General features: G+C 73.1%; 108 protein-coding genes, 1 tRNA gene, 2 pseudogenes and 1 riboswitch (1 of these 112 cut by a window edge). Of the genes and pseudogenes, 59 read left to right on the top strand and 52 right to left on the bottom strand.

The window, feature by feature from the left end; all coding sequences use genetic code 11:
• From CUT44_RS12350 to CUT44_RS12335, 4 genes are all read right to left on the bottom strand, one after another.
• Positions 1 to 2,717, bottom strand: partial view of a DUF6493 family protein gene (locus tag CUT44_RS12350; protein WP_100202005.1) — the 5' portion only. The gene continues 202 nt to the left of window position 1, outside the view; the window shows 2,717 of its 2,919 coding nt (coding positions 1-2,717); the start codon lies at positions 2,715 to 2,717; its stop codon lies beyond the left edge, outside the window.
• Entirely contained in the window at positions 2,714 to 4,162 is a 1,449-nt protein-coding gene (locus tag CUT44_RS12345; RefSeq protein ID WP_100202004.1) for a DprA-like winged helix domain-containing protein, read from the bottom strand. The genes CUT44_RS12350 and CUT44_RS12345 overlap by 4 nt, the downstream gene beginning before the upstream one ends.
• Positions 4,163 to 4,685: 523 nt before the next feature.
• A complete protein-coding gene (locus tag CUT44_RS12340; protein WP_100202003.1) occupies positions 4,686 to 6,299 on the bottom strand; it encodes an MFS transporter in 1,614 nt (537 codons plus the stop codon).
• Positions 6,300 to 6,462: 163 nt separating this feature from the next.
• A complete protein-coding gene (locus CUT44_RS12335; protein WP_100202002.1) occupies positions 6,463 to 7,473 on the bottom strand; it encodes an NAD(P)/FAD-dependent oxidoreductase in 1,011 nt (336 codons plus the stop codon).
• Positions 7,474 to 7,564: 91 nt separating this feature from the next.
• Here CUT44_RS12335 and CUT44_RS12330 point away from each other — a divergent pair, with 91 nt between their 5' ends.
• The 6 genes from CUT44_RS12330 to CUT44_RS12305 all read left to right on the top strand — a co-directional run bounded on the left by CUT44_RS12330 (position 7,565) and on the right by CUT44_RS12305 (position 14,094).
• Positions 7,565 to 8,179, top strand: a complete 615-nt coding sequence (locus CUT44_RS12330) for a helix-turn-helix transcriptional regulator (RefSeq protein WP_199185688.1) — start codon at positions 7,565 to 7,567, stop codon at positions 8,177 to 8,179.
• A 131-nt stretch (positions 8,180 to 8,310) separates the two neighbouring features.
• Positions 8,311 to 9,195, top strand: a complete 885-nt coding sequence (locus tag CUT44_RS12325; RefSeq protein ID WP_100202000.1) for a class I SAM-dependent methyltransferase — start codon at positions 8,311 to 8,313, stop codon at positions 9,193 to 9,195.
• 424 nt (positions 9,196 to 9,619) lie between these two features.
• Positions 9,620 to 11,836 carry an RNA degradosome polyphosphate kinase gene (locus tag CUT44_RS12320; RefSeq protein WP_233221369.1) on the top strand — a complete coding sequence of 739 codons (2,217 nt, stop codon included), beginning with the start codon at positions 9,620 to 9,622 and terminating at the stop codon, positions 11,834 to 11,836.
• A gap of 37 nt (positions 11,837 to 11,873) precedes the next feature.
• Positions 11,874 to 13,082 carry a CHAD domain-containing protein gene (locus CUT44_RS12315; protein ID WP_408646737.1) on the top strand — a complete coding sequence of 403 codons (1,209 nt, stop codon included), beginning with the start codon at positions 11,874 to 11,876 and terminating at the stop codon, positions 13,080 to 13,082.
• Entirely contained in the window at positions 13,072 to 13,515 is a 444-nt protein-coding gene (locus CUT44_RS12310; protein ID WP_100201997.1) for an NUDIX hydrolase, read from the top strand. Before CUT44_RS12315 ends, CUT44_RS12310 begins: the two co-directional genes overlap by 11 nt.
• Positions 13,516 to 13,671: 156 nt before the next feature.
• On the top strand, positions 13,672 to 14,094 hold the full coding sequence (locus CUT44_RS12305; protein WP_100202103.1) for an Hsp20/alpha crystallin family protein: 423 nt from the start codon (positions 13,672 to 13,674) through the stop codon (positions 14,092 to 14,094).
• 80 nt (positions 14,095 to 14,174) lie between these two features.
• Here the strand turns inward: CUT44_RS12305 and CUT44_RS12300 are convergent, their stop codons facing one another.
• Together CUT44_RS12300 and CUT44_RS12295 are read right to left on the bottom strand one after the other, a co-directional pair.
• Positions 14,175 to 14,993 (bottom strand): class I SAM-dependent methyltransferase, encoded by an 819-nt coding sequence (locus tag CUT44_RS12300; RefSeq protein ID WP_100201996.1) that lies wholly within the window; start codon positions 14,991 to 14,993, stop codon positions 14,175 to 14,177.
• Positions 14,994 to 15,159: 166 nt separating this feature from the next.
• The gene (locus tag CUT44_RS12295) at positions 15,160 to 16,110 is read right to left on the bottom strand and encodes an LAETG motif-containing sortase-dependent surface protein (RefSeq protein WP_100201995.1); all 951 of its coding nucleotides are present in this window, start codon (positions 16,108 to 16,110) and stop codon (positions 15,160 to 15,162) included.
• A 416-nt stretch (positions 16,111 to 16,526) separates the two neighbouring features.
• Between CUT44_RS12295 and mshA the strand changes: the two genes are divergently transcribed.
• From mshA to CUT44_RS12275, 4 genes are all read left to right on the top strand, one after another.
• Positions 16,527 to 17,855 carry a D-inositol-3-phosphate glycosyltransferase gene (gene mshA, locus CUT44_RS12290; RefSeq protein WP_233221368.1) on the top strand — a complete coding sequence of 443 codons (1,329 nt, stop codon included), beginning with the start codon at positions 16,527 to 16,529 and terminating at the stop codon, positions 17,853 to 17,855.
• Complete coding sequence (locus tag CUT44_RS12285) at positions 17,842 to 18,375, top strand: type III secretion system chaperone family protein (protein ID WP_100201993.1); 534 nt, start codon at positions 17,842 to 17,844, stop codon at positions 18,373 to 18,375. The genes mshA and CUT44_RS12285 overlap by 14 nt, the downstream gene beginning before the upstream one ends.
• Positions 18,376 to 18,528: 153 nt before the next feature.
• On the top strand, positions 18,529 to 19,287 hold the full coding sequence (locus CUT44_RS12280; protein WP_100201992.1) for a phosphoglyceromutase: 759 nt from the start codon (positions 18,529 to 18,531) through the stop codon (positions 19,285 to 19,287).
• 174 nt (positions 19,288 to 19,461) lie between these two features.
• Complete coding sequence (locus CUT44_RS12275; protein ID WP_199185687.1) at positions 19,462 to 20,295, top strand: SDR family NAD(P)-dependent oxidoreductase; 834 nt, start codon at positions 19,462 to 19,464, stop codon at positions 20,293 to 20,295.
• A gap of 193 nt (positions 20,296 to 20,488) precedes the next feature.
• On the opposite strand, the gene CUT44_RS12270 is transcribed toward CUT44_RS12275, so the two are convergent.
• Both CUT44_RS12270 and phoU read right to left on the bottom strand, forming a co-directional pair.
• Positions 20,489 to 21,121: a class I SAM-dependent methyltransferase gene (locus CUT44_RS12270; protein WP_100201990.1), complete on the bottom strand. Its 633-nt coding sequence runs from the start codon at positions 21,119 to 21,121 to the stop codon at positions 20,489 to 20,491.
• A gap of 565 nt (positions 21,122 to 21,686) precedes the next feature.
• Positions 21,687 to 22,403 (bottom strand): phosphate signaling complex protein PhoU, encoded by a 717-nt coding sequence (gene phoU, locus CUT44_RS12265; protein ID WP_100201989.1) that lies wholly within the window; start codon positions 22,401 to 22,403, stop codon positions 21,687 to 21,689.
• 203 nt (positions 22,404 to 22,606) lie between these two features.
• On the opposite strand from phoU, the gene CUT44_RS12260 reads away from it, so the two are divergent.
• A complete protein-coding gene (locus CUT44_RS12260) occupies positions 22,607 to 24,139 on the top strand; it encodes a sensor histidine kinase (protein WP_233221367.1) in 1,533 nt (510 codons plus the stop codon).
• Entirely contained in the window at positions 24,136 to 24,816 is a 681-nt protein-coding gene (locus CUT44_RS12255) for a response regulator transcription factor (RefSeq protein WP_100201988.1), read from the top strand. The genes CUT44_RS12260 and CUT44_RS12255 overlap by 4 nt, the downstream gene beginning before the upstream one ends.
• 150 nt (positions 24,817 to 24,966) lie before the next feature.
• On the opposite strand, the gene CUT44_RS12250 is transcribed toward CUT44_RS12255, so the two are convergent.
• Entirely contained in the window at positions 24,967 to 25,629 is a 663-nt protein-coding gene (locus CUT44_RS12250) for a copper chaperone PCu(A)C (protein WP_100201987.1), read from the bottom strand.
• A 532-nt stretch (positions 25,630 to 26,161) separates the two neighbouring features.
• Between CUT44_RS12250 and CUT44_RS12240 the strand changes: the two genes are divergently transcribed.
• The 7 genes from CUT44_RS12240 (at position 26,162) to CUT44_RS12210 (ending at position 33,860) form a co-directional block, all read left to right on the top strand.
• On the top strand, positions 26,162 to 26,644 hold the full coding sequence (locus CUT44_RS12240) for a CarD family transcriptional regulator (RefSeq protein ID WP_093658831.1): 483 nt from the start codon (positions 26,162 to 26,164) through the stop codon (positions 26,642 to 26,644).
• A gap of 562 nt (positions 26,645 to 27,206) precedes the next feature.
• Entirely contained in the window at positions 27,207 to 27,980 is a 774-nt protein-coding gene (gene ispD / locus CUT44_RS12235) for a 2-C-methyl-D-erythritol 4-phosphate cytidylyltransferase (RefSeq protein WP_100201986.1), read from the top strand.
• Positions 27,970 to 28,485 carry a 2-C-methyl-D-erythritol 2,4-cyclodiphosphate synthase gene (gene ispF, locus CUT44_RS12230; RefSeq protein WP_100201985.1) on the top strand — a complete coding sequence of 172 codons (516 nt, stop codon included), beginning with the start codon at positions 27,970 to 27,972 and terminating at the stop codon, positions 28,483 to 28,485. Before ispD ends, ispF begins: the two co-directional genes overlap by 11 nt.
• Positions 28,486 to 28,853: 368 nt before the next feature.
• Positions 28,854 to 29,267, top strand: a complete 414-nt coding sequence (locus tag CUT44_RS12225) for a PPOX class F420-dependent oxidoreductase (protein ID WP_100201984.1) — start codon at positions 28,854 to 28,856, stop codon at positions 29,265 to 29,267.
• 93 nt (positions 29,268 to 29,360) lie between these two features.
• A complete protein-coding gene (gene cysS, locus CUT44_RS12220; RefSeq protein WP_100201983.1) occupies positions 29,361 to 30,776 on the top strand; it encodes a cysteine--tRNA ligase in 1,416 nt (471 codons plus the stop codon).
• An 89-nt stretch (positions 30,777 to 30,865) separates the two neighbouring features.
• Positions 30,866 to 31,819 carry a 23S rRNA (guanosine(2251)-2'-O)-methyltransferase RlmB gene (gene rlmB / locus CUT44_RS12215; RefSeq protein ID WP_100201982.1) on the top strand — a complete coding sequence of 318 codons (954 nt, stop codon included), beginning with the start codon at positions 30,866 to 30,868 and terminating at the stop codon, positions 31,817 to 31,819.
• A 142-nt stretch (positions 31,820 to 31,961) separates the two neighbouring features.
• Positions 31,962 to 33,860, top strand: a complete 1,899-nt coding sequence (locus CUT44_RS12210; protein ID WP_100201981.1) for a DoxX family protein — start codon at positions 31,962 to 31,964, stop codon at positions 33,858 to 33,860.
• A 201-nt stretch (positions 33,861 to 34,061) separates the two neighbouring features.
• Here the strand turns inward: CUT44_RS12210 and CUT44_RS12205 are convergent, their stop codons facing one another.
• The 3 genes from CUT44_RS12205 to CUT44_RS12195 all read right to left on the bottom strand — a co-directional run bounded on the left by CUT44_RS12205 (position 34,062) and on the right by CUT44_RS12195 (position 36,751).
• Positions 34,062 to 34,817, bottom strand: coding sequence for a nucleotidyltransferase family protein (locus tag CUT44_RS12205; RefSeq protein WP_100201980.1), 756 nt, complete (start codon positions 34,815 to 34,817; stop codon positions 34,062 to 34,064).
• A 169-nt stretch (positions 34,818 to 34,986) separates the two neighbouring features.
• Positions 34,987 to 35,400, bottom strand: coding sequence for a hypothetical protein (locus tag CUT44_RS12200; protein WP_100201979.1), 414 nt, complete (start codon positions 35,398 to 35,400; stop codon positions 34,987 to 34,989).
• A 256-nt stretch (positions 35,401 to 35,656) separates the two neighbouring features.
• Positions 35,657 to 36,751 (bottom strand): ABC transporter ATP-binding protein, encoded by a 1,095-nt coding sequence (locus CUT44_RS12195; protein WP_100201978.1) that lies wholly within the window; start codon positions 36,749 to 36,751, stop codon positions 35,657 to 35,659.
• A gap of 241 nt (positions 36,752 to 36,992) precedes the next feature.
• Between CUT44_RS12195 and CUT44_RS12190 the strand changes: the two genes are divergently transcribed.
• Positions 36,993 to 37,065, top strand: a tRNA-Thr gene (locus CUT44_RS12190).
• Positions 37,066 to 37,185: 120 nt separating this feature from the next.
• Positions 37,186 to 37,656 carry a hypothetical protein gene (locus tag CUT44_RS12185; protein ID WP_233221366.1) on the top strand — a complete coding sequence of 157 codons (471 nt, stop codon included), beginning with the start codon at positions 37,186 to 37,188 and terminating at the stop codon, positions 37,654 to 37,656.
• Positions 37,657 to 37,741: 85 nt separating this feature from the next.
• Here CUT44_RS12185 and CUT44_RS12180 read toward each other — a convergent pair whose 3' ends face one another.
• Entirely contained in the window at positions 37,742 to 38,167 is a 426-nt protein-coding gene (locus CUT44_RS12180; protein WP_100201976.1) for a DUF4180 domain-containing protein, read from the bottom strand.
• 207 nt (positions 38,168 to 38,374) lie between these two features.
• Positions 38,375 to 38,563 carry a magnesium transporter gene (locus tag CUT44_RS32730; protein ID WP_146252209.1) on the bottom strand — a complete coding sequence of 63 codons (189 nt, stop codon included), beginning with the start codon at positions 38,561 to 38,563 and terminating at the stop codon, positions 38,375 to 38,377.
• A gap of 62 nt (positions 38,564 to 38,625) precedes the next feature.
• On the opposite strand from CUT44_RS32730, the gene CUT44_RS12175 reads away from it, so the two are divergent.
• Complete coding sequence (locus tag CUT44_RS12175) at positions 38,626 to 39,483, top strand: EamA family transporter (RefSeq protein WP_100201975.1); 858 nt, start codon at positions 38,626 to 38,628, stop codon at positions 39,481 to 39,483.
• An 84-nt stretch (positions 39,484 to 39,567) separates the two neighbouring features.
• Here the strand turns inward: CUT44_RS12175 and CUT44_RS12170 are convergent, their stop codons facing one another.
• Together CUT44_RS12170 and CUT44_RS12160 are read right to left on the bottom strand one after the other, a co-directional pair.
• Complete coding sequence (locus CUT44_RS12170; RefSeq protein ID WP_100201974.1) at positions 39,568 to 40,365, bottom strand: PIG-L deacetylase family protein; 798 nt, start codon at positions 40,363 to 40,365, stop codon at positions 39,568 to 39,570.
• Positions 40,366 to 40,498: 133 nt separating this feature from the next.
• On the bottom strand, positions 40,499 to 40,912 hold the full coding sequence (locus CUT44_RS12160; protein ID WP_100202102.1) for a GNAT family N-acetyltransferase: 414 nt from the start codon (positions 40,910 to 40,912) through the stop codon (positions 40,499 to 40,501).
• 181 nt (positions 40,913 to 41,093) lie between these two features.
• On the opposite strand from CUT44_RS12160, the gene CUT44_RS12155 reads away from it, so the two are divergent.
• From CUT44_RS12155 to CUT44_RS12140, 4 genes are all read left to right on the top strand, one after another.
• A complete protein-coding gene (locus tag CUT44_RS12155; RefSeq protein WP_100201973.1) occupies positions 41,094 to 41,357 on the top strand; it encodes a DUF6332 family protein in 264 nt (87 codons plus the stop codon).
• 43 nt (positions 41,358 to 41,400) lie between these two features.
• Positions 41,401 to 41,742, top strand: a complete 342-nt coding sequence (locus tag CUT44_RS12150) for a hypothetical protein (RefSeq protein WP_100201972.1) — start codon at positions 41,401 to 41,403, stop codon at positions 41,740 to 41,742.
• A gap of 142 nt (positions 41,743 to 41,884) precedes the next feature.
• On the top strand, positions 41,885 to 42,403 hold the full coding sequence (locus tag CUT44_RS12145) for a cupin domain-containing protein (RefSeq protein ID WP_100202101.1): 519 nt from the start codon (positions 41,885 to 41,887) through the stop codon (positions 42,401 to 42,403).
• Positions 42,400 to 42,714 carry a hypothetical protein gene (locus CUT44_RS12140; protein WP_100201971.1) on the top strand — a complete coding sequence of 105 codons (315 nt, stop codon included), beginning with the start codon at positions 42,400 to 42,402 and terminating at the stop codon, positions 42,712 to 42,714. The genes CUT44_RS12145 and CUT44_RS12140 overlap by 4 nt, the downstream gene beginning before the upstream one ends.
• A gap of 9 nt (positions 42,715 to 42,723) precedes the next feature.
• On the opposite strand, the gene CUT44_RS12135 is transcribed toward CUT44_RS12140, so the two are convergent.
• From CUT44_RS12135 to CUT44_RS12105, 7 genes are all read right to left on the bottom strand, one after another.
• Positions 42,724 to 43,965, bottom strand: a complete 1,242-nt coding sequence (locus CUT44_RS12135) for a serine/threonine-protein kinase (protein WP_100201970.1) — start codon at positions 43,963 to 43,965, stop codon at positions 42,724 to 42,726.
• 128 nt (positions 43,966 to 44,093) lie between these two features.
• A complete protein-coding gene (locus tag CUT44_RS12130) occupies positions 44,094 to 46,961 on the bottom strand; it encodes an MXAN_6230/SCO0854 family RING domain-containing protein (RefSeq protein ID WP_233221365.1) in 2,868 nt (955 codons plus the stop codon).
• Positions 46,962 to 47,213: 252 nt separating this feature from the next.
• Positions 47,214 to 47,564 carry an ArsR/SmtB family transcription factor gene (locus CUT44_RS12125; RefSeq protein WP_100201969.1) on the bottom strand — a complete coding sequence of 117 codons (351 nt, stop codon included), beginning with the start codon at positions 47,562 to 47,564 and terminating at the stop codon, positions 47,214 to 47,216.
• Positions 47,561 to 48,007, bottom strand: coding sequence for an SRPBCC domain-containing protein (locus CUT44_RS12120; RefSeq protein ID WP_100201968.1), 447 nt, complete (start codon positions 48,005 to 48,007; stop codon positions 47,561 to 47,563). The genes CUT44_RS12125 and CUT44_RS12120 overlap by 4 nt, the downstream gene beginning before the upstream one ends.
• A 113-nt stretch (positions 48,008 to 48,120) precedes the next feature.
• A complete protein-coding gene (locus tag CUT44_RS12115; RefSeq protein ID WP_100201967.1) occupies positions 48,121 to 48,906 on the bottom strand; it encodes a class I SAM-dependent methyltransferase in 786 nt (261 codons plus the stop codon).
• Positions 48,907 to 48,998: 92 nt separating this feature from the next.
• Complete coding sequence (locus CUT44_RS12110) at positions 48,999 to 49,547, bottom strand: hypothetical protein (RefSeq protein ID WP_100201966.1); 549 nt, start codon at positions 49,545 to 49,547, stop codon at positions 48,999 to 49,001.
• 121 nt (positions 49,548 to 49,668) lie between these two features.
• Entirely contained in the window at positions 49,669 to 50,439 is a 771-nt protein-coding gene (locus CUT44_RS12105) for a Crp/Fnr family transcriptional regulator (protein WP_100201965.1), read from the bottom strand.
• 1,449 nt (positions 50,440 to 51,888) lie between these two features.
• Between CUT44_RS12105 and CUT44_RS12100 the strand changes: the two genes are divergently transcribed.
• The 4 genes from CUT44_RS12100 to CUT44_RS12085 all read left to right on the top strand — a co-directional run bounded on the left by CUT44_RS12100 (position 51,889) and on the right by CUT44_RS12085 (position 54,451).
• The gene (locus CUT44_RS12100; RefSeq protein WP_100201964.1) at positions 51,889 to 53,262 is read left to right on the top strand and encodes a YncE family protein; all 1,374 of its coding nucleotides are present in this window, start codon (positions 51,889 to 51,891) and stop codon (positions 53,260 to 53,262) included.
• 156 nt (positions 53,263 to 53,418) lie between these two features.
• Positions 53,419 to 53,673 carry a DUF5302 domain-containing protein gene (locus CUT44_RS12095; RefSeq protein WP_100201963.1) on the top strand — a complete coding sequence of 85 codons (255 nt, stop codon included), beginning with the start codon at positions 53,419 to 53,421 and terminating at the stop codon, positions 53,671 to 53,673.
• A 149-nt stretch (positions 53,674 to 53,822) separates the two neighbouring features.
• Positions 53,823 to 54,044, top strand: coding sequence for a type II toxin-antitoxin system VapB family antitoxin (locus CUT44_RS12090; RefSeq protein WP_199185686.1), 222 nt, complete (start codon positions 53,823 to 53,825; stop codon positions 54,042 to 54,044).
• Positions 54,041 to 54,451 (top strand): PIN domain-containing protein, encoded by a 411-nt coding sequence (locus CUT44_RS12085; protein ID WP_100201962.1) that lies wholly within the window; start codon positions 54,041 to 54,043, stop codon positions 54,449 to 54,451. The genes CUT44_RS12090 and CUT44_RS12085 overlap by 4 nt, the downstream gene beginning before the upstream one ends.
• Positions 54,452 to 54,493: 42 nt before the next feature.
• On the opposite strand, the gene CUT44_RS12080 is transcribed toward CUT44_RS12085, so the two are convergent.
• From CUT44_RS12080 to CUT44_RS12070, 3 genes are all read right to left on the bottom strand, one after another.
• Positions 54,494 to 54,787: a hypothetical protein gene (locus CUT44_RS12080; protein WP_146252208.1), complete on the bottom strand. Its 294-nt coding sequence runs from the start codon at positions 54,785 to 54,787 to the stop codon at positions 54,494 to 54,496.
• Between the two features lie 118 nt (positions 54,788 to 54,905).
• The gene (locus tag CUT44_RS12075) at positions 54,906 to 55,403 is read right to left on the bottom strand and encodes a hypothetical protein (protein ID WP_100201960.1); all 498 of its coding nucleotides are present in this window, start codon (positions 55,401 to 55,403) and stop codon (positions 54,906 to 54,908) included.
• Positions 55,404 to 55,452: 49 nt separating this feature from the next.
• Complete coding sequence (locus CUT44_RS12070; RefSeq protein WP_100201959.1) at positions 55,453 to 55,743, bottom strand: GntR family transcriptional regulator; 291 nt, start codon at positions 55,741 to 55,743, stop codon at positions 55,453 to 55,455.
• A 374-nt stretch (positions 55,744 to 56,117) separates the two neighbouring features.
• Here CUT44_RS12070 and CUT44_RS12065 point away from each other — a divergent pair, with 374 nt between their 5' ends.
• The gene (locus CUT44_RS12065) at positions 56,118 to 56,342 is read left to right on the top strand and encodes a hypothetical protein (RefSeq protein ID WP_100201958.1); all 225 of its coding nucleotides are present in this window, start codon (positions 56,118 to 56,120) and stop codon (positions 56,340 to 56,342) included.
• The gene (locus tag CUT44_RS12060) at positions 56,339 to 56,671 is read left to right on the top strand and encodes a hypothetical protein (protein WP_100201957.1); all 333 of its coding nucleotides are present in this window, start codon (positions 56,339 to 56,341) and stop codon (positions 56,669 to 56,671) included. The genes CUT44_RS12065 and CUT44_RS12060 overlap by 4 nt, the downstream gene beginning before the upstream one ends.
• Before the next feature lie 74 nt (positions 56,672 to 56,745).
• Here CUT44_RS12060 and CUT44_RS12055 read toward each other — a convergent pair whose 3' ends face one another.
• Positions 56,746 to 57,957, bottom strand: a complete 1,212-nt coding sequence (locus CUT44_RS12055) for a pyridoxal phosphate-dependent aminotransferase (protein ID WP_100201956.1) — start codon at positions 57,955 to 57,957, stop codon at positions 56,746 to 56,748.
• 110 nt (positions 57,958 to 58,067) lie between these two features.
• Here CUT44_RS12055 and CUT44_RS12050 point away from each other — a divergent pair, with 110 nt between their 5' ends.
• Positions 58,068 to 58,724, top strand: coding sequence for a winged helix-turn-helix transcriptional regulator (locus CUT44_RS12050; protein ID WP_100201955.1), 657 nt, complete (start codon positions 58,068 to 58,070; stop codon positions 58,722 to 58,724).
• Between the two features lie 604 nt (positions 58,725 to 59,328).
• Positions 59,329 to 60,669 carry an extracellular solute-binding protein gene (locus CUT44_RS12045; RefSeq protein ID WP_100201954.1) on the top strand — a complete coding sequence of 447 codons (1,341 nt, stop codon included), beginning with the start codon at positions 59,329 to 59,331 and terminating at the stop codon, positions 60,667 to 60,669.
• A gap of 199 nt (positions 60,670 to 60,868) precedes the next feature.
• On the opposite strand, the gene CUT44_RS12040 is transcribed toward CUT44_RS12045, so the two are convergent.
• Positions 60,869 to 61,444: a TerD family protein gene (locus tag CUT44_RS12040; protein WP_100201953.1), complete on the bottom strand. Its 576-nt coding sequence runs from the start codon at positions 61,442 to 61,444 to the stop codon at positions 60,869 to 60,871.
• 203 nt (positions 61,445 to 61,647) lie between these two features.
• Between CUT44_RS12040 and arfB the strand changes: the two genes are divergently transcribed.
• Both arfB and CUT44_RS12030 read left to right on the top strand, forming a co-directional pair.
• Positions 61,648 to 62,085, top strand: a complete 438-nt coding sequence (arfB, locus tag CUT44_RS12035; protein ID WP_100202098.1) for an alternative ribosome rescue aminoacyl-tRNA hydrolase ArfB — start codon at positions 61,648 to 61,650, stop codon at positions 62,083 to 62,085.
• Positions 62,086 to 62,184: 99 nt separating this feature from the next.
• The gene (locus tag CUT44_RS12030) at positions 62,185 to 63,888 is read left to right on the top strand and encodes a serine/threonine-protein kinase (protein WP_100201952.1); all 1,704 of its coding nucleotides are present in this window, start codon (positions 62,185 to 62,187) and stop codon (positions 63,886 to 63,888) included.
• Between the two features lie 62 nt (positions 63,889 to 63,950).
• Here CUT44_RS12030 and CUT44_RS12025 read toward each other — a convergent pair whose 3' ends face one another.
• The 5 genes from CUT44_RS12025 to CUT44_RS12010 form a co-directional block, all read right to left on the bottom strand.
• Complete coding sequence (locus tag CUT44_RS12025) at positions 63,951 to 65,159, bottom strand: S8 family serine peptidase (RefSeq protein WP_100201951.1); 1,209 nt, start codon at positions 65,157 to 65,159, stop codon at positions 63,951 to 63,953.
• Between the two features lie 332 nt (positions 65,160 to 65,491).
• The gene (locus tag CUT44_RS12020) at positions 65,492 to 66,637 is read right to left on the bottom strand and encodes a S8 family serine peptidase (RefSeq protein WP_158239604.1); all 1,146 of its coding nucleotides are present in this window, start codon (positions 66,635 to 66,637) and stop codon (positions 65,492 to 65,494) included.
• A gap of 86 nt (positions 66,638 to 66,723) precedes the next feature.
• The gene (locus CUT44_RS32725; RefSeq protein WP_146252207.1) at positions 66,724 to 68,046 is read right to left on the bottom strand and encodes a WXG100 family type VII secretion target; all 1,323 of its coding nucleotides are present in this window, start codon (positions 68,044 to 68,046) and stop codon (positions 66,724 to 66,726) included.
• 13 nt (positions 68,047 to 68,059) lie between these two features.
• Positions 68,060 to 68,518 (bottom strand): hypothetical protein, encoded by a 459-nt coding sequence (locus CUT44_RS12015; RefSeq protein ID WP_100201949.1) that lies wholly within the window; start codon positions 68,516 to 68,518, stop codon positions 68,060 to 68,062.
• A 197-nt stretch (positions 68,519 to 68,715) separates the two neighbouring features.
• On the bottom strand, positions 68,716 to 69,273 hold the full coding sequence (locus tag CUT44_RS12010) for a flavin reductase family protein (RefSeq protein ID WP_100201948.1): 558 nt from the start codon (positions 69,271 to 69,273) through the stop codon (positions 68,716 to 68,718).
• Between the two features lie 348 nt (positions 69,274 to 69,621).
• Between CUT44_RS12010 and cdgB the strand changes: the two genes are divergently transcribed.
• Positions 69,622 to 71,274: a diguanylate cyclase CdgB gene (gene cdgB, locus CUT44_RS12005; RefSeq protein ID WP_100201947.1), complete on the top strand. Its 1,653-nt coding sequence runs from the start codon at positions 69,622 to 69,624 to the stop codon at positions 71,272 to 71,274.
• 137 nt (positions 71,275 to 71,411) lie between these two features.
• Positions 71,412 to 72,398 (top strand): carbohydrate-binding protein, encoded by a 987-nt coding sequence (locus CUT44_RS12000; protein WP_100201946.1) that lies wholly within the window; start codon positions 71,412 to 71,414, stop codon positions 72,396 to 72,398.
• Positions 72,399 to 72,601: 203 nt separating this feature from the next.
• On the opposite strand, the pseudogene CUT44_RS11995 reads toward CUT44_RS12000, so the two are convergent.
• The 3 genes and pseudogenes from CUT44_RS11995 to CUT44_RS11985 form a co-directional block, all read right to left on the bottom strand.
• Positions 72,602 to 73,593: pseudogene (locus CUT44_RS11995) on the bottom strand (1-phosphofructokinase family hexose kinase).
• 181 nt (positions 73,594 to 73,774) lie between these two features.
• A complete protein-coding gene (gene nagA / locus CUT44_RS11990) occupies positions 73,775 to 74,992 on the bottom strand; it encodes an N-acetylglucosamine-6-phosphate deacetylase (RefSeq protein WP_100201945.1) in 1,218 nt (405 codons plus the stop codon).
• Entirely contained in the window at positions 74,989 to 75,954 is a 966-nt protein-coding gene (locus CUT44_RS11985; RefSeq protein WP_100201944.1) for an ROK family protein, read from the bottom strand. The genes nagA and CUT44_RS11985 overlap by 4 nt, the downstream gene beginning before the upstream one ends.
• 161 nt (positions 75,955 to 76,115) lie before the next feature.
• On the opposite strand from CUT44_RS11985, the gene CUT44_RS11980 reads away from it, so the two are divergent.
• From CUT44_RS11980 to CUT44_RS11970, 3 genes are all read left to right on the top strand, one after another.
• Positions 76,116 to 77,459: a hypothetical protein gene (locus CUT44_RS11980; protein ID WP_100201943.1), complete on the top strand. Its 1,344-nt coding sequence runs from the start codon at positions 76,116 to 76,118 to the stop codon at positions 77,457 to 77,459.
• The gene (locus CUT44_RS11975) at positions 77,435 to 78,577 is read left to right on the top strand and encodes a hypothetical protein (protein ID WP_100201942.1); all 1,143 of its coding nucleotides are present in this window, start codon (positions 77,435 to 77,437) and stop codon (positions 78,575 to 78,577) included. Before CUT44_RS11980 ends, CUT44_RS11975 begins: the two co-directional genes overlap by 25 nt.
• A gap of 198 nt (positions 78,578 to 78,775) precedes the next feature.
• The gene (locus CUT44_RS11970) at positions 78,776 to 79,903 is read left to right on the top strand and encodes a hypothetical protein (RefSeq protein ID WP_100201941.1); all 1,128 of its coding nucleotides are present in this window, start codon (positions 78,776 to 78,778) and stop codon (positions 79,901 to 79,903) included.
• 132 nt (positions 79,904 to 80,035) lie between these two features.
• Here the strand turns inward: CUT44_RS11970 and CUT44_RS11965 are convergent, their stop codons facing one another.
• On the bottom strand, positions 80,036 to 80,785 hold the full coding sequence (locus tag CUT44_RS11965; RefSeq protein ID WP_100201940.1) for an HAD family hydrolase: 750 nt from the start codon (positions 80,783 to 80,785) through the stop codon (positions 80,036 to 80,038).
• The gene (locus CUT44_RS11960; RefSeq protein WP_158239603.1) at positions 80,782 to 82,071 is read right to left on the bottom strand and encodes an MFS transporter; all 1,290 of its coding nucleotides are present in this window, start codon (positions 82,069 to 82,071) and stop codon (positions 80,782 to 80,784) included. Before CUT44_RS11960 ends, CUT44_RS11965 begins: the two co-directional genes overlap by 4 nt.
• Positions 82,072 to 82,107: 36 nt before the next feature.
• Here CUT44_RS11960 and CUT44_RS11955 point away from each other — a divergent pair, with 36 nt between their 5' ends.
• Positions 82,108 to 83,091, top strand: coding sequence for a carbohydrate kinase family protein (locus tag CUT44_RS11955; protein ID WP_100201938.1), 984 nt, complete (start codon positions 82,108 to 82,110; stop codon positions 83,089 to 83,091).
• On the opposite strand, the gene CUT44_RS11950 is transcribed toward CUT44_RS11955, so the two are convergent.
• The 8 genes and pseudogenes from CUT44_RS11950 to CUT44_RS33970 form a co-directional block, all read right to left on the bottom strand.
• Complete coding sequence (locus CUT44_RS11950) at positions 83,081 to 83,587, bottom strand: NUDIX hydrolase (protein ID WP_100201937.1); 507 nt, start codon at positions 83,585 to 83,587, stop codon at positions 83,081 to 83,083. The two genes, CUT44_RS11955 and CUT44_RS11950, sit on opposite strands and share 11 nt — an antisense overlap.
• A 47-nt stretch (positions 83,588 to 83,634) precedes the next feature.
• Entirely contained in the window at positions 83,635 to 84,921 is a 1,287-nt protein-coding gene (locus CUT44_RS11945; RefSeq protein ID WP_100201936.1) for a UbiD family decarboxylase, read from the bottom strand.
• Entirely contained in the window at positions 84,918 to 85,505 is a 588-nt protein-coding gene (locus CUT44_RS11940) for a phosphoribosyltransferase (protein ID WP_100201935.1), read from the bottom strand. The genes CUT44_RS11945 and CUT44_RS11940 overlap by 4 nt, the downstream gene beginning before the upstream one ends.
• Positions 85,502 to 86,659, bottom strand: a complete 1,158-nt coding sequence (gene guaB, locus CUT44_RS11935; protein ID WP_100201934.1) for an IMP dehydrogenase — start codon at positions 86,657 to 86,659, stop codon at positions 85,502 to 85,504. The genes CUT44_RS11940 and guaB overlap by 4 nt, the downstream gene beginning before the upstream one ends.
• Positions 86,660 to 86,672: 13 nt before the next feature.
• A complete protein-coding gene (gene folE / locus CUT44_RS11930; protein WP_100201933.1) occupies positions 86,673 to 87,272 on the bottom strand; it encodes a GTP cyclohydrolase I in 600 nt (199 codons plus the stop codon).
• Complete coding sequence (locus tag CUT44_RS11925) at positions 87,272 to 87,895, bottom strand: 7-carboxy-7-deazaguanine synthase QueE (protein WP_233221374.1); 624 nt, start codon at positions 87,893 to 87,895, stop codon at positions 87,272 to 87,274. The genes folE and CUT44_RS11925 overlap by 1 nt, the downstream gene beginning before the upstream one ends.
• Positions 87,896 to 88,064: 169 nt before the next feature.
• A complete protein-coding gene (locus CUT44_RS33525; protein ID WP_199185685.1) occupies positions 88,065 to 88,427 on the bottom strand; it encodes a 6-pyruvoyl trahydropterin synthase family protein in 363 nt (120 codons plus the stop codon).
• Between the two features lie 746 nt (positions 88,428 to 89,173).
• Positions 89,174 to 89,473, bottom strand: a pseudogene (locus CUT44_RS33970) (sugar isomerase); the annotation flags it as partial.
• Between the two features lie 261 nt (positions 89,474 to 89,734).
• Here CUT44_RS33970 and CUT44_RS11915 point away from each other — a divergent pair.
• From CUT44_RS11915 to otsB, 5 genes are all read left to right on the top strand, one after another.
• Entirely contained in the window at positions 89,735 to 89,995 is a 261-nt protein-coding gene (locus CUT44_RS11915; protein ID WP_100201931.1) for a DUF3263 domain-containing protein, read from the top strand.
• A gap of 249 nt (positions 89,996 to 90,244) precedes the next feature.
• Entirely contained in the window at positions 90,245 to 90,685 is a 441-nt protein-coding gene (locus tag CUT44_RS11910; protein WP_100201930.1) for a hypothetical protein, read from the top strand.
• A gap of 28 nt (positions 90,686 to 90,713) precedes the next feature.
• A complete protein-coding gene (locus tag CUT44_RS33085; protein ID WP_158239602.1) occupies positions 90,714 to 92,981 on the top strand; it encodes a DUF6571 family protein in 2,268 nt (755 codons plus the stop codon).
• The gene (locus CUT44_RS32720; RefSeq protein ID WP_146252206.1) at positions 92,978 to 93,919 is read left to right on the top strand and encodes a hypothetical protein; all 942 of its coding nucleotides are present in this window, start codon (positions 92,978 to 92,980) and stop codon (positions 93,917 to 93,919) included. Before CUT44_RS33085 ends, CUT44_RS32720 begins: the two co-directional genes overlap by 4 nt.
• 116 nt (positions 93,920 to 94,035) lie before the next feature.
• The gene (otsB, locus tag CUT44_RS11895) at positions 94,036 to 94,908 is read left to right on the top strand and encodes a trehalose-phosphatase (protein WP_100201928.1); all 873 of its coding nucleotides are present in this window, start codon (positions 94,036 to 94,038) and stop codon (positions 94,906 to 94,908) included.
• 120 nt (positions 94,909 to 95,028) lie between these two features.
• Here the strand turns inward: otsB and CUT44_RS11890 are convergent, their stop codons facing one another.
• Positions 95,029 to 96,498, bottom strand: coding sequence for an alpha,alpha-trehalose-phosphate synthase (UDP-forming) (locus CUT44_RS11890; protein ID WP_100201927.1), 1,470 nt, complete (start codon positions 96,496 to 96,498; stop codon positions 95,029 to 95,031).
• Between the two features lie 227 nt (positions 96,499 to 96,725).
• The gene (locus tag CUT44_RS11885; RefSeq protein WP_100201926.1) at positions 96,726 to 97,685 is read right to left on the bottom strand and encodes a glucosyl-3-phosphoglycerate synthase; all 960 of its coding nucleotides are present in this window, start codon (positions 97,683 to 97,685) and stop codon (positions 96,726 to 96,728) included.
• A gap of 385 nt (positions 97,686 to 98,070) precedes the next feature.
• Positions 98,071 to 98,211, top strand: a riboswitch (SAM riboswitch).
• A gap of 18 nt (positions 98,212 to 98,229) precedes the next feature.
• Between CUT44_RS11885 and thrC the strand changes: the two genes are divergently transcribed.
• The 4 genes from thrC to groL all read left to right on the top strand — a co-directional run bounded on the left by thrC (position 98,230) and on the right by groL (position 102,481).
• Positions 98,230 to 99,510: a threonine synthase gene (gene thrC / locus CUT44_RS11880; protein ID WP_100201925.1), complete on the top strand. Its 1,281-nt coding sequence runs from the start codon at positions 98,230 to 98,232 to the stop codon at positions 99,508 to 99,510.
• Positions 99,507 to 99,785, top strand: coding sequence for a MoaD/ThiS family protein (locus tag CUT44_RS11875; RefSeq protein ID WP_100201924.1), 279 nt, complete (start codon positions 99,507 to 99,509; stop codon positions 99,783 to 99,785). The genes thrC and CUT44_RS11875 overlap by 4 nt, the downstream gene beginning before the upstream one ends.
• A 466-nt stretch (positions 99,786 to 100,251) precedes the next feature.
• The gene (locus CUT44_RS11870) at positions 100,252 to 100,455 is read left to right on the top strand and encodes a cold-shock protein (protein ID WP_004986573.1); all 204 of its coding nucleotides are present in this window, start codon (positions 100,252 to 100,254) and stop codon (positions 100,453 to 100,455) included.
• 394 nt (positions 100,456 to 100,849) lie between these two features.
• A complete protein-coding gene (gene groL, locus CUT44_RS11865) occupies positions 100,850 to 102,481 on the top strand; it encodes a chaperonin GroEL (protein ID WP_100201923.1) in 1,632 nt (543 codons plus the stop codon).
• A gap of 134 nt (positions 102,482 to 102,615) precedes the next feature.
• Here the strand turns inward: groL and murQ are convergent, their stop codons facing one another.
• A complete protein-coding gene (gene murQ / locus CUT44_RS11860) occupies positions 102,616 to 103,620 on the bottom strand; it encodes an N-acetylmuramic acid 6-phosphate etherase (RefSeq protein WP_100201922.1) in 1,005 nt (334 codons plus the stop codon).
• A gap of 107 nt (positions 103,621 to 103,727) precedes the next feature.
• On the opposite strand from murQ, the gene CUT44_RS11855 reads away from it, so the two are divergent.
• From CUT44_RS11855 to CUT44_RS33080, 5 genes are all read left to right on the top strand, one after another.
• Positions 103,728 to 104,108, top strand: a complete 381-nt coding sequence (locus CUT44_RS11855) for a hypothetical protein (RefSeq protein ID WP_100201921.1) — start codon at positions 103,728 to 103,730, stop codon at positions 104,106 to 104,108.
• Positions 104,105 to 104,404, top strand: coding sequence for a DUF4031 domain-containing protein (locus CUT44_RS11850; protein ID WP_100201920.1), 300 nt, complete (start codon positions 104,105 to 104,107; stop codon positions 104,402 to 104,404). The genes CUT44_RS11855 and CUT44_RS11850 overlap by 4 nt, the downstream gene beginning before the upstream one ends.
• Positions 104,405 to 104,719: 315 nt before the next feature.
• Complete coding sequence (locus CUT44_RS11845; RefSeq protein ID WP_100201919.1) at positions 104,720 to 105,691, top strand: ABC transporter ATP-binding protein; 972 nt, start codon at positions 104,720 to 104,722, stop codon at positions 105,689 to 105,691.
• Positions 105,688 to 106,539 carry an ABC transporter permease gene (locus CUT44_RS11840; RefSeq protein WP_100201918.1) on the top strand — a complete coding sequence of 284 codons (852 nt, stop codon included), beginning with the start codon at positions 105,688 to 105,690 and terminating at the stop codon, positions 106,537 to 106,539. Before CUT44_RS11845 ends, CUT44_RS11840 begins: the two co-directional genes overlap by 4 nt.
• A gap of 134 nt (positions 106,540 to 106,673) precedes the next feature.
• The gene (locus tag CUT44_RS33080) at positions 106,674 to 107,141 is read left to right on the top strand and encodes a DUF3592 domain-containing protein (protein ID WP_158239601.1); all 468 of its coding nucleotides are present in this window, start codon (positions 106,674 to 106,676) and stop codon (positions 107,139 to 107,141) included.
• A gap of 312 nt (positions 107,142 to 107,453) precedes the next feature.
• On the opposite strand, the gene CUT44_RS11830 is transcribed toward CUT44_RS33080, so the two are convergent.
• On the bottom strand, positions 107,454 to 107,849 hold the full coding sequence (locus tag CUT44_RS11830; protein ID WP_100201917.1) for a RidA family protein: 396 nt from the start codon (positions 107,847 to 107,849) through the stop codon (positions 107,454 to 107,456).
• Between the two features lie 118 nt (positions 107,850 to 107,967).
• Here CUT44_RS11830 and CUT44_RS11825 point away from each other — a divergent pair, with 118 nt between their 5' ends.
• Positions 107,968 to 108,942 carry a helix-turn-helix transcriptional regulator gene (locus CUT44_RS11825; RefSeq protein WP_100201916.1) on the top strand — a complete coding sequence of 325 codons (975 nt, stop codon included), beginning with the start codon at positions 107,968 to 107,970 and terminating at the stop codon, positions 108,940 to 108,942.
• A 252-nt stretch (positions 108,943 to 109,194) separates the two neighbouring features.
• Here CUT44_RS11825 and CUT44_RS11820 read toward each other — a convergent pair whose 3' ends face one another.
• Together CUT44_RS11820 and CUT44_RS11815 are read right to left on the bottom strand one after the other, a co-directional pair.
• Positions 109,195 to 109,419, bottom strand: coding sequence for a DUF397 domain-containing protein (locus CUT44_RS11820; protein WP_100201915.1), 225 nt, complete (start codon positions 109,417 to 109,419; stop codon positions 109,195 to 109,197).
• A gap of 3 nt (positions 109,420 to 109,422) precedes the next feature.
• Positions 109,423 to 110,262 (bottom strand): helix-turn-helix domain-containing protein, encoded by an 840-nt coding sequence (locus CUT44_RS11815; RefSeq protein ID WP_100201914.1) that lies wholly within the window; start codon positions 110,260 to 110,262, stop codon positions 109,423 to 109,425.
• Between the two features lie 274 nt (positions 110,263 to 110,536).
• On the opposite strand from CUT44_RS11815, the gene CUT44_RS11810 reads away from it, so the two are divergent.
• The gene (locus CUT44_RS11810; RefSeq protein ID WP_233221363.1) at positions 110,537 to 110,962 is read left to right on the top strand and encodes an ATP-binding protein; all 426 of its coding nucleotides are present in this window, start codon (positions 110,537 to 110,539) and stop codon (positions 110,960 to 110,962) included.
• An 8-nt stretch (positions 110,963 to 110,970) separates the two neighbouring features.
• The gene (locus CUT44_RS11805) at positions 110,971 to 111,258 is read left to right on the top strand and encodes a hypothetical protein (protein ID WP_100201663.1); all 288 of its coding nucleotides are present in this window, start codon (positions 110,971 to 110,973) and stop codon (positions 111,256 to 111,258) included.
• Positions 111,259 to 111,460 lie beyond the last annotated feature (202 nt).

Genomic DNA, 111,460 nt, shown 5'->3' with positions numbered 1-111,460 from the left:
TCGCCCGGCTGCCCCGCCAGCAGGGTGGGCAGCGCGGTGGCCAGCACCGACCACACCACCCCCGGCGCCCCTGCCCGGAACACCTCGCGCAGCGACTCCAGCAGCCGGTTCGGTTTCACCGTGCCCAGCTCCACCGTCTCGGCCAGATCCCGTCCCAGCCGCCCCGCGTCCAGTTCGCCGCGGGCGGCCAGGGTCAGCAGCGCATCCACGGCCGCCGTGCGGTCCTCGGCGTGCCGGGCTCCCAGGCAGTGCGCCAGCCCCAGGTGGACGGCCTGTCCGGCCGGGCCGCCGCCCTCGGCGAGTACGGGCAGCAGCGCCGCGCCGCCGCGCAGCTCCTCGTCGGCCGTCGCCGCGAAGGTGGGCTGGAGGTGCAGGGCGAGCAGCTCGCGATGGACGGGCAGGACGGACGGCCACAGCCGGGCGGCGGGGTTCCAGGAGGTCTGGTCCCGCTTGCCGCTGCCGATGTACGCGCCCAGCAGCGGCCGGGCCCAGGGCCCGATCTCGCACGGCAGGGCCGACGCCTCGCCGGAGAGCAGTACCCGCCGCAGCGGATCGGCCCGGCCGCCGTACTGGTGCGGTCTGCCCATCGCCCGGACGAACTCCGGTACGGCCGGGCCGCCGGCCGTCAGCCAGGCGTGGACCTTCCGCCCGGCCGCTCCGGCCGCCCCGGTCTCCTTGCCCAGCCGTTCGACGGCGGCCAGGGCCTCGGGTACAGAGCCGGCGGTGGTGTCCAGGCGCAGCAGTGCCTGGTCCAGGTCGCAGGGGCCGGGTTCGGCGCCCAACCGCCCGTACTCGGCCAGCCGGTCGGCCAGTTCGGCCGGATCGAGCCGCCCGTCCACATACGTGGGGGTGGCCAGCAGGAACGGCACCGGATCGTGCACCACCCGCCAGGCGACTTCCAGTATTCGCGAGCCGAGCACCTCCCCGAAGGGGGTGAGGTTGCGGCCGTGCGGATGCCCCGCGGCGCGGGCGCCGTCCCCCGAGGGCACGGCGGGCTCCTCCTCGCCGCCCAGTACGGCCGCCACGTACCGCAGCTCCCAGGGGCCCGGGTCGTTCCACCAGGCGTGGTGCCCGGACCAGGGGTAGGCGCGGACGACCGGGGCCAGTGCCCGCACCAGCTCCTCCCGGTCCCGGTACCCGTGCCGGACCAGCCCGTCCAGGGCCCGCTCGAAGGCGGCGGCCTCGACGGCGGAGGCGGTGGCGGGCCGGTACTCGGCGGCCCGCACGGCGGCCAGGGCGGCGCCCACCTCCTCGGCCACCTCGGCGGCCGTGGCGGGCGGCGGCGCCATTGGCCGGGGCCCGGTCACGGGCGGCAGGACGTCCTCCGCCCCGGCGGGGACGGCGGCGCCCTCGCCCCCGGTGGCCTCAAGCCCCAGCAGTTCGGCGGCCCGGGGCCGCAGTACGGGGCTGACCGCCTCCGCGGCGGCGGCCAGTTCGCCGCGGACCGCGTCCCCGGCGTGCCGCAGATGACGGGCGATCAGGTTCAGCGCGCGCTCCTGGAGGCCGGTGTCCTGGTGGCCGAGGGCGTCGGCGGCGGCGAGCACCACGGCCCCGGCCCGCTCCCGGTCCCGGCGGGCGGCGGCGTCCAGCCACTTGAGCTGGGCCCGCACCAGCTTCTTCTCCGGTCGGAACAGCACCGTCCGGGAGGCTTCGAGGAGGTGCTCGGGGTCGACGAGCCCGGCGGCGTCCAGCGCGGCCAGCCGCTCCTGCGCCGGCCCCGCCACCGGGGACGTGCCGTCGCGCAGCAGCCGCAGCAGGACCGTGACGCGCGCGGCGTACTCCTCGTCGGTGGGATCGAGTTCCTTGAGAACGGCCTGGAAGGCGCGCAGCTCACCGGGCCGTCCGCCGCGCAGCAGCCGCGCCAGGCAGTCGTCGATCAGCGCGGCCCGCTCCAGCCGGCCCTCGGCGGCGAGTTCCGCCAGGGCCGGCGGCCAGGAGTTCTGCCCGATCCAGCCGACGAGCGCGGCGCCGACGTCGTCCGTCTCGAACAGGCGCGGCAGGAGCGCGTCCAGGAACGGATCGGCGCGCAGCCGCTCCACGAGCGGACCGGGCCGCGTACCGCCCGGTGAACTGTCGGGCGCGACGTCCGGCGCGGGGGCCGGTGCCGGGGCGCCGCCCACGACGGCGGGCCAGCGCAGGGCCTCGTACGGCCACGACCTGGTGCGGGCCCAGCCCCGGACGAACGGCTCTCCGGTCGGCACCGGCCCTCCGGAGAGCAGCACCAGCCGCTCGGCCAGGAGGTAGTGGTTCCCCCACTCGTCGGCCGACCGGAGGCGGCCGGCGAGGCGGTGGGCGACATCGTTCAGCCACTCGGCCGGACGGTCGGCCAGGAGCGCCAGCAGCGGGACGGCGTCGGCGGGATCGAGCAGGCTCAGATCGTCGTGCCCGAGCCACTGGGCGGCGGCGGACGCCCCCGTGTGGCAGCCCGCGCCCGCGATCACCAGTGCCCGGCTGCGCAGCCCGGTCTCCTGGCCCCACTCGTCGCGCAGTCCGGTGCGCCAGGCCTTCAGATGGGGCACGCAGGAGCGCCGCTGAGCATCGCTCAGGCCGGTGAGCAGCTCGGGCAGCCGCCGGATCTCGCCGTCCGCCACGGCCAGCAGCACCGCGTGCGCGTCCGGGTCGAGCTCTGGTGCGGCGGTGTCGAGGACCTCCCGCTCCACGGGCAGCAGCCGACCGGTGCGCTCCCGCATGCGGAGCAGCTTCGCGAGGGCGCTCACCGGACACCCGCCCGCACACCCGCGGCACCGGCACCGGCACCGGTACCGGAAACCGCGTCGGCACCGCGCAGGACGATCCGCACCGCCAGCGCGTGACTGCACGGCCCCCGCCCGCCCCGGTACTCGGCCCACCAGCGGCAGGTGCAGCTCAGCACCCCGTCGGCGGCGGAGCGCACCCGGTGGGTGTGGCCGTCGACGGCGACGGCGAAGGTGCCGCCCGCACCGCCTTCCTCCGCGCCCTCCCCGCCCTCCGGCCGTACCGCCCCGGCCGCCACCAGCGCGCGGGCGGCGCGCAGCCGGGGGTTGTGCCGCTCCACGCGGTCGCCGTCGAACGGCAGCTCGCGGTGGAAGTGGGCGGCCTCGGCGGTGTCGTAGCCGATCCGCCCGGCGGTGCCCAGCACCGTCAGGGCGGCACGCACCCGCCGCGGTGTCAGGCCCGACTGACGGGCCAGCTCGTCCACGTCCACCCGCGGCTCCCAGGCCAGCAGCACCGAGACCAGCTCGGCGTCCCCGGCCGCCTCCTCCGTCGCCAGGGCGTCCAGGACGGCGCCCTCACCGGAGAAGCCGCGGGCCGGGTCGGGGGAGAGGGTCAGCGTCAGCCGCATCCCCGGCAGCAGCACCTCCCACGCCGAGGCGACCGGGGCGCCGGCGGCGGTGACCGGCGGCCCGTACAGCCGCAGCCCGCTCGCGTGCCGCAGCACCCGCAGCAGGGCGGCCAGCCGGTCCGGGCCCGGCAGGCAGACGGCGCCGGGAACGGAACGGCTGGTCAGCCGCAGCCCGCGCCCGGCGGGGACGACCCACAGGGCGGAACCGGTGCGGGCGCGCGGCAGGGCGCGCAGGAAGCGGACCGCCTCGGCGGCGCTCACCTCCGCGCGCAGGTCGAAGGCGGCGGCGATCACCTGCGTCTCGGCGAACCCGCGCAGCCAGCGGTCCGGCAGCGGCACCTTCTTCTCCACCATCGGCCCGTCGAACGTGGTCACCTCCAGCGCCTCCGGGCCGACCCGCAGGTGCAGCGGATCGGCGGAGCCGACCCGGGCCAGCGCGTCCCGCAGCGGCGTGTTGACGTCCACGTTGGTGGTGCCGTGACCTATCTCGTCCCCGTCCAGGCCCGCGCCGAGGACGTCGAGCCGGGCGTAGACGCCGCAGCAGCCGGAGAACGACTCGAAGCGCAGCCGGTCGCCGTTGCCCGTCACCACCGGATCGAGCGAGGCGGGGAGAAGACGCTGGTTGTAGCGGGTGGCGGCGACGTCGGCGACGGACAGCAGCGCCCCGGCGGCGGCCTCGGGCGCGGTCAGGAACCCGGCGAAGAAGCGGGGATGCGCGCTCGCCCCGGCCGGTGTCGCCCCGCCGGAGGTCTCCAGCGCCAGCTCGGAGCCGCCCGCACCGTGCCGTACGGCGGAGGGTCGGAGATAGGTGTACGTCTGCACCGCTGTGGTGGTCGTCATGGCACGTGAAGCTAGCCGCGGCCACTGACAGCGGACCCCGGCCCGACCCGGCCCGGGCGTCCCCGGCCGGGCTTGTCACGGTGGCCCGGCGGGCCGCCCGGGGCGGGAGCCGGGCGGGATCAGCCGCCCAGCCGGGCGTCGGACCAGGAGGAGGCGCGCCGGGTGACGGCACGGCCGGCGCGGTGACCCGACCGCAGTGTCGACCTCGGCGAACACGACGTCCCCGTGCTTGTCCGGGACCTGTTCGACGACGGCCCGAACCTGCGGCGAGGCCGCACCGTTCGGCCCGGAAACCGATGATCACGAAGCCGTTTCCGGAGACGACCTCGCTGAAGTCGCCCGCGGTCGGCTCGACGGTGCTCGCGAACGCCACTCCCGCATGTGATCGGGGGCGTCGGGTCGCGCTCGGGGCGCTGTGGGCCGTCGGGCCCACCGTCCCGCCTGCGAAGCCGAGGTGGGCCCGACGGCCTCCGCCGTGTGGGCGGCGCCGTGTCCCGTCCGTCCGCACGGGGTTCCCGCGAGGTCAGCGGGCGGCGGCGTTCTCCGCGATCCCGGTCTCCGGGGCCGCCTCGGCGTCGGGCTGGAGGGGTGCGGTGTCCGTCGGGCCGCGCAGGGCGACGTAGAGGAGCAGCGCGGCCATGACGGCGGCGCCGATCCACATGGACTGCTGCCAGCCGTCGACGAAGGACTGCTGTGCGGCGTGGACCAGGCCCTGGGCGTGGCTGCCGGTGGTGGGTGCGACCTCGGCGGCGTTGGCGATGCCCTGGCGGGCGGTGTCCGCGGCACCATCGGGGATGCCGTCGAGCCTGCCGTCGATGGCACTGCGGTAGCCGTTGGCCAGGAGCGCGCCGAGCACGGCGACACCGAGAGCGGTACCGAGCTCGCGGGTGACGTCGTTGAGCGCGGAGGCGACGCCCTGCCTGGCGCGGGGCAGTGAACTGGTGATGGCCGTGGTGGAGGGCGTCATCGACAGCCCCATGCCGATGCCCATGGCGAGCATGCCGGCCAGGATGGACGGGTAGCCGCCGTCGACGGACACGAACAGGGCCATCAGGACCAGGCCGAGGGTGGCCAGGGCGACGCCGGCGGTCATGGTGGAGCGGGCGCCGATCCTGGCGGCCATCTTGGGGGCCAGGCCGGAGGCCGCCATCATCACGACGGCCATCGGCATCATCGCCGCGGTGGACAGCAGTCCGGTCCAGCCGAGTACGGCCTGGAAGAACGGGAAGAGGACGACGGCGATACCGGCCTGGACGCCGAAGACGACGAGCAGGGTGACGGAGCCGCCGGCCAGGCCGCGCTCCCGGAAGAGGCGTACGTCCAGCAGGGACGTGTCGCGGCGGTGCAGTTCCCAGACCACGAAGGTGATGGCGGCGGTGGCACCGACGGTCAGGCCGATCAGGGTGACGGGGTCGGTCCAGCCGCGTTCGGGGCCTTCCTGCAGGACGAAGACGAGACCGGCCACGGCGACGGTGGAGACCAGCGCGCCGATGGTGTCGAAGGAGTGGACGGAGCGTTCGCGGGAGTTGGGCACCGACTTCAGTGTCATCGCCAGCGCGACGGCGCCCAGGACCACGGGCAGCACGAACAGCCAGCGCCAGTCGGCGACGTCGACCAGCAGGGCGGAGAGGAACATGCCCAGGATGCCGCCGCCTCCGGCGACACCGGTCCACACACCGATCGCCTTGCCGCGCTCCTCCTCGGGGAAGGTGGAGGTGATGACGGCGAGGGTGATCGGCATGATCATCGCGGCGCTGATTCCGGCGGCCACGCGGGCGCCGATCATCACCGCGGCCGACGGGGCGAGTCCCGCGACGACGCCGGCGGCCCCGAAGACGACCAGCCCGGTGATCAGCATGGGCTTGCGGCCCAGCCGGTCACCGATCGCGCCGAGCGGCAGCAGCAGTGCGGCCAGGGCGAGGGTGTAGACGTTGATGATCCACAGAACGGTGGTGTGCGGGGCGCCGAACTCGACGGCCATGTGCGTCTGGGCGACGTTCAGCCCGGACACCGATGCGATGACGGCCATCAACGCGATCGAGACGGTGACCAGGATCGCGCGCAGCTGACGCGCGTCCGGTGTCTCCGCGCCGCCGGCCGGTGCGGCCGCCGCCTGGGGAGGCTGATGGGTACTCATGGTTTCCTTCCCGAAAGGGCATGCGGAATCAGCGCCGGGACAGGGCCGGTCGCCAGGTCGGTGAGGGAGGGACTTGCTCACCGCGGACCGCTGGACGGCGGTCGCACGGTTCTTCGGCAGCGGGACTTACGGGACTTACCTGTCCAGCCGGTGTCAGCCGGTGTCAGCCGGTGGTCCTCCGCGCGGCGGCGGCGAGCGCGGCGTCGGTGTCCGCGGCGGCGAGCGCGGCGTTGATGTGGGAGCCGGCCAGGGCGCCGGCCGCGGCGGCGGCGCCGACCTGGGCGGTGAGGTCGGTGGCGTTGCCGGCCACCCACACGCCGGGGATCCCGGTGGTGCCGGCCGTGGCGGAGGCGAAGCGGCGGCCCGTGTTGCCGGGCAGGTCCTCCACCGGCAGCTGCAGGCCCGCCAAGCCCTCGGTACGGGCCTGCGTCCGGGTGGCCACGGCCAGGATCCGCCGCCCCACGAAAGTGCCGTCGGCCAGGCGGACGCCCGCGAGGGCGCCGTCGCCGTCGTCGACGACTTCCCTGACGTCGGTCTCGATGACGCGGATGTCGCGGGCGGCGAAGCGGGCCCGGGTGTCCGCGTCCACCTCGGTGCCGCGGGTGAAGTAGACGAGGTCGTCCGTCAACTGGCGGAACAGCCAGGCGTGGTGGACGGAGGCGGGGCCGGTGGCGAGGATGCCGATCGGCTCGTCGCGGACCTCCCAGCCGTGGCAGTAGGGGCAGTGCACCACGCTGTGGCCCCAGTGGCCGGCCAGGCCGGGTACCTCGGGCAGCACGTCGCGCAGGCCGGTGGCCACCAGCACCCGGCGCGCCGTCAGCGTGCGGCCGCCGGCCAGGGTGACGGCGAACCGCGGGTCGCCGTCCGCCGAGGGGGCGGTGGGTTCGGCCGCGGTCACTTCCCCGAAGACGATTCGGCCGCCGTACTCGCGTACCTGCCGGCGCCCGTGCTCGATGATCTCGGCGGGCGGGGTGCCGTCCAGGACGATGAAGCCGTGCATGGCGGCGGCGGGGGCGTTGCGCGGGGTGCCGCTGTCGATCACGACGACCGAGCGGCGCGAGCGGGCCAGCATCAGCGCGCCGTTCAGGCCGGCGGCTCCGCCGCCGACGACCACGGCGTCCACGGTCTCGGTGGGCAGCGCGTCGCCTTCGTGGTGGGAAGTCCGGGCAGACATGTCACGCCCCTTCGTCGTACGAGGCCCTCGTGCTGGGCCGTCTCTCTGCGACGCTAAACCCCCGTTGCATTGAAGGCATACCATGTTGCTCATGACGCAAGAAGATGGGCAGTTGGACAGCCTCGTACGCAAGCGGATCCGCGCACTGCGCGTCGCACAGGGCTGGTCGCTGGAGGAGCTGGCCACGCGCGCGAACCTCAGCCAGTCCTCACTGAGCCGTATCGAGAACGGCCGGCGCCGCCTCGCCCTGGACCAGTTGGTCACCCTCGCCCGCGCACTGGACACCACCTTGGACCAGCTCGTGGAGAACGCCGCCGACGACGTCGTCGTCAGCCCGATGATCGACGGCGCCCACGGCCTGATGCGCTGGCCCGTGAAGGGCGACCCCGGTATGAGCGTGGTGCGTCAGCGGATGACCGACCCGCCGCCCGAGAACCCGGCGCGCATGCGTGCCCACCCGGGACGCGAATGGCTCGTCGTCCTGTCCGGCACCGCGGTCCTCATGCTCGGCCACCGGCGCTTTCGCGTCGAGACCAACCAGGCGGCGGAGTTCCCCACGATGATGCCGCACGCCATCGGCGCCGAAGGCGGGCCCTGCGAGATCCTGGGCATCTTCGACCGCGACGCCCGCCGCGGCCACCAGAAGGCCGCCGGTGCCGACGGCTCCGAAGCCGACCGCGCAGGCGCCCAGGATCCCTGCGAGTAGCGGGTCACGGTCGCGCCGGAGACGCACGGCGCGGTGGGCGATGTTGCGTGGCGGGCAGCACACCGAGCCACCTTCTTGCGTAAAGCGCAAGCACTCGTGCGGCTGGAGCATGGCGGGCTTACGGTGGTGCCATGACGCATCAGCACACCCCCCACCACGGTGGAAGCGGTCGCCGTCCCGGCCGCGACCACGGCGGCCACCAGGAGCACAGCGACGGCGGTCAGGCGGAAATCCTCGAACTGGACGCCGAGGTGCTCGCCGAGCACCTGGCGTCCATCGTCGCCTGGCTGCCGCTGAAGAGCGAGCCGCGCCGGATCGTGGACCTGGGCTGCGGCACCGGCGCGGGCACCTTCGCACTCCTCGAACGCTTCCCCGACGCGCACGTCACCGCCGTCGACACCTCGGCCGGACACCTCCGGCTCCTGCGCGAGAAGGCATGCGCCCGCGGCGTCGAGGGGCGCGTACGGACCGTGCGGGCCGACCTCGACGCCGACCACTGGCCCGACCTCGGCACACCGGATCTGGTGTGGGCCTCGGCCTCGATGCACCACCTGGCCGACCCCGGCCGCGCCCTGCGGAGCGTCCGCGAACTGCTCGCCCCCGGCGGCCTGTTCGCCGTCGTCGAGCTCGCGGGCTTCCCCCGCTTCCTGCCCGCCCACGCCCCGGAGAACCGGCCCGGCCTCGAAGAGCGCGCCCATGCCGCGACCGACGGCTTCCACGCCGAGCACGTTCCGCACCGCGGCGCCGACTGGGGCCCGCCACTGACAGCCGCCGGCTTCACCGTCGAGGACGAGCGCACCGTCACCGTCAACATCGAAGGTGAGCGCAGCGAAGCGATCGGCCGCTACGCCTACGGCAGCCTGCAGCGCATCCGCGGCGTCGCCGCACCCGCCCTCAGCCCCGAGGACCTCGCCGCACTCGACGAGCTCCTGGACACCGGCGGCCCGAACAGCCTTCTGCGCCGCGAGGACCTCGCCGTACGCACCGAGCGCACCGTCTGGGCCGCCCGCGCCTGACACCCGGCGCCCGGTGCCTGCCTGTCCGGACGGCCCCGGCGACCGATCGCTCGCCTCACACACAACCACCGTCCGCGCGGCGCCGTGCGCTCCGCCGGGCCGAGCAGCCATGCCCGCGCCCGCCCGCCCGCGCCCGCGCAACGCCGCCCACCCCGGGCAGCCCCACGCACCCCCGTCACCCTCCGTCCACCGCCCCCCACCAGCGCGAAGCGCCGCCGCGGCGGCGCGCCCCGTGCCGACCCGCCGCGCACCCGCGCGCAGTGCGCGCATCCCCTGGCCGCCATGTCGGCGTAACCGCTCATTCAGACTCGCTTGCGAGCATCACGGAATGTTGCCCGCCCTGCCGAACGCGTCGAGCCGGGGACCGTGCCCGGCGCCGTCTCCTCGGGCGCCGCTGACCGCCGCGGCGCGGAAGAATGGAAGAATGAGCCAGCCTGCCCAGCCTTCCGTCGGTTCCATCGCCGCCACCCGCCCCAACGCCCTCGTGACGCCCGAGCCCACCGAGCTGGAGCCGGGGCTCGACGCGGACGCGGACGCCTACCGGGAGGGCGAGGGCCCGGACGCCGTGGACGGGGAGCTCCCGCAGGGACGTTTCCTCGACCGGGAGCGGAGCTGGCTCGCGTTCAACGAGCGGGTGCTGGAGCTGGCCGAGGACCCGGCGACGCCGCTGCTGGAGCGGGCCAACTTCCTGGCGATCTTCGCCAACAACCTCGACGAGTTCTTCATGGTGCGCGTCGCCGGCCTCAAGCGCCGCATCGCCACCGGGGTCGCCACCCGCTCCGCCTCCGGCCTCCAGCCGCGCGAGGTGCTGGACCTGATCTGGACGCGCTCGCGCGAGCTCATGGCCCGGCACGCGGCCTGCTTCCAGCAGGAGGTGGCGCCCTCGCTCGCCGAGCGGGGCATCCACCTCATCCGCTGGCCGGAGCTGACCGAGGAGGAGCAGGCCCGGCTGTTCACCCTCTTCCGGCAGAAGATCTACCCCGTCCTCACCCCGCTGGCGGTGGACCCGGCGCACCCGTTCCCGTACATCTCCGGCCTGTCGCTGAACCTGGCCGTCGTCGTGCGCAACCCGGTCAGCGGACACCACCACTTCGCCCGGGTGAAGGTGCCGCCGCTGCTCTCCCGCTTCATGGAGGCCTCCCCGCAGCGGTACGTGCCCATCGAGGACGTCATCGCCGCCCATCTGGAGGAGCTGTTCCCCGGAATGGAGGTGCTCGACCACCACATGTTCCGGGTCACCCGCAACGAGGACCTGGAGGTGGAGGAGGACGACGCCGAGAACCTGCTGATGGCGCTGGAGAAGGAGCTGATGCGCCGCCGCTTCGGGCCCCCGGTGCGGCTGGAGGTCGAGGAGAGCATCGACCCGTACGTGCTGGACCTGCTGGTGCGGGAGCTGAAGGTCTCCGAGGCCGAGGTGTACCCGCTGCCCGGCCCGCTGGACCTCACCGGGCTGTTCGCGATAGCCGGGCTGGACCGGCCCGAGCTGAAGTACCCCAAGTTCGTGGCCGGCACCCACCGCGACCTGGCCGAGGTGGAGTCGGCCTCCGCGCCCGACGTCTTCGCCGCGCTCAACCGGCGCGACGTGCTGCTGCACCACCCGTACGACTCCTTCTCCACCTCCGTGCAGCGCTTCCTGGAGCAGGCCGCCGCCGACCCGGACGTGCTGGCGATCAAGCAGACGCTGTACCGCACCTCCGGCGACTCCCCGATCGTGGACGCGCTGATAGACGCGGCCGAGGCCGGCAAGCAGGTGCTGGTGCTGGTCGAGATCAAGGCGCGCTTCGACGAGCAGGCCAACATCAAGTGGGCGCGGAAGCTGGAGGAGTCCGGCTGCCACGTCGTCTACGGCCTGGTCGGGCTCAAGACGCACTGCAAGCTGTCGCTGGTGGTGCGGCAGGAGGGCGACACGCTGCGCCGCTACAGCCACGTCGGCACCGGCAACTACCACCCCAAGACCGCCCGGCTCTACGAGGACCTGGGCCTGCTCACCGCCGACCCGCAGGTGGGCGCCGATCTGTCGGACCTGTTCAACCGGCTGTCGGGCTACTCGCGGCGCACCACCTACCGCCGGCTGCTGGTCGCGCCCAGTTCGCTGCGCGACGGACTGGTGCAGCGGATCAACCGGGAGATCGCCCACCACCGGGCCGGACAGCCCGCCGGTGTGCGGATCAAGGTCAACTCGATGGTGGACGAGGTGGTCATCGACGCCCTCTACCGGGCCTCCCGCGCCGGGGTGCCGGTGGACGTGTGGGTGCGCGGCATCTGCGCGCTGCGGCCGGGGGTGCCGGGGCTGTCGGAGAACATCCGGGTGCGCAGCGTGCTGGGGCGCTTCCTGGAGCACTCCCGGGTCTTCGTCTTCGGCAACGGCGGCGATCCGGAGGTGTGGATCGGCAGCGCCGACATGATGCACCGCAACCTCGACCGGCGGGTCGAGGCGATGGTCCGGGTCACCGACCCCGGGCACCGGGCCACCCTCGACCAGTTCCTGGAGACCGGGACGGCGGACACCACCGCCTCCTGGCACCTGGGCCCGGACGGCGAGTGGACGCGGCACGCCGCCGACGCCGACGGACGGCCGCTGCGGCACGTACAGGAAATGCTCATCGACGCCCGGAGGCGCCGACGTGGTCCAGCGACCTGACCTGCCGGCCGGTACGGGCGGAAGATCCCGCGGGCCGGTGCCCGGCCAGGGACCCGAACCGGGCGCCGAGCCGTACCCGGAGCCGTACCCGGGGCCGTACGCGGACCTGTCCGGGGCCACGGCGGGCGAGGTGCTGGGGGAGTACCTCAGCCGGCAGGCGACCGAGTTCCTGCGCAGTCTGCGGCTGCACGAGGAGAGCGCGAGCCGGCCGGAGTCGGTGTCCGCCGCGGCCGAGGCCGTACGGCTGCTGCGCCGCTCGGCCCGCCGGATCGGCGCGGTCCTGCAGGTCTACCGGCCGCTGACCGACACCGCGCGGGCCGACCAGCTCGGCGCCGAACTGGCCTGGCTGGCCGGGGTGCTGGGGCGGGAGCGGATGTACGAGGCGCGGCTCGACCGGCTGCTCGGGGCGCTGCACCGGCTGTCGTCGGCCCCGTCCTCCGGGCCGGGCGGGACGGCCTCCACCGGCACCGCCGCCTCCGCCGCCACAGCCACCGCCTCGGGCGCCTCCGGCGGCGGGCTGGGGGCCGGGGTCGCGCGGGCCGGGGCGCTGCTGGAGCGGCAGCTCACCCTGGCCCGGACCCGTGCCCACTCCGCCGCGCTCCAGGCGCTGGGCTCCGCCCGCTTCCACGCCGTCGCCGACGCGGTCGCCGTACTGGCCTCCGAGGCGCCGCTGGCGGACCCGGCCGCCTCGGCCACCGGGGAACGGGCGCTGCGGGCGCTGCCGCCGCTGGCCGAGCAGGCCCACCGGCGGGCGGCACAGGCCGTGGAGGCGCTGCCGCTGACCCGGGCCCGGCAGTCGTACAACGGCGAGGCGTTCGCCCACACCCTCGCCGTCGACGGGGAGCTGGACGCCGCCTGGAACAGGGTGCGGCTGCTGGTGCGGCTGCGGCGCTACGCGCACGAGGTCATCGGGCAGGACGATCCCGCGCTGGCCGCCGCCGGCCGGGCCCTGGACCGGCACCGGGACGCGGCCGAGGCCGCCGCCGCGGCGGCCGCCGCCGCCCGCACCCCCCGGATCGCCCCCACCACCGCCTACGCCCTCGGGGTGCTCCACGCCGACCAGCGGCACGAGGTGGAGGCCGCCCGGTTCACCTTCGGACGGCTGTGGCGGCCGGTGCTGTCGGTGCCGCCGGTGGCGGTGGGCGGGACGGCGCCGGAGGGGGCCGTGCCCGATCCCGAGCCCGTGCCCCAGCCCGTGCCCGGGCCGGTGACCGGCGCGGAGAGGAGCGGTCGCGGTGGCGGATGAGCCGGCCCCGGTGGTCCGGGCGGCGGGGTGCGTGCTGTGGCGCCGGCCGCGTACGGCCCGGACGGTGGCGGGGGACGCGGACGGCATCGAGATCGCCCTCGTCCACCGGCCCAAGTGGGACGACTGGTCGCACCCCAAGGGCAAGCTCAAGCGCGGCGAGACGGCCCTGGCGGCGGCGGTGCGGGAGGTGCGCGAGGAGACCGGCATGTCCTGTGTGCCGGGTGCGGTGCTGCCCACCGTGCGCTACACGGCCCAGGGCCGTCCCAAGACGGTCGACTACTGGGCGGCCGAGGCGGCCGGCGGTGCGTTCGTCCCGGGCGACGAGGTGGACCGGCTGCTGTGGCTGCCCCCCGGGCGGGCCCGGGAGCGGCTCACCCGGGAGCAGGACCGGGAACTCGTCGACGCGCTGCTGGCGGCACTCAACCTGCACTGACGTACGCCGACCTGCCCTGAACTGCTGTTTCACCACCCCACGGCAGCACTGTCTCAACTAACTTGAGCGGCTACTTGTCAACTTTCCTCCGCGGAGTTATACAAGAGATGTGAGGGCATCACAGGATGGTGTGACCCAAGGAGGGAGTTGGTCGTGATGCTGATGCGCACCGATCCGTTCCGCGAGCTCGACCGCCTCACCGAGCAGCTGCTCGGCACGGTCGCCCGCCCCGTCGGAATGCCGATGGACGCCTACCGCACCGGTGACGAGGTCGTGGTCCACTTCGACCTGCCGGGCGTCGACCCGGAGAGCGTGGACCTCGACATCGAGCGGAACGTCCTGACCGTCAGCGCCGAGCGCCGGTGGCCCGGTCCCGAGGACGCCGAGCGGATCGCCGCCGAGCGGCCGTCCGGCCGGTTCAGCCGGCAGGTCTTCCTCGGCGACACCCTGGACGTCGAGCGGATCGACGCCTCCTACGACGCCGGTGTGCTGACGCTGCGCGTCCCGGTGGCGGAGCAGGCCAAGCCGCGCAGGATCCAGATCAGCGGCGGTTCCCGGAAGAAGCAGATCACCACCTGAGGCCGGGCCCGCGGGGGCCCGCCACGGCCGGCGGGCCCCCGCGCTCCCCTTCCGGGTTCCGGGTCCCGGGTCCCCCGGAATCAGCTCCCGTTCCCGCGCGGCGCCAGGGCCTCCCACCGGACGGTGACCTCGCCCTGGCGCCAGCGGCGCGGACCGTCCACGACCGGCCAGCCGCCGGCGACCTCCCGTACCGTCCGCATCCAGCGCTGCCGCGCGCCCAGTGCGGCGTACGGGGCGGCCGCCGCCCAGGCCCGGTCCATCTCCCGCAGGAAGGCGTGCACCGGCTCGCCCGGCACATTGCGGTGGATGAGCGCCTTGGGCAGCCGTTCGGCCAGGTCGGACGGGGTGCCCAGGGAGGCGAGCCGGGCCGCGAAGGTCACCGTGCGCGGCCCCTGGGGGCCGAGCGCGACCCACACGTGCCGCCGCCCCAGCTCGTCACAGGTCCCCTCGACCAGCAGCCCGCCGGGCGCCAGACGGGCGCGCAGCCGGTCCCACACGGGGGGCACCTCGCTCTCCCCGTACTGTCGCAGGACGTTCGCGGCCCGGATCAGCATCGGCCGCCGGCCGCCGGGCAGCGGCACCTCGAAGCCGCCGTGCGCGAAGGCCAGCCCCGGGCGCTCGTACGGCCGGGCCGCCTCGACCCGGGCCGGGTCGATCTCGACGCCGACGACGCGCACGTCCGGGCACACCGCCCGCAGCCGTTCCAGCAGCTCCACGGCGGTCCAGGGCGCCGCGCCGTAGCCGAGGTCGACGGCGACGGGTCCGTCCGGACCGGCGGCGCGGCGCAGTGCGGGGCCGTGCGCGGCGGCGATCCAGCGGTCCATCCGCCGCAGCCGGTTCGGACTCGTCGTCCCCCGCGTGACGGCCCCCACCGGCCGCTGTGCCGCACGCCTGCTCATGCCCGCACCCTAACGGCGTCGGCGGGGGCGGCGGCCGGCCGGGAGGCGGGCCGCGGAGAACCACCGGACAGGCACCCGGGCGGGAGCGGGAAACGGCGCGGCCCCGGCGCCCCGGACGGTGAACGTCCGGGGCGCCGGGGCCGCGAGTGCGCGGACCGGCCGGGTGTCAGCTCCCGGTGGCCCTGCGGCGCCGGACGGCGAACAGCACGCCGCCGCCGGCCAGCAGCAGTGCGGCGGCGCCGCCCGCGAGGGGGCCGACGTTGCTGCTGCCGGTCTCGGCCAGGTCGCCGCCGCCGGACGGGAGGGCGGACTCGCTGGGCTTGACGGCGGGCTCGGAGGCCTCCGGGGCCTGCGGGGACTCACCGCCCGGGGTCTCCGGGGCGGACGGGACCGGGGACGCCGACTCGGACGGCGGCTCGGTCTCCGCGGGCGGGGTGGACTCCTCGTTCCCCGGCGGGGTCTCCGGCGGGGTCTCGGAGGGGGGCTCCTCCGGGACGGACGGGGACGGCGACGGGGTCTCCTCCAGGCACGGCCGCGTGCCGCCGTTCCAGGCGGCGATCAGCTTCTCCTTGATCACCGGCCGGTCCGGGCCGATCGGCAGCGGCCCGTGGCCGGGGCCGGTACCGCCGTCGAACCGGATGCTGCCCCGGTAGAGGTCGATCTGCGCGTAGCAGCCCTCGTCCGGCACCGAGATGTCGAGGGTGTCGGCCTTCTCTCCCTTCAGGGACACGGTGTCGAAGTCGTGGAAGACCTGCTCCCCGGAGGTCTCCCAGGTCGGGCCGTGGGTGCGGTACGCGGCCAGGGAGGCGGTGCAGGCACCGTCCTCCTCGGCCGCCTTGACGTGGATGCGGACGGTGCCGTCCTCGGCGGGCTTCAGGTTGACGTTGTCCACCCGCACGGAGGACTGCCACTTCTCCCCGTCGAGGGAGAACACGCACTCGTCGGCCGCGGACTTCTTGCCCGGGCCCTTCCCCGACTTGAAGCCGGCGGACTTCCCCCTGTCCCAGCCGTCGCCGCCGTTGGTGGCGCCGGCGGTGGCGACGCCGCCGACGGAGAGGGCGAGGGCGATGGCGCCCGTGCCCAGCAGCCGAGCGGCGGTTCGATTCACTATGGGCATGTTTTTCCCAACACGATGTCGGTGCGGAAACCGGTCGGCGCACGGCGCGCACCGTCTCCGCCCGGGGCGCGGTGGGCAGAACCGCGCGGGGCGGCGGGAGGGTGTGCCGGGGCCGGGACCGGACGTGAAAGATGTGGAAGAACGCACACGGTGCACAGCGGCAACCGTGGCATCACGCATCGTTGTAGCCCCACTGACCTCTGTCAACCACAAGAGGCATATGTAGTCACAGAGTTAACCGGGGCGTCGCGCCGGCCGCCGTCACCCCGGACGCTCCCGTTCCGCCCGCGGTTTCCCGGAGGCGGGTCAAGATTCGGCAAAGCAGAAATGGAAGCCGGTGCCCAGCGGTTGCACACCCCGAGGAGCCGACCGTCGACGGCGCTGCTCGGCCACCCACTCCGGAGGAGGCATCGCAGGTGAGCCCGTACCCCACCAGGCTCGGTCGGCGGCGGAGCCGCTTCAGCGTGCGGCGACCGCGGCGCGTGGCCATGCTCAGCGTGCACACCTCGCCGCTGCACCAGCCCGGCACCGGCGACGCCGGCGGGATGAACGTCTACATCGTCGAGCTGGCCAAGCAGCTCGCCGCCCTCGGCATCGAGGTCGAGGTGTTCACCAGGGCGACGACCGCCGCCCTGGAACCCACCGTCGAACTGGCCCCCGGCGTCCTGGTGCGCCATGTGGAGGCCGGGCCGTACGAGGGGCTCGCCAAGGAGGACCTGCCCGCCCAGCTCTGCGCCTTCACCCACGGCGTGATGCGCGCCTGGGCCCGGCACCGGCCCGGCCACTACGACCTGGTCCACTCCCACTACTGGCTCTCCGGCCAGGTCGGCTGGCTCGCCGCCGAGCGCTGGGGCGTCCCCCTGGTGCACGCCATGCACACCATGGCCAAGGTCAAGAACGCCGCGCTCGCCGAGGGCGACACCCCCGAGCCCGCCGCCCGGGTGATCGGCGAGACCCAGATCGTGCGGGCCGCCGACCGGCTCGTCGCCAACACCGCCGAGGAGGCGGGGGAGCTGGTCCACCACTACGGCGCCGACCCGGCCCGGACGGCCGTCGTCCATCCGGGCGTCGATCTGGGCCGCTTCCGCCCCGCCGACGGACGCGCCGCGGCCCGGGCCCGGCTCGGGCTTCCGCAGAAAGCTTTCATCCCCCTGTTCGCCGGGCGGATACAGCCGCTCAAGGCCCCCGACATCCTGCTGCACGCCACCCGCGCCCTCCTCGACGCGGACCCCGCGCTGCGCGAACGCCTCGTCGTCCCCGTCGTCGGCGGCCCCAGCGGCACCGGCCTGGCCAAACCCGAACGGCTGCAGAAGCTCGCCGCCCGGCTCGGCGTCACCGACGTCGTGCGCTTCCACCCGCCGGTGACGCAGGACGTCCTCGCCGACTGGTACCGCGCGGCGAGCGTGCTGGTCATGCCCTCCTACAGCGAGTCCTTCGGACTGGTCGCCGTGGAGGCCCAGGCCTGCGGCACCCCGGTCGTCGCGGCGGCCGTCGGCGGACTGCCGGTCGCGGTGCGCGACGGTGTCAGCGGCTTCCTGGTCGACGGCCACCGCCCGCCGGACTACGCCCGCGCCCTGCGCCGCCTGATCGACGACGGCGCGCTGGCCGCCCGGATGGGCGCGGCCGCCGCCCGCCACGCGAGCGGCTTCGGCTGGGACACGGCCGCCGCCGCCACCGCCGAGGTGTACGCCGAAGCGGCCGCCGAACGCCGCCGTCACCTACGATCGACACATGTCCACAGGTGAGCACACCCACGCCCACGCCGACAGCACCGACGCGACCGCACGGGCCAGGGCCGCGATCGAGCACGCGCTGCGCGACGCCGGCCTGGAGTGGGAGACCCCGGCCGAGGGCACTTACGTCGTCACGCTCCCGGGCACCCGCAAGCTCTCCACGACCTGCTCGCTGATCGTCGGCAGGCACTCCCTGTCGGTCAACGCCTTCGTCGTCCGGCACCCCGACGAGAACCACGCCGAGGTCCACCGCTGGCTGCTGGAGCACAACACCCGGCTGTACGGCGTGGCCTACGCGATCGACCGGCTCGGCGACGTCTACCTGGTCGGACGGCTGCCGCTGCCCGCCGTCACGCCCGAGGAGGTGGACCGGCTCCTCGGGGCGGTCCTGGAGAACGCCGACGGGGCGTTCAACACCCTGCTGGAGATGGGCTTCGCCTCGGCGATCCGCAAGGAGCACGCCTGGCGCACCTCGCGCGGCGAGTCCACCCGCAACCTGGAGGCCTTCGGCCACCTGCTGCGCGAGGAGTGACGCGGCCGCGCCCGCACCCTCCGTCCCGCACCCTCCGTCCCGCCCCCGGGGACGGAGCGCCCGTACGTCCCGTACGCCGCGCCGTCCACCGTGCCCGTCTCGCCAGTCGGCCGGGTCCCGTCCGCCCTCACCCGTTCTATTAGGCTCGGACCCATGGCCGACGCACCGTACAAGCTGATCCTCCTCCGCCACGGCGAGAGCGAGTGGAACGCCAAGAACCTGTTCACCGGCTGGGTGGACGTCAACCTGACCGAGAAGGGCGAGAAGGAGGCGGCCCGCGGCGGTGAGCTGCTGAAGGACGCCGGCCTGCTCCCCGACGTGGTGCACACCTCCCTCCAGAGGCGCGCCATCCGCACCGCGCAGCTCGCCCTGGACACCGCCGACCGCCTCTGGATCCCGGTCCGCCGCTCCTGGCGCCTCAACGAGCGCCACTACGGCGCCCTCCAGGGCAAGAACAAGGCGCAGGTGCGCGACGAGTTCGGCGAGGAGCAGTTCATGCTCTGGCGCCGTTCGTACGACGTCCCGCCGCCGGCGCTGGAGGACGGCGCCGAGTGGTCGCAGAGCGACGACCCGCGCTACTCGATGATCCCCAGCGAGCTGCGCCCGCGCACCGAGTGCCTCAAGGACGTCGTCGCGCGCATGCTGCCGTACTGGTACGACTCGATCGTCCCGGACCTGCTGACCGGCCGCACCGTCCTGGTCGCCGCGCACGGCAACAGCCTCCGCGCGCTGGTCAAGCACCTCGACGGCGTCTCCGACGAGACGATCGCCGGGCTGAACATCCCCACCGGCATCCCGCTGACCTACGACCTGGACACCGACTTCAACCCGGTCAACCCGGGCGGCACCTACCTCGACCCGGACGCCGCCAAGGCGGCCATCGAGGCCGTGAAGAACCAGGGCAAGAAGTAGCCCAGCACTCCCACGGGGCCCTCCGCCCGGCGGTACCACAACCGCCGGACGGAGGGCCCCGCGGCATGGTCCGCCGGATCAGCCGGTGCCGTCGGCGGGTGTTACGTTGCGGGGGCGGCGTGCCGGATGATCCCGCGGCGCCGCGACGCGGAGCAGTCGGAGAGAGGTGGCCCTGTGCCGAAGACCATCGTCATCACCGGCGCGAGCGACGGGATCGGTGCCGCGGCGGCCCGTCAACTCGCGCGCCGGGGGCATCGGTTGGTCGTCGTCGGCCGGTCTCCGGAGAAGATCCGTGCCGTCGCGGACGAAACGGGCGCGGACTGCTTCACCGCCGACTACTCCCGCCTGGACGAGGTGCGCGCGCTCGCCGCGGAGCTGGCCGCCAAGTACCCCCGCATCGACGTACTGGCGAACAACGCGGGAGCGATCCTCGGCGACCGCGGTGTCACGGCCGACGGGTTCGAGGAGACGTTCCAGGTCAACTACCTCGCTCCGTTCCTGCTGACCAACCTGCTCATCGACCCCCTGCTCGCCGGCGGGGCGTCGGTGATCCAGACCGCCAGCAACGCCGCCCGGCTCTCCGCGCGCCTGGACCTGGACGACCTCGACAACTCCCGCCGGTACTCACCGGTGCGCGCCTACGGCAACGCCAAGCTCGCACTCGTCCTGTTCACCCGGGAGCTCCACCGCCGGTACCACGACCGGGGACTGTCCGCGGTGGCCTTCCACCCCGGCGGGGTCTCCTCGAACTTCGCCAGGAGCAGCCGGAGCCCGGTCGGCACCCTGTTCCGGACGCCCGTGCCGCGCCTGTTCTTCCAGTCGCCGGACAAGGGCGCGCGGCACCTGCTGCGACTGGTCACCTCGGAGCCGGGCCGGGACTGGGAATCCGGCGCCTACTACGAGAAGGGGAAGGCGCGCGCCGTCAAGGCCCCGCCCGTGGATGCCCAACTGTGGGACCGCAGCGCACGGTTGGCCGGCCTGGAACCGGAGCAGACCGCCCGGGGGTGACGGTGGCGGCGCGTCGCCCGACCGGTGCGGCGCCGCGCGCCTGCTCTCCGAGCGCGAGGACGGTTTCACCGTGCTCAGGGTCGGCACCGTCCGCCGGCCCTGTCGTGGCGGAGGGCGACACCGTCATCGTCGCCGGGCACACCCGCCGGACCGGGCGTTTCGGCGAGCTCACCTGACGCCCGCGCACGGGGGCTCAGCCGCCGGTGGGGTGCGTCCGGTGGGCGGGGAGGCGGGCGTGCACCAGGAGGGTGCCCGTGCCGCCGGGGGCGGGGGCCGGGAGGAGGCGGGCGTCGGTGTCGAGGAAGCCGTTGCGTCCGAGCAGATCCGCCCACCACCGGAGGCTGTGAGCGCACCCGCGGGCCGGTCCGGGCCGGGAGAGGGCGAGGGTCCCGCCCGGGTTGAGGCGCCGGGCGGCCAGCGGGACCAGTTCCTCCGGGTCGGCGCGCCGGACCGCGCCCAGGGCGGAGTAGACGGCGTCGTACGTCGTCACCGCCCTGGTGAGGTGGTCGCACGCCTCGGCCCGTACGAAGAGCACTCCCGGGGTGCCGCCCCACCGGTGGCGGGCGTGGGCGATCCGGTCGGCACAGGAGTCCAGGGCCGTCACCTCCACACCGGCGCGGGCGAGGTACGCGGCCCGCTCGCCCCCGCCGCAGCCGAGTTCCAGGGCGGTGCGCGGGCCGCCCAGGAGTTCGGCGCCCGGCCCGTGGCCGGTGTACCGGGTCCAGGTGAAACCGGGGGCTCCGGGCGCGGACCGGCCGCCCCCGCCCCGGTACGGCGCACGGGCGGCGCTCCGGTGCCCGGGCAGGCTGGTCGACGTGCGCGGCATGGGTCTCCTCCGGAGGTGTACGGCAGGGCTGGACACCGTAGTGGGAGACAGCGCCCGCCATGGGGGAAATTGCTCTTTTTCACCCATGTGGGGCTGGAGGAGGCAGTACCGGGGCCGGAGCCGGAGCCGGGCCCGCGGCGCGCGGCGGCCCGGCCGGGTCGGACCGGCCGGGCCGCCGCGCCGCCGTCGGGACGGCGGGTCAGCCGCAGCTTCCGCCGCACTGGCAGCTGCCGCCGGACTGGCAGCCGCACGAGCAGCCCGAGCCGCAGCCGCACGCCCCCGGCAGGGGCGCCGCGGTCCGCCCGGCCGCGTAATCGGTCGCCGTGGACGGGATCGGGAAGTCCGCCATGAGTGCCTCCTCCGTCATCGCGCCGACGGGATGCCGGCGCGCCTCCGCCACCCATTGGCGGCCCGCCCCGGCGGGCGCGTCAACGGCGTGCGGAGGCACGTCCCGCGTGCCCGCCGGGACGGGCGCACGGCGGCCGGGGACAGGGGCACCGCGCGCCCGCCGACGCACCCGACGCACCGGCCGCCCGCGCCGTACGCGCACGGCGCCCCGGAGCGCTCAGGCGTTCTCCGGCTGGGTGCCCTCCGTGATGCCCTCCGCGACGCCCCCCGCGGCGGCGGCCGGGTCGACCTCGTCCGCGTAGTCGCCGGTGACCAGGTAGACGATCCGGCGGGCGACCGAGACCGCGTGGTCGGCGAAGCGCTCGTAGTAGCGGCCGAGCAGGGTGACGTCCACGGCCGTCTCGATGCCGTGCTTCCAGCGGTCGTCCATCAGGTGCTGGAAGAGGGTGCGGTGCAGCAGGTCGATCGCGTCGTCGTCCTGCTCCAGCTGCAGCGCCAGGTCGACGTCCTTGGTGATCAGGATCTCGGCGGTCTTGGCCATCAGGCGCTGCGCGAGCTGGCCCATCTCCAGGATCGTCGCGTGCAGGTCGCGCGGCACCGCCGAGTCCGGGTAGCGCAGCCGGGCCACCTTGGCGACGTGCTGGGCCAGGTCGCCGGAGCGCTCCAGGTCGGCGCTCATCCGCAGCGAGGTGACCACTATCCGCAGGTCGGTGGCGACCGGCTGCTGCCGGGCCAGCAGGTTGATCGCCTTGGTCTCCAGCTCGCGCTGGAGCGTGTCCACCTTCTCGTCGGCGGCGATCACGTTCTCGGCGAGCTGGAGGTCCGCGTCCAGCATCGCCGTGGTGGCGCGGCCGATGGCGGAGCCGACGAGCCGGGCCATCTCGACCAGGCTGTCGCCGATCGAGTCCAGCTCCTCGTGGTACGCGTCCCGCATGACTGTCCTTCCCCTCGCATGATGTTCCGGGGGGAGAGCCCCCCGCTCTCTCCCCTACGCTCCCACGGTCTGGCCGAAACGCGTCTGCTTCCGTCCACCCAGGTGAATCGGCACCGACACCGACGTGAACTCTCGGAGACGAGTGTTCGAGTAAGGGCCCGAACAGCTGTGGAGGGCTTCTGCGGCCCGCTTAATCTGGACACATGGACGTGGACGCGGCGGTCGCCGCAGTGGCAGCGGTCGTCGGGGTGTGCACCGGCGTGGTCGCCGTACTCGCGTTCCGCTGGAGCGAGCGGGAGCAGACCCGCCCCACGCGCACCTCCCTGCACACCGAGGCCGTCCTGCCGCCCGGCGTGGACACCGTGCTGTCGGTGCTGCGCTCCTCCGCCGTGGTGCTCGACGAGTCCGACGCGGTGGTCAAGGCGAGCTCGGCGGCGTACGCCCTCGGGCTGGTGCGCGGCGGGAAGCTGGCGGTGGACCCGATGCTCCAGATGGCCCGTGCCACCCGCCGCGACGGCGAGATCCGCCAGACCGACCTGGACGTGCCGCGGCGCGGCACCGGCCGCGGCGAGGCGCTGGCCGTCTCCGCCCGGGTCGCGCCACTGGGCTCCCGGCTGGTGCTGCTGCTGGTGGAGGACATGACCGAGGCCCGGCGCATCGAGGCGGTGCGCCGCGACTTCGTGGCGAATGTCAGCCACGAGCTGAAGACCCCGGTCGGCGCGCTGTCGCTGCTGTCGGAGGCGGTCATGGACGCCGCCGACGACCCCGAGGCGGTGCAGCGCTTCGCCGGGCGCATGCAGAACGAGGCGACCCGGCTCACCAACCTCGTCCAGGAGCTGATCGACCTCTCCCGGGTGCAGAACGACAACCCGATGGAGGACTCCGAGCCGGTACGGGTGGACGAGCTGGTGGCCGAGGCCATCGACCGCTGCCGCCAGCCGGCGGGCGCCAAGCAGATCACCATGGCCACCGGCGGCACCGCCGGCCTGCATGTGTGGGGCAACCGCGGCCAGCTCGCGGCGGCGCTCGGCAACCTCGTCGAGAACGCCGTCAACTACTCGCCCTCCCGCACCCGGGTGGGCATCTCCGGCCGCCGGGTGGCCGCGTCCGGCGGGGACATGATCGAGATCGCGGTGACCGACCAGGGCATCGGTATCTCCGACAGGGACAAGGACCGGATCTTCGAGCGGTTCTACCGTGTGGACCCGGCCCGCTCCCGGGCCACCGGCGGCACCGGCCTGGGGCTGGCCATCGTCAAGCACGTGGCCGCCTCGCACGGCGGGGAGGTCACCGTGTGGAGCGCGGAGGGACAGGGCTCCACCTTCACCCTGCGGCTGCCGGAGGCCGGCAGCGCGCGGGAGCGCGCCGAGGCCCGGCGGCGCGAGCGGGAGCGGGTGGGCGGCGCGCTGCGCGAGCCGTCCGACGTGGACGACCTCGACGACCTCGACGGCCTCGACGGCCTCGGCGAACCCCTGGACGCCGCGGACGCCGCGGACGCCGTGGACGCCGAGCACCCCGGCGGCCCCGGCCGTACGGGCCTCCCGTACCCGGGCGGTCCGGACAACCCCTCCGGCGAACCCGGCGGAGCGGACGAACCCGGCGGTCCGGGCACCGCGCGGCCGTACGGCACCGCCCGTGCGTCCGCCACGGTCCGCGGCCGCCCCCGAGACGACACTCGAACCCCCCATGAGTCCGACAATCACCATTCCGCACCCGCCCCGGAGGTCCTCCCGTGACCCGAGTGCTCGTCGTCGAGGACGAGGAATCGTTCAGTGACGCCCTGTCGTACATGCTGCGCAAGGAAGGTTTCGAGGTGGCCGTCGCGGCCACGGGCCCGGACGGCCTGGAGGAGTTCGAGCGCAACGGCGCCGATCTGGTGCTGCTGGACCTGATGCTGCCGGGGCTGCCCGGTACCGAGGTCTGCCGGCAGCTCCGCGGCCGTTCGAACGTCCCGGTCATCATGGTGACCGCCAAGGACAGCGAGATCGACAAGGTCGTCGGTCTGGAGATAGGAGCCGACGACTACGTCACCAAGCCGTTCTCCTCGCGGGAACTGGTGGCCCGCATCCGGGCCGTGCTGCGGCGGCGCGGTGAGCCGGAGGAGGCCGCCCCGGCGGCACTGGAGGCCGGCCCGGTCCGGATGGACGTGGACCGGCATGTGGTGACGGTCGGCGGCACCAAGATCGACCTGCCGCTGAAGGAGTTCGACCTGCTGGAGATGCTGCTGCGCAACGCCGGGCGGGTGCTCACCCGGATGCAGCTCATAGACCGGGTCTGGGGCGCGGACTACGTCGGCGACACCAAGACGCTGGACGTGCACGTCAAGCGGCTGCGCGCCAAGATCGAGCCGGACCCGGGCGCGCCGCGCTACCTGGTGACCGTGCGGGGGCTGGGCTACAAGTTCGAGCCGTGACGGTACCGGCCGTGACAGGGCCGCGGGCCGCTGTCCGGTGAGTGAGTGGAATGCCGGTGGGGCCGCCCCGAACGGGGCGGCCCCACCGGCATTCCACTGGCCCGGGTGACCGGCGGCCGCGGTCGTACGGCGGCCGCCGGTCACCGGCCGTCAGTCGTTCTGCTCCTCCTGGGAGTTGCCGATCTCGCCCTGGGTGCCGTCGTCCCCGCTGTCGTTCGCGCCCTCGTCCTGGCCGTCGGGGTCGTCCTCCTCCTGGCCGGGCTCGGTGGTGGACCCGCCCGGCTCCTGGGACTCCTCCGGAGCGGCGCCGGGCCCGTAGCCCTCCCAGGGGCCGGTCGCCGGGACCACGGTGGCGCGCAGCTCCACCCGGCCGGTCGACTCGAACTCGAAGACGAGCGACTGGGCGTCGCCCTGCCGGATGCCGGCCTGCTCGACGTCCTCGACGATCGCGGTGGCGTTGTCCTCGCCGCCGAGCGCCAGGGAGCCGCCGGCCGGGACGGTCAGCTCCCCGCCCTCGGCCGGGGTCAGCTCCACGGCCGTGTCGGAGCCGCCGATGGTGACGGACTCCAGCGTCTCGTCCTCGGTGCCGCCGTTGAAGATGCGGGCGGTGACGGCCGCGCGGCCGGACTCGCCGTCCTGTGAGGTGACGATGTTCACGTTCTGGAGCTCGAGGTCCTCGACGGCGGCCGAGGCGTTGTCGGGCCTGATGGTCAGGCTCTGGGCGTCCGGCCCGGCTCCGCAGGCGGTCAGGGTCGCGATCGAGAGCGCGAGGGCGGTGGCGGCGAGGGCGCCGCGACGAAGGCTGCTGCTCACGGCGGCGGCTACTCCTAGCGGTGAATGGTTCTGTGGGCGAGCCTCAGCGTACCGATCCCCTCAAGCGTTCCCGCAGCCGGGCCGCCCCCGGCCGGGGCGGGCACGGGTGGCGGGGCCCCGCGGAATATCGCGGCGGACCGGTGCGGGCGATTACGCGCATTCCCCGGAAGCCGGCCGGGAAGGGCCGTGGAAGACCCGGCGGAAGGCTCCGCGGAGGTTCGGCGGAAATTGGGCCCCGGGCGCGCGCCCCGGACGGGCTGATCAATTGGGCGGGGTCCGTTCGGCCGCCGAGGCAATCCGACAAAACGGGCGTACGGGCGTTTCGACCGGCCTTCCGGCGGGTGGCGACGTACCCGATTCCTCCCTCGCGCAGATCCCCTCCCACCTGCGAATTCGCGCTTCCGGAACCCCCTCGCAGCACGACCCGGTTGCTGTTGTCAAGCCCCGAGATGCGCCCTGACCTGCGAAAACGCCATTCAGAAGAGAGCGTTCTCGTGTTACTCTGGATAGCCACGGAAGGGGTACCTGTCACATGACGTTCAAGGTTGGCGACACCGTGGTCTATCCCCATCACGGGGCCGCGCTGATCGAGGCCATCGAAACTCGTCAGATCAAAGGCGTGGACAAGACCTACTTGGTTCTGAAGGTCGCGCAGGGCGACCTGGAGGTGCGCGTACCGGCGGAAAACGCGGAGCTCGTCGGTGTGCGTGACGTGGTTGGCCAGGACGGCCTCGACCGGGTCTTCGAGGTGCTCCGGGCGCCTTACGCCGAGGAGCCGACCAACTGGTCCCGGCGCTACAAGGCGAACCTGGAGAAGCTCGCGTCCGGCGATGTGATCAAGGTGGCCGAAGTCGTGCGCGACCTGTGGCGACGTGAGCGCGAGCGCGGGCTCTCCGCTGGTGAGAAGCGGATGCTCGCCAAGGCCCGCCAGATCCTGGTGAGCGAACTGGCTCTCGCGGAGAACACCAACGAGGACAAGGCGGAGACGCTGCTCGACGAGGTCCTGGCCTCCTGACCCGGCGGTCTCCCGACCCGGCCGGCCCGGCCTTCCGAAGCCCGAAGTCCCCAGGAGGAGCCGGTCCCCCGGAGGTCTTCCGGTAACCCGGGCCGTGATCCGGCGCGCGGGACCGGACGGATACCGCGGACGTACGGCTGCCCCCGCGGCGGTACGCCGGTGGACCACCCGGCCCGGTGGAACGCCGAACGAATGTGAACCGTGAACACCGTGAAAATGCCGCGGTGCCCGGGTGAGGACGTGCGGTCCGGTAAGGACCGGCGGTCCGTCACCGGGCGCTGCGGCATCTCCGGATGAGGGGATCCGTAGCCGAAGGGCTCCGTCGGCCCGGACCGGTCGGCCCGAAGCCGGTGTCGGCCCGGACCGCGAAGTCACCTCGAAGCCCCCGCGCCGAGGGCTCGTGGCCACTTCCAGGCCGCCACGGCCTGCTTCGGTGCCCAGGTGCCGGGCCCGGGCGGCCGCACGAACGGTCGTCACGGAAGGGGCCGATCGGGACGTCGCGCCCGGCACGCTGAATGCCATACCCAACCGCGCCGAGGACACAAACCTGAACGTGCAAGCGATGCCAGACAATCCGATGTCCGCCACCGGCCGCACCGCCGTGGTCATCCCCGCCGCCGGCCGCGGCGTACGGCTCGGCCACGGCGCCCCCAAGGCGCTGCGGCTCCTCGGCGGCACCCCGATGCTCGTCCACGCCGTCCGGGCGGTGGCCCGTGCCCGGACCGTCTCCCAGGTGGTCGTCGTCGCCCCGTCGGACGCCGCCGCCGCCGTCCGCACCCTGCTGGACGAGCACCCGCTGCCCGGCTCCGCGGGCTCCACCGACGTGACGGTCGTCCCCGGCGGTGCCACCCGGCAGGAGTCCGTCGCCCTGGGACTGGCCGCACTGACCGGCGACATCGACGTGGTCCTCGTCCACGACGCGGCCCGGCCGCTGGTCCCCGTGGAGACCGTGGAGGCGGTGGCCGCCGCCGTACGCGCCGGGGCGCCCGCCGTCGTACCGGCGCTGCCCGTCGCGGACACCGTCAAGCGGATCGCGCCCGGGGTGCCGCCCGGGGAGCCCGAGCCGGTGACGGACACGCCCGAACGCGCCCTGCTGCGGGCCGTGCAGACCCCGCAGGGCTTCGACCGCGCGGTGCTCCTCAAGGCGCACGAGCGCGCCGCGGGGGCTCCGGGGGAGGGCGAGGGCGCCACCGACGACGCCGGGCTGGTCGAGCGGCTGGGTGTGCCCGTGGTGCTGGTGCCCGGCCACGAGGAGGCGTTCAAGGTGACCCGTCCGCTGGACCTCGTGCTCGCCGAGGCCGTACTCGCCCGCCGGAGGGCCACCGATGGCTACTGAGCCCCCGCCGCCCCCGCCGTCCGCGCCGTCCCTGCCCCTGGTCGGGATCGGCACGGACGTGCACGCCTTCGCCGAGGGCCGCGAGCTGTGGTGCGCGGGCCTGCGCTGGGAGGGCGAGGAGTACGGCCTGGCCGGGCACTCCGACGGTGACGTCGCCGCGCACGCCGCCTGCGACGCGCTGTTCTCCGCCGCCGGCCTGGGCGATCTCGGCGCCCACTTCGGCACCGACCGCCCCGAGTGGTCCGGCGCCTCGGGCGTGACCCTGCTCGCCGAGGCGGCCCGGATCGTACGGGACGCGGGATACGGGATCGGCAATGTGGCGATCCAGGTCATCGGCGTACGGCCCAAGATCGGCAAGCGGCGCGAGGAGGCGCGGGCGGCGCTCTCGGCGGCGGTCGGCGCGCCCGTGTCCGTCTCCGGGACGACCACCGACGGGCTGGGCCTGACCGGCCGCGGCGAGGGCCTGGCGGCCGTGGCGACGGCGCTGGTCGTCCGCCGCGGGTAGCGCCGCGCGAGCCGGGGTCCCGCCCCGCTCGCCGCCCCGGCCCCCATTCCCGGTTTCCATCCCCGGCTTCCGCCCCTGGCCCTCGGCCGGGAGGTACCCCGTGCCGCGTCGGCCCCGGCTCCGGAGGCCGGCTCCCGGCCCCGGGGCGGGGCAGCGCGGTCCCGGTGCCGCCGGATCACCCCGGGGCCGGGAGCCGCTGGGCCGGGCGGCGTATCCGGCGGGCGTGGCGGCCCCGCCGCCGGGGGCGGGGCGGGGAGGGTGGGAGCCGGTGTCCCCGAGGCAGTCGTGGGGGACCAGCAGGGACCGGAGTCCGGCCCGGAGCCCGGTCCGGAATCCTCAGCCGCCCCCGGAGGGAAAGGGACGTTCCCGTGGCAGCCGTACTGTCGGACAACCTCAAGCAGCTCCTCGACAAGCCCGTCTTCGTCAGCGTCGCCACCGTCCAGCCCGACGGCCGCCCGCAGGTCTCGCCGGTGTGGGCCAAGCGGGACGGCGACGCCGTGCTGATCTGCACCACCGTGGACCGGCGCAAGGCCAGGAACATCGAGCGCGACCCGCGCGTCTCGGTCGTCGTCCAGGACCCGGACGCGCCGTACGAGTACGCCGAGATCCGCGGCGCCGCCACCCTGACCACCGAGGGCGGGCAGGAGCTCATCGACGAGCTGTCGGTGAAGTACACCGGCAAGCGGTACGCCGACTTCAACCCGGCCGCGGGGCAGGACGCCGAGCGCGTCGTCGTCCGCGTCACCCCCGAGCGGGTCACCGGCATGGGCGGCCTCGTCTGAGCGCTCGCCGCCCCGCCGGGGAGCGGGCGCGCGGCCGGAAAGCGCGGGCCGTCCGGCACCGGACGGCCCGCTTTTCCGACTACCCTTTGACGCGTGACTCTTCGCCTGTACGACACCAGCGCCCGGCAGATCCGTGACTTCACCCCGCTCACGCCGGGCTGCGTCTCGATCTACCTGTGCGGTGCGACCGTGCAGGCGCCCCCGCACATCGGGCACATCCGGTCGGGGCTGAACTTCGACATCATGCGCCGCTGGTTCGAGTACCGCGGCTACGAGGTGACGTTCGTCCGCAACGTCACGGACATCGACGACAAGATCATCACCAAGTCCGCCGAGCAGGGCCGCCCCTGGTGGGCGATCGGCTACGCCAACGAGCGGGCCTTCGGCGACGCCTACACCGCCCTCGGCTGCCTGCCGCCCACCTACGAGCCGCGCGCCACCGGCCACGTCCCCGAGATGGTCGAGATGATGCGCACGCTCATCGACCGCGGACACGCCTACGCCGCCGACGGCAACGTCTACTTCGACGTGCGCTCCTTCCCCGGCTACCTCTCCCTGTCCAACCAGGACCTGGACGACCTGCGCCAGCCGTCGGGCGAGGGCGAGACCGGCAAGCGCGACCCGCGCGACTTCGCCCTGTGGAAGGCCGTCAAGCCCGGCGAGCCGAGCTGGGAGACGCCCTGGGGGTCCGGCCGCCCCGGCTGGCACCTGGAGTGCTCGGCGATGGCCCACAAGTACCTGGGCAGCGCCTTCGACATCCACGGCGGCGGCGTCGACCTGGTCTTCCCGCACCACGAGAACGAGATCGCCCAGTCGAAGGCGTACGGCGACGAGTTCGCCCGCCACTGGCTGCACAACGCCTGGGTGACCATGAGCGGCGAGAAGATGAGCAAGTCGCTGGGCAACTCGGTGCTCGTCTCCGAGATGGTCCGGCGGTGGCGGCCCGTGGTGCTCCGCTACTACCTGGGCACCCCGCACTACCGGTCGATGATCGAGTACAGCGAGGACGCCCTGCGCGAGGCCGAGGCCGCGTACGGCCGGATCGAGGGCTTCGTCCAGCGCGCCGCCGAGCGGGCCGGGTCCGTGGAGCCCGCGGCCGAGGTGCCCGGGGAGTTCGCGGCGGCGATGGACGACGACTTCGGTGTCCCGCAGGCGCTCGCCGTCGTCCACACCACCGTCCGGCAGGGCAACGCCGCCCTCGCCGAGGACGACAAGGACGCGGTGGCAGCCGCGCTGGCCGCCGTACGGGCGATGCTGGGCGTGCTCGGCCTCGACCCGCTCGACGAGCGGTGGGCCGGCGGCACCGGCGAAGGCCGCGGCGAGGAGCTGAACGAGGTCGTGGACTCCCTGGTCGGCCTGGTCCTGGAGCAGCGCCAGGCGGCCCGGGTCCGCAAGGACTACGCCACCGCCGACGCCATCCGCGACCAGCTCCAGCGGGCGGGCCTGGTCATCGAGGACACCCCGGCCGGGCCGCGCTGGGAACTGGGTCCGCGGGACACCGCCCGCTGAGCCGTCCCGCGCCGAGCCGTCCCACGCAGTGTTCCGCGCACCCCGAACCCACCGACAGCAAGAACAGCAAGCAGAGATGAGTGATCCCGATGGCCGGGAACAGCCAGCGCCCTAACCGGCGCACGTCCAACAAGAAGGGCGCGCAGGTCGGCAGCGGCGGCAAGCGGCGCCGCGGCCTGGAGGGCAGGGGCCCCACCCCGCCCGCCGAGATGCGCAAGGGCCACGCCAAGAACCGCGTCGCCAACGCCCGGGCCCGGCAGGCCGCCCGCCGCCCCACCGCCCGGCGCGGCGGGAAGGGCACCTCGGAGCTGGTCGTCGGCCGCAACCCGGTGGTCGAGGCGCTGCGCGAGGGCGTACCGGCGAACACGCTGTACGTGCAGCAGTTCATCGACAACGACGAGCGCGTCCGCGAGGCGCTCCAGCTCGTCTCCGACCGCGGCGGCATCCATCTGATGGAGGCCCCGCGCCCCGAGCTGGACCGCATGACCAACGGGCTCAACCACCAGGGCATGGTCCTGCAGATCCCGCCCTACGAGTACGCCCACCCCGAGGACCTGGCGGCCGCGGCGTACGACGAGGGCGAGGACCCGCTGATCGTCGCCCTCGACGGCGTCACCGACCCGCGCAACCTGGGCGCGGTGGTCCGCTCCGTCGCCGCCTTCGGGGGGCACGGGGTGGTCGTCCCCGAGCGCCGCGCGGCCGGGATGACCGCGGGGGCCTGGAAGACCTCCGCCGGCACCGCCGCCCGCACCCCGGTCGCCCGGGCCACGAACCTCACCCGCGCCCTGGAGGCGTACCGGAAGGCGGGGCTGATCGTGGTCGGCCTGGCGGCCGAGGGCGAGGTCGAGCTGCAGGACGCGGCCGCGCTGGACGGACCGCTGGTGCTCGTGGTCGGCAGCGAGGGCAAGGGGCTGTCGCGGCTGGTCGGCGAGACCTGCGACCTGCGGGTGCGCATCCCGATGCCGGGCGGCGCGGAGTCCCTCAACGCCGGTGTCGCCGCGGGCGTCGCGCTCTACGAGGCCGCCCGCCGGCGCCGCCCGTAGACCGGCGCGCGGCCCGGCTCGCAGTTCGGCGCGCAGTACGGTGCGGCGCCCGGTGAGTGCCCGGGCGCCGCACCGGCCTTGACTGGCCCCCGACAGATCGGGGCCGCCGAGGCAGTGTCCTCCGCGCGCGTCACTCGGTTAGATGAGCGTGGACACCAGAACACACCGCGAACCGGGTCCCTCGGGCAGCTCCTCCAAGAGGGCGCCCGGGAAGCCTCCCGGGCGGGCCCCCGGAGGGAAGCAGCGCGGTTTCGTCGAGGACGAGCCGGTGCTGACCATGGTCAGGGTGCCGAGCGACCCCGCCCAGGTCACCGTCAACCACGCCAGTTTCCGGGTGGAGTTCGCCTCGCCGCCGCCGTACGGCCGGCTGGTGACGACCGGCGCCGGTGAGCTGACCGGACTGGCCGGGGTGCGTGGCGCCACCCGGGTCAGGCGTGCGGCGGCCGGACGTCCGGCCCGGCGGCGCGCCCCCGTGGTGTGGAGCGGCCGGACCGAGCCCGGCGACGTACGGACCGCCCGGCTCCTCCAGGCGCTCCGCCGCGCGGACGGCGGGACCGGCGGCAGGGCCGGCGGCAGGGCCGACGGCGGGCGGGGGCCGGGCCCCGCCGCCACCCGGACGCTGCCGCGGGTGCCGGCGCAGCCGGGCCCCGCCGCGCAGGACGGGCCGTCCGCCGCCGCCGACGTCACCCAGGCTCTTCCCGTGGTCCCCGCCGCTCCCGCCGTCGTGCCGCCCCAAGGGGCCCGGCCCCGGCCGCCCGGGCGCCCGCTGCTCGACGGTCTGCGGCCGGCCGAGGGCGCGTACGACGTCCCGGAGGACGAGCCGCCCTACCGCCTCTACCGGGACGACCCGTACGAGACGCACGGCCTGCACGGCCCGGACCATCCGGCCGCCGGGGACGGCACGGAACAGGGGAACGGCGCGGACGGCACGGAACCGGAGGACGGCGCGGACGCGCACCGCCGCGGCGCCGCCCGGCACGGCTACCAGCCCGGCCGCCGTACGAACCTCGGCGCCGTCCTGCTGCCGCTGCGGATCCTCCTCGGCCTGGTCTGCGTCCAGGACGGCGTCGGCAGGCTGTGCGACCCCCGCCACCTCGCCGCCGGCGGACCCGGCTCGCTGGCCGACTGGCTGCGCGCCATGCGGCCGTGGGCGGTGGCCGAGCCGCTGCACGGGCTGGTGCTCGCCCACCCCGTCGGCGCCGGGCTGGTCGCCGCCTTCCTCCAGATCATCGTCGGCGTACTGACCCTCATGGGCCTGTGGCAGCGGGTGGCGGCCGGCCTCGGGGTGCTGCTGTCGGTCGCCGCGATCGCGGTGGCGGGCTGGCGCGCGACCCCGGTGTACGAGGCCGCCGACATCCTCCGGCTCGCCGCCTGGAGTCCGCTGGTCATCGTGGGTGCGCCGTACTACTCGCTGGACTCGCGGCTGGCGGGCGAGGCCTGGCGGAAGCTCGGCCCGCGGGTGGAGCCGGGGGAAATGCGGCGGCGCGTGCTGCGCCGCGGCGCGGCCGTCGCGACGGTCGTGCTCGGCCTGACGCTGCTGGTCGGCTCGGTGCTGGGCAGCGCGGTGCGCTCCGCGCGGGTCGTCACCGTGCCCGAGCCCGGCGGCCCGCTGACCAACAACCAGCCGGGCTCGCCGCTGCCCCGGGACTCCGGCGAGTACCCGGGCCCGTCCGGCCCGGGGCGGGAGTCCCGGCTGCCGGGCGGCGGCCCGGCGGGGTCGGCGCCGCCGAGCCCGTCCGGCCCGGAGTCGAGGAGCGCGGAGCCGGGCCGTACGGAGGACGCCGGCACCGGCGCCGGGGACGCCGGGCGGCGGACCGGTACACCCGGCCGGGAGCAGTCCGGGGAGGCGTCACGGCAGTGGCCCGAGCCGCCGCCGGCCGTGTCCGAACCGCAGCCCCGGATGGACGGGGGCGCCACGGGCGGCAGCGCCGAGGCCGTCACGGGCGGCGGCACCGGGGGCGGCGGAGGCGGGGAGCAGCAGCAGGACGACGGCCCCGAACCGGAGGCCGAACCGGGCGCGCTGGGCGGCCTGCTGGGCTGACGTCCGTGGCGGCGGCCCGGCGGCACCGCGGCACGACCCGTACGCCCCCGGCGGCCCAGGAGTCCCCGGGGGCTTCCGGTGGCCCCGGCGAGGACAGGCGCCGGGGCCACCGCCGGGCGGCCGCCCCTCTGCGGACCCTGCGGACCCTGCGGACCCTGCGGACCCTGCGGACCCTGCGGACCCTGCGGACCCTGCGGACCCCTACCGCCGCGCCGCCTGGGCGCGGTCCCGGTCCGCGAGCTCCCGGGCCGCCTCGCTGAGGTCCTTGGCGGTGTCGATGGCCCGCCAGTACGCGCCGTGCGGAATCTGGAAGCCCGCCAGCGCGCGTTCGCGCGCCAGCCGGGGGAAGGTGGTCCGCTCGTGGTCGCCGCGGTCCGGCAGCAGCGCGGTGAAGGCCGCGGAGAAGACGTAGACGCCCGCGTTGATCAGGTAGGGCGAGGGCGGCGCCTCGATGAAGTCCAGGACGTGCCCGAACTCGTCGGTCTCCACGGCCCCCCAGGGAATGCGCGGCCGGGCCAGCGCGAGGGTGGCGGTGGCGTCGCGCTCGGCGTGGAACTCGGCCATCTCGCGCAGCGAGAAACGCGTCCAGATGTCGCCGTTGGTGGCGTACCACGGCTCGTCGGGGCGGGGGAGCGAGGCGGCGGCGTACTTCAGCCCGCCGCCGCGGCCCAGCGGCTCGGCCTCCACGACGGTCCGCACCCGCAGCGGCAGTTCGGCCTCCGCCAGCCACTCCTCGAGCACCTCGGCGAGATGCCCGCAGGAGACCACCGCGTCGGTGACGCCCTCGGCGGCCAGCCAGGCGAGCTGGTGGCCGATGATCGGCGTCCCCGTACCCGGGATCTCGACCATCGGCTTGGGACGGTCGTCGGTGTACGGGCGCAGCCGTGATCCCTGGCCGCCGGCCAGGACCACGGCCTGGGTCGGGTGGATGTGAGCGAGCTGGGCGTCGAGAGTCATGCCGTGACGATATGCGCAGCCGCTCCCGCACCCGTCCGGTACCCGTCACTTGTGCGGGGGTGCCCGGCCGGGCACCCCCGCACAAGTGACGGGGAACGAAGAGAAGAACGGGAGGAACGACGGGAGGAACGACGAGAGGGAGGACGCCGGGAACCGGCGGTGCCGCCGGTCAGCGGCTCACGGCGATGCCCGCGGCGAAGGAGGTGTCGCACACCGGCCGGGAGAACTCGTGGGCGCGCCGCGCGGAGCCGTACTTCTCCACCGCGGCCCGGCCCAGGGCCCGGGCGAGGGAGGCGCAGTGCCCCGCCAGCGACGGGTCCCGGTCCACCTCCGCCTGGAGGCTGGTCAGCGCGGCGCCCGGGTCCTCGCGCCGGAGCTCCTCGACGAGCCTCTCCCGGAGCACCTCGTGCCGGGCCCTGGGCGGCCCGCCGGGCGCGGCACGCTCGGCGGAGGCGGTGAGCACCCCGGTCCCGGCGGAGGACGCCCAGGGGACGGCGGTGACGGCGAGCGTCCCGGACAGGACCAGGACGACCGGGAGGACGAGGGCGAGAGTTCTGCCGATACGGCGCGCTACCTGATTCACTGCTGGAGTCTTCCTCGCGAAGGACGGACACGGACCCCCGCCCGGGGAGCCCGGCTGGCGGAGCGCCCGATTCCGGGGCCGTTGCGATGGTAGCGAGGAGTGGCGATCCGGCGACATTTCGTCACCCCGCCGAGTGATGGAACACCTGTGCCGGGGGTGGCGCGGACAGCGGAGGGGCCCGTACCCCCGCGCGATGCGGATGTACGGGCCCCTGCCGGATGCCGCTGTGCCGTGCCCGCCGGGGCGGGCACCGGGCTCAGTCGCCCAGCCGCTCACCGGTGGAGGAGGAGAACACGTGGATCTCGTCGGCGTGCGGCACGACGTGGATCGTCGCGCCCTTCTCCGGGATCTCGCGGGCGCCGACGCGGACGATCAGGTCCTTCTCCTGGCCGTCGACCTGGGCGGTGCCGTAGACGTAACCGTCGGCGCCGAGCTCCTCGACGACGTTGACGGTGACGGCCAGACCGGCGCTCGGGTCGCTGCTGATGTCCAGGTGCTCGGGACGGATGCCCACGGTGACGGTCTTGTCGCCCTTGCTGACGGCCCCGGCCAGCGCGTCGCGCTCGATCGGCACCACACTGTCGCCGAACTTCACACCGCCGTCGGTGATCGGCACCTCGACCAGGTTCATCGCCGGGGAGCCGATGAAGCCCGCGACGAAGAGGTTGGCCGGCCGGTCGTACATACGGCGCGGTGCGTCGATCTGCTGCAGCAGGCCGTCCTTGAGCACGACCACCCGGTCGCCCATGGTCATGGCCTCGGTCTGGTCGTGGGTGACGTAGACCGTGGTGATGCCCAGCCGGCGCTGCAGACCGGCGATCTGCGTACGGGTCTGGACACGGAGCTTGGCGTCCAGGTTCGACAGCGGCTCGTCCATGAGGAACACCTGCGGCTCACGGACGATCGCGCGGCCCATCGCCACACGCTGCCGCTGACCGCCGGAGAGCGCCTTGGGCTTGCGGTCCAGGTAGGGCACCAGGTCCAGGATCTTGGCGGCGTCCTCGACCTTCGCGCGGATCTGGTCCTTGGGCACGCCCGCGATCTTGAGGGCGAAGCCCATGTTCTGGGCGACGGTCATGTGCGGGTACAGCGCGTAGTTCTGGAACACCATCGCGATGTCCCGGTCCTTCGGCGGCAGGTGGGTGACGTCACGGTCACCGATGCGGATGGAACCGCCGTTCACGTCCTCCAGGCCCGCGAGCATGCGCAGCGAGGTGGACTTGCCGCAGCCGGAGGGGCCGACGAGGACGAGGAACTCGCCGTCCTCGATCTGGATGTCGAGCTGGTCGACGGCGGGCTTCTCGGAACCCGGGTAGATCCGGGTCGCCTTGTCGAAAGTGACCGTAGCCATGTGTCTGGTGTCTCCCTCACCGGCAGGAACGTGCCGGACGATCCGAGTAAAGGTCGTGTTCCACAGGTGTGAACCTGTTCGAACGTGCGCTGACGTTAACCCGCCGGGAGGCCCGTTGTCAGCATCTCCAGGACACATCCCCGTCACTTTTCCCGCACCCCGCCCGCCCCCGAGACCGTCCCGGAAACCCCCGCGGACCGGCGCCGGGATGCGGGTAGACTGCCTGTGCGCGACAGCGCACGCCGCCTTAGCTCAGCTGGTAGAGCGCCGCTCTTGTAAAGCGAAGGTCGTCGGTTCGAACCCGACAGGCGGCTCACAGCCCCAGCAGGGGAGAAGCCCCGGACCATGATCGGTCCGGGGCTTCTGACATCCACAAGTGACATCAGCAGGGGACGGGAAGCGTCAGGGTGACCAGGGACGAGGCGCTCAAACAGTTGAGGACGCTCGCGCAGGCGCATGCGCTCGGTCGGCACGTCGGCTCCGACCGTCTCATCCAAGCGGCCCTGGACGCGCTCCTGGCCGACGTCGACTCGCCTTCGATTCCTCTCCTGGCCGGCCTCGGACGCCGGGAGGAGCACGAGGCCCGGGAGCTGTTCGACCGGGTGGCGGATGAGCTGGGTATCGGCTTCGAAGCGCCTGAGGACCCGACCGTCGCCAAGTGGGCGCTGGCCTACTGGCTGGCCGATCAGGTCGTGGAGGGTTCCCTGGACCCGGCCAGGGGCGCTGATCTGATCTGGGCCGAGGTGGCGATGGACCTCGGTTACCCCGACGAACTGCAGCCGGTCGTCCAGGCCGCCATTCAGCTTGCGGACTGGGACGAGAACTGGGGCATCCCGCTGGAGAGTCTCAAGGAGGACGCCCGCACCGCTGTCCGTGAGCTGGTGAGGCGGAGGCCGCCGGCCTGAGCCCCGCGGACGGCCCGGCGGCCCGCCCCGTCCCGTCCTCGCCGGCCCTCACCCCCCGGGGACGTCCGGCCGCGGGGCGGCGGGGTCAGGGTCGGGCCCGGTCGCCGGTCGCGGGGGACAGGCGGGCGCGCAGCTCGTCCGGATCGGCCACGAACCACAGCGCGCTGCCCCGGTTGCCCTCCCGGACCAGGTCGCGCAGGGCGGTGCCGGTGGCCGTGTGCGCGCCGATGTCGCCGACGACGGCCAGGCCGACGCCGTACTGCGCGAACTTCTGCGTCACCTCGCCCGCCACCCCGGTCCGCAGCCGGAAGAAGTCCTCGTGCAGCCGGCCGGCCGGGACGGCCGCCCAGGCGGCTCCGGCGCCCGACGCCGCGCCGATGACGTCGAGGGCGTCCTGGGTGCCGCGTATCAGGGGCCCCTCGGCCGCGCAGAACAGGACGGTCGTGCCACCGATGTGCTCGGCCCTGTCGGTTCCGGCGGTGCCGCCGGTGGTGTCCGTGCCGTCGGTCATGACTTCTCCTCCGCGACCAGGCTCGGAGACCGGGTCCGCGGCCCGTCCCGGTCGGCAGGACGACCTCAGGAGCGACCCGCTCCGGGCTGTGTTCCTCACCGGGAGAGTAGGCGGAGGGCTCCAGGGAGGGAAAAGGGATTTCCGGGAACGGCGTGACGGGTGCGGGGCGCATGCGGCCGCGTACGCGGGCGGGCCCGCGGGCGCGGCTCACACACCCAGGACGGCGCGGGCCGTGAGGAAGCAGATGATCAGGCCGGAGGCGTCGGCCAGGGTGGTGACCACGGGGGCGGACACCTCGGCCGGGTCAGTCCGCAGCCGCTTGGCGGGCGGCGGCACGGCGGCCCCCGCGGTGGCCGCCCAGGAGCGGATGACCACCAGGGGTGAGGAAGGGGGCACGGCGGGAGGGGGAACCCGGCCGGCACGCGTCGGATGGTCCCGGCCGGGCACCTGGAACGGACATGGGTGCCCTTCTCGCACTGGCCTCGGCGGTCTGCTACGGCGTCGTCGACTTCGCCGGCGGACTGCTCTCCCGCCGGATCCACTTCGCCGTCGTCACCTTCCTCGGGCAGGTCGGCGGCCTGTTCCTCGCCCTTCCCCTGGCCCTTCTGGTCCCCGCCGAGCGGGTCGGTACCGCGGACCTGCTGTGGGGAGCGCTCTCCGGGGTCGGCAGCGGTGGCGCGATGCACTTCCTCAACCGCGGGCTGAGCCGGGGCGCGATGAGTGTGGTGGTGCCGGTGAGCGCCGTCACCGGGGTGGCGCTGTCCGTGCTGTGCGGGGTGTGCTTCCTGGGCGACCGGCCCACGGTGCCGGCCTGGTCGGGGATCGTCCTCGCGGTGCCCGCGCTGTGGCTCGTCTCCGGCGGCACCGGCCGCCGCGCCGGGGCGGCGCGGAACGCGGCGGGAGGAGCGGGCCGGGCCTCGACGGACGGCCTGATCGCCAGTGCGGGCGTGGCCGTGCAGTACATCGGGCTGGCCCAGGCCGATCCGGCGAGCGGGCTGTGGGCCGTGTTCGCCGGACGGGTGGCCGCCGTACTGGTGCTGCTGCCGGGCACCTGGCGGCACGCCGCCCGGTTCCGGCAGCAGCCCCGGCTGCTGGGCGAGGCGGTGCTGATCGGGGCGGGCGCGGCGCTGGGGCTGAGCCTCTACCTGTGGGCGACCCGCCAGCAGATGCTGGCCGTCGCCGTCGTACTGGCCTCGCTGTATCCGGCGATCCCCACGATCCTCGGGCTCGCGGTGCTGCACGAGCGGCTCACCCGGGCGCAGGCCACCGGCCTGCTGGGCGCTACGGCCGCCACCCTCCTGCTGACGCTGGGCTGACTGCTGACGCCGGACAGCCCGTCGGCGGGCGTTCCTCTGCGGGTGCCCGGGTGAACCACCGATGGATTCCGGATGTCCCCGCGCTTACCGCGCTGTCCGGAAAGCGCCGTCGGCGGCCGGGGACGCGGGCGCCGGCGACACCTCGGTGTACCACTCCCGGCCGAGCAGCAGCCCGAACAGGGGCGCGGGGAGGCGGACCAGCGCCCGCATGAGGGGAGAGAGCCGGCCGGGCCCCATGAGCTGGGAGCGGTGGGCGGCGAGTGCCGCCTGCTTGTGCCTGGCGAAGCGCCGTATGTCGACGGTGTGGGTGACGGCCGCCTGCGGGCTGTAGACGGTGTGCAGGGCCGCCGGGTCGAAGCGGAGCGGCAGCCGGACCAGCCGGGCGAGCCGCATCAGCCGGGCGACGGTCTCGCGCGGCACGGTGGCCTCCAGCAGGCGGGGGGTACCGGCGAGTTCGGCGGCGCGTCTGCCGATCCGGTGCACCCGGACGTGGTCGCGGTGCCCGTAGCCGCCGTTGGCGTCGTAGCTCAGCAGGACGTCCGCGGCCTCCTCGCGGAGGACGGCGGCCAGGCGTCCGGCGGCCTCCTCGACATCGGCCCGCACGAAGCGGGTACGGCCGGGCGGGTCGGGGTGGAGCACCGGGCCGTGGCCGCTGTCGGCGTAGCCGAGGTGGACGGTGCGGGCCACCCCGAGCACGGCCGCGCTCGCCCGCAACTCGGCTAATCGGGGGGCCTCACGGTCCGCGGGGACCGCTCTCACATGGCCGTCGGTGGCGGTCACGACCACCACCCGGTGTCCTTCGGCGGCGGCGCGGGCGAGGGTGCCGCCGGTCAGCAGCACCTCGTCGTCGGGATGGGCGTGAAAGGCCAGGATTGTCGTCATGGGCCCACATCCTGGGCCACGCCTCTCCGCCCCGGCACGCTCCTTCCGGCCACAGCGCCCGGACCGGAACCCGCGCCCGGCGGGCGTACGCCACCACGTCGGCTCCGCCCGGGGCCGGTCCGGTCCGGTCCCGTCACAGCGCGACCAGCCCCGCCCGCGTCGGCCGGAAACCGCAGGCGCCGAAGTAGAAGGGGGCCAGGCCGTCCTCGAAGTCGACGTGCAGCCACTCGCACCCGGCGGCGCGGGCCCGCTCCTCCGCGACCGCGACGAGCGCGGCGCCGATCCCGCGCCCCCGGTGCCGCCGGGCCACGACGGTGTCCACCAGGAAGGCGTGCGCCCCGCCGTCCCAGGCGACGTTGACGAAACCGGCGAGGCGGCCGTCCTCCCCGTCCTCCCCGGGCTCCCGTGCGCAGACCCAGCCCAGACTGTGCCGGTGCAGCCGCGTGCGCCAGTCGGTCTGTGCGGGGCGGGGGCCGAAGCCCTCGGCGTGCAGGGCGTCGAGGGCGCCGTTGTCGATCTCGCCCCGCCACTCGTACGCGATCGTCATGGCGCCATCGTGGCAGGGGAGGGCTCCGGCCGGGCTGCCGGGTGCGCCGGACACCGGCATGGCGGGGTCCCTGCCGTTCGCCGGGGCGGGGAACGGGACGGGCCGGTTGTGGCGTCCGTGTACCGGGAAGGACGGTCGGGGACGAGCCGGGGACGAGCCGGGGACGAGGGGGAGGACACCGATGACGCGCAGTCGGGCCGAGCGGGACGCCGTCACGGTGGAGATCGCCTACGCGCTCCTGACCGGGGCTCTCCTCGCGGGGGCGGCGGGGCTCCTCGCGGCGAGCCCGGTCCTCCTGTTCGACCTGGACGGCTCCGCCCGGAAGACCGTCACCGTCGTCGCCCTCGTCCTCGCCGCGGCGGTGCTGCTGTGGCGGCTGGCCGGCGTCCTGTGGGGGTTCGACCCGCGACGGCGGTCCGGCCCCGGCGGCGGCCCGCGGGGCTGAGCCAACGGGCCGGGGCGCGGGAGGCGGGGAAAGGAGGGCGGGCGTGGGTGTGGCGTCGGTCGGGGTGTGGCTCACCGGCCGGGCGGCCGGGGGCGCGGGCGGGGGATACGTGTACTCCTGGCTGGTGCCCGACGACGGGCGGCGCGGCTGGATGCTGTTCGTCCCGGCGGAGCGGGTCTTCCGGGAGTGCGACGGGACGGGGGCCGTCCCCGGGGACGGCATGGAGGTCCACGTCGGGCTGTCCGAGGAGGAGGCCGAACGCGAGCAGGCCCGGTGGGAGGACAGGCCGGAGTGGCGGGTGATGGTGACGGCGGCCGTCGGCGTCTGGCGGAGGTTCCGGGCGGACGGGGAGCCGCCGGAGACCGCCCACCGCACGTTCTGGTGAGCCCGCCGAGCCCGCGAGCTCGGCGAAACGGGCCCGGGGGACCCCGCCCGGAGAGCGGGCGGGGCCGACGCGGAATTGACCCACGATTTCGGTGCCCGAGTGGCCCGGGCCAGGGACCACTCCGGACCATAGGGTCGTGGACATGACGGAGAAGACAACCACCGGTCCCCATCCCACGGCCCCCCGCCAGGCGCTGCTGACCCGCGGTGCGGACGCCGAGACCTGCGCGGACCCGAGCAGTGTGATGACCCTGCTGGGCGAGTCGGACGGCACCGGCGGCTTCACGAGTTACCGGTCAGCCTTCGCCGAGGGCACCGTGGGGGCACCGGCCCACTTCCACACCAGGGCGACGGAGTTGTTCTTCGTACTCGGCGGAGCCCTGCGGGTGCTGGTGGGGGAGGAGGTCACCGTCCTGGGCGAGGGCGACTTCCTGGCGGTGCCGCCGCACACGCCGCACGCCTTCGCCGCGGCGCCCGGCGCCGGGGCGGACGTGCTGTTCGTCTTCACCCCCGGCCTGGGACGGTTCGACTACCTGCGGCTGCTGGGCCGGGTGCTGCGCGGCGAGGCGGACCCGAAGGAGATCGCCGAGTCCGCGGAGCGCTTCGACAACCACTACGTCGACAGCCCGGTGTGGCGTACCGCGCTGGAGGGCGCGGTGTGACCGGCTCCCCCGGCACCTGCCCGGGTGGTCCGGCCCACCTGGAGTGGTGGGCGAATCCCCTGACCTGCCTGGCCCGTGTCCCCGTCGGCGTCACGGTCACCGCCGACGGCGTCCGGTACGCGGCCCTGCCGCCCGCGCGTGGCCCGGCGGACGACCCGGCGGACGACGAGGTCCTCGGAATCCTCGTCGAAGCCGGCGACCCGGTCCTCACGCTCCGCTCCGCGGACGGCTCGACCGAGCCGGTCACCGTGGAGCGCACCGGGGAGCCGGGGCGCCTGCGGCTGACCGCCTGCCGGGAAGCCGGCGGGTGACGGCCTCACTCAGGGCCGGTGGAAGAGGGCGAGCACGGTGTCGAGCCGCGCCGTCCAGGTGTCCAGTTCGGCGCCGTGTGGCGTGGTGACCCGGCAGGAGTAGGTGTTGGCGTCGTCCAGCGTGACCGTCACCGTCAGCCCGCCGCGGTCGTCCCGGACGTACCGGGCGGTGCGGATCTCGTGCCAGGAGAAGTCGACGCCCAGGCCCTTCACGCTGAAGGAGACCCCGTCGGCGTCCGCGACGATGTCGCTCCGGCGGTCCGTGGCGAGGAACTCGGCCTGCGGCGGCGGAGGTGTGGCCTGGGTGGGGAGGTCGGTCACGGACGGGTACGCACCGGGCCGGCCGGCGGGCTGCGGCGGGACGGCGAGGGCGGTGGGAACGGTGGGCGCGGCGGAGACGGCGGAAAGGGGCGCCGGGACGGCGGCAACGGCCGGGACGGCGGAGAGAGTAAGGGCGGCGGGCAGCTCCGCCGCGTCCGGCTCCTCCGTGAACCAGTCGAGCAGCAGGCCGGTGCCCGGCCGGTCCTCCGGGTCCTTCGCCAGACAGGCGGCCACCACCGGCCGCAGCCCCTCGGGGACGGCGGAGACGTCCGCGCCGTGGTGCGCCGACCGGTACAGCAGTGCCGACGGACTGCCCTCGCCGAACGCGCTGCCGCCGGCCGCCGACACGAGGACCGCGCCCAGCGCGAACACGTCCGCCGCACTGGTCACCGCGTGCCCCCGGGCCTGTTCGGGAGCCAGGAACCCCGGGGTGCCGTACGCGGCGCCCGCGGCGTTGGGCCGGGTGCTCCCGACCGCCCGCGCGATGCCGAAGTCCAGGACCCGCGGGCCGTCCTCGGCCATGACGATGTTGCCGGGCTTGAGGTCCCGGTGGACGAGTCCGCAGGCGTGTATGGCCTGGAGCGCCTCGGCGAGCGAGGCGCCGAGGCGGCGCAGGGCGGCCTCGTCCATCGGGCCCTCGGCGGCGAGGAGCTGGGAGAGGGTCGGGCCGGGCACGTAGGCGGTGGCGAGCCAGGGGGGCTCGGCGTCCGGGTCGGCGTCGACGACGGGCGCGGTGTGGAAGCCGCCCACCTTCCGGGCGGCCTCTATCTCCGCGTGGAAGCGCTCCCGGAACGCCGGGTCCGAGGCGAGCTCCGGTTTGGCCACCTTGACGGCCACGGCCCTCCCGCCGCGCGAGCGTGCCAGGTACACCGTGCCCATGCCGCCCTCACCGAGCTTGCGTTCGACGGCGTACGTGCCGATCCGATCCAACCCCGCCCCCAGGACTCACCAACCCGCGGGCCAGTATGGTCCCGTGGTGTCTCCCGTACGGAGACCGGGGTCGGCGGCGCAACCGTCATGTGATCTGCCGGTCCGTCAGCCGGCCGCCTGCCGGGCCGTCAGTCCGCGGCCGGGGCGAAGCGGGCGGTCAGGTCGGCGGCCGCGAGCAGCCGGACGTCCGGACCGAGCCCGGCGTCCAGCGGGCCGGGGAAGAGCCGGTACAGCTCGCCGCGTTCCCACCGGGCCGGCAGGTCGCCGTCGACGAGCGCGGCGAAGCGGCCGTCCGCGCCGAGTTCCCCGGCGAGCGCCCCGCTGATCTCCTTCGCCGTCCCCGTGCGCAGCTCGTCGTGGCCCCACCCCTCCAGCACCCGGGCGGCGAAGCGCTCGGCGGACTCCCGGCCGCCGCGCCGGTAGCGGGCCGCGGAGCGCCCGTCGCACGCGCGGACCCACACCTGTGCGGAACCGGCGGCCGCCAGCCGGGCCGCGAGGTCCCACACGGTGGCGCGGGTGCCGGGCGTGAAGTGGACGGTCAGGTCGGCGGCGAGCCGGCCCAGCCGGCCGCGGTGGCGGTACACGTTGTGCAGGCCGCCGGCGACCGACAGGTTGGTGTCCGTCCACAGCGCGGTGCGTTCCGCCAGGTCCAGGACCATGGGCAGGCACACGCGGGCGTGTCCGGCCAGGTCGAAGCGCTGCCGCACCCGCCGCGGGTCGTACTGCCGGGACCGGCCGCCCGACCGTGCCCCGCTCGCCCGTGCTCCGTCTGCTCCCGTTCCGTCCGCTCCCGTTCCGTCCGGCCGTATGACGCCCGCGAAGGCGTCGGACAGCTCGTCGAACGGCACGTCGTTGTAGCTGAGGACGACCATCACGGCGTACCGGGCCCCGGCCCGGGCCAGCAGCGCCGGGTCCAGGTCGACGAACTCCGTCGCGCCGCGCGGCGGCGGGGCGGAGGTGTAGTCGCCGGAGTGGACGGCGGCGCGGCCGGCGAAGGCCAGACGGGTGTAGTCGCACAGGCCGGTGAAGCGCCACTCGGCGTCGTACAGCGCCACCGACAGGTCCAGGTCGACGCGCTGTCCCCGGGGCTCCGTCCAGTGCAGGAACAGCCGCAGCGGACCGTCGCCGCCGGGCAGCGGCCGGCGGCTGCCGCGTGGCACGGCGACCAGCGCCCGGGCCGCCGCCCGTTCGGCGAACGGCACCACCAGGTCGGCCAGCGCGGCGTCCAGGACGGCCGTACCATCCGGGCCGTCCTCCGTCTCGCCCCCCGACTCGGCCGCGCGGCGCAGCAGTTCGGCCTCCAGCGCCGCGCACACCGCGGCGGCCGCGGCGGGCGGCACCGGCGGCGCGTGGTCGTCGGTGCCGTGGGCCAGGGCGATCGTGCCGCGCGGGAAGAACACCCGGCGCTCGCCCGCCTCGTGCGGGACGCGCAGCCGCCCCCACGCCCCCAGCAGCGGCCCGGGACCGACCCGGCGCAGGGCGGCCGGCAGGGCGTCGAGCAGACCGGGCGGGACGTCGTCGGCCCCGGTCCACAGGCTGTGGACGCGCAGCAGCCGGTGCAGCCGCCGCACCAGTTCGCCGGGGCGGCGCAGCAGCAGCGTGGTGGCGCCCGCGGTGTCCCCGGCGCCGAGCAGCCGCTCGGTCTCGGAGGCGAAGGTCCGTATCGCCGGGCGGACGGCCCCGCCGGGGCGGCCGGAGACCAGCCGCACCCGCTCGCCGAGCCCGGCGGCGGCGTCCAGCAGCCACTCGTTCCGCTCGCCGGACAGGTCCGTGCCGCGCACGACGGCGAACGCCACGGCGGCGCGCGGGAAACGGGCCCGGTACTCGAAGGGGTGCAGCACCTCGCCCGCCCGCTGCCACGCCTGCCGGCGGCGGAGCATGTCCTCGGCCACCGACTCGGGCGGCAGGGCGTCGAGCACCCCGAGCAGCTCCCGGCGCAGGGCGCGCGGCAGCGACCGCAGCCGGGGCGGGTCCAGCAGGTCGGGCTCGCCGCCGGAGTACGCCCACAGCAGGCGCAGTACGTCGGTGGCCGTGTCCAGGTGGGCGGGCAGCAGCGTCCGTGCGGCCGGCGCGGTGGCCTCCCGGCGCAGCAGGGCGGCCAGCACCGCCGCCCTGGTCTCGCGCACCGGGATCTCCGCCGGCAGCCAGTCCAGGCCGGGGTCGGCGTGCGGCAGTACGGCGGCCAGGTCCGCGCGGTCCCGCGGCGACAGCGGGGTGCGGCGGGCCAGCAGGTCGGCCAGCACCGCCGCCGCGCCGTCCCGCGGACCGGCGCCCGCGCCGAGCCGCAGCGGGCGCAGCGGCGCCGGGGGCCCGCTCTCCCGCACCACCGCCGTCCGGCCGTTCCCGGCGGCGGGGCGGGAGCGTTCGGCCGGCTCCGGCTCCGGCTCCCGGTCCGGCCGCCCGGGGTCGTCCGGGTGGGCGCCGCACACCGGGCAGCGGAAGCGGCGCCAGGCGTCCGGGGCGTCCGGCTCGTCCCGGCCGGTCCCGGCCAGGCAGGTCGAGCACACCAGGTGGGCGCACGGCGCGAGCGCGCCGATGTCGCCGGTGCGGCCGCACGCCAGGCACGGCTGGTGCGGCTGGCTGAGGAGGAAGGCCAGGATGCGCTCGCTGTAGAGGCTGTGCGCGTGGTCCGGCACGGCGTCGGGGAAGCCGCGGAACAGCGGTTCGTGGCGGCGGTCGGCGCCCAGCAGCGCGTCGATCCGGCCGAGCAGGCGGATGCCCTGTCCGGCGAGGCCGGCCGGGGGCAGGGCGGCGAGCGCGCGGCGCAGCGGGGCCGTCAGGACGTGGCCGCGTCCGGCGAGGTCGGCCTCCAGAGCCGTCAGCCCGGCGGCGTTGCGCTCGGCGTCGCGCTCCGCGTCCGGCCCGGCGCTCGTTCCGCCGTCCGCCGGTGCCGCGACGTACACGGCGGACAGGCGCCGCAGCAGCACGCCTTCGAGGTCGTCCGCGGCCGTGGCCGTGGTGACGCCGGTACGGTCGGCGGCACGCGCGGTCGCCATGTCCACACCCCCAGGGAAGCGATGCCGGGCGGCGGACACCGCCCGGTGCACAGAACGCGCGGGGGCGGGAAGTGGGCGCGCTGGGGAATCTCGGAGAAGAGAATGAGAAGGAAGCACGCCGCGGAGCCGCCCCCGCGCCGGGTCATCCTAGAAGGCCGGTCCGACGGGCGGCGACCGCTTTTGCCGGGCGCGGACCCGAGGGCACGGACCCAGGGGCACGGACCGTGGCCGTCCGCCGTCTTCCTCCTTCCGTCACTCCTCCCGTTCCGCCGCCTCGGCGACGCGCTTGATGTTCGCCAGGCGCCGGTCCCAGTCGGCCGCGAGCGCGCCCATCCACCGCGCCGTCGCGTCCAGCGCGGCGGGCCGCACCGCGTACCGCACCTCGCGCCCGACCCGGCTGCCGGAGACCAGCCCGGCGGCGTCCAGCACGGTGAGGTGCTTGACCACCGCCTGCCGCGACACGGGCAGCCGCCCGGCGAGTTCCGTCGCGGTGGCCTCGCCCCGCTCGGCGAGCAGGTCGAGCAGCCGGCGCCGGGTCGGATCGGCCAGTGCGCCGAGGACGCTGTCGACGGCCTCGGCGGGACCGGGGTGCTCCTCCGTCATGCGGCGGGCTGTTCGGCGCGCTTCCTGAGCGCGTCGAGCTCCAGCGGCCAGCCCTCGCTGTGGTCCTTCAGGTTCTGACTGCGCAGTTCCGCGGATCCGGCCAGTGCCGCGAACCCGCTCTCGACGACGCGCAGCCGCGTCCGGTCGCCTTCCCCGGTCAGCGTGAACTCCACGAGGGTGCTGTTGTCCTCGCGCAGTTCCTCCCCGGGGAACGCGCTGGTCCAGCGGTACGCCAGATACGTCGGCGGTTCCACCTTCTCCACGCGCACCGGGAAGTCGCCGTGCTCGGCGTTCCTCGCCACCATCGACTCGCCCTCCCTGGCCACGGTGCCGGGCAGGCTCGCCTTGTCGGCCACCCAGAAACCGGGCTGGGCCACCAGCGACCAGACCCGCTCCAGGGGGGCCGCGATCAGGGTCTCGCGTTCGATCCGGTCCTCGCTCATGGGAACTCCTCCATCGTCGTCGTGTCGTGCAACCCCAGAGTTGCACATGGGTGCCGCATGTGCAACTCATTGGTTGCGAATGAAGAGGGTGCCCCGCCGGAGCGCGGCCCGGGTCAACCCGTCAGCCGGGCCGTCCACACCTCCTCGCAGGGCCAGTTGCGCGCCCAGCCGGCGGAGACCTCGGGGTAGTCCCGGTGCGCGTCGCGCGGTGCGCGGAGCTCGGTCAGGCTCTCGACGGTGAAGCCGCTCCCGCGCAGCACGCGGATCATCTCCCCGTGCGGGAGTACGAACTCCACGCGCCCGCCCCGCTCCAGCCGCCCCGGGCCGCCGGCGTCGAACTGCGGGCGGCGCAGGAAGGCGGACGCCTGCTCCCCGTCGGAGGCGCACAGCGCGTACAGCGGCGAGTAGCGCAGGAAGACCAGCAGGCCGCCGGGCACCAGCAGCCGGGCGGCCTCCGGGATCCAGCGGCGGGGATCGCACCACAGCGAGGCGCCGTACTCGCTGACGGCCAGGTCGAACGAGCCGTCACGGCACGGGACGCGCTCGGCGTCGGCGAGGAGCAGGGGGAAGCCGAGGCCGAACTCGGCCTGCATGGCGCGTGCGGTGGCGAGCTGCTCGCGGGAGAGGTCGACACCGACCGGGCGGGCGCCGGCCCGGGCCAGCCGGGCGGAGACGTAGGCGGTGCCGCAGCCCAGCTCGATCACCCGCCGTCCGGCCAGGTCGGCGGGCAGGAGGGCGAGTTCCGATTCGGGGGTGCCCCACAGGCCCCAGCCCGGTTCGGGGCCGGACCAGTGGGCGCGGGCGAGCGGGCCGTGCGCGGCGGCGGCCTCCTCGTCCCAGTAGCGCCGGTTCAGCCGTAAGTGGGCGGGGGGTTCGACGTGCGTGCCGGAAGCCGTCATGCCGGTATTGGACCCGGACCTGATCCGCACCCGCAACGGCTTTCCCCGGCGTGTGGAGAGGAAGCGCCCGCCGCTGCTCCCCTTCGGTCTGTTCAGTTGCCCTGGAGATCACCGACCGCACTCTGGGCGGCCATGACGGCCTCGGTCAGCCGCCCGGCCGCACGTCCCTGCCGTATGGCCTGCGCCAGCCATTCGTCGAGCTCCCGCTCTCCGGAGGCGGCCGACTTCTTCGCGGCTCGCATGACCTTGGCGAACACCTCGTCGCCCGGAGGCGTCGCGGTCCCGGAGTATGCGTCGATGCGTCCGACGACAGTGGTCAGGGGGGACCGCAGGGTGTCGTTCCTGGCGGCCACGGCCTCGATCAGGTCGCGTCGGCGGAGCAGGGGCTTGAGGCTGTCGTGGGTGACAGGTCCCTGGGCGAGGTCGAGGACGAGCAGGAGGGTGTCCGTGAGATGCCGTGCCAGCTCGTTGAGCTTCTCCCGCCGGGAGTTGCGCCGGTGGGTCCGGAGATTCCACAGGAAACCGAGCAGGCCGAGGAAGACGGTGGGGATGCCGATCCACAGGGTGACGACGGCCTGGGGAGGCAGGGAGGTGGCCGCGTCGTGGAGCTCCTGGGGTGGCGGGGGAGTGAGGGAGTACATCGTTCCGTTCCGGATCGGGTGTCCGTCGGCTCGGCGGACGACGGAGAAGGACGAGAGGAGACGTACGGAGCCTCGGGCCGGGGACGGCCGCGGTGTTCGCCGGGCGCGCCGGCGGAAGAGCTCAGACCGGCTGCCGACTGTTCTCGGGAACTCCGGCGAGACGGGCGAGCTCGGCGGGATCGGTCACCAGGAACCGGCGGTAACTGCTGACGACCACGTGCCCGGCCCGCAGCACGGAGACGGCGTTCTCGACGGTGGACCGGCTGACCAGCAGCGCGTCGGCGAGATCCGTCTGCCGCGGGCCGGCGATCTGGACCGTCCCGTCCGGGTGCCTCGTACCGACGGTGGCGGCGAGATGGTGCAGGAGTGCACTCACCCGTGTGAGGGGCGGCCGGGTCACGGTGCAGTACACCGCCTCGTCGGTCCGGTTGCGCTCCTCGAGGCTGAGCAGCAGCGCCTGCCGCCCCGCGCCGCGGTTGCGTGTGAGCAACCGGTGCATTCGCTCGATGTCGTACGCCAGTACCCAGGTCTCGTCCAGGCAGACAGTCTCCACCGACGAACGAGGATCGAGGAGTTTGACCTCGCCGAGGAGCTGCCCCGCCCCGCGGAAGCGAACGATCTGGGTGTCCCGGGGGCCGTAGGGATGGCGCTTCTGGGCGACACAGCCCTTCAGCACGACGAAGACGGTTCCGTCCTCGGGACCGAGGGGCAGTTCCGTGAGCCTGGTGTAACGGACGGGGTAGAGCCGGACGCCGGAGCCCTGACCGGTGACGAAGAGTGGCCAGAGCGGGTCGGGGAGGTGGCCCAGAAAGCTGTTGTCGGGCATCGGCTGCCGGCGGTGGAGCACATCGGCGAGGTTGAGCGAGTCGATCCTGGGGAGTTGGTCGGTCACTCGCCGGCCCTCATATCTGCCGGGGTGCCCCTGCCGTGCTCCCCGCTGCCGGCGGAGGCGGGCAGGGGAACGGCGCGGTGTGCCGTTCCCCGCCGGGAGGGGGGCGGGGCGGTGGGATCGGCCGACGTGGTGACGCACCGGGGAGTGCGTATGGCGGCGCCTGGCCGGGCGGCGGGGGCCATGGGTGGTCTGAGCTCCTCTTGGACGGGCGGACAGAGAACGGTGACGGGTCCGGGCCTGCCCATCGCGGCGGTTGCCCCCGACTGGTGATCGGACGACGACGGGGCAGGTGGTGGAAGAACATTACCCCGTTCCCCTCCGGGAACCACAGCTGTTCGTGACCAGGTCGCCGGGGCTGGTCAACCCGCGCCGCCGGGAATGACGGACCCTGCTGGAAGAATCCCTTCCGGCGGGGACAACGTCTTCGCAGAAGAAAAAGGAACGCTTCATTCCGCTTGTTGTGAGACTTGGAAGGAGATGCGAAATCTCCTTTCAGGGTGCGGTGGACCGGCGTTTTTCTCCGGAGTGCCCAGAGGTGGGTGCGGCCGCCTCGGTCTGTTCATCTGAGCGACAGCCGAGAGCCTCCCCGCGATGCACGGAAAAGGCCGGAGGATCCGGGGCACCACCCCGCGGATCCTCCGGCCGAACAGGTCCGGACCCGTCAAGGCTCAGACCGAAGAGCAAACTAACACCGCTGGAGAGGGTGAGGGGGCGGTCACTCTGTGGAGTCCTCCCAAAACCCTTTGAGCGGGGAATGTGGGACCTTCTTGCCGGTGGATCACGACCGGCGTGCTCGGTTGAGCGGCTCGGGCGCGAAAGTTTCGCTCATTCACTCGCCCCGGGAAGGCGAATGCGGGGGTGTCGAGGCATCACCTTCCGCAGTGTCCGGTGTTCCGGCCGTCACGGCGGCTGGCCTCCGGTGGCCGGATGCGCCTGCCGTATGCCCTTCCCCGCCAGTGTTCGGAGGACTCCGCTGTGGGACCCGGACAAGGGTACGGTCCGTGGTCGTGGAGTCACGACCGGCCTGTCTCCGGCCGTCGCCGAGGCCGGGGCGCGGTCGCCTTCCGGAAGGTGGGCGAAAATTATCGGAGGGTGATTCCCCTCTTGTCTCCCGGCTCCGGAGGGGTCCTGTGCCGGGTTTTATGTCTTGATTTCTATCGCAAATAATGGACGGGTGAGTGCGGCGCTTCGATGAAAGCGCTCTCAATGTTCGCTTGTAATGGGAGGCGGTCTTCGCTCTCTGGTTTATGACTTCGCGAGGGTGTCCTCGTGCCTCTTTTCCGTCTGGAAGGCCGAAGGGGGTTCGGGGCCGGAATCCCCTCCGTCGGGAAGTCGTCCGGGGGTGTCCGCGCCGCGGTTCCTCTGTTGCCGGGCCTCTGGTCGGCCGCACGTATGAGCGCTACGTTACCGACGGTAAGTTACCCGTCGGTCAGACTCCGGGAGCGCGCCATGCCGACAGCGACGCCAGCCCACCGCACCGTCTCCCACCGACCCGCCCCGCGCCGCCGCCGTTCCGCCGCGCTCGCAGGCTGCGCCGCCCTGGCACTGACGGCCATGGCGGCCACGGCCGTCACCCCCGCGGCGGCGGCGCCGGCGCCGGCGCCCGCGGACACCGGAAGCGCCGGAAGTGCCAGGAGCACACAGACCGGAAGCGCACAGACCGGGAGCACGGACGGCCTGCGGGAAGTGCTGTTCGTCGGCAACAACTGGGACGGCACCGCCGACGTCCTCGCCGCCACCGGCGACCACGCGCGGATCGGCCGCCTCGACGTCGTCCCCGACCGGAAGCAGCGGCTGCGGGAGATCCACCTCAACCCGGTGCGGCTCGCCTTCTTCCTGGGCATCCGCGCGACCGTCGGCGAGGGACACGATCAGTACGTCGACGACATGTACTCCACCCCCGACGGCTCGGCCGTCGTCGTCTCCCGACCGAGCTTCGCGGACGTGGTCTCCATCGACCTGGCGACCGGGGAGATCAACTGGCGTTTCCCCGTCTCGGGCTTCCGCGCCGACCACATGGCGGTCTCCCCGGACGGCGGGCGCGTCGCGGTGTCGGCCTCGACCTCCAACACCGTGCACGTCCTGGACATCGTCACGGGGAAGGAGGTCGGCTCGTTCACGACGGGCGACAAGCCGCACGAGAACGTCTTCACCGACGGCGGCCGGTACCTGTGGAACATGTCGATCGGCGAGGTCAACAACGTCCTCGACGCGCCCTGGCTCGACTGGACCAAGGGCGACCGGCGCATCACCGTCGTCGACGCGCGCACCTTCGGGCAGGTGCGGGTCGTCGACATGCGGGAGCGGCTGGACGCCTTCGGCCGCAAGGACCTCTCCGACGCGGTGCGGCCCGTGGTCTTCACGCCCGACGAGTCGAGGCTGTACTTCCAGGTGTCGTTCTTCAACGGCTTCCTGGAGTACGACATGGCCGCGGACCGGATCACCCGTCTCAAGGAGCTCCCGAAGAACCCGGACACCGACGAGGACCGCACCACCTGGGTCAACGACTCCCGCCACCACGGCATGTCGATGAACCCGGAGGGCACGAGGCTGTGCGTCGCCGGGACGATGGACGACTACGCCACCGTCGTCGACCGCGCCACGCTGCGGGAGGGCCCGCTGGTGCCGGTCGCCAAGCCGTACTGGGCGACGGTGAGCGGCGACGGGAAGCACTGCGTGGTCTCCGAGAGCGGCTCCGACAAGGTCACCGCCATCGACTTCGCCACCGGCCGCAAGGTGGTCTCGGTGCCCGTGGGCGACCACCCGCAGCGGGTGCGGCTGGGGCACGTACCGGCGGGCTGGACGGGTCCCTCGGTGGGCTGAGCCGCCACCCGCCCCTCCTGCCGTCGGCCGCCCGGCCACCACCGGATTCCGGGGCGCACGGGAGCGCGGGGATGTGCGGCGGCCGGAATGGCCTCGCGGGACGGCCTTCCCTGTGTGAGGCTGACCGCTGCAGTCCTTCGCCCTTGAGAGGTCCACATGCCGGAGAACCAGGCCGATCGTCAGGCCGACACCCAGGCCGATCCCGAAACCGAGACCGAGACCGGGAGCGGGACCGAGAACCAGAACGCGGACGACACCGAGAACGAGGTCAAGCGGAAGTTCAGGGAGGCGCTGGAGCGCAAGAAGCAGACCGGCCAGGAGCGCCGGTCGCACGAGGAGAGCCGCTCGAAGGCGGGCGGAGCGCGCCGCGAGGCCGGCCGGAAGCGGAACTTCCGCCGCAAGGCCGGCTGACGACGACCGCGCGCCGGGCCCCGGTTCCCGCTCGGGCCCGGCGCCGGTGACGTCCGGTGCCGGGCCCCTTGCGTTCTGCAGTAGAGGCCCAGTATGGATGTTGGTGGCGTATCCTTCTATGTGTATCACCAACATCCATGGAGGCTCTCATGTCCGTGACCCAGATCGATCTCGATGACGACGCTCTGGAACGCGCCATGGCCCTGGCCAAGGTGAGGACCAAGAAGGAGGCGGTCAATCTGGCTCTCAACTTCTATGCCGAGCAGCAGGAGCGCGCCGCGCGTATCAATCGGCACTTCGAGCGCGCACGCGAGTGGGGAGCCGTCGAGGACGCCGAGCGTCTGCACGAAGCGGAGAAGCGCAACCGGTGATCTACCTGCTCGACACGTCCGGTCTCGTCCGGTTGCTCAACGAACCCAAACTGAAGTCGTCGTGGTACGACGCGATCAATGCCGGGAGTATCGCCTCCTGTTATCCGCAGCGCGCGGAGTTCCTGTACAGCGCCCGGAACCGGCGCGAGTACGACGAGATCGCGGAGATGTTCGCGGACATCTATCCCGATGTGTCGGTGCCGAAGAACGCAGGACGCTGGATCGGCGCCGTGCAACACCGCATGGCCCGAGCCGGTGAACACCGCAGCGCCTCGGCGGTGGATCTGGTCATCGCCGCCACGGCCGCTCACCACGGGTTGACCGTCCTCCATGACGACGCCGACTACCGTGTCGTCGCGCGGCACACGGCCGACCTGGACGAGCACAGCGTCCGGGATGTCTTCTGAGGCTGCTCGCCACCACACTCGGCGGGCTGCCGGCCCTCTTGATCAGCGTGATGCAGGTCCCCGGCGCTGCTCAACGGCACGTTTCCTCGCCGCCCCCGGTTCCTGGTCGGCGTGGCGCAGTTCGAGGACTTCACCCTCCGCTCCGATCCCGATCTCCGGTGTGATCCTGACGTCGAAGGAGTCTTCTGAGATGTCGAGGAGCATGGCGAGGTAATCGCGGACCATGGTCTCGGCGTCGAGAAGTGTCCTGGACTGGGTGACGCCAATGCCGTCGATGTGGAGTTCCCAGCCGTGCTTCCAGCGCTTGGCGACGGTCTCGTATGTCGTGCGAGTCACTTCGTCCACCCCTCCGGCAGGCACACAAGCTTCGCTCTCGCATCGTCGACAACCCCGGGCGGAATCTCGGCGTGCCGAGGGACCTGCCCCATGAGTCGCGCCCGCGCGGGACGGCGGTTCACACCCGGGGAAAGCGGGCCTGGAGGTCCCAGACCACGGGGTTGTCGGCCAGCTCCTCGTGCAGGTCGGCGAGGTCGGCGAGCAGGTCGTGCAGGAAGTCGCGGGCCTCACGGCGCAGCGCGCCGTGGTTGACCGTCAGCGGCGGCTCGTCGGCGGACAGCCAGTCGGCGGTGATGTCCACCCAGCCGAAGCGGCGGGTGAAGCGCAGGTTGTCGGCCGACTCCACGAAGTCCAGCTCGGCGTGCTGGGGACGGGAGGCACGGCTGCCGAGCGGGTCGCGGTCGAGGCGCTCGGCGATGTCGCACAGCGCCCAGGCGAAGTCGAGCACCGGCACCGTCCCCCGGGCGGTGGACAGCTCCCGGTCGGTGTCGGTGTCCGCGAGGTAGACGTCGCCGCAGAACAGGTCGTACCGCAGCGCCCGTACGTCCGCGGTGCGGTAGTCGGTCTGCGGGGGGTCGGGGAAGCGGGTCGAGAGGGCGTAGCCGATGTCGAGCACGGGAGCGATGGTGGCACGCCGGGGGAGGGGAGGGCGCGGCGGCGCCCGGTCACTCCCGGTCGCCGCCGGAGCCGTCCGCCGCCGGCGGCTGCTCGACCACGAACGTGCCCTTGCCGTGCACGGTGACGATCAGTCCCCGCTCGCGCAGAAGCGCGGTAGCGCGCCGGACCGTCATGTAGGCGACCCCGTACTCCTCGGCGAGGGTGCGTTCGGCGGGCAGTCGGGCGCCGGGCCGCAGCTCACCGGCTGCGACACGTGCCGTGATGTGGTCCGCCAGGGCGACGTAGACGAGTTGCGGCCCCTGCGGGTCGAAGTCGGGTACCTGGCCGTGTTCACTCACATGGGCAACGTAAAGCAGCCATGACCTGCATAAACGACTAGATAGCTATGTATAGCTCTGTATGGCTTATAGAGTGTGTCAGTACAGGACCCCCGCGGCCGGTGGCGCCCGGCCCGGGGGCGTGGCCAACGCTGTGAAGGAGCGTCGACGTGGGTGAGCTTATCCGTTGCTGTCTCGGGTGGGTCAGGGCTGTGGTGTGGCCGCCGGGCGGTGGGCGGCACCGGGCCGGTGGGGGCGGTGTGCCGTCGTGTGCGGCCGGGGTGGGGGCGGCCCGCCCGGCGCCGATGTCGCGTCCGGTGGCGTGGCCGGAATCGGGGTCGGCGGGTGCGCCGTGGGTGTTGTGGGGGGTGAGCCGGGCGAGGCGGCGGGCGGGGATGCGGATCTTCCTGACCGGTGCCGCGCTGCCGTTTCCGGTGCGGCGGTGGGGAGGGTGGCTGCGGGACGAGCCGCCCTACTGGGATCCCACGCCGCTGGTGCGACCGTATGTCGTCGCGCACGAGCAGGGCGAGCGGCGCCGGGCGCTGGCTCTGGCACTGGACGGGATCGACGTCGGCCCGCCGGTGATCCACGGGGTGCGGGTGGGGGCGGCGGCCCGGTGAGCGGGCGGCTGCTGCACTGCTGCCGGTGTGGGCGGCTGACGGACCGGCCGGTCCTGGTGGAGGTGATCGAGAGCGGTTCCGGTCCGGGCGGGCTGCTGTACGCCTGCCCGGCGCACGCCCGCTGGTTCGCCACCCGGCCGGGGGCGCCGAGCTGGATCGCCGAGGAGTTGCGGGCCCTGGCGGCGGAGAAGGGCTACCGCTCGGTGGCCTGCCGCCTGGGGCAGCACGCCACGTGCCGGGAGGACGCGGAGGCCGTACCGCCGTGCGAGGGCGTCACCGTCCTGCGCTGCACCTGCCCCTGTCACCCGGTGCCCGTCCCGCCGGGGTGACGTGAGCGGTGTCCGTGCCGCCCGCCGGGCTCCCCGGCGGGCGGCACGGACGCGGACACCGGGGGCGCCGGGGGTCACTGCCGGTAGCCGGTGAGGAAGCGGCCGATGCGGCTGATGGCCGCGTCGAGGTCGTCGGCGGCCGGCAGGGTGAGGATGCGGAAGTGGTCGGGGCGGGGCCAGTTGAAGCCGGTGCCCTGCACCACCTGGATCTTCTCGCGCAGCAGCAGGTCGAGGACGAACTTCTCGTCGTCGTGGATGCGGTGCACGGCCGGGTCCAGCCGGGGGAAGGCGTAGAGCGCACCCTTGGGCTTGACGCAGGAGACGCCGGGGATCTCGTTGAGCTTCTCCCAGGCCCGGTCGCGCTGCTCCCGCAGCCGCCCGCCGGGCAGCACCAGCTCCCGGACGCTCCGGGGACCGGCGAGGGCGGCCCGGACGGCGTACTGCCCCGGGGCGTTGGCGCACAGCCGCATCGAGGCGAGCATGCGCAGTCCTTCGAGGAAGTCGGCGGCGTGGTGCTTCGGGCCGGAGACCACCATCCACCCCGCGCGGTACCCGGCGACCCGGTAGGCCTTGGACAGACCGCTGAACGTCAGGCACAGCACGTCGGGGGCGACGGCGGCGGCCAGGTGGTGGACGTGGTCGTCGTAGAGGATCTGGTCGTAGATCTCGTCCGCGAACACCATGAGGTGGTGGCGGCGGGCGAGGTCGAGCATGCCCTCCAGGATCTCGCGCGGATAGACCGCCCCGGTGGGGTTGTTGGGGTTGATGATCACCAGGGCCCGAGTCCGGTCGGTGATCTTCGCGGCGAGGTCGTCGAGGTCGGGGAACCAGTCGGCGCCCTCGTCGCACAGGTAGTGCACGGGCCTGCCGCCCGCCAGGGTGGTGACCGCCGTCCACAGCGGGAAGTCGGGGGTGGGGATCAGCACCTCGTCGCCGTCGTCCACGAAGGCCTGGACCGCCATGGAGATCAGTTCGGAGACGCCGTTGCCCAGGTAGACGTCCGCCACGTCCACCTCGGCCAGCCCGCGCTCCCGGTAGTACCCGGCCACCGCCCGCCGGGCCGGCAGTATGCCGCGGGAGTCGGTGTAGCCGTGGGACTCGGCCAGGCCGCGGCTCACCTCCCGCACGATCTCCTCGGGCGCGTCGAAGCCGAACAGCGCCGGGTTGCCGGTGTTCAGCCGCAGCACGCTGTGCCCGGCGGCCTCCAGGGCGTCGGCGTGCTCGATGACCGGGCCGCGGATCTCGTAGCAGACCCCCGTCAGCTTGCTCGACTGCCTGAACTCCATGCGACGCGCTCCTGACCTCGTCCTGCCTCGGCTCTCACCCGTGCCCGGCAGCCTACTTGGTTTTTCCAAGTCTACGGTTGGAATTTCCAACTCTCACCTACACTGGCGGCATGCCGCGCCGAACCTACGATCAGTACTGCGCCGTCGCCCGGGCCCTGGACCGGGTGGGCGACAGATGGACCCTGCTGATCGTGCGGGAGCTGCTGGCGGGCCCGCGCCGCTACACCGACCTGCACGCCGACCTGCCCGGCGTGAGCACCGACGTCCTCGCCTCCCGGCTCAAGGACATGGAGAAGGACGGTCTGGCCGCCCGCCGCCGCCTCCCGGCGCCGAGCGCGTCCACCGTGTACGAGCTCACCGAACGCGGCCGCGAGCTGACCCCGGTGCTGGCCGCGCTGGCCGGCTGGGGCGCCGGCGAGCTGGCCGGACGCGGTCCCACCGACGCCGTACGGGCCCACTGGTTCGCCATTCCGCTGATGCGCCTCCTCGCCGACGCCGCCGCCCCCCGCGGCGGGGTGGCCGAGGTCGAGGTCGACGAAGGCGTCTTCCACCTGCGCCTCACGGCCGCCGGCCCCTCGTACGGGGACGGCCCGGCGCAGCGGGCGGATGTCCGCCTGGTGATGCGGACGGACACCTGCGTCGCCCTCGTGCAGGGGCGTCTGACCGTCCCGGAGGCGCTGGCGGCGGGCGCGGTCGAGGTCACGGGGGAGGGGGAGCTGGCCGGGGCGCTCCGCTCCCCGGCCGCGGCGGGGGCTACCGGTCGGTAATCCGGTGTCCGGGGTGGTACGCCGCCTGTCGGGAGCGCCCGCGGACCGCGCCGCCGTGCGAGGGCGTCACCGTCCTGTCTCCATTCCTGCTCCTGTCCCTGTTCCCGGCGCGGCGCCGAACAGGTCCGTCGAGGGGCGGCCCGCGTCCCGTGTTTCGTAACTCACGGTAATCGACAACAGAACGGTAAGGAAGTGGTAGAAGACTTGACCTGTTCTGCGCGCCGATCCTAGGGTTCGAGAACTTAAATCCCATGTGTAGACACGAAATGATCGGGAATCCACGCGGCCGCCACCGTCGCCGCCGCCCGGACCGATACGCGCGAGGCAGGAAGTCGATGCGGCCGTTACGGCGGGCCGCCCGGCCGCCGCTGCGGGCCTGCCGCCGGCGCACGCGTTTCTCCCCGGGATCTTCGGCATGGGGGAACACAGGTGAGAGGTCTCCGGGCATGGTCGCTCCCGGCCGCGGGCGGTTAGCCGCGCGACTGCCGTAGGGCGGCCCAATCGCCGTGCGGGGGAGGCCGATTCCGCGCAGCCCTTGCCTGTCCTGTCCACGCAGCCTTACGTCACTACTGAAATTCTCATAGCTCTTTCCGGAAGGTGCACGATGCAGAGAGCAGCGCTGGGGTCCACCACGGCGGGCCGCAAGGGATTCCGGCGGCACCGTGCCGTCACACTGACGGCGGCGGCCCTGGCCGCCTCGCTGGTGCTCACCGCCTGCGGCAGCGGCGGCTCCGACGAACCGGCCGGTGACGCCCTGGAGGTCTGGATCTACCAGGACGCCTCGATCAAGGTGCAGGAGGCCGCCGTCGATCGCTTCAACGAGAAGTCCGACGTCAAGGTCAAACTCGTTCCGGTGCCCGGTGAGAGTTACCAGGACAGGATGCGCACCGCCATGGGCACCTCCAACGCCCCCGACATCTTCTTCAACTGGGGCGGCGGCAGCATCCGCAGCTTCGTCGAGGAGGACATGCTGGTCGATCTCACCCCCGAGTTCGAGGCGGACGCCGATCTCAGCAGCGCGTTCATCCCCTCGATCCTGGAGTCCGCCAAGATCGACGGGAAGTACTACGGCGTCCCGATGCGCGGCATGCAGCCGGTGATCCTCTTCTACAACAAGGAAGTCTTCAAGAAGGCCGGCAACGAGCAGCCCCCGTCGGACTGGAAAGAGCTCCTGACGCTGATCGACGTCTTCAAGGAGCAGGGCGTCACCCCCTTCGCGCTGGCCGGCACCGACGCCTGGACCGAACTGATGTGGGTCGAGTACCTGCTGGACCGCATCGGCGGCGCCGAGGTCTTCAACAAGATCCGCAGCGGCGACTCCGAGGCCTGGGGCGACCCGGCCGTCCTGAAGACCGCCGAGACCATCCGCGACCTGGTGGACCGCGGCGCGTTCGGCAACACCTTCCAGTCCGTCGACTACACCTCCGACGGCGCCTCCACGCTCTTCGCCAAGGGCAAGGCCGCCATGCACCTGATGGGCAGCTGGGAGTACTCCAACCAGCAGACCAACCAGCCGGACTTCGCGGAGAAGGGCCTGGACTGGGTCACCTTCCCCGAGTTCCCCGGAGGAAAGGGCTCCACCGGGAACGTGGTGGGCAACCCGGCCAACTTCTGGTCGATCAACTCCAAGCTGGAGGGCAAGGAGCGCGAGGCGGCCATCGAGTTCGTCAAGACCGCCGCCGACGAGGAGTACGTCGAGGAGATGGTGGACAACGGGGAGGTTCCCGCCACCACCAACGCCGAGAACATGCTCATCGGGCACCCCGCCCCGGGCTACGCGCTCTTCCAGTACGACCTGGTGCGCGACGCCTCGTCCTTCACCCTCTCCTGGGACCAGGCGCTGCCCGCCCAGCAGGCCACGCCGATGCTGACCAACATCCAGAAGCTGTTCAACAAGCAGCTCAGCCCCGAGGAGTTCGTCGAGGAGATGAAGTCCCTCAAGTGAGGCGGAACCAGTGAGGCGGACGGCGGCCTGACCGCCGCTCGTCCGACGCGTGCGGGCCGGCCCGGGGCACTGTCCCGGGCCGGCCCGCACGCACATGCGCCCGGCACGGGGCGGGGGCGGAACGCGGGAGGGCGCCCGGCACCGCGTGTGCGGTACCGGGCGCCCTCCCGTGCGGCGCCCGTGCGGCGCCGGGTGTCCGTCAGACGCCGACGCCGAAGTCCTGGGCGATGCCCGCCAGGCCCGAGGCGTAGCCCTGGCCGACGGCGCGGAACTTCCACTCCGCGCCGTGCCGGTACAGCTCGCCGAAGACCATGGCGGTCTCGGTGGCCGCGTCCTCGCTCAGGTCGTAGCGGGCGATCTCGGTGCCGCCGGCCTGGTTGAGGATGCGGATGTAGGCGTTGCGCACCTGGCCGAAGTTCTGGCTGCGGGTCTCGGCGTCGTAGATCGACACCGGGAAGACGATCTTGTCGATGTCGGCGGGCAGCGCCGCCAGGTTGACGTTGATCTGCTCGTCGTCGCCCTCGCCCTCACCCGTGCGGTTGTCACCGGTGTGGACGATCGACTGGTCCGGGGTGGCCTTGTTGTTGAAGAAGACGAAGTGCTGCTCCGAGTAGACCTGGCCGCCCGGGTTCACCGCGATGGCGCTGGCATCGAGGTCGAAGTCGGTGCCGGTGGTCGTACGGACGTCCCAGCCGAGGCCGACCGTCACGGCGGTCAGGCCGGGGGCCTCCTTGGTGAGCGAGACGTTGCCGCCCTTGGACAGGCTTACAGCCATGGGGATGCCCTTCTGTGCTGTTTCACTATCTGGTGGCCCTGGGCCTGGACCGGCCCGGATGCATGGTTCGTTGTCTACCCTCTCCAACGCCGTCGGCCGGTGAAGGGGTTCCACGATTCTTTACCTTCTTTGCCGGCCTCGCGGGGAGGCGCGGAACCGGTGTGGCGGAAAACGCCGTGACGCCGGACCCGATGGGCGGGATCATGGGAGGCATGCCCGGGCCCTATCTCATACGCGGCTCGGTCTCCCTGCCGGAGGCCGAGCTCGTCTGGCGTTTCTCCCGCTCCTCCGGGCCCGGCGGCCAGCACGTCAACACCTCGGACAGCCGGGCCGAGCTGCGCTTCGACCTCGCGGGCACCGAGGCGCTGCCCCCGGTGTGGAAGGAACGCGCGCTGGAGAGGCTCGCGGGCCGGCTGGTGGACGGGGTGCTCGTCGTACGGGCCGGGGAGCACCGTTCCCAGTGGCGCAACCGCGAGGCCGCCGCCGTACGGATGACCACCCTGCTGGCGGAGGCGACGGCCCCGCCGCCGCGCCCGCGCAAGAAGCGCGGCGTCCCGCGCGGCATCAACGAGCGGCGGCTGCGGGGCAAGAAGCACCGCGCCGACATCAAGCGCGGCCGCTCCGGCCGAGACTGGACCTGACGGCCGGCGGTCCGGCGGTCGGCGATCCGGCGGCCCGGCGGCCCGACCGTCCCGCCGCTCCTCTCCGGGCGTCACCCCGGGGCGTTAAGCTCCCGCGCCATGGACACAGGGGGGCCCGCGAGACGGGTGATCGACGACCGCTTCGAGCTGGTGGGACGGCTCGGCGGCGGGGGCATGGGGGTGGTGTGGCGGGCACGTGACCTGACCCTCCACCGCGACGTGGCGGTGAAGGAGGTGCGGCCACCGGACCCCGGGCTCGCCGAGTACGACCCGGAGGCCGCCCGCCACCTGCGGGAACGCGTCCTGCGGGAGGCCCGTGCGCTGGCCCGCGTCCACCACCCGAACGTGGCGACCATCCACCACATCGTGGACGACGGCGAGGGGACGTACCCCTGGATCGTGATGGAGCTCGTCACCGGCGGCTCGCTCCAGAACCGGCTCGACAAGGGACCCCTGACACCCGGGGAGGCCGCCCGGACGGGCCGCGAGGTGCTGGCCGGACTGCGCGCGGTGCACGCCGCCGGGATCGAGCACCGCGACGTCAAGCCCGCCAACATCCTGCTGCGCCCGGACGGCCGCCCCGTCCTCACGGACTTCGGCATCGCGGCCGGCCAGGAGTTCACCAGCCTGACCGCCACCGGGTCGATCATCGGCTCCCCCGACTTCATGGCACCCGAGCGCGTCGCGGGCCGGGACGGGGGTCCCGCCGCGGACCTGTGGTCGCTGGCCATGACGCTGTACGTGGCGGTGGAGGGGCACCACCCGATGCGCAGGGGGAACACGCTCGCCACCCTCGCGGCGGTACTCGGCGAGGACGTGCCCCCGCCCCGGTTCGCCGGTCCGCTGACCGGGCTGCTGACCGCGCTGCTCGTACGGGACCCGGAGGCCCGGCCCGACGCGGAGGCCGTGGACCGGATGCTGGCGGCCGTGGCGGAGGGGAAGGGTGCCGCGACCGCAGCCGCGGCCGTGTCCACCACCACCGCCACCTCCTACCGGCTGCCCCCGCCCGCCGCGCCGCCCGCCGCGGAGCCCGGGGCGGGCGGCGCGGCGCAGGCGCCGACGAGGCCCCCGGCGGGGCCCGGGGCGCAACGCCGCAGGCGGGTGCCCGGACTCCGCGCACTCGCCGTCACGGCCGCGTTCGCCGGTACGGTCCTGTCCGGTGCCGCGCTCTGGAACCTGCTCCCGGACTCCGGCGGCGACGGCGACGACTCCGGCGCGGGCCCGCGCGGACGCGTCACGGCCGCGCCCTCGCCCTCCACCACCTCCGGCGGCTCCCCGGCCGGGGAGCCCGTCAACGCCGACGACGCCGGCGACAACGACGACGCCGGCAACGGGGACGAGGCCGCCGACCTGCTGACCCCCGAGGGGATCCGCACCGCCGTCGCCGAACTCGAGAAGGTGATGGGCGGGACGACCGTCACCCAGCTCGCGATCTACGAGGAGTACGCGATCGCCCAGGCGCCGGTGAAGGGCGACAAGAAGCTCTACGACCGGTTCACCTACCGCGCCGGAAGCGACGCGGCCGTCCACGACGGCGCCGGCGGCACCATCACCGACGGCACCGTGCCGGTGGACCTGGGCGAGTACGACTGGGACGCCGTGCCCGGCCTGCTCCGCCGGGCCGAGCGGACCCTCGGCGTGGAGAAGCCCACCATGCGGTACGTCCTCGTCTCGCCCGCGTCGACGGTCTTCGACACGGGGCCGAGCATGAACGTCTACCTCACCGACGACTACGGCGGCGCGTACCTGAAGGCGACACCGGAGGGGGAGGTCGTCGCGACCTACCCGCGGGAGAACGGCTGAGATACGACGCAGGGCCCGTACCGCCGCTCATCGGCGGTACGGGCCCTGCTGCCGGTCGTCGGTTACGCCCGGCGCCGGACGCTGATGACGCCTGCGGTGGCGGCGACGACCACGAGTACGGCGGCCCCGATGCCGATGGCGAGCCACGGCGTCCCGCTGCTGCCGTTCTCCTCCGACGCGGCAGTCTGCTCCCCGCCGGAGTCGACGGAGGCGTCGTCGCTGTTCTTCGCGTCAGCTGCGCCTGTGCCGTCGTCAGCCTCGGGAGAGGGTGACTTGGAGGCTTCGAGGGAGGCGAAGTGCTTGGAGAACAGCGGACTCTCGTCGGCCGGCCCCGGGTCGCCCTTACCGTCGACAAGGACCTGTGCGGGCCTGACGGAGCCGTAACCGATGTACATGCTGGGCTTGTCGCTCTTGTCTTTCCGCCCCGCCGTCTCGATCATCACCCGCAGGACCTGGTGGTTGGTCCAGTCGGGGTGCTCGGACCAGATGAGGGCCGCCGTGGCGGACGCGATAGCAGCCGCCTGGCTGGTGCCGCCGGGGTCACCGGGAGCGGAGAGTGCAAGATGAGGGCCGTAGTTGGAGAAGTCGGCCACTTCTCCGTCCTTGTTCGCCGCGCCCACGGTGACGACGCCAGGAAGCGTAGCCGGGTAGTCACCTTCCTCCACGTGCTGGCCATCGTTTCCGGAAGCGGCGAAGATGAGTTTGCCGCGTTTGCTGGCTTCGTTGATCGCGTCCTGGAGTTCGGTTATCTGCTCTGTGGTTAGACCAGCCATCCCCTGTGAGATATTGATTACCTTGGCCTCGCTCCTGGCGGCGTAGCGGATGGCTTCGATGACCCTCTTGTTCCAGCTGGTCACAAATGAGATCTCGTCTCCCGTCTTCAGGGGGAGGATCTTTGCTCCTGGAGCTAGGCCCTTGAGGCTGTTATCCGCTCCTGAGCCGGCGATCAGAGCGGCCATGTCTGTCCCGTGACCGTCTACGTCCTTGTGGGCGTTGCGCCCCTTGGGGAGGAAGCTTTTTCCTGGGAGCAGTCTGTTCTGTAGACCGGGGATCGGGTTAACGCCGGAGTCGATGACAGCGACGGTCACCCCTTCTCCTTTGGAGACCTTCCACACCTCCGGCATGCCCATGGCATCGATGTACCACTGCTGGTTCGGCTTGATATCTGCGATGGCCGGAGTGGAGAAGACTCCTAGGGGAACGAGCATGGCTGCCAGCAGCGCTAGTACGTTCAGTGCTCGCCTCTGTGGGGAGAGGGCATGGGTTCGCATGGCGCAGTGCACTTTCTCGGGAGTTAGTCGATGACCGGTGGCACCACGTTCCGCTGCCCGGTTGCCCAGGTTTCCTCGTCTTCGGCGAGGTATTCGGGCCGGCCGGGGCTCCGTCGACGATTCTCCGGTGGGGGGTTGATGTTGGTCGGCCGTGCTGCCATACCGGAGGCGGCGCCTCCTCCTCGGACAAGTCCAGTGCCGCCTGGCTGCGATGCCATCGGGCGCCCTGGGTGTGTGCCGTTGTTTGCTGGGGTTCCGTTACCCCCAAGCCTCCGGGGACCCCCACAGACCGCCTGCAGAGGAACAGAGGTACGGCTGGCTCTGACTATCGGTCACGCCCGGCGCCGTACGGTGATGACGCCTGAGGTGGCGGCGACGACCACGAGCGCGGCGGCTCCGATGCCGATGGCGAGCCACGGCGTCCCGCTGCTGCCGCTCTCCTCCGGTGCGGCGTCCTGTTCCTTGCCGGAGTCGGTGGAGGAGTCGTCGCTGTTCTTCGCGTCGCCCGCATCGGTGCCGTCGTCGGTCTCGGGGGAGGGCGACTTGGAGGCTTCGAGGGAGGCGAAGTACTTGGAGAACAGCGGGCTCTTGTCAGCCGGACCGGGGTCGCCGTCCCCGTCGACGAGGACCTGCGCGGGCCTGACGATGCCGTGACCGAGGTACATGCTGGGCTTCTCACCCCGCATCGACCGCCCTGTCGTCTCGATCATCACTCGCAGGACCTGGTGGTTGGTCCAGTCGGGATGCTCAGACCAGATGAGGGCGGCGGAGGCGGATGCAATAGCAGCCGCCTGGCTGGTGCCGCCGGGGTCACCGGGGGCGGAAAGCGCCAGGTGTGGACCGTAATTGGAGAAGTTCGCCACCTTCCCGTCCTCGCCCACCGCGCCTACGGTGACGACACCGGGAAGGATTGACGGGTACTCACTCTTCTCCACTTTTTTGCCATCATTGCCTGAGGAAGCAAAGATGATCTTTCCGCGATCATTGGCCTCGTTAATCGCGTCCTGCATTTCAAGGAGAGTCTCGTAATCCAAAGTTCCCAGGCCTTGCGAGATATTGATGATCTTGGCCTCGCTTCTGGCCGCGTACCGAATCGCGTTGACCAGTGTTTTGTCCCAGCTGGTGATAAATTCAGTCTTGATGTGAGTGCGTAGAGGGAGGATTTTTGCTTCGGGAGCCAGTCCTCGAAGGCTGTTCGCTGCCCCGGAGCCTGCGATCAGAGCGGCCATGTCCGTTCCGTGGCCTCCCACATCTTCGCGTGCGTCGGGGTCCTCAGGAACGAAGCTTTTACCCGGCAGGAGCCTGTCTCCAAGGCCTGGTGTCGGATTCACTCCGGAGTCGATGACGGCGACCGTCATGCCCTTGCCCTTGGTGACTTTCCACAGCTCCGGTGCCTTCATGGCGTTGAGGTACCACTGCTCGTGTGGCTTGACATCTGCGACGGCCGGAGCGGAGAAGAACCCCAGAGGAACGAGCATGACTGCCAGCAGTATTGCAGTACTTAGTGCTCGCCTCTGTGGGGAGAGGATATAGCTTCGCATGAAGCAGTGCGCTTTCTCGGGAGTTAGTCGATGACTGGTGGCACCACGTTCCGCTGTCCGGCTGTCCATGTCTCCTCGTCCTCGGCGAGGTAGTCGGGTCGGTCGTGGCCGCGTCGGCGATTCTCCGACGGAGGGGTGAGGTTGGCCGGTCGTGCCGCCATGCCGGGTGCAGTGGCGCCGCCACGGACGAGTCCGGTACCGCCCGGAGTGAACTCTCCGCGTCCACGGCTGGTGCCTACGCGCGATGTTCCCGCAGCACCACCTGGCTGAGAAGCCATGGGGCGTCCCGGGTGGGTGCCGTTGTTTGCTGGAGTTCCACCGCCCATACCTCCGGGATGACCGCCCATAGGCCGTCCTGCGGTGGAATGCTCCCCGCCGACGACGGGGCCGCGGGGGAATCCGGACGGGGGGCCGCCCACGTGCCGAGGGCTGCCTCCTGTGATGCCGTTACTGCCGCCGATCGGTGGCCGACCGGTTGTGGGGAAGCCAGTAACAGGAGCACGTGTCGACATGCGAGCGGCTTGCTGCACCGGCCCGGTGGATGTCACCGGGCCCACAGGTGGTGTCGAGGGCCCCGTGGAGGACTGTTGGGGAATCGGACCTGTGGTTTGTGGCCGAGTCTCGTTGGTGGGCAGGGTGACCGAGTCGAGCGTCGTGTTCGTGTGGTGATCCGCCACATGAACAGACCGGTTCACGAGGGAGGGCGAGTGCACTTCTGGTGTCGTCTCGACGGAAGCGGATCTCTCGGGAGCGACATCCGCTTCCTGCCGGATCGGCCCTTGGTGCGTTGTCGTGACCCCCTGCCTGTTGTTCGACATCGTGCTTGGAGTGCTCCTCTCCGTGTAGTCTTCCGTCCTTCCCTTCGGTGGCGGGGCGAAGTTCGGCTCCTCCGCCGCCCGCATGCTCTCCCCGGCCATCCGGTAGTACGACGACAGCCGGTTGAGCTGGTTGATCGCCTCCTGACGCTTCTTCTCCTCCGCCTCCTGGCGAGCCTTGTCCTTCTCCGGGTCGGCGTAGCACATCCCGTTGGGAGCCGGGACGGCGGCCTTGGCCTCGGTCAGTGCCTGGCCCGCGTTCACCATGTGGTTTCCCAGGGTGCGGACGTACGCGGCGAACCGCATCGACTCCAGCGCGAACTGCTGCCCCCACTCGCGGAAGGAGTCGGCGCCCTCGCCCTCCCACTTCACGCGGTCGATGTACGCGCGCAGTTCGCCGCCGATGCCGTCCAGGTCGGAGCCGGCGTTGGAGAGCGCCTGGCCCCGGGACGAGAGCAGACTCGGGTTGGCCTTCGAGACCATCGCGTGCAGTGCCGCGAGCGACTTGCCTTCGAACTCGCCTGTGGCCATCTCTGACCTCCCCCTAGCTGAAGTCCTCGTTCGGGTTGTCGGACTTGTCGGCGACCGCGGCCTCGGCGTCCGGTGCCGTCCCCGGAGCGTCCTGGCGCTTGTGCTGGTACTCCTCCACCTGCTGCTGGATCGACTGGAAGCGTTGCAGGTGGTCGTCCTCGATGCCCTGGTAGCCCTTGTCCACGATCTGGGTGGCGATGCCCAGCGCCTCCAACTGGTCGCCGAACAGCCGGGAGAGGGTCTTCAGTTGCGTGTGCACCTTGTCATACAGGGCTGACAGGTCCTCGGCCGCGCTGAAGCCGGTGCCGTACGCGTCCGGGGTGACGGTCTGGTTGCCGATGTGCTTGGGGGACGCCGGAGAGCCCTCCAACTGGTCGAGGATGCCGTCGATGCGCTTCTTGAACGCGGTGAGGGTCTCGGCCTCGTAGTCGAGGTCCTTGCCGCCTCCGCCCGTGTCGCGCCAGTCCGTCATGCCCTTCCCGCTCCCCCGGTCGGCGATTCAGTCGGCCAGCCGGCAGGTCGGCCGGGTGGCAGAGCGAGTCTACGGTGCCGTAGATCGCCAGGGGTAAAGGGAATTGGGCCGTGGGCCCGGAATCGGCCAAGGCGCCCGACGCGCCGGTGAACCCGTTGACGGCGGTACGCGGGCATGCGGCATGCGGGTGCGCGGTACTACGCCAGCCGCCGGTACCGGCCCCGGAAGTACGTCAGCGGGCCCTTCTCCGCGCCCGGCAGCGCGGTGGCCAGCACCCGGCCGATCACCAGGGTGTGGTCGCCGGCGGCCACCCGCTGCTCGGTGCGGCACTCCACCGTGGTCAGGGCGCCGCCGACCAGGGGGGCGCCGGAGGTCTCGCCGCGGACGACGGGCATGTCCTGGAAGAGCAGCCGGTCGCTGACCCGGCCCCGCATGGAGAAGCGGCCCGCGATGTGCCGGTGGTCCTCGGCGAGGAGCGAGGCGGCCCACAGCGGCTGCCGCTCCAGCAGTTCGTCCATCCGGGAGTCCTCGCGGACGCTCACCAGCACCAGCGGCGGGTCCAGTGAGACCGAGAGGAAGGCGGTCGCGGTCATTCCCACGTCCTCGCCGCGCGGCCCGTCCTCCGGGTCGTGCGCCGTCACCAGCACCACACCGGCGGCCAGCCGCGCCATGGCGGCACGGAACTCCTCCTCGCTCACCCCTCCAGCATGGGGGAGGCCGAGGGCCTGCCGCGAAGTGGGGACGTTCTCGGGCATCTGCTGTCGTGGTGTCGGGTGCACATCATGAACGCTAGACGCCGCCGCGGGGGCGCGCATCGGTCCGGGGGACCAGGCCGGTCCCGCCCCGGACCTAGGTACACCGGCTGAACGTTCCGCAGGTCAGGGCCGTGATTTGCGTTCCGTAAGGGTGTGAGGGCGAGGGGGCGCCGCCGGGCGTGGTGGCCGCGCGCCCCCACCCTTCTGTGACATGAGTCACACAGCGGGGGAATTGTTGACCCTGTGTACCGACTGGGCAGCTCACTGTGATTCAGTGGCTTGTCAGAGAAGACGTTTAAAAGCGGATCATCTGGAGTTGCTCACTCAGGAACTCGAGGGGGGAGGGCGATGGAAGCCGAGTCGGAGCCCTATGTGCGCCTCGCCACCCTGCGCATGCTCCACCAGTCCATGGCGGAGCTCAACACCGGGCGCAGCCTGGCGGACACCCTGCAAACCGTCGCCGACGGGGTCGTGAAGGGCCTCGACTTCGAAATGGCCGCGGTCAACCTCGTCAAGCCCGACGGGGACCTCGTGGTGGCCGCCGTCGCAGGCAGCGAGGGCGCCGAGGCCATGCTGGCGGGCCGCACCGGCTCGCGTGCGGCCTGGGAGCGGCGGCTGGCCATGGGGGAGCGCTGGGGCGAGCTGCGGTTCATCCCGTACACCGAGTCGTGGGTCCTGCTCGACGACGACGTGCCGCAGTGGCACGCCGCCGGGCCGGCCCCCCGGTACGCCGACGAGTGGCATCCCATGGACCTCCTCCTGGCGCCGATGTACTCCTCCGACGGTGATCTGCTGGGGGTCATCTCCGTCGACAAACCCCGCACCGGGAGGCGTCCGGGAGCGTGGGGGCGCGAGGCGCTGCAGATGTACGCCTTCCAGGCGGGCATCGCGATCAGCAACGCGCGTTTGCGGGCGAACATGCAACGCGCGCTGGTCCGGCTGGAGCGCGAGCAGCAGGCGCTGCGGGCCAGTGAGGAGAGCTTCCGGCAGGCGTTCGAGTACGCGCCCAGCGGCATGGCCGTCGCCGAGCTGGGCGGTGACCACCACGGCCGGCTGGTGCGGATCAACGACGCCCTGTGCCGGCTGCTGGACCGTCCCGCCGCCACACTGCGGCGGTACGGCTTCTCCGACCTGGTCCACCCCGAGGACCGGGCCACCCTGCTGCGCACCTCCGCCGAGGGCGGCCGGGCCGAGCTGCGGCTGTGCCGGCGCGACGGGTCGTACGTGTGGGTGTCCCTGCGCAACTCCGTGGTCGCCGACGCGACCGACGGCCCGCGCTTCCTGCTCACCCATGTCGAGGACATCGAGGAGCGCAAGCGGCACGAGCTCCAGCTCGCCCACCGGGCCAGCCACGACGCGCTCACCGGGCTGCCCAACAGCGCCGAGCTGCGGGCCAGGCTCGGCGCCCGGCTGTGCGACAAGCCCGTGGCGGTGTCCGGCGCGGCGCAGCTCGCGCCCAGCGGGGCGGTGCTCGGCGGCGGGTTCGCGCAGAGCGGCCCGGGGAACGGCGCCGCGGGCGGCTTCACCGGCGCGTTCCCGGCGCCGGTGGGCGGCTTCGACCACCATGTGCACACCTTCCCGCCCACCGTGGACAGTCCCATGGAGAAGGGGCTGGCGGTCCTCTTCTGCGATCTCGACGGCTTCAAGTCGATCAACGACCGCTTCGGCCACCACTGCGGCGACGCCGTCCTGATCGAGGTGGCCCGCCGGCTGGCCAACGGGGTGCGGGAGAACGACACGGTCGCCCGGCTCGGCGGTGACGAGTTCGTGGTGCTGGCCGACAACCTGGCCCGCTCCGACGCCCAGGACCTGGCGGTACGGTTGCGCAACGCGATCATTCCGCCCATCAGGGTGGAGGGCCGCGCGGTGCGGGTCGGGGCCAGCTTCGGGATCAGCTGGGCGGGGTGCGGGATGTCCGCCGAGGAGGTCCTGCACTCCGCGGACCAGCGGATGTACGTCGAGAAGCGGTCGCGTTCGGGGGCCCGGCGCAGGGCGGGCTGAGTTTCGTTCCAGGACATCCGGACTGTTCCGGAACGGTTACGGGGCCGGTACGCAACCGAGCGCAAGGAAGACACTCCCTTTACCCCGAAAGAGGTAGGCTGCGCCGGGCAGGTACCCGTAGTGGAGGAGCGCACGGAATGACCGCCGGTAACAACGGTTCGGGCACGCCGGAGAACGACGACCCGTTCGCCTACCTCTACCGCTCCGACGGCAGCGCGGGCGGAGGTGCGGGCGGCGCGGCGACACAGCAGCCCGGGGTTCCCCGGACCTCGTACAACCAGGTCCGGGCGGTGGGCGAGCGCCGCTACGGCGGGCAGCAACCGCCGCAGCAGCCCCAGTCCCACCAGCAGCCGCACCAGCAGCCCCACCAGCAGCCGCAGCCGAACGCGCACTACGCGGCCCCCGAGACCATGCCCGGCGGCCGGGCCGCGGCCCGGCACGGCGCCGCGGCGGGCCCCGGCGGGCGCGCGGCGGCCCGGGGCCGCAACCACAAGGGCCTGCTGGTCGGCGCCCTCGCGGTCGTCGCGGCCGTGGTGCTCGGGGTGGGCGCGGCCATCGCCTTCAGCGACGACGAGGGCTCGGCCGGGAACCAGGCGGGCAGCGTCCAGGAGCCCGGTGCCGACGGCGCGGGCCAGGACGGCGAGGGCGGTCAGGACAAGGAGAAGAACGCCGACCAGGACAAGAAGCCGCAGAGCACCCTGCCCGAGGAGGACGCGATCAGCCTCCGGCTGGAGGGCGGCCCGGCGGTGGCCGGCGACATCCCCGGCGCCCAGGCCAAGGGCGGCAAGTACGTCGCCGGCTTCAACGCCCCCGGCGCCTCCGCCTCCTGGAGCTTCGACGTCCCCGAGGACGGCAAGTACACGCTGTTCGTCGGCTACGGAGTGCCCGGCAAGGACGCCGACTCCACCCTCGTGGTGAACGGCAAGCCCCGTGAGCAGGGGCTCAACATGAAGAACTTCGCCCAGGCCAAGGAGGGCGAGTGGGACAAGGGCTGGACCCGCACCTTCGCCTGGCTGGACCTGAACAAGGGCACCAACACGGTGCAGATCGCCTGCGCGGAGGGCAACCAGTGCGAGTTCGTCCTCGACCAGGTGTGGCTGAAGAAGGGGCACGTCCGCGACTGACGGCGGTCACCGGGCCCTGACGGTGGTCCGGACTCCGGCCCTGACTCCGGCTCTGACTCCGGTCCGGATCTGACGGGCCGGCGGCCTCCGGGGAAGGCCGCCATCGTTCCGGCCGTCGCCCCGCGGGCCGTCCGCGGACACCCGCGCGGCTCCACCGCCCGCTCGCCCGTTCCCGGCCCCGATCCCGTTCCCGGTCGGGGCCGTCAGGCCGCCATCGGCTGCGGGGTGACCGTCACCTCCGGCAGCAGCTCCTCGTAGAGCGCCCGGTCGAACCCGCCCGCCGCCGCGGCCCGTACGGTCGCCGCCGCCAGCGCGGCGGCCCGGGCCAGCCGCTCCGGCCAGGCCAGCCCCTCGACCAGGCCGGCGAGCAGCGCGGCGGCCACCGAGTCGCCCGCGCCGGCCGGCGCGGGCGACAGCCGCCGGGGCGGGGGGACGCGCCAGGTGCCGTCCGGGGTGAGCGCCAGCAGCCCGTCCGCGCCCAGGGAGGCGACGACGCCCCGCGCCGCCGCACCAGCCGCGCGGCGTGCAGCGGCTCGGTGGAGCCGGTGATACCGGCCAGCTCCTCGGCGCTGGGCTTGACGAGGTCCGGCCGGGCGGCGAGCCCGCGCCGCAGCGGTTCCCCGCCGGTGTCCAGCAGGACGGGCACGTCCGCGGCGCGGGCGGCGCGTATGAGCGTCCCGTACGCGCCGACGGGCACGCCGGGCGGCAGGCTGCCGCACAGGGCGACGGCGTCGGCGCCGGACAGCAGGCCGCGGTAGGTGTCCAGCAGGCGCTCCCACTCGCCGGGGGCGATGTGCGGGCCCGGCTCGCCGAACAGCGTGGCGCTCCCCGCCCCGGCAGCCGTCCCCGCCCCCGCTTTCGTTCCCGTTCCCGCCCCCGCTCCCGTCCCGGTGTCCGGCGGGCACTCCGGCATGACCGTCACGGTGCGGCGGGTGGCGCCGGCCGTGGCCACCAGCGCGTCCGTCACGGAGGTCTCCGCCGCGAGCAGCTCCCGCAGCCGTTCCCCCGCGGTGCCGCCGGCGAACCCCGTCACCACCGTCTCGTGCCCCAGGGCGGCCAGCACCCGGGCCGCGTGCACGCCCCGGCCGCCCGGCCGCTCGGTCACCTCCCGGACGCGGTGGGAGCCGTGGGGCTCCAGACGGGGAACGCGGTAGGTGATGTCCAGGGCCGCGTTGAGCGTGACGGTCAGGATCATCGGGGCTCCACCTCCCACCGGCGGGCGTACGTCTGCGCGCGCGTCTTCGCGGGCCTTCCGCGGTACCACGGTGCCGTGGGCGCGGCGACCGCGCGAGCGATCATGCCAAAGCGGCGGCGGTTGGCCCAGGGTGCGCGGGCCAACCGCCGCCACTTCGTTGTGATTCGTTGTGAACCGCGCGTCATCCCGCGGCGCGGGTGCCCGGGGCGACCACCCACTCGCCCTTGCGCATGACCCCCGTGAGCCGGTACTCGGCGTCCAGCACCACCAGATCGGCGTCCTTGCCCGGCTCGATCGACCCCACCCGGTCGGCCACCCCCAGCAGCCGCGCCGGGTTGGCCGACAGGGCCCGTACCGCGTCCTCCACCGGCAGCCCGTCCACCGTCACCGCGCGCCGCAGCGCCCGGTCCAGGGTGAGCGTCGAGCCGGCGATCGAGCCGCCCTCCGCCAGCCGGGCGACACCGTCGGTGACCCGCACGGTCAGCGGGCCGAGCGGGTAGAGGCCGTCGCCCATCCCGGCCGCGCCCATGGCGTCGGTGACGAACGCCACCCGGCCGGCTCCCGCGCGGGCGAAGGCCAGTCCCAGGACGGCCGGGTGCAGATGGACGCCGTCGTTGATCAGCTCGACCGTCACCCGCTCGTCCGCCAGCAGCGCCGCCACCGGGCCGGGCTCGCGGTGCCGCAGCACGGGCATCGCGTTGAACAGGTGGGTGGCGACCGTGGCGCCCGCCTCGACGGCCCGGAGCGTCGCCTCGTAGGCGGCGTCGGTGTGGCCGACGGCCGCGATCACGCCCTCCTCCGCCAGCAGCCGCACCGACTCCAGACCGCCGGGCAGCTCCGGCGCGAGCGTCACCATCCGCGCCGTGCCGCGCGCCGCGTCCAGCAGCTTGCGGACGTCGGCCGGGTCCGGGTCGCGCAGCAGTGCGGGGTCGTGGGCGCCGCAGCGGTGCGGGGAGATGAACGGCCCCTCGAAGTGGACGCCCGCCAGGTCGCCCTGCTCGACCAGCTCCGACAGCACCGCCGCCTGCCGGGCCAGGTCCTCCAGGTCGCCGGTCACCGTGGAGGCGACCAGGGTGGTCGTGCCGTGCGCCCGGTGGGTGGCGACCGCCCGCAGCGCCTCCTCGGCCGAGCCGGAGGAGAAGGAGGCGCCCCCGCCGCCGTGGACGTGCATGTCGACGAAGCCGGGCACGATCCAGTGCCCGGTCAGATCGAGCGTGCCCGCCTCGCCGGGGGCGTCCGCGGCGATCCGGGTGCCCTCGACGGTCACCCGCCCGTTCCCGTCCGAACCGTCCACCCCGTCCGGGCGCACCACCCGGGCGCCGGTCAGCACGGTGCGCCGGGCGGGCCCCTGAGTGGACCCCTGGGCGGACCCCTGAGTGGGCGCCGTCTTCGCCGTCATGGGCTCGAAACCTCCGCGGAGAGTAGGTCCCAGGCGAGGAGCCCCGCGCCCAGGCAGCCGGCGGCGTCCCCGAGGGCCGCCGGGACGATCGTGGGGAGCCGCTGGAAGGTGGCCTTCGCGGCCAGGGCCGCGCGCAGCGGGTCCAGGAGCGTGGCGCCCGCCTCGGCGAGCCCGCCGCCGACGATCACCGTCCGCGGGTCCAGCAGGGTCACCGCGGTGAGCAGGCCCTCGGCGAGCGCGTCCACCGCGTCGCGCCAGACGGCGGCGGCCCGCGCGTCGCCCGCCTCGACGGCCGCGGCGGCACCGGCCGCCGTCGCCGCCGGGTCGCCGCTCGCCGCCGCCCAGGCCCGGCCGACGGCGGCGGCCGAGGCGAGCGTCTCCAGGCAGCCGCGCCGCCCGCAGCCGCACTCCGGGCCGTCCGGGCGTACGGTGATGTGCCCGATCTCGCCCGCGCCGCCGTGGGCGCCGGGCTCCACCCGGCCGTCGATGCCGATGGCCCCGGCGATGCCGGTGCCCAGCGCCGTGAACAGGAAGCGGTCCACCCCCGCGCCCGCCCCGATCCGCCCCTCGGCCAGCCCGCCGGCGCGCACGTCGTGCCCGACGGCGACGGGCACCGTGCCGCCCAGCCGGTCCGCGAGCAGGGCGCGCAGCGGGACGTCCCGCCAGCCGAGGTTGGCGGACCAGACGGCGGTCCCGCGCGCCTCGTCGACCAGCCCCGGCACGGCGATCCCCGCGGCGGCCGGCCCGGCGCCGTACCGCTCGACCCCCGCCTTGCGCAGCTCCGCGGCGAGGGTGAGGACGCCCTCGACGACGGCCTCCGGCCCGTCCTGGCGGCCGGTGGGCCGCCGCTCCCGCAGGAGCGGAGTGTGGTCGGCGCCGATCAGGGCGGCCTTGATGCCGGTGCCGCCCACGTCGAGGGCGACGACGTACGGGGTGTACGGAGGGTCGCTGTCACGGGTCACGGGGACAGTGTCACCCGCGTCCCGGCAAAGGTCTAGTCCACTCCCGCGATCTCTCACCGTACGGACGCCCGCCGTCCGGCCCCGGCACACGCCGCCCGAACCCTTTGGCACACCTCCCACCACCCTTGGTAGCGTCGGTCGCCGGTGTGAGGGGGAGACACATGAGGCCTCTGTGGCGGCGGAAGAGAGCACTGGCTCTCGTTGCCTGCGCGGTCGTCACCACCGCTGTCGCCGCCACCGTCGTCGTCAGGGCGGAGTCGGCCGAGCGCGCCGAGCGGCACGCCGAGCAACTCGACGCCAACCGCGCCCGGGCGCAGAAGGCGTGCGCCGGACTGCTGCCCGCCGAGCACCTCGCGGCGTTCCTGCCCGAGGACTCCGCCGCGCGGACGGAGGAGTACGGCACGCTCCTCGACCCCGGCCAGGAGAGCCGGGCACTTGCCGACTGCCTGCTCGGCTGGGAGGGCGGTGAGCAGGTCCGGCTGCGTGTGGCGCCGTGGTCCCCCGAGGACGAGGAACCAGCGGACGACATGTACCGCTGGCTCTTTCCCTACCGGCTGCCGGACGGCTTCTCGGGGGTGTCGGACCGGGAAGGGGCGGAGGCGTCCCTGCGCGTTCCCTGTCCGGACGGCCCTCCCGGACGTCTCCGCCTGGGCACGGATCTGAAGGTGTCGGTCGGGATGCCCGTGCACAGGGGGGAGGGCGAGTACTCGCCCTCCGGGAAGAACAGAACGCTGCTCGCCGACTGGGCCGTACGCGTCGCCGACTGGGTGGGCGAGCGTCAGGGGTGCGGCACGCAACCGCTCGGCGACCTGCCCCCGGCCCCGGACCCGGAGGGTGACGAGGAGACCGAAACGGAAGAGCCGGACACGCGCGAGTCCCGGGGCACGGGCCTGTGCGCCTGGCTGGACCCCGCGGCCATGGGACACGTCCCGGACGGACTCTGGGACGTGTCGGGAGACCCGTCCTTCGATGCCGCCCGGGGGGAGTGCCGGGCGTACCTCGAGGTGGGGGCCGGGGAGAAGGAGATCAAGGGCGTGAGCGCGGCCAGCGCCTCCGGCGTCGCGGCACGCCGGTTCTACCAGACCGGGGAGGCCGACCCGTACGACGACAGCTCCCGCAGCCCCGGACCGGCGCGGGCGCCCGAGCCCGGGGGCCGCCACACCGGCACCTGGGGGGACTTCACACCGGCACCGGTGAACGAGGACACCCTGCCCTCCCTGGCGCTGTGGGCGGAGTCGGTGTGCGACGGCGGCCAGACGTTCCACCGGGTCACCGTGACCCCCGAGTTCGGGTACCGGCTCGACCAGGGGGACACGATCGAGGATCCCGGCTACCGGCCCGACGCGGATCTGGACAGGGAGACGCGCAGGAAGATGTCGGAGGAGGCCGAAGCCGTGCTCGACCGCTACCTGCAAGCTCCCGGCGGCTGGCCCGAGCGGGCCGGCTGCCGGGACACGACGGTCCTGGGGGAGGTCGAGGAATGGCGCATCCCCGTCGGCGGGTGATCGTGGCCGGGGCGGCTCTCGGCGCGCTGCTCCTGCTCTCCGGGGGATGGCTCTGGTTCGGGGGAGACGACGCCCGGCAGCCGGACGGCGACCCGCTGAGCAGCGCGTGCGGTGGTGTGCTTCCCGAACGCGAGATCCGGGCGGTACTCGGAGACGGCCCGTTGGAGAGGGACGCCGACTCCGAGCGCGGCGAGGGAGGCCTCGGACGTGGGGGCGCCCCGCTGAAGGCCGTCTGCAGTCTCGGCCGGGGAACGCCGGGTGAAGGCCTGGGCTACGACGATCCCCTGGTCGAGGTACGCATCAACGGCACTCCCGCACCGCGGAAGGAGGAGCGGAGGAGGCCGTTCCGCGAAGGGCTCTACCCGGCCGTGTACGCGGAGGCGCCGGCGCCCCTGGCGGACGGCTGGACCGGCTTCTTCTCCCTGGAAGACCGTTCCCCGGGGGACGAGGGCACCGCCGCCGTGTTCCTGGAGTGTGCCGGGGAGCGCCGTGATCTGCTGGTCACCGTCCGGGCGCAGGAGACCGGCACCTTCGAGGACCCCGCCCGCCGGACCGCCGTCGCGCGGCTGGCCACGGCCACCGCCCGCGCCGCCGCCGAACGCTGGGGGTGCAGGGCGCGGTTCGGCGAACGGATCAGTGCGGTACCACTGCCGGTCGCCGAGGACGAGGACGTCCCCCTCGGTGAGGCGGACGGGACGTGCGAGGGGGTGCCCGCCCGGGAACGCACCTTCGCACGGGCCTGGGAGAGTGCCCGGGGCGGAGCCCCGCAGGAGGAGTGCGCCGTGGGCAACAGCGGCGGCACCCGGCTCTACACGCTGCGGGCCTTCTACGGTCCGTACGCGGAGCACATGCGGGATGCCTGGCGCCACTACCGCGACCACATGGACCCGGCCCCCGGGCAACCACCGCGCGGCACGCTGCCCGAGGGCGGCCTGTGGACCACCGCCACCTGCCCGGCCCCGTTCGACGGCGAGACCGCCCTGTTCACCATCGAGTCCGTGAACAGGAACGGGACCGAGCCCACCCGGGAGGAGAAGGCGTACGAGCGGGCGGCGCTGAAGGCCTTCGCCGAGGCATCGGCGAAGCACCACGGCTGCTCCGCCCCGCCCGCGCCCTGACCGGGTCCCGCGCCGCCGGATCCCGTGCCCGGCCCCTCCGGTACGGGAACGGCGCGGTCTTCCGTAGGGTCGGCGGCGTGTGGACGGCCGTCCGGCCGGGGTGGAGCCGGCGCCGGGGCGAGAGTGTGGGGACAGGACGTGACCGATGCGGAGCGGGAAGACGGAGCGGCCGGGCGGGGACCCGGCAGACGGGCGAGAGTGCGGGGGAAGGGGAAGGAGAAGGGCCGGCGCGGCCGGAGGTTTCCCGGTGCCGCGCGTGCCGCCGTCTGCGCCGCCGTCGCCCTGGCGGTGGTGGGCGGGCTCGTCCACTGGGGGCTGAACAGGGCCGGTGCCGGTGCCGACGCCGGGAGCGTCTGCGACGGTCTGCTCGCCCGGCAGGAGATCGCGCCCCTGGCGATCGACGACAAGGGGGAGTACGAGTCCTCCCCGGCCGAGTTCCTGGACGAGGAGGGGAGGTACCGCAGCCGGTTCGACGAGAAGCGGGGCAGGATGTCCCGCTGCCCGGTGTGGCAGCGGGAGGGGAAGGTCGCGACCTTCGAGGTGACGCGGGCCCGGGACTCCGGCCCGTACCGGAGCGAACCGATCCCGGTGAGCCGGTACTTCGGGGTCTCCCCGCTCGGCTCCGGCCTGACCGGCTGGACGGAGGAGGAGCGGGCCCTGGTGTGGCTGCCCGAGAAGTGCTCCCGGAGCCTCGGCGCGAAGGACGGCGAGCCCGTCCAGGTGGTGCTGGAACTGGAGAACCCCCTCCCCGCGAGCCGGTTCGGCACGGATCTCACCCGCAAGCTCATGGCCGAGGTCCTGATGAGCTACGCGGGCAACCTGGCCGAGGAGAAGGACTGCGGCTCGGCGGACTTCCGGCTCACCGAGGAGGCTCCGGGGGGCCCGGCCGAGGAGGAACTCCCGGCGGACGCCCAGTGCGGTCTGCCCGGCTTCACCGCCTCGCGGCCGCCGGCGGACCGCGAGGCGCTCTCCCAGCACCGGACGGGTGAGCCCGGGAAGGGCGACTGGAGCTGCGTGCTGACCCGCGGCAACGGCACCCCGTGGCCCTACCTGCTGGCGGCGTTCGCCGTCACCGGCGACGAGCGGCTGGTCGAACGCCACCGGCGGCCGGACCGCGAGGAGTCGGAGGACTTCCGTACCGACCTCGTCGTCTGCGCCGGGCACGAGTACCTGCTGACGATGGCGTACCCGGCGGCCGACGCCTGGAGCCGCTCGGAGCACGAGCGGCTGGAACTGGAGCACGCGAAGGGCGGACTCCTGCCCCGGGACACCCTCTACGAGGCCTTCCTCGGCGCGGCGCGCTCCGAGCTGGGCTGCCCGGCCTGACGCGCGCGGTGCCGCGCGGGCACCGTCCCGCCCCGGCCACGCCGGGTGCCGGACCGGACGGGACCGGCGCCTGCGCCGCCACCGGGAGCTGTCCGGCCAACGGCTGCGGCCCCGCGCACGGGGGTCTCCGGATCAGACGGGACGGACGTCACCGTCGCTCGCGCCCGGGGCGGGGTCGGTTCCGCTGTTCCAGGAGTCGACCACAGCCAGCACGTCGGTGAGGGTGGAGACGACCGCGTCGGGTTCTGCCGTGCTGTCCCCCAGCTCCTCCGGGGGAATGCTGCTGTGCGGCACCCAGATCGTCAGCATCCCCGCCGCACGCGCGCCGTGGATGTCCTCGAAGAGCCGGTCCCCCACGAAGACGCAGGTGCGTGCGGACCGCGCCCCCATCTGCCGCATCACCGCGGCGAATATCTCGGGGTGGGGCTTGGTCCAGGACGTCTCGCTCGAGTACACCGATACGTCGATCAGATCGAGGACGCCGTCCCGTTCGAATATCTCGTCGTGCCATCTCGCGGACCACAGGGTGTTGGAGAGCACGCCGACGCCCAGGCCGCGTTCGCGCAGTCCGCGCAGTACGGCCACGCCGTGCTCGTCCAGGAACGTGTGCCTCTCCCACGCCCGGCGGTAGGCGGCGAGGGCCTCGGGGGAGGGCTCGACGCCCGCAGCGCGGAAGACCTCGTCGAGAGTGCCCGAGCACTGGTTCTTCCTGCAGCGGGTCATGAGTTCCCGCTCCACGCGCAGGAGCTGCTCGGCGACTCCCGCGGCGTCCTCCACACCGGTGAGGACGCGCGCGGTCTCGAACCAGATCTCGTACAGGTCGACCGGGTGCCAGGGAGTGAGGGTGCCGGCCCAGTCGAAGATGACGTGCTCGACGGTCATGCGGACTCCTTCGGATCTTCCAGTGCCACGTCCACCGTGACGGCTTCCGGTACGCAGCCCCTCGCCCCGCGTGCCGCCAGGAGCAGCAGCACGAGTCCGGTTCCGCAGCCGCCCAGGAGGCTCGGACCCACTGCCCACCAGTCCGTCGCGGTCACGGCGAGACCCACCAGGGGCGGCCCCGCGAGAGCGCCGATGCTGCCGAACTGGGCCACCAGGCCGTTGGCCGTGCCGATGTCCGATCCGACCCGGACCACCAGAGGGATGGCGGCGAAGACGGTGGCCACCACGAATTCGTTGGCGAGTGCGACGACCAGCGCGGCGGACACCGACAGGCCGGTGTCGCCCGCTCCGCCGAACGCGGCGAACGCGGCGGCGGGGATCAGCAGAGTGACCAGGAACAGGTGCTTCACCTTCTTGCCGCGCCGGAGCAGCACGCTGGCGAGGAAACCGCTGGCCACGCCGACGAAGGAGACCATGCCGGTGAGGGTGCCGGCCGCCGCGGTCGGGACTCCGAACTCCTCGTGCAGGTAGGCGGGGTACAGGGCGACACAGGCCACGATGGCTCCACTGATGGTGGAGAAGCCCGCGCCCAGTGCCAGGGGCCGGGCCAGCCGCCGGGGCCACGCCTCCGGCGCACCGGGCCTGCCCCGGTCCGCAGTGGCCTCCGCGGGCCGGGCCGCGCCCGGTGGCAGCCGCAGCAGTGCCGCGGCGGCAACCGCCAGGGTGATGACCGCGGCGACGCTCAGCCAGGTCCGCCAGCCGAGCCAGGCGGACACCACCCCGCCCCCGAACGCGCCGAACGCGAGCCCCACCGGCATGAACGTTCCCCAGAGCGCGAGCGCGCCGGTAAGGCGGTTGCCCGTACCGAGACCGAAGACGAGCACCGGGGCAACGATCACCACGATCACGTAGCCGACGCTCTCGACCAGGCGCCCGCCGAGCATCGCGGCGAAGCTGCCGGCCTGTGCGCAGAACAGGCCGGCGCACCCCATCACCACGAGTCCGGCGACCAGCGTCCGCCGCGGGTCGAAGGGCTTGAGCAGATAGCTGACGAACAGCCCCAGCGTGGCGGCCACCGCCGTCACCAGCGAGGCGACGAGTCCTGTCTGGCTGAGGGAGAGTGACAGGTCGGCACGTAACTCGACGGTGATCGGAGTTGTTTTTCCGATACCGGTGGCGGCGATGACACCGGCCAGGTAGATTACTCCGAAATTCTGCCAGAACTCGCGTCTTTCCTTCTTTCCGGAGGCCGGAAGCGTATCCGGCTCCTTCGCTTCGTCTGCCATGAAGTTCTTCCACTCCTGAGTTCGGGGACACTGGCCATGCGACACGGCAGTACTCGGGAATCCACCGCCGATATTGTAGTGATCGGCTCGCTGGTGATGGACCGGAAGTTCTTTCCCGCCGGGACATTCGCGCTCGGGTCCGCGGCCGGCACGCTCCACGGAGTGGAGCGGCACCATGGTGGCGTCGGACGCAACGTCGCGGTCAACCTGGCCCGGCTCGGGGCCCGGAGCACGTTCGTCGGCCTCTCCGGCTTCGGCGCGGACGCGGCGGAGTTGGAGGACGTGCTGGCCGCGACCGGGGTGGAGGTCCGCGTACGGCGGACCACCGACGGCGTCGGCCGGTTCGACGTCCTGCTGGACGGCCGGGGGAACCAGGTGTGCGCCAGGCCCGTGCTGCCCGACCCCGCGCAGGGGAAACCGCTGTGCACACCGGACCTCGCCGCCCGTGTGGAGCGGGCCGACGCGGTCGTCGTCGAGGGCGGTCTGGACGAGGGGTTGCTCGAGTGGACCGCCCGGCAGGCGCGGGGGCGGGCGGTGCCGGTGTGCGGCATGCCCACCCGCCAGGGGGACCTCGGGCCGCGCCCCCGGCTCTTGCCGCTGTACGACATCCTGATCCTCAACACCGCCGAGGCACGGGCCGTTCTGGACGGCACCGTGCCCGCCGGCGCGGAGTCGGCCCGCAGGGCCTGTCCCGCGGCCGCCGTTCTGGCGGCGTGCCTGCACCGGCTGGGCCCGCGTGTGGTGGTGGTCACCGGAGGCCCGGACGGGGCCGCGGTGGCCTGGCCGCGGTGCCCCGACGCGGTACACCTGCCGACGGAGCCCGTTCCGTGCGCGGACGACACGGGTGCCGGTGACGCGCTCGCCTCGGCGTTCCTGTTCGGCCTGACGTCCGGCGAAGGCCCCCGAGCCGCACTGGCCCGGGGGCTGAGCGCCGCCGCACTGACCGTGGGCTGCCGACGGACCACCTGCCGCGCTCTGGGCCGGTTTCCCCGCGACCCTCCGGGACGGCTCACGGATTGAGGCAGCGCGCGGTGCCGCCGACTCGGTGCGCGTACATGGTGATGCCGTCCCCGGCGAGCGCCCGCGCGACGGTCTCGTCGTCGTAGGAGGCCAGCCCGGCGTCGGTGAGGATGCGCAGATCCGTGGAGTGCATGGAGATGTCGTCGACGCGCGCCTGGCGGATCTCGCCGACGTTGTGCCCGCGGTGGCCCGGCGGCAGCGGGTGGCACCCGTCGGCGAGGAACGCGAACATGAGCAGGTGGTAGCGCCCCTGCTCCCAGGCTCCGGTGAACTCGTAGACGGAGAACAGCGAGCAGGACTCCACCGTGATGCCGGTCTCCTCCTTCGCCTCCCGGACGGCCGCCGCCTCGGCGGGTTCACCCGGTTCGATGCCCCCGCCCGGCAGCAGCCAGCTGCCCGCGTACGGTCCCTTGAGCTGGCGGACGAACGTCACCGCCTCACCGGGTGCGGGGATCACCATCAGTGCGGCGGGCAGCGCTCGTGCGAAGCGGTTCATCGTCTGTGTCGTTCCGTTCGGTGCGAGGTGTGTCGGTGCGAGGTGTGTCAGTACTCGGTCGGACGGCCCTCGGGCCGGATCATCAGGGCAAGCCCGACGCGCTCGCCCTCCACTCTGCCTTTGCGGTAGTACGGCTCGGTCCGGGTGAGGAAACCATGCGTCGCCAGGGCTTGGCCGGGATTCGCGAGATCCGGACCGCAGATGATCACTTTGGACCGGATGTCGAAGGCCATGGCATCGCGTACGAGTTCCTGGCTCGGCGCATCGGACTCAATGTAGGCGACGAACTCGCCCCGGGCCCTGAGCGAGTAGCGCACGGACCCCACCTCGTAACCCAGCCCGCGCAGGTGCGCGTACATCAGGTACTCGTTCTGGAAGCCCATCAGGGTGAGTCCGGACTCCGCACCCGCCACGATCGTCGGGAACGGCGCCCCCGGGACGGCCTCGACGCCGGTCACGGTCAGCACGTTGCTGCGGCGTGCCTCGGCGTAGTAGCCCTTGAACTCCCCGAAGGGCCCCTCGACCGCGTCGCGCTCCTGGACCAGGCCGGTGACGACGTGGGTGGCGTCACAGGGCACCGGCGGGGTGCCCGTGACCACGAGCGGTCGGCCCAGCAGCCGTGAGGCGACGGCGTAGTCGTCCCCCTCGGCGGGCAGCCGGGAGGCCGCCACGACCGTGACCGCCGGGTCCGCTCCCAGGAACACGGAGATGGGCATCGGCCGGCCGGCGGCCAGCCAGGCCAGCAGGTTGCGGTGACCGTCGGTCCGCGGATCGAGGAAGATCCGCGCCTCGTCGGGCCCGGTCACCTGGATACGGTAGAAACCCAGGTTGACACCGCCGCCGTCCGGCCGGGACGTCACTCCTATACCGGCGGTGATGTACGGGCCGGCGTCGCCGGGGCGGTGCTGGAGAACCGGCAGGTCGTCCAGGAGCCCGGACAGCCGCTCCCGGTGCGCGGTGGGCGGGATCTGCCGTGTGTGCTGCCCCGGGTGTGTCGGCTCGGGGCCGGCGAGCCGCGCGGACATCTCCGCCAGGTGCTTCTCCTCGGTGGTGGAGAGCGCGGCGAGCAGCACCGCCCGGGGGTACGGATGGCCCAGTACGCGGGAACCCGGGTGCTCGGTGATCCGGGTGAAGACGACAGTGGGCCGGGCGCCGTGGGCCCTCTCGATGTCGGCGAGCGTACGGGCCACCTCCACCCGGCTGCTCAGCGGTGTGTCGCAGGTGTACAGGCCGACGGCGTCGTAACAGGGGGGCAGACCCAGCCGCGCGGCTCCGGACGCCCGGGTGAGGCCGCTGCCCGGGTAGCCGTGCCCCACCGGTCCTCCGGCCGTCATGATGGCCGCACCCGCAGCTCCGCCGGGAACGGCCGGCAGCCCTCGACGGGCTCCCGGTCCGCCTCCCAGGGGAAGACGATCCAGTCGTCGATGACGGCCGAACAGTAGTCGGGCGTCCGGGCGGAGCGGTGGTTGCGCACGAGGGCAGCCAGCCGCACGCCGCCGTCCGGCACCCCGGCCGTGGCGAGATACCCCGCCACGGCGTCGGCGGTGACTCCGGTGCCCACGATGTCGTCGACGACCAGGACCCGGTCGCCGGGCAACGGCGCGCTGTGCCCCGAGGCCTCGACGACCGGTTCCCGCTTGGCCGCGTAACGGCTGTCGTCCGCGGTCCTGCGCACCCGGACGGTGTGCATCACCGGGACGTCGAGGATGCAGGTGAGGGCTCCGGCGGCGGCCAGCCCGCCGCGGGCGACAGCCAGCACGCAGTCCGGCGCGAACCCGTCGGCCCGTACCTGTGCCGCGAGATCCCCGACCAGCTCACCGAACGAGCCCCAGTCGAGCAGGTACGGTCCCCGCCGCGACCACATGCCCGGCTGCCCGCCCGCCTCTTCCGGCCGGGACGTGCTGTGCGGCCGACTCATTCCCGTACCGCCTGCGCGACGTGGTCGATGTCTATCTGCTCCGAGCGCTCCCGGGCGTGCGGGAGGTTCTCCGCCCGTCCCGCGCCGGTGACCCTGATGAACTCGGCCCTCTCCCGGAAGGCCGCGAGGTCGGGTGCTCCCGAGTAGCTCATCGCGGACTGCACGCCGCCGACGAGTCGGCGCAGTGTCCTGGGGAGCGGCCCGGACGCCGGGAACGTGACCTCCACGCCCTCCGGTACGTAGTCGTCGACCTCCGCCCTGCTGATCCTCTCGCCGGCCGCCCTGCGCAGCGTCAACTCCATGCCCAGTGACACGAAACCGTTGCTGACCCGGTAGGAGCGGCCGTCCTTGGTCACGGGGGTCGCGGCGCTCTCGTCCGCGCCCGCGAGCGCGGAACCGAGCATCACGGCGTGCGCGCCGGCCGCGAGGCACTTGGCGATGTCGCCCGACTGCCTGATCCCGCCGTCGGCGATGATCCGCACGCCCGCGTCGTCGGCGGCGGCCGCGCAGTCCATGACCGCGGTGAGCTGGGGCACCCCGGTCCCGGCGACCAGCCGGGTGGTGCACACCCCTCCGGGGCCGATGCCCACCTTCACCACGTCCGCTCCGGCCTCGGCCAGGTCGCGGACGCCCTCGGGGGTCGCCACGTTCCCGGCGACCAGGGGCAGTTCGGGCAGGGCCTTGCGCAGCTCCGCCAGCGCCGTGACGACCCGGTCGCTGTGGCCGTGGGCGACGTCGACGAGGAGGAGGTCCACGGCATGCGCGGCCAACTGCTCGGCGCGCTCCCGCCAGTCCCCGGTGACGCCGACCGCCGCGCCCACGAACAGCCGTCCGTCCGCCGCGAGAGTCGCCCGGTCGGCGTCGTCCGGCGAGGGGCGGACGGCCTTGACCGCGTCGAGCTGGGCGACCTGCTGAGCGACGGTCTGCATCCGGTGCAGGAAGCCCATGCCACCGTGGCGGGCCATGGCGGCGGCCATCCGGTCGCCCGTGCACCACTGGGTGTTGGCGGAGACGAGGGGAAGCCGCAGCCGCACCCCGGGGAGCAGCCGCGTCGTGGTGTCGGCGTGCCGCCGACTGGTCAGGGACGTGCGCTGCGGTACGAGCAGGACGTCATCGAAGCTCAGCCCCGTGCGCAGCGGCTCGGATACACGCATGGTCCGCCCTCCTTCAGGGGGTGCCGCCGGTCAGGGCCAGCAGTTCGGCCCGGAGTGAACTCTCCCGCAGGCCGCCCCGCCACATGGCGGTGGTCATGGTGGCGGGTGTGCGGACACCGCGCATGGCCATGCACAGGTGCTTCCCCTGACCGATCACCGCCACGTCAGGTGATCCGGTCAGCCGCTCGACATCGTCGGCGATGTCGTGTGTGAGCTGTTCCTGGGACTGCAGGCGGTGGGCGTGCAGATGTGCGATCCGCGCGAACTTGCTCAGCCCCAGCATCTTCTTTCCGGGCAGGTAGCCGATGGCTATCCGGCAGGAGAACGGCAGCAGGTGGTGCTCGCACAGCGACCACACGTCGATGCCGGACACGGCGACCAGGCTGCCGGTCGCCGCGGTCTCGAAGACCGCTTCGACCGAACCCGGCTCGTACTGCGTGAACTCCCGCCACCAGCGCGCGTAGCGTGCGGGGGTGTCCCGCAGTCCCTCGCGGTCCGGGTCCTCGCCGATCTCCACGAGTAACTGCCGGGCCAGTGTCTCCAGCGGATCGGTGCCCTTGGCGCCGTGCTCCATGGGCAGGCTCTCACCGAGTACTTCGATACTGCTGGTCATCAGACTCCCCGTCTGCTTCCCCACACGTTGACGTGCAGCCTTCCGGACAGATTCCATTTGCGTGCGACTACGCCGTCGGCGAGTGCGCGGAGGGTGGACTCGATCTCCTCGGGGCTCTGTCCCCTCGGCATGATCCACACGTTCTCCAGGCCGAACCGTTCGACCAAGGCGTCCACCTCGTCCAGGTCGGAGGCTTCCGCGCAGACGAACTTGAACACGGTCCCGGGCGTCGAGGCGAAGGCCTCCAGTGCTCCGGGCACGATCCTGCGTTCCTCCGCGACACCGGAGTGAGCCAGTTTCGGGGACACGTTGAACCGTGCCCGCGTCGCGACGAGCGCTTCGTCCGGCACCAGCGTTCCGTTTGTCTCGAACTCGACCGTGATGCCCCGGTCGCGCAGTGCGCGTACCACGGGCAGAATCCGGTCCTGCTGGCTCAGCGGTTCTCCGCCGGAGACGACGATCAGGCCGACGCCGAACTCCAGTAGTCTCCCGGTCACCTCGTCCGGTGCGAGCGGGTGCAGCTCGTCGGCCGGACGGTAGGCCACTCCGGTGTCGGAGACGCCCTTCCAGTCCCAGGTGTACGGGGTGTCGCACCAGCGGCAGGTCAGATTGCAGCCGCCCAGCCGCAGGAACGCGCACGACCTTCCGGTGGAAGGTCCCTCACCCTGTACGGCCTCAGGTGGGTCCGAATATCTCGTTGACCACGAGCATCGGAACCGCCATCACACCACCTCCTCTTCCACCCCGGGCGGGGTGGGGTCGCCGTTGTCTCCCGTTCCCGTCGCCGGGTCGTCAGGGGCGGTAGGTCGCCCAGGTCTTGGGTGTCTCGGACACCCGCACGGCGATCAACTGGGGAAACTCCTCCTTCCACATGCCGTAGATCCACATGGCGAGGTGCTCGGCGGACGGGTTGCGGTCCGGCAGCACGTCGTTGAGGTGCCGGTGGTCCACCGTGTCGTCGAGCCATTTGCGGAAGATCGCCAGTTCCCCGTAGTCCCGTACGAAGCCGGGCCGGGTCAGTTCGTCCGGGTGCGCGCCCAGCTCCAGCTCGACCACGTAGTTGTGGCCGTGGAGCCGGCCGCACGGGTGTCCCTGCGGGAGATGGTCCAGTCGGTGACTGGCCGAGAAGTGGAACTCCTTCGTGATGGACAGCACGGCGGTCCTCCTGTCGAGGTCGCATGAAGTCAGGTGTGGTGCTCTCCCCCCGAGGGCCGCGGCACGTCCGGGCCGGGGATCTCTTCCCGGACGTGCCGGGAGTGTCGGTACCAACGGCGCTTTCACGGTTGTCCGCCGTACGCGTGGAAGCCGCGCGGCGGGAGCCGGACCGGATTGGTCCACAATCGGCCGAAAATCGTCACCAGAGCCTCTGCTGCCGGACATTCGGGTATCTCCGTGATGTCGGCCGGAGCTGTGCCGACATCGCTACCGCAGCTGTCGGAGACTGCCCGCGCGATGGTCCGTGAACCAGCTCCTCCCGTTGACACGACGCCAGACGAACATGGTGATCCCGGGCAGCTCGAAAGCCCCCTCCTGGAAGACGAGGATCCAGGAAGGCGCGCTGTTGTGGAAGCCCGCGAAATGTTCCTGGGCGAATTCCGGACGAGGGGACGCCGTCCTCGGGGCGCTTCCCGCACTTTCGTCCCGGTGGGGCGGTACGAGCCGCTCGGCCGGCCGCCGAAGCAGCGGGAACCGCCGCGGCCGGTGCCGGCCGCGGCCATCCTCTGTCCACGTGCGCGGCGTCCCTCCGGCCGGCACGAGGTGCCCGGCACGGCACGCGCCGAGGAGTGAGCCGCGTCATGCGGGGAGCGTCTTCCGGCCCGGCCCGGCCCGCCGCGGAGGCCGGTGGCGCGCCTCGCGGACACCAGCGGGGGACCGGGGCCCGGCGCCGCGCGCCAGCGCGGGATCACGCCGCGGGTGAGGTTGCGGGGGTGGCCCGGGTCGGCGCCGCGGGACTCGGCCACGGCCACCGCCAGGCGCTGCACGCGAACCAGGTCGGCCATCGGGTCCAGGGTGCCCTCGCCGGTGTCCGCGCAGTCCGACTCCGCCAGCGGAGTGCCGCTTGCCGCGGCGATGCCGCCGGACAACCCCTCCGACAGGGAACCCAGCGCCCGGACCACGCGGTGCGGACCGGCGATCGCGACCGGGCCGTGCCGGTACTCCCCCGCCGGATACGCCTCGGTCCACGCCTCGGCCGCCCGCCGCCGGCTGCTGGGCCGGGTGGCGATCTCGGCTGCGGTACGGGACTGCTCGGCGGCGGTCATGCGGGGGCTCCTCGGAAGCGGGGGGCGTTCTTCGGACGGTTCTCCGGCGGTTCTCCGGGCACTGGGTACAGACATGTGCACAGCAGTCCTGACCTGCGGGGCAGAAGGAGCGCTGCCGAAGCGATACGCGGTGCGGCGCGGCCCGGGCGGGCGCCGTACGGCCCGGGATGCGGTGTCCGGGGGCGGCAGTAGGTTGGAGGGGTGAGCACCGGTAGCGAGCAGCCGCGCGAGGACGGCGGCCTGTCCGAGCAGGACCAGGCCGTGCTCGCCGTCGAGCGGCACGGCTGGCCCGGCCCCGGCGCCAAGGAGCGGGCGATACGCGAGCGGCTGGGCATCTCGCCGACCCGCTACTACCAGCTCCTCAACGCCCTGCTGGACGATCCGCGCGCCCTCGCCCACGACCCGGTCACCGTCAACCGCCTGCGCCGCCGCCGGGACGAGCAGCGCGGCCGGCGGCGGTAGGCACGGCGCCGTCCCGCCCGGGCTTCCGCAACCGGTGACCACTACACTCCCTCTGGAAACTCACAGTGACCGCGTGGGTTCATCCTGTCTCCTCCGCAGGAGAGCGGGGCGGGGCACGGGAGGCGGGCGGACGGCCCCGGCAGCACCGACGATCCGAAGAGTGAGTGGGGGAAACACGTGTCCTTCGAGGACCGGCAGTCCACGAGCACGCGTCTGAACGAATTGCCTGGACCGCACAGCGCGCCACCGTTGCGGGACGGGGATCTGTCGCACTCCGAGGCGCAGAAGAAGAAGGCCGCCGCCTACATCGAGGAGCATCTCGGGCCGGGGACCACGAAGGCGGGGGTCATCGCCGACGGCGACAGCGAGACGGTCGCGGGGGGTTCGAACGCCACCGCCTGCACGGTGGGCAAGCTGAGCGGCTGGGGCGTGCAGAAAGGGCTCTCCCACCGGATGGGCAGGTGGCAGCGCAACGCCAAACGGCTGACCGGCCGACTGGAGGCCGAACTCACCGGGCTGCGGCAGGCCAACACCTTCTTCCAGGACAACGAGAGCGACACGGCCGCCTCCTTCGACGGCACCTCGCCCCTCTACCGCAGCGCCCTGCTGGACTACGTGCCCAGCCCCGGGCCCACACCGGGCCCGGGCACCGGCCGTCCGGCGGCGAAGAGTCCCATCGCGGACTTCTGACGGATCTCCGAGGAAGGGGGGGAGCAGGATGGCGGTCGACTACGAGACGATCCTCAGCACCGACCTGTCGGGCCTCGCCAAGGCGGCGTCCGCCTGGAAGAAGATGGGGAAGCGCTTCGGGGAACTGCACGACGACTACCGCGACCACGTCAAGGCAGCGGTGGAGGCCGACAGTTGGCGAGGTGAGTCGGTGCTGGCCTACAAGAGCCAGGCGCAGACCACGCTGGAGGAGTACGCCGGGGCACGCGACGAGGCCAGGGCCGTCGGGGCGCTGCTGGAGGAGGCACACCGCACGCTCACCGACCGGCGCGACGCGGTCATCGGCAAACGGGACGAGGCCGTCGAGGCGTACATGGACGTCGACCCCCACTCCGGTCGCTGCACGCTGAACCTCGGCAGGATGGACGAGGAGAGGGCGGAGTTCTACCGCCGCGACCAGCTGGCCCGCGGGGAGCTGGAGGAGTCCTGGACGAACGCGATCCGCAACGCGGTCAGAGACGTCCAGGACGCCGACGAGAACTTCCGCAGAGCTCTCATGGCCAACCCCGACGACGGGGGCAGAGGGCTGGCGGACGGCTTCAACCCGGCGCTCAAGGGGGACGCGGGCGAGGCGAACGCCGTCCGTGCGGGGGAGCTGTACGAGAAGATCAGGAACGGCGGGAAGCTCTCCGGGGCGGAACGGGAAGAGCTCGCCTCCCTGATGCGGGCGAACGAGGCCGACACGGAGTTCAGCCGCACCTTCGTCACCTCAGTGGGCGGCCCCGACGGCGTCATCCGGATGCACAACGAGCTGACCGACCGCGCGTACTACGACGAGCCCGGCCAGAAGAAGCACTACCAGGGCCTGGACCGGCATCTGGCCAACGTGGTCGCCACCGCCACGACCGTCGACGACAAGGACGAGGCCGGCGACAGGAAGTTCTACGGCCAGTGGCGCGAGGAGCTGAGGAAGGCCGGCGTCGAGAAGTACGACGCCGAGGTCGTCGGCGGGGAGTACGGCGGTCAGCAGGTCCGCGGCTACCAGGCCATGGTCACCCTGATGCAGAACGGCGACGGCTACGACCCCGAGTTCCTGCACGACCTGGCCGACGACATCCGCGCCGCCGAGGACCCGGCCAAGGGCGGCGATCCCGACATCTGGGACCTGAACCGGGGATACGCGGGCGAGCGGGGCGGCTGGTTCGCCAACGACCCCTACGACGGCGTCCTGGGCATCATGAGCAAGAGCCCCGACGCCGCCACCGCCTACTTCGACCCCGCCTCCAAGCTCGGTGGAGACCGTCTGGACTACCTCCAGAAAGAGCGGGACTGGAACATCGTCGACAACGCCGAGATCCACGGCAACGTCGAGGTGAGCCGCCCGGACACCGAGGACACCGACAGCCGCACCGGCTTCGGGGCGGCCCTGGAGGCGGCCATGACCGGCCAGGTCCCCGGCGAGGAGCCCGTCACCACCGACGAGAACGGCAACAAGAAGGACCCCACACACCACACCGAGGCCCAGGTGCGTGTCCTGGAGCAGGTGGTGACTTCTTACGCCGATATCGCCGCCGTCGACAAGAGCGCCATTCCCGAGAACATCCGCCAGAACATGGCGAACGCCCTCGCCTACTACCCGAACGATGTCCACGACATCATCGGCAAGGACGGGAATTTCTCTTCCAAGGAATTGTCGACACAGCCTAACGATGTCGACGTTCACCGGGAGACCATGCTGCGCTTCATTCGTGGAGTGGCCGAGGACGGCGGCGCCTTCCGGACGATTCATGATTCCCAGATGGAGATCATCGCGCATGACGTCAGTAGTCTGCGTGAGGAAGACTTCCGGAGGGGCACTGCCAAAGCCGAAGGAGTGGCCCAGATGAGCGGCCAGACCATGGGCGCCCTCGATCACGTACGTGCCGATGTCCTCGGCTCACACCGAGACGACGTGATTTCCCAGAACAATTGGAACAAAGTCTACAGTTACCACACGCTGGGGGCACCGGTGACTGGAATTCCCGTCGTAGGTGACGTTCTCCAGCGCCTTGTCGACATTGGCACCGGCCAGTTGGCCGAGGGGCTAAATAATGAGGTAAGCGATAAGGCCACGGAAGAGTTGATCCAGCAATATCGGAGGGATGGGTACCCTCGGTTGGAGAGCATGATTCAGCGACAGGCGGCGCAGAGTGGAATGAGCGATGAGGAGCTGGGAGACGGTAGGCTTGGCTTCCAGAGGGTTATTCTTGCAATGGCCAAACATGAATACTCGGCAGCTATCCACGACTCTCAGGGATCGACGGGGACAAACTCATGAAACTGGTGTCCAGGGTGACCGGTCGGCGCGCTCTCCTCGTTTCCGGCGTGGTGGTTCTGCTCGCGTCCGTGACTCTTGGCGGATGGCTCTGGCTGCGTGATGACGGTGCGGCACAACAGAAGGAACAGAACAGCTTCTGCTGGAGTTTGGTGCCGGGGAGAGACAGTGGGGAAAGCGGATCGACGGCCGAGTGCGGGGATGCCCTGGAAACGGCCATGACCGGTCGGCCGCCCGGGGCCACGCCTCCGGGGAGGACATCGGAGTACGGGACCGAGCAGGTCCGGGTTCTTGAGGAGACCGTCAAGGGATATGCCGCCCGCACCAAGGGCGATCCGGGAGCGATACCGGAAGAAATCCGTCGGAACATGGCGAGCGTCTTGGTTTTCTACGCCGATGACGTCCACGACATCATCGGGCTGCACGGTGACTTCTCCGAGGGAGGGCTGTCGACACGGCCGAACGACGTCGATGTGGACCGGGCGACCCTGACGGACTTCATCCGGGGCCTCGCCGAGGACGGCGGGGCGTTCCGCATGGTGCGCGGTTCCCAGCTGGCGCTCGTCTCCGACGGGCTCCAGTCCCTTGGGAAGACGGACTTCGAGGGGGGCAGTGACAAGGCTGAGGGGACGGCGCTGGTGAGCGGAAACTCCCTGGGCATTCTGGACCGCGTCGGTGCCCAGGCGCTCGAAGCCCGAGATGGCGGGGCCGACCGGGAGGAATGGCTCGAGGCGTACCGGAACCAGGGGGGCCGGAACGAGGGAGCAGGGAAACCGGAGGAGTTCTTCGCGTCCGCTCGGGACGGCGGCTACCTGGTGGAGATGTTCCAGCGGCGGGCGGACCGCCTGGGAGCGCGGCCCGAGGGGCCGGAGGGCAGTGGTACGGGACTCCACCCGGAGATCCTGGACATGCTCGAGAAGACCTACCGGCTGGGCTTCTGATCGTCGTGCTCGGCCCCTGGCCCTGCCGCCGGGACGAGCAGCGCGGCCGGCGGCGGTGACGGTGCCGGCGGGCGGGGCCGCACGTAGGGTGCCCGTCGCTGGGTAGGGTCCCCGGCATGGGCAGCCACTCCTCACCTCAGCTTCCGGAGCAACTCCCCACCCCGGCCACCCCCGCCGGGCGCGACGGCCTCGCCGCGCTGCTGGCCGACCCCGGGCGGGCCGTGGTCGCGCTCGACTTCGACGGCACGATCGCCCCCATCGTCCCCGACCCCGACCAGGCCCGCGCCCACCCCGGTGCGGTGCCCGTCCTCGCCCGGCTGGCGCCGCTGCTGCGGGCCGTCGTCATCGTCACCGGCCGCCCGGCCGAACTGGCGGCACGCTACGGCGGCTTCACCGGGGCGGCGGGCCTGGAGCACCTGGTGGTGCTCGGCGCGTACGGCGCGGAGCGCTGGGACGCGGCCACCGGCGAGGTCACCGCGCCGCCCTCGCCCCCCGGGGTGGCGGCGGTCCGCGCCGAGTTGCCGGGGGTGCTGGAGAAGGCGGGCGCGCCGGACGGCACCTGGACCGAGGACAAGGGCCGGGCCGTCGCCGTCCACACCCGCCGCGCCGCCGATCCGGCGGCGGCCTTCGAGCTGCTGCGCGAGCCGCTGGCCGAGCTGGCCGAACGGCACTCGCTGTCCGTCGAGCCGGGCCGCTTCGTGCTGGAGCTGCGACCCCCGGGCATGGACAAGGGCGTGGCCCTGACGGACTTCCTGCGCGAGACCGGCGCGGGCTCGGTGCTCTACGGCGGCGACGACCTGGGCGACCTGGCCGCGTACGACGCGGTGGACCGGCTGCGCGGCGAGGACGTGCCCGGGGTGCTGCTGTGCAGCGGCAGCGAGGAGGTCACGGCGCTGGCCGAGCGGGCGGACCTGGTGGTGGACGGGCCCGCCGGGGTCGTCGGCCTGCTGGGGGAGCTGGCGGACGTCCTGGCCGGACGGGCGGGCTGACGGAGGACGGCGACGGGCACGCCCGCGGGCCGAGGGCGCCGTCGCCGGGTCCGCCCGCCGGAGCGGGCCGCCCGGGCCCCGGCGGACCCGCCGCTTTCGTGGGCCGGTCACCGGGCCCGCTCAGCTCCGCAGCGCCTCCAGCTGGTCCAGGAACCACTGGGTGGGCGACAGGGCGGTGGCCGCCGCCGCGAGGCGCTTGGTGCGCTCGGCGCGCTCGCCCGCGTCCATCGTCAGCGCCCGGTGCAGCGCGTCGGCGGTGGCGCCGATGTCGTACGGGTTGACGGTGATCGCGTCCTCGGCCAGCTCCGCGAAGGCCCCGGCCTCCCGGGAGAGCACCAGCGCGCAGCCGCCGTCGGAGACCACCGGGATCTCCTTGGCGACCAGGTTCATGCCGTCCCGGATCGGGTTGACCAGGGCGACGTCGGCCAGCCGATAGGCCGCCAGCGAGCGGGCGAAGTCGTCCTTGACGTGCAGGACGACCGGCGACCAGTCCGAGGTGCCGTACGCCTCGTTGATCTCGCCGGCGACCCGGGAGACCTCCTCGGTGTACTCCCGGTAGACCGCCAGGTCCTGCCGGGAGGGGTAGGCGAAGGCGACGTGGACGACCCGGCCGTGCCACTCGGGGTGGTCGTCCAGCAGCCGCCGGTAGGCGAGCAGGCCGCGCACGATGTTCTTGGACAGCTCGGTGCGGTCCACCCGCACGATCGTCCTGCGGGGGTTGTCCGCGGGCTCGGAGCCGATCTGCTCGCGCAGGGCGGCCATCCGCTCGGCCACGTCCTCGCGGTGCGCGCGCTCCCGCAGGAAGTCCCCGTCGGCGCCCAGGCCGTGCACGCCTATCCGGGTGGCCCGGCCCTCGTGCACCACCGCGAACTGCCCGTCCTCGGCGGTGGTCACCTCCGCGCCCAGCAGCTTCGCGCAGCACTCGGCGAACGCGTGGGCCCAGCGGCGGGTGAGGAAGGCGGCCCGGTCGGCGCCCAGGATGCCGCGCAGCACCTCGGCGCCCACCCCGCCGTCCGGGTCGTCGGGCAGCAGCCGGAAGTAGTCCGGCGGCGCCCAGGGGGTGTGCGAGAAGTGCCCGATGCGCAGGTCGGGGCGGCGTTCGCGCAGCATGCCGGGGACGAGGGTGAGGTGGTAGTCCTGCACGAGCACCGCCGCGCCCTCGGCGGCCTCCTCGGCCAGCGCGTCGGCGAAGGCGGCGTTGTACGCCTCGTAGGAGCGCCACTGCCGCTCGAACTCGGCGCCGAAGACGGGCTCGGTCGGGGTCTGGTACAGCATGTGGTGGACGAACCACAGCACGGAGTTGGCGACGCCGTTGTAGGCGTCGGAGAAGACCTCGGGCTCGATGTCCAGCATGCGCACCTGCTGGCCGCCGGTGTCGGACGCGTCGAGGACGCCGCCGGTGCGGCGCGCCGCCTCGCGGTCGCCGTCGCCCAGCGCCGCGCACACCCACACCGCGTCGCCCTTGACCGCGGACAGCCCGGACACCAGTCCGCCGCCGCCGCGTTTGGCGGTGAGTTCGCCTCCCTCCCCGAGGGAGTAGGAGACCGGACCGCGATTGGACGCGACGAGAACCTGGTGCCGAGTGACCATGACCCGAACCTAGCCGCTGACCGTACCGGTCAAACGTGCGGTTCCCGACGCGCACGGAGCGTTTCCGGCCGGGTACGCGACCGGTACGCGACCGCGCGGCCCCGTACCCGGCCGGTACGGGCCGGCGGCCGGTGCGGACACAGCGGGACGGCCCGGAACGTCCCGGGGCGCCCCGGGACGCGCCGGCCCGTGCCCGCGCGCCCCCGGGCCCGCCGCCTCACGCCGCCTCACGCCGCCGCGCGGTGCCGCGCGTACTCCGGGACCGTGCACATCGGCGGGCGCTCCTCGGTGTCCACCGGGTGGGTGCGCGGCACGAAGCCGCCGTCGGGCGCGCGTTCGAACTGGGTCAGCTCGGGGCGTATCAGCGGGCCGCGCGCCTGCCGCACATGGGCCGTGCGGTGGATCGCCGCGGCCATCCGGCCGAGCGCCTGCCCGTCCTGGTTGCGGTGCTTGCGCACCCCCACGTCCACCTGGGCGAGCGCGTCGAGCCCCACCGTGTGCAGCGCGTCCACCAGCAGCCCCAGCTCCACGCCGTAGCCGACGGGGAAGCTGAGCCGCTCCAGCAGCGAGCGGCGTGCCGCGTACTCGCCGCCCAGCGGCTGCACGAAGCCGGCGAGCTGCGGCCAGTACAGGTTGAGCAGGGGGCGCGCGACCAGCTCGGTGACCCGGCCGCCGCCCGCCGGGCTGTCCCCGATGGCCCGGTCGTACATCGCCTTGACCATCGCCAGACCGGGATCGGTCAGCAGCGGCCCGACGATGCCGTGGACGAAGGCCGGGTCGAAGTCCCGCAGGTCCGCGTCCACGAAGCAGACGATCTCGCCGCTGGTGGCCAGCAGCGACCGCCACAGCACCTCTCCCTTGCCCGGCACCGTGGGCACCCGGGGCAGCACGGCGTCGCGGTGCACCACGGTGGCACCCGCGGCGGCGGCGACCTCGGAGGTGCGGTCGGTGGATCCGGAGTCCACCACCACCAGCTCGTCGACCAGGGGCATCGCCTCGGTCATCAGCTCGTGGCGGATCGCGGCGACGATCTCGCCGACCGTCGCCTCCTCGTTCAGCGCCGGAAGCACCACGCTCACCGTGCCCGCCGGTCCGGCCGCCCGCTTCGCGGCCAGCAGCCGGTGCAGCGGGCGGTCGACAGCGCTCCAGGAGCGTCGCTCCAGCCAGTGGTCGACCTCATCCAGCACGTGCTCGTCTCCCTGCTCTCGGCGTTCTCGGGCTTCTCGGGGTCCTGGGCGTTCTCGGGTCCTCGGCTTCCTCGGGTGGCCCCCGGAGTCCCAGGCATTCTGCGGGATCCGGGTTTCCCGGATGTTCTCGGCATCGGTCGTGATCGGGTCGGTACCGGGTCGGGACCGTTGCGCGGTCGTGTCGGGGATGTGTCGGCCCGGCCCGCCACGCCTCCCGCCGCCCGCGGGGCGGGTGCGGCCGGGTACGGGGTCCGTCTCGCGGTTCGGACGGCCGGCCGGGTCGTCGGAGGCGTCGGTTACAGTCTTGGACAACGTCGGTGAGTTCCGCATCTTGGGGCCCGGCGTGCACAAACGCCCCGGCCACGGTATTGGCCGGGTGCCACAGAGCTCATCCAGAGGGGCAGAGGGAACGGCCCGTTGAAGCCCCGGCAACCCTCCCGCCGGTTCTCGTTCACAGAAGTCGAGGCCACGGTGGGGAAGGTGCCAATTCCGTCCCGGGCGAAAGCCGCCGCGGGGAAGATGAGGAGAAAGGGCCTCGCCAACCATGGCTGTGCAGACTGTTGCAGGCAACACCGGTGTCTCGCTCGGCTCCGCCGACGCGCTCTCCTGTCGCGAGTGCGGTGAGCGCTTCCCGCTCGGGCCGGTGTTCGCCTGCGAGATGTGCTTCGGGCCGCTGGAGATCGCGTACGACCTCCCCGCGGGCGACCCGGAGGGGCTGCGGAAGCGGATCGAGGCCGGACCGAACAGCATCTGGCGCTACGCCCCGCTGCTGCCGGTGCCGGCCGACGTGGCGGACAAGCCCAACCTGAACCCCGGCTTCACCCGGCTGGTGAAGGCCGACAACCTCGCCCGCGAGCTGGGCGTCACCGGTGAACTGCACGTCAAGGACGACTCCGGCAACCCCACCCACTCCTTCAAGGACCGGGTGGTGGCCATCGCCGTCGAGGCCGCCCGCGCCTTCGGCTTCACCACCCTGTCCTGCTCCTCCACCGGCAACCTGGCGGGCGCCGTCGGCGCCGCCGCCGCCCGCGCCGGGCTGCGCTCGTGCGTGTTCATCCCGCACGACCTGGAGCAGGGCAAGGTCGTGATGGCCGCGGTGTACGGCGGCGAGCTGGTCGGCATCGAGGGCACCTACGACGACGTGAACCGTTTCTGCTCGGAGCTGATCGGGGACCCGGCCGGCGAGGGCTGGGGCTTCGTCAACGTCAACCTCCGCCCGTACTACGCGGAGGGCTCCAAGACCCTGGCGTACGAGATCTGCGAGCAGCTCGGCTGGCGGCTGCCGGACCAGCTCGTCGTCCCGATCGCCTCCGGCTCCCAGCTCACCAAGATCGACAAGGGGCTGCGCGAGCTGATCGCGCTGGGCCTGGTCGAGGAGAAGCCCTACAAGATCTTCGGGGCGCAGGCGGCGGGTTGCTCGCCGGTCTCCCGGGCCTTCAAGGAGGGCCACGACGTGGTGCGGCCGGTGAAGCCGGACACCATCGCCAAGTCGCTGGCCATCGGCAACCCGGCCGACGGCCCGTACGTCCTGGACATCGCCCGCCGCACCGGCGGCGCGGTGGAGGACGTGGACGACACGCAGGTCGTCGAGGCGATCAAGCTGCTGGCCCGCACCGAGGGCGTCTTCGCCGAGACCGCGGGCGGGGTGACCGTCGGCGTGACGAAGAAGCTGCTCGAGGCCGGCCTGCTCGACCCGGCCGCCACCACCGTCGTCCTCAACACCGGCGACGGCCTGAAGACCCTGGACGCGGTGGCGCCGACCACCGGACCGTCCGCGATCATCCGTCCGAACCTGGACTCCTTCCGAGAGGCTGGCCTGGCATGAGTGTCTCCGTCCGAATCCCGACCATCCTGCGCACCTACACCGGCGGCCGGGCCGAGGTGCCGGCGGAGGGCGCCACGCTCGCCGAGGTCCTGGCCGACCTGGAGAAGAACCACCAGGGCATCTCCGCCCGGGTGCTGGACGACTCCGGCAAGCTGCGCCGCTTCGTGAACGTCTACGTCAACGACGACGACGTGCGCTTCGCCGAGGGCCTCCAGACGGCGACGCCGGAGGGTGCGAACGTCTCGATCATCCCGGCGGTCGCGGGCGGCTGCTGACGCCCCGCGGACCCGTACCGGCGGCCCCGCCCCCGTCCCGGAGCTCCGGGACGGGGGCGGGGCCGTCTCCGTGTGCGGCGCCGGGCCGGTCCGACGGCCGGCCGTTATCCGGAATTGGTAATTCCGGCCGGTGCGGAACCGGTAGAGTGGGCCTGCCTCCCCCCGAACGCGCGTACAGCGCACCACGAGAACGCGACAACTTGCGGCCGATTCACCGCGGCAATTGTCGTGTTGGTCCGCCATGCCCGGACCGTGATGCCCTGGTTTCCCGCCTTTCGCGTGCTTTTCGGCAATCCTGACGTGGCCGGAATTCTCGTCCAACAGCCCTGTTGCAGAGGGCTGTTGCCCAGATACATTCGGCCGCGGTCGACGCGTTCCGGCGCACGCCCCCTCTCGCCGGGGGGCAAACTGACCCGGGTCCGCGGAGTGCGGATTCGTGCAAGGGCCAGCAATAGGGGAGTTAGGAATGGCTCAAGGCACCGTCAAGTGGTTCAACGCGGAGAAGGGGTACGGCTTCATCGCGGTCGACGGTGGTGCGGACGTCTTCGTCCACTACAGCGCGATCCAGATGGACGGTTACCGCACCCTTGAGGAAGGACAGCGGGTCGAGTTCGAGATCTCGCAGGGTCAGAAGGGGCCGCAGGCGGACATGGTCCGCGTGACGGCCTGAAGCGCCGGCCACTCGCACCACACACGTAGTACGCAGTAGACGGCACAGGAGGGCCCGTGTCCCCGCAGGGGGCGCGGGCCCTCCGTCGTGTCCGGCCGTGTCCGGTCGTGTCCGGCCCGCCCGGCGCCCGGGGCGCGGCGCGAAACCCTTGGCGCGACTGAGTCCGGAGGCGGGTGCGCTTGCACTCGGAGGGGTCGAGTGCTAATCATTGGCGTTAGCACTCTGAAGGTGAGAGTGACAGAAGCAGGACCGGTTCGGTGAGGTCCGCAAGCCCGGTGGAGCAAGGAACCACCGGGCCGGTGGGCCGTCCGTCGCGGGCGCCAGAGCGGTCCGGACACATCCCACACCCGCCCCTGGCCTTCGGCATGGGGAACCCCAGGGAGGACCACTTCACATGGCCAAGATCATCGCGTTCGACGAGGAGGCGCGGCGCGGCCTCGAGCGCGGGATGAACCAGCTCGCCGACGCCGTCAAGGTCACGCTCGGCCCCAAGGGCCGCAACGTCGTCCTTGAGAAGAAGTGGGGCGCCCCCACGATCACCAACGACGGTGTTTCCATCGCCAAGGAGATCGAGCTCGAGGACCCGTACGAGAAGATCGGCGCCGAGCTGGTCAAGGAAGTAGCCAAGAAGACCGACGACGTCGCCGGTGACGGTACGACCACCGCGACCGTCCTCGCCCAGGCGCTGGTCCGCGAGGGTCTGCGCAACGTCGCCGCCGGCGCCAACCCGATGGCCCTCAAGCGCGGCATCGAGCGGGCCACCGAGGCCGTCTCCGCCGCCCTGCTGGAGCAGGCCAAGGAGGTCGAGACCAAGGAGCAGATCGCCTCGACCGCCTCCATCTCCGCCGCCGACACCCAGATCGGCGAGCTGATCGCCGAGGCGATGGACAAGGTCGGCAAGGAAGGCGTCATCACCGTCGAGGAGTCGCAGACCTTCGGGCTGGAGCTGGAGCTCACCGAGGGCATGCGCTTCGACAAGGGCTACATCTCCGCGTACTTCGCCACCGACATGGAGCGGATGGAGGCGGTCCTGGAGGACCCCTACATCCTGATCGCCAACCAGAAGGTCTCCGCGGTCAAGGACCTGCTCCCGCTGCTGGAGAAGGTCATGCAGGCCGGCAAGTCGCTGCTGATCATCGCCGAGGACGTCGAGGGCGAGGCCCTGTCGACCCTGGTCGTCAACAAGATCCGCGGCACCTTCAAGTCCGTCGCCGTCAAGGCCCCGGGCTTCGGCGACCGCCGCAAGGCCATGCTCGGCGACATCGCCATCCTCACCGGCGGCCAGGTCATCTCCGAGGAGGTCGGCCTCAAGCTGGAGAACGCCGGTCTGGAGCTGCTGGGCCGCGCCCGCAAGGTCGTCATCACCAAGGACGAGACCACCATCGTCGACGGTGCCGGTGACAGCGACCAGGTCAACGGCCGGGTCAACCAGATCCGCGCCGAGATCGAGAACTCCGACTCCGACTACGACCGCGAGAAGCTCCAGGAGCGCCTGGCGAAGCTGGCCGGCGGCGTGGCCGTCATCAAGGCCGGTGCCGCCACCGAGGTGGAGCTCAAGGAGCGCAAGCACCGCATCGAGGACGCGGTGCGCAACGCCAAGGCCGCCGTCGAGGAGGGCATCGTCGCCGGCGGTGGCGTGGCCCTGCTCCAGGCGTCCAGCGCCTTCGAGAAGCTGGAGCTGGAGGGCGACGAGGCCACCGGTGCCGCCGCGGTCAAGGCCGCGCTGGAGGCCCCGCTGAAGCAGATCGCGGTCAACGCCGGCCTCGAGGGCGGCGTCATCGTGGAGAAGGTGCGCAACCTGACCCCGGGCCACGGTCTGAACGCCGCCACCGGTGACTACGTGGACATGATCGCCGAAGGCATCATCGACCCGGCCAAGGTCACCCGCTCCGCGCTGCAGAACGCCGCCTCCATCGCGGCGCTCTTCCTCACCACCGAGGCCGTCATCGCCGACAAGCCGGAGAAGGCCGGTGCCGGCGCCGACGCCGCGGCCGCCGCCGGTGGCATGGGCGGCATGGACTTCTGATCCGCTCCCGCAGCGGATCGGCGGTTCCCGCCGTGTCGTGCGCGTGACACACGCCGAGGGCGGCACCCCCGTACGGGGGTGCCGCCCTCGGGCGTCTCCACGGTGCCCCGGCGCCGGGAGGGAGCCGGCCGGGGTCAGCCCCGGGCGGCCTCCAGCGCCTCACGCAGCCGTCCGCCCGACTCCGCCAGCAGGCGGGCGGCGGTGGGGGCGTCCACCCCGGCCAGGATGGTGAGGACGGCGTCCTTCACCTCGCCGCCGGTGGCGGCCAGCGCCGCCTCGATCCGCTCCTCGTCCGCGCCCGTGGCGAGCGCGACGATATGGCGGGAGCGGGCGCGCAGCTTCGCGTTCGAGGCCCGGACGTCGACCATCAGGTTCCCGTACGTCTTGCCCAGCCGGATCATGGTGATGGTCGAGATCATGTTGAGGACCAGCTTCTGGGCGGTGCCCGCCTTCAGCCGGGTGGAGCCGGTCAGCAGCTCCGGGCCGGTGACGACCTCGACGCCGTGCTCGGCCGCCGCCGCCAGCGGTGAGCCCGCGTTGCAGGACAGCCCGACCGTCAGCGCCCCCAGTCGCCGCGCGTGCTCCACCGCGCCGACGGTGTACGGGGTGCGGCCGGAGGCCGCCACGCCGACCACCGCGTCGGCCGGGCCCACCCCCAGCGCGTCCAGGTCGGCGACGGCCCCCTCCGCGCGGTCCTCGGCGCCCTCCACCGCCCGCAGCAGCGCCTCGGGCCCGCCCGCGAGCACCCCGACCACCCGGCCGGGATCGGTGTTGAAGGTGGGCGGGCACTCGCCGGCGTCCAGTACCCCCAGCCGTCCGGCCGTGCCCGCGCCGACGTAGAGCAGTCGCCCGCCGCGCGCCATCCGCCCGGCGACGGCGTCGATCGCGGCGGCGATGCGCGGGAGCTGCGCGGCGACGGCGGCGGGGACGGCGGCGTCCTCGCCGTTCATGAGCCGGGCGATCTCCAGGGTGGGGAGCCGGTCGATGTCGGCCAGCTCGGGGCGGAACGCCTCGGTGGTGAGCGCCGCTGCCGCGGCGTGCGGTCCGGCCCGGTCGGGGGTTCCGTGGCTGGCGGGGGCGTCGGGTCCGTCGGGGGCGGGGCAGGGGCCGGGGGAGCTGTGCTGCGGGGCGTCGTCCACCCGCCGGAAGCTATGTCCGCCGCCGGGGGGCGTCAAGCACCGGCCGCCGCCGTCGCGGTGCGGAGGTGCACGCCGCCCGTGGCGGTATCTGTTCCAATGGACGGGCTATGACAGAACAGCAGTCCTCCCCTCCCGAGCTCGAGCAGGCCCTGCACCGGGGCCGGGCGCTCGTCCTCGCCGACCTCACCGCCTGCGACATCGCCGAGGCCGAGATCGTCTCCCTGGTGGAGGACGCGGTCGTCCACCGCCGGTGGTGGGTCGAGCAGTGGCCGCAGGGTGCCGCCTTCGTCGCCGGCCTGATCGCCCAGGACGTCCAGGACGCCCTCCTGGACCGCTACGGGAGCTGGCCGGGCTGCCCGGTGTGCGAGGGCCGGGACCGGCACGCGCTGGACGTCGAGCCGGAGCTCGGCCCGGACCCGCACTGGGTGTGCGCCAGGACGGCCACGGCGGTGGCGCCGGTGGGGGAGCTGGGGAGGCTCGCCCGGTGACCGTCTACATCGACCCGCCGGTCTGGCCCGGCCACGGCACGGTCTGGTCGCACCTGGTCAGCGACGTCTCGTACGAGGAACTGCACGCCTTCGCCGCCGCGCTGGGCTGCCCGCGCCGCGCCTTCGACCGCGACCACTACGACGTGCCCGCCGCCCGCTACGAGCGGGCGGTCGCGCTCGGCGCGGTCGAGGTGGGCAGCAAGGAGCTGCTGCGGCGGCTGACGGCGGCCGGGCTGCGGCGGCGCAAGCCGCCGCGTCGCAGCAGCACGTCCGCCGCGGCCGCCGTCCCGTCCTGAGCTCCGGGCGGGGGCCCGGGCTGTGCCCGGGGCGGGTGGGGTGCGTGCTGGGGTCGGGGCCGGTCCGGGGCGGGTACTCCGGACGGTACGATTTACGGCCGTGATCGTGTCACGCTCTGTCACCCGCTCATTGGCCGCAAATCGCACTTGAGTGTCCGGAGCACCCGCCCCTCCCCGTCCCCTCCCGCCCGTCGCCCGGCTGCGGGCCGGGTCCCTGTCCACAGCACCGGACGGCGTCCGGCCCCTTCGGTAGTGTGTTCGCCGGGGAAGGCCCGGACGACCGCGGGACCGGCCACAAGACCGAGGGGGACACCGATGACGACCGCGCATGCCCCGTCCGGGACGGAGAGCGGTCCGCCGCCGGAGAGCGACACGGTCATCGACGTACGGGACCTGCGGATGCGCTACCGCAGCCAGGACGTGCTGAGCGGGGTGGACTTCACGGCCCGGCGGGGCGAGGTCCTCGTGCTGCTCGGCCCGAACGGCGCGGGCAAGACGACCACGATCGAGGTCCTGGAGGGCTTCCGGATGCGTTCGGCCGGTGACGTGACCGTCCTCGGCACCGATCCGGCCCGCGGGGACGAGCGGTGGCGTGCGCGCCTGGGCATCGTGCTGCAGTCCTGGCGCGACCACGGCAAGTGGCGGGTGCGGGAACTGCTGGCCCACCTCGGCGCCTACTACGCGCCGTACTCCACCCCCCTCGTCCGGCGGCCGTGGGACACCGACGAACTCCTCGCCGCCGTGGGGCTGGCCGAGCAGGCGCACAAGCGGGTCGGGACCCTGTCGGGCGGGCAGCGCAGACGTTTCGACGTGGCCGTCGGCATCGTGGGCAGACCCGAGCTGCTGTTCCTGGACGAGCCGACGGCCGGTCTGGACCCGGAGGCCAGAAGCGAGTTCCACGGCCTGGTGCGCGGGCTCGCGGACGAGAGCACCACCGTCCTGATGACCACGCACGACCTCGCCGAGGCGGAACGGCTCGCCGACCGGATCCTCATCCTGGCCGGCGGCCGGATCGTGGCCGACGGGACGGCGGAGGAACTGTCCCGGCAGGCATCGGCCGAGGCCACCGTGCGCTGGACGCGGGACGGGCGGCCCTTCGAGGAGACGACGGCCGGGCCCACCCGGTTCGTCCGCCGGCTGTTCGAGGAGCACGGCGAGGCGATCGACGGGCTGGAGGTGCGCCGGGCGAGTCTGGAGGACACCTATCTGACGATGGTGCGGGAGCTGGAGGCGGGAAGCGTCTCCGGTGAGCGGGCGGCCCACGCTTTCGGGGGAGGAGCGCGATGAGTCCGGTGTGGTACGCGGCGAGGGTGGGGGTCCGGCGCGGCTGGACGGAACTCCGGCAGACCTTCACCACCGGCCAGGACGTGTTCGGCTACGTCCTGTGGACGGTCCTGCTCATGGTGCCGCTGTTCCTGGTCAGGGACGACCCGCTGGAGGGCGCGGGCATCTCGGCCGGCGCCTTCATGCTGCCGAGCATGCTGGGGATGACGCTGGCGTTCACCGGGATGATGACCACGGCGCAGCTGCTCGCGACCGAGCGGGAGGACGGCACGCTGCTGCGGGCCAAGGCCCTGCCGCACGGCATGGTCGGCCATCTGGTCGGCAAGATCGTCATGGTGTCGGGCACGGCCCTCGTCTCCATGGCGCTTCCCTTCGCCGCCGGTGTGTTCCTGGTCGACGGGGTCGCCGGGCGGGGCGGCGGGGCACTGCTGACGCTGGTGTGGGTGGTGCCGCTGGGGCTCATGGCGACCCTGCCGATGGGCGCCGTCGTCGGCTCACTCGTCACCAGCCCGCGCGCCATCGGTCTGCTGATGCTCCCGGTGATGGGGCTCATCGTGATCTCCGGGATCTACTTCCCCCTGTCGAAGCTGCCCGAGTGGCTGCAGACCGTCGGGCAGGTCTTCCCCGTCTACTGGCTCGGCCTCGGCCTGCGGGCCGCCCTGCTGCCGGCCGACGCGGTCGCCGCCGAGATCGGCGAGTCCTGGCGGTACCTGGAGACGGCGGCCGTGCTGGGTGCCTGGACGGCCGCCGGACTGCTCCTCGCACCGCCCGTCCTGCGCAGGATGGCCCGCCGCGAGTCCGGGGCCGCGATGGCCGAACGGCACCGGAAGGCGATGCAGCGGGTCGGTTAGGGGTACGTGCGTGTCCGGGTGGGGGCGGGGCCGGTCCGGAACGGTCGCCCCTCCCGGTCGCTGGTCCGCACCCGGACTCCCCCGCACGTTTGGGCCGCCCACCGCCGGTGGGAGAACCCGCGGGGGAGGGACATGTGCTCATTTCAGCGCTCAGCCGCCCGGCGGCCGTCGTGCTCGGGCTGCTCTGCCTGTTTTCCGGCGGGGTGCTCGCCCTGGTCACGGCGGTGACTGCCGCGGACGTGGGGAAGGAGCAACGCGTCGATTTCGATCGCCGGACCGATGCCGTGGTGTCCGAGCGCCGGACGCAGCACGGGGGCGGACCGAACGGTCCGGTCACGGTGGTGCTGGTGGAGTACACCGCCGGGGGCAAGCCGCACACCGCCAGGCTGAGCGGTGGCGCCGAGCGGACGGGACTGCGCGCCGGGGACGTGGTGGAGGTGGTCTACCGTGCCGACAGACCCGACCGGCCGTACACGAGGGAGTACGCCGAGTCGGAACCACCCGGCGTCGTGGGGCAGATCGTAGGGGTCGGCATCGTTGCGCTCGCGTGCGTGCTCTTCCTCGGACTGAGCATTCCGCTCCTCCTCTCCGCGAGGAGATGAGCCGAGGACAGCGGCTTTGCCCTGCCCGGCCGACGGGCACGGTGTCCTCGTCCGGGTATCCGTCGTGCTGCCCGCCGGAGAGGACGGACCGTTCGCTCGATCCGGCGGCTCCCGGACCCACCGCGTGCTCGCCGGGGTCGTCCTCTCCGCCGAGCAGCGTCACCATCGCGCGCTCGGTGTTCGTCACGAAGGCCAACGACCGTCCGGAGGAACTGGTCAGCCGCGTCTCAAGCCGCCCCGGACGACACGGGGACCGTGCCGTCGTCGGTCACCCAGGACTCGGCCATGAGCACGACGATCTCACGGGCGGTGTCACGCGACGGCGGTTCCCTCGAGTTCGACCATCAGGGTGGGGATCGCCAGCCGTGTCACCCCGAGCAGCATGCTGGCCGGCGCCACCCCGGCGGCGCCCAACCGCGCCGCCAGCACGCCGTAGTGCTGGAGAAGCAGATCGACATCGGTCGTGTGGACGTTGAGCCGGACGAGATTCGCGAGGGACATGCCGGCCTTGCCGAGCACGGCCTCCAGGTTGTCGGCGCTCAGCGCCAGCTGCGCCGCCATGTCACCGTCGTGCCGGGGCCTGCCGTCGTCGCCCGTCGCGGTCTGCCCCGAGAGATACAGGGTCCGGGTGTGCCCGGAGACGACCTCGCCCTGGTTGAAGCCCAGTTCCGCCGACCACGTCACCGGGTTGACCGCCGTTCGTTCCACTGCCACGTCAGCTCCATACGATTCGTCGGGAGTACGTCCGCCGGTTTCGGCGCCGTGCTGACGAGCCTCGCAGCCGAAGTGCGACACCCTTGGTCATGTATTCCGGTACGTTTCTCGTGTGCGCGCCGACCGGTTGGTATCGCTGGTGCTGCTGCTGAGGCAGCACGGACGGCTGTCCGCAACCGCGCTGGCCCGCGAGCTGGAGGTGTCCACCCGCACCGTGCTGCGCGACATCGAGGCGCTGTCCGTGGCGGGCGTCCCGGTCTACGCCGAACGCGGCAGGAACGGCGGGTTCGAGCTGCTGCCCGGCTTCCGGACCGAGCTCACCGGACTGAACCACGACGAGGCACTCGCCCTGCTGGTCGCCGGAGCACGGCGCGGCGCGCAGGTGTTCGGCCTCGGCCCGGCGCTCGCCTCGGCCATGCTCAAGGTGGTCGACGCGCTGCCCGGGAACCAGCGGGACACGGCGGCCGACGCGGCCCGGCGAGTGCTCGTCGACCCGGAGACCGATCTCCTCTCGCGCCGGCTGGTCGCTGACGAGGTCCCCGACACCGTGGTGGCCGAGGTCCGGCGCGCGGTGTTCGCCGGCCGCAGGTTGCGCATCCACTACGCGGCCGTGGACCAGGCTGCGAGGTGGCGCACGGTGGAGCCGGTCGGCCTGGTCGCCGTACGGGGCCAGGGCTACCTGCTGGCCACGCGGTCCGGCGCGGACCGCACCTACCGGCTGTCCCGGATCCTGGCCGCCGAGGAGCTTCCCGAACCGGCGCAGCGGCCGGGCAGGGTCGATCTGGACCGGCTCTGGCGGCAGCGTTCCGCACGGTTCCTCTCCGGCAGCGACCACGTCACCGCGCTGGTACGGGTGAACCCGGCACGGCGGGAGGAGCTGCTGAAGACCGCGCTGGCCGTCCACACCGAGGAACCCGAGGCAGACGGCCGGTTGCGGATGGAGGTGACCTTCCAGGACTCGCGGCACGCCGAGTGGGCGCTGTGGCAGCTCGCCGCGGACGCGGAAGCCCTGACCCCGCAGTCGCTGCGCACCTCCCTGCGCAACCGCGCCGCCGCGCTCGCCGCCTGTTACGGGGACGCCTCCTGAGGGCCCCGGAGCGTTCCGGGCTGTGCCCGGGGTGCGGGTGGGGTGGGTGCTGGGGTCGGGGCCGGTCCGGGGCGACCATTCCGGACGGTACGATTTACGGCCGTTGCCGTGACACGTTTTCTGGGCCGCTCATTGGCCGCAAATCGCGCCCCTTGCCTCCGGCATGGGGGACCCCAGGTGTCCGGAACGGCCGCCCCTCCCCGTCCCCTCCCGCCGTCCCCCGGCTGTCGGGCAGTGGGCCTGTCGGCGGCGTCAGAGGTGGTCGAAGTCGCCCAGGGCTATGCCGCCCTTGAAGGCGGCCCATTCGGCGGCGGTGAAGCACAGGTGCGGACGGTCAGGGTTCTTGGAGTCCCGGACCGCCACGCCGCCACCGGGCAGCGGGGCGAGTTCGAAGCACTCACCGGAGTTGGCGGTGAGGCTGCTCTTCTGCCAGGGCAGCGTGGCAGGGTCGGTCGCGTACAGATCCTGCTTCTCCATGGCTCAATCCCTTTCTTTGATGCGTGTAATGAGGCTGCGGGTGCGGTCGACGGGGAGAGCCGCTGCGGCGAGGTTGCGGAAGAGTCGGTGGAGCCGTCGCAGATCACGAGGGTCGTCCAGGGTGGAACTGCCCGCGACCGACTCGCTGAAAGCCACGGCGGGCATATCACCTGGGAACTCGAAGACCCTGAATCCCCCGATCTGGCAGCCTTCCTCGCCTTTCTCGTAAGGGATGACCTGGAGAGTTATCCGGTCGTGTTCGGACAGTTCCAGCAGGCGCCCCAACTGCTCCCGGTGTACTCTTGGGCCTCCGACCTGGAACTCCAGTGCTGCCTGGGTGATCACGTAGTGGCAGGTGAGCGGCCGGGTGGTCTCGTGAAGGCGGTTGCGCTGCCGCAGCATGCGGACCTCGACCAGGCCTCCGACCTGGTCGGGTCCGAGTGAGTCGAACCCGACGCCGGTCACAGCCCGCGCGTACTCCTCGGTCTGCAACAGGCCGGGCACGATCCCGAACTGGTACTCCCGCACTTTCTCGGCAGCGTCCTCGAAGGTGAGAAACCGCTCATAGCTGGCGCTGATGATGTCGCTGTACTGCGCCCACCAGGGTGGTCGGCGCTCACGGGTGGCGGTGTGGAGTTGAGCGAGTTCCTCGCGTTCGTCCTCCGGCACCGCGTAGAGGTTCATGAGCTTGGCGAAGTGCCGTTGTGAGCACGGGCGCTTGCCGTTTTCGATCCGACTGATCAGGGAGACGTCGCAGCGCAGCCTGCCGGCCACCTCCGCGATGGTCATGCCGTGCTCCTCGCGTAGACGTCGCAGCGCCCGTCCGAGGGCGATGCGCGACATGAGCAGTGTGCTCGTACTGTTGGCCAACGCTCCTCCTCGGCTGATTCGACGAGGAGCGAGACTACCGCAGAAGTTGGCTGGTGGAAGCGGTGTGAGTGGATGTCAGAATCAACCCCGAACATGTGTTTTGTCAATTGACAGTCACTTGCCTTGACGACGGTTTGGAGATCCTGCACCGTATGAAGTGAGCACTCTCCGTGTCGAAGCGAAAGCGGGGAGTGTGCTTGCTGTGTCTGATGGAGAAGGCGCTCCGAACGGCGGTGCTGGAGGTGTCATGGCAGTTGTGGGCCAAGGGCTCGGAGGTCGGTACTGCTTCGCATGGGAGCTGACTGCTGAGGCTTGGGAGATCGAGGTGTGGTGGCGGGAGGTCGCGGTGGTGGTGCGGGCCATGGGTGGGGGCCGGTCGGCGGTGGAGGTGGCGCGGCTGGGGGTTTCGGAGTTGCTGGCGAACGTGTGCCGGCATGTGGCGGACCGGCGGTGTCGGCTGGAGGTGCGCCAGGGGCGGGGCACGGCGTTGGTGCGGGTCTTCGACCGCTGTGCGCGGGTGCCGGAGGTGAGGGTGCCGGAGTGGGATGCGGAGCGGGGGTGGGGGTTGTGGTTGCTGCGGGAGGTGGCCGGCGGGCTGGGCTGCACGTGTGTGCCGGGTGGTAAGTGGGTGTGGTTCACCGTGCTGCTGTCCGGCCCGGTGGGGGAGGGGTGAGTGGACCGGTGGCGTATCGGGCGGAGGTCGTCGCCTACTGCGGGGTGCCTGGGCCGGGCGTGTGCCATCTGGGGGGCTGCTTCTCGCCGCGGGTGGGGGAGCGGGCGGTGCGGATCGCGGCGAGTCTGGGGCCGGAGGCCGCCGCGCGGTTCCTCACCTGGGCGCACGAGGCGGGCACCGGCTCCACGCGGCGGCTGCTGTGTGCGGGCCGGGCGGTGGTCTACAGCCACACGAGCGCCGGGTGTCTGTGGGAGTTGTCGCTGCGGCCGGTGCCGCAGGTCACGGGAGGCATGTGAGGTTCGGGCAGCGGCGCACTTCAGGCAGCCGGGGACGGCGGGAGGGGACGGGGAGGGGCGGCCGTTCCGGACACTCTGGGGTCCCCCATGCCGAAGGCCAGGGGCGCGATTTGCGGCCAATGAGCGGGCGAGGAAACGTGGCACGTCAGCGGCCGTAAATCGTACCGTCCGGAATGGTCGCCCCGGACCGGCCCCGACCCCA

Origin of the sequence: Streptomyces carminius (assembly GCF_002794255.1) — a bacterium.
GTDB lineage: Bacteria > Actinomycetota > Actinomycetes > Streptomycetales > Streptomycetaceae > Streptomyces > Streptomyces carminius.
This window is presented reverse-complemented; position numbering and strand designations above follow the sequence as displayed.

Coding starts and splice junctions, on each gene's coding strand:
- CUT44_RS12345 (WP_100202004.1), bottom strand. CDS start 4,162: ATGACGACCACCACAGCGGTGCAGACGTACACCTATCTCCGACCCTCC.
- CUT44_RS12340 (WP_100202003.1), bottom strand. CDS start 6,299: ATGAGTACCCATCAGCCTCCCCAGGCGGCGGCCGCACCGGCCGGCGGC.
- CUT44_RS12335 (WP_100202002.1), bottom strand. CDS start 7,473: ATGTCTGCCCGGACTTCCCACCACGAAGGCGACGCGCTGCCCACCGAG.
- CUT44_RS12330 (WP_199185688.1), top strand. CDS start 7,565: ATGACGCAAGAAGATGGGCAGTTGGACAGCCTCGTACGCAAGCGGATC.
- CUT44_RS12325 (WP_100202000.1), top strand. CDS start 8,311: ATGACGCATCAGCACACCCCCCACCACGGTGGAAGCGGTCGCCGTCCC.
- CUT44_RS12320 (WP_233221369.1), top strand. CDS start 9,620: ATGAGCCAGCCTGCCCAGCCTTCCGTCGGTTCCATCGCCGCCACCCGC.
- CUT44_RS12305 (WP_100202103.1), top strand. CDS start 13,672: ATGCTGATGCGCACCGATCCGTTCCGCGAGCTCGACCGCCTCACCGAG.
- CUT44_RS12300 (WP_100201996.1), bottom strand. CDS start 14,993: ATGAGCAGGCGTGCGGCACAGCGGCCGGTGGGGGCCGTCACGCGGGGG.
- CUT44_RS12295 (WP_100201995.1), bottom strand. CDS start 16,110: ATGCCCATAGTGAATCGAACCGCCGCTCGGCTGCTGGGCACGGGCGCC.
- CUT44_RS12285 (WP_100201993.1), top strand. CDS start 17,842: ATGTCCACAGGTGAGCACACCCACGCCCACGCCGACAGCACCGACGCG.
- CUT44_RS12280 (WP_100201992.1), top strand. CDS start 18,529: ATGGCCGACGCACCGTACAAGCTGATCCTCCTCCGCCACGGCGAGAGC.
- CUT44_RS12270 (WP_100201990.1), bottom strand. CDS start 21,121: ATGCCGCGCACGTCGACCAGCCTGCCCGGGCACCGGAGCGCCGCCCGT.
- phoU (WP_100201989.1), bottom strand. CDS start 22,403: ATGCGGGACGCGTACCACGAGGAGCTGGACTCGATCGGCGACAGCCTG.
- CUT44_RS12260 (WP_233221367.1), top strand. CDS start 22,607: ATGGACGTGGACGCGGCGGTCGCCGCAGTGGCAGCGGTCGTCGGGGTG.
- CUT44_RS12240 (WP_093658831.1), top strand. CDS start 26,162: ATGACGTTCAAGGTTGGCGACACCGTGGTCTATCCCCATCACGGGGCC.
- ispD (WP_100201986.1), top strand. CDS start 27,207: ATGCCAGACAATCCGATGTCCGCCACCGGCCGCACCGCCGTGGTCATC.
- ispF (WP_100201985.1), top strand. CDS start 27,970: ATGGCTACTGAGCCCCCGCCGCCCCCGCCGTCCGCGCCGTCCCTGCCC.
- rlmB (WP_100201982.1), top strand. CDS start 30,866: ATGGCCGGGAACAGCCAGCGCCCTAACCGGCGCACGTCCAACAAGAAG.
- CUT44_RS12210 (WP_100201981.1), top strand. CDS start 31,962: ATGAGCGTGGACACCAGAACACACCGCGAACCGGGTCCCTCGGGCAGC.
- CUT44_RS12205 (WP_100201980.1), bottom strand. CDS start 34,817: ATGACTCTCGACGCCCAGCTCGCTCACATCCACCCGACCCAGGCCGTG.
- CUT44_RS12195 (WP_100201978.1), bottom strand. CDS start 36,751: ATGGCTACGGTCACTTTCGACAAGGCGACCCGGATCTACCCGGGTTCC.
- CUT44_RS12180 (WP_100201976.1), bottom strand. CDS start 38,167: ATGACCGACGGCACGGACACCACCGGCGGCACCGCCGGAACCGACAGG.
- CUT44_RS12175 (WP_100201975.1), top strand. CDS start 38,626: ATGGGTGCCCTTCTCGCACTGGCCTCGGCGGTCTGCTACGGCGTCGTC.
- CUT44_RS12170 (WP_100201974.1), bottom strand. CDS start 40,365: ATGACGACAATCCTGGCCTTTCACGCCCATCCCGACGACGAGGTGCTG.
- CUT44_RS12160 (WP_100202102.1), bottom strand. CDS start 40,912: ATGACGATCGCGTACGAGTGGCGGGGCGAGATCGACAACGGCGCCCTC.
- CUT44_RS12155 (WP_100201973.1), top strand. CDS start 41,094: ATGACGCGCAGTCGGGCCGAGCGGGACGCCGTCACGGTGGAGATCGCC.
- CUT44_RS12145 (WP_100202101.1), top strand. CDS start 41,885: ATGACGGAGAAGACAACCACCGGTCCCCATCCCACGGCCCCCCGCCAG.
- CUT44_RS12130 (WP_233221365.1), bottom strand. CDS start 46,961: ATGGCGACCGCGCGTGCCGCCGACCGTACCGGCGTCACCACGGCCACG.
- CUT44_RS12125 (WP_100201969.1), bottom strand. CDS start 47,564: ATGACGGAGGAGCACCCCGGTCCCGCCGAGGCCGTCGACAGCGTCCTC.
- CUT44_RS12120 (WP_100201968.1), bottom strand. CDS start 48,007: ATGAGCGAGGACCGGATCGAACGCGAGACCCTGATCGCGGCCCCCCTG.
- CUT44_RS12115 (WP_100201967.1), bottom strand. CDS start 48,906: ATGACGGCTTCCGGCACGCACGTCGAACCCCCCGCCCACTTACGGCTG.
- CUT44_RS12110 (WP_100201966.1), bottom strand. CDS start 49,547: ATGTACTCCCTCACTCCCCCGCCACCCCAGGAGCTCCACGACGCGGCC.
- CUT44_RS12100 (WP_100201964.1), top strand. CDS start 51,889: ATGCCGACAGCGACGCCAGCCCACCGCACCGTCTCCCACCGACCCGCC.
- CUT44_RS12095 (WP_100201963.1), top strand. CDS start 53,419: ATGCCGGAGAACCAGGCCGATCGTCAGGCCGACACCCAGGCCGATCCC.
- CUT44_RS12090 (WP_199185686.1), top strand. CDS start 53,823: ATGTCCGTGACCCAGATCGATCTCGATGACGACGCTCTGGAACGCGCC.
- CUT44_RS12065 (WP_100201958.1), top strand. CDS start 56,118: ATGCGGATCTTCCTGACCGGTGCCGCGCTGCCGTTTCCGGTGCGGCGG.
- CUT44_RS12055 (WP_100201956.1), bottom strand. CDS start 57,957: ATGGAGTTCAGGCAGTCGAGCAAGCTGACGGGGGTCTGCTACGAGATC.
- CUT44_RS12050 (WP_100201955.1), top strand. CDS start 58,068: ATGCCGCGCCGAACCTACGATCAGTACTGCGCCGTCGCCCGGGCCCTG.
- CUT44_RS12045 (WP_100201954.1), top strand. CDS start 59,329: ATGCAGAGAGCAGCGCTGGGGTCCACCACGGCGGGCCGCAAGGGATTC.
- CUT44_RS12040 (WP_100201953.1), bottom strand. CDS start 61,444: ATGGCTGTAAGCCTGTCCAAGGGCGGCAACGTCTCGCTCACCAAGGAG.
- arfB (WP_100202098.1), top strand. CDS start 61,648: ATGGGAGGCATGCCCGGGCCCTATCTCATACGCGGCTCGGTCTCCCTG.
- CUT44_RS12030 (WP_100201952.1), top strand. CDS start 62,185: ATGGACACAGGGGGGCCCGCGAGACGGGTGATCGACGACCGCTTCGAG.
- CUT44_RS12025 (WP_100201951.1), bottom strand. CDS start 65,159: ATGCGAACCCATGCCCTCTCCCCACAGAGGCGAGCACTGAACGTACTA.
- CUT44_RS12020 (WP_158239604.1), bottom strand. CDS start 66,637: ATGCTCGTTCCTCTGGGGTTCTTCTCCGCTCCGGCCGTCGCAGATGTC.
- CUT44_RS32725 (WP_146252207.1), bottom strand. CDS start 68,046: ATGGCCACAGGCGAGTTCGAAGGCAAGTCGCTCGCGGCACTGCACGCG.
- CUT44_RS12015 (WP_100201949.1), bottom strand. CDS start 68,518: ATGACGGACTGGCGCGACACGGGCGGAGGCGGCAAGGACCTCGACTAC.
- CUT44_RS12010 (WP_100201948.1), bottom strand. CDS start 69,273: ATGCCCGAGAACGTCCCCACTTCGCGGCAGGCCCTCGGCCTCCCCCAT.
- cdgB (WP_100201947.1), top strand. CDS start 69,622: ATGGAAGCCGAGTCGGAGCCCTATGTGCGCCTCGCCACCCTGCGCATG.
- CUT44_RS12000 (WP_100201946.1), top strand. CDS start 71,412: ATGACCGCCGGTAACAACGGTTCGGGCACGCCGGAGAACGACGACCCG.
- nagA (WP_100201945.1), bottom strand. CDS start 74,992: ATGACGGCGAAGACGGCGCCCACTCAGGGGTCCGCCCAGGGGTCCACT.
- CUT44_RS11980 (WP_100201943.1), top strand. CDS start 76,116: ATGAGGCCTCTGTGGCGGCGGAAGAGAGCACTGGCTCTCGTTGCCTGC.
- CUT44_RS11975 (WP_100201942.1), top strand. CDS start 77,435: ATGGCGCATCCCCGTCGGCGGGTGATCGTGGCCGGGGCGGCTCTCGGC.
- CUT44_RS11965 (WP_100201940.1), bottom strand. CDS start 80,785: ATGACCGTCGAGCACGTCATCTTCGACTGGGCCGGCACCCTCACTCCC.
- CUT44_RS11960 (WP_158239603.1), bottom strand. CDS start 82,071: ATGGCAGACGAAGCGAAGGAGCCGGATACGCTTCCGGCCTCCGGAAAG.
- CUT44_RS11955 (WP_100201938.1), top strand. CDS start 82,108: ATGCGACACGGCAGTACTCGGGAATCCACCGCCGATATTGTAGTGATC.
- CUT44_RS11950 (WP_100201937.1), bottom strand. CDS start 83,587: ATGAACCGCTTCGCACGAGCGCTGCCCGCCGCACTGATGGTGATCCCC.
- CUT44_RS11945 (WP_100201936.1), bottom strand. CDS start 84,921: ATGACGGCCGGAGGACCGGTGGGGCACGGCTACCCGGGCAGCGGCCTC.
- CUT44_RS11940 (WP_100201935.1), bottom strand. CDS start 85,505: ATGAGTCGGCCGCACAGCACGTCCCGGCCGGAAGAGGCGGGCGGGCAG.
- guaB (WP_100201934.1), bottom strand. CDS start 86,659: ATGCGTGTATCCGAGCCGCTGCGCACGGGGCTGAGCTTCGATGACGTC.
- folE (WP_100201933.1), bottom strand. CDS start 87,272: ATGACCAGCAGTATCGAAGTACTCGGTGAGAGCCTGCCCATGGAGCAC.
- CUT44_RS33085 (WP_158239602.1), top strand. CDS start 90,714: ATGGCGGTCGACTACGAGACGATCCTCAGCACCGACCTGTCGGGCCTC.
- CUT44_RS32720 (WP_146252206.1), top strand. CDS start 92,978: ATGAAACTGGTGTCCAGGGTGACCGGTCGGCGCGCTCTCCTCGTTTCC.
- otsB (WP_100201928.1), top strand. CDS start 94,036: ATGGGCAGCCACTCCTCACCTCAGCTTCCGGAGCAACTCCCCACCCCG.
- CUT44_RS11890 (WP_100201927.1), bottom strand. CDS start 96,498: ATGGTCACTCGGCACCAGGTTCTCGTCGCGTCCAATCGCGGTCCGGTC.
- thrC (WP_100201925.1), top strand. CDS start 98,230: ATGGCTGTGCAGACTGTTGCAGGCAACACCGGTGTCTCGCTCGGCTCC.
- CUT44_RS11875 (WP_100201924.1), top strand. CDS start 99,507: ATGAGTGTCTCCGTCCGAATCCCGACCATCCTGCGCACCTACACCGGC.
- CUT44_RS11870 (WP_004986573.1), top strand. CDS start 100,252: ATGGCTCAAGGCACCGTCAAGTGGTTCAACGCGGAGAAGGGGTACGGC.
- groL (WP_100201923.1), top strand. CDS start 100,850: ATGGCCAAGATCATCGCGTTCGACGAGGAGGCGCGGCGCGGCCTCGAG.
- CUT44_RS11855 (WP_100201921.1), top strand. CDS start 103,728: ATGACAGAACAGCAGTCCTCCCCTCCCGAGCTCGAGCAGGCCCTGCAC.
- CUT44_RS11845 (WP_100201919.1), top strand. CDS start 104,720: ATGACGACCGCGCATGCCCCGTCCGGGACGGAGAGCGGTCCGCCGCCG.
- CUT44_RS11840 (WP_100201918.1), top strand. CDS start 105,688: ATGAGTCCGGTGTGGTACGCGGCGAGGGTGGGGGTCCGGCGCGGCTGG.
- CUT44_RS11820 (WP_100201915.1), bottom strand. CDS start 109,419: ATGGAGAAGCAGGATCTGTACGCGACCGACCCTGCCACGCTGCCCTGG.
- CUT44_RS11815 (WP_100201914.1), bottom strand. CDS start 110,262: ATGTCGCGCATCGCCCTCGGACGGGCGCTGCGACGTCTACGCGAGGAG.
- CUT44_RS11810 (WP_233221363.1), top strand. CDS start 110,537: ATGGCAGTTGTGGGCCAAGGGCTCGGAGGTCGGTACTGCTTCGCATGG.